At 60.0% G+C, this 115,343-nt stretch carries 96 protein-coding genes and 1 tRNA gene (2 of these 97 cut by a window edge); 39 read left to right on the top strand and 58 right to left on the bottom strand.

From position 1 onward, the window contains the following. The 8 genes in view from BLW80_RS23425 to BLW80_RS23460 are tightly spaced (at most 56 nt apart) and all read right to left on the bottom strand, a layout consistent with a single transcriptional unit that may run on beyond the window. A protein-coding gene (locus BLW80_RS23425; RefSeq protein ID WP_093760190.1) for a hypothetical protein crosses the window boundary here: on the bottom strand, positions 1-2,025 show its 5' portion. It extends 369 nt beyond the left edge of the window; 2,025 of the gene's 2,394 nt are visible here — the first part of the coding sequence; its start codon is at positions 2,023-2,025; the stop codon falls past the left edge of the window. Next, positions 2,022-2,423, bottom strand: coding sequence for a GtrA family protein (locus BLW80_RS23430; RefSeq protein ID WP_093760192.1), 402 nt, complete (start codon positions 2,421-2,423; stop codon positions 2,022-2,024). Before BLW80_RS23430 ends, BLW80_RS23425 begins: the two co-directional genes overlap by 4 nt. A gap of 37 nt (positions 2,424-2,460) precedes the next feature. Next, the gene (locus tag BLW80_RS23435) at positions 2,461-3,114 is read right to left on the bottom strand and encodes a class I SAM-dependent methyltransferase (RefSeq protein WP_093760194.1); all 654 of its coding nucleotides are present in this window, start codon (positions 3,112-3,114) and stop codon (positions 2,461-2,463) included. 33 nt (positions 3,115-3,147) lie between these two features. Beyond that, entirely contained in the window at positions 3,148-4,464 is a 1,317-nt protein-coding gene (locus tag BLW80_RS23440) for an NAD(P)/FAD-dependent oxidoreductase (RefSeq protein WP_093760196.1), read from the bottom strand. Positions 4,465-4,475: 11 nt separating this feature from the next. After that, on the bottom strand, positions 4,476-5,405 hold the full coding sequence (locus BLW80_RS23445) for an NAD-dependent epimerase/dehydratase family protein (RefSeq protein WP_093760198.1): 930 nt from the start codon (positions 5,403-5,405) through the stop codon (positions 4,476-4,478). 4 nt (positions 5,406-5,409) lie between these two features. Next, positions 5,410-6,162, bottom strand: a complete 753-nt coding sequence (locus BLW80_RS23450; RefSeq protein WP_244528431.1) for an SDR family NAD(P)-dependent oxidoreductase — start codon at positions 6,160-6,162, stop codon at positions 5,410-5,412. Continuing rightward, positions 6,159-7,424, bottom strand: a complete 1,266-nt coding sequence (locus BLW80_RS23455) for an FAD-binding oxidoreductase (RefSeq protein ID WP_093760200.1) — start codon at positions 7,422-7,424, stop codon at positions 6,159-6,161. Before BLW80_RS23455 ends, BLW80_RS23450 begins: the two co-directional genes overlap by 4 nt. A 56-nt stretch (positions 7,425-7,480) precedes the next feature. Continuing rightward, positions 7,481-8,911, bottom strand: a complete 1,431-nt coding sequence (locus BLW80_RS23460; RefSeq protein ID WP_170849778.1) for a UbiA family prenyltransferase — start codon at positions 8,909-8,911, stop codon at positions 7,481-7,483. Between the two features lie 353 nt (positions 8,912-9,264). On the opposite strand from BLW80_RS23460, the gene BLW80_RS23465 reads away from it, so the two are divergent. The 4 genes from BLW80_RS23465 to BLW80_RS23480 all read left to right on the top strand — a co-directional run bounded on the left by BLW80_RS23465 (position 9,265) and on the right by BLW80_RS23480 (position 14,269). Then, a complete protein-coding gene (locus BLW80_RS23465) occupies positions 9,265-11,397 on the top strand; it encodes a glycosyltransferase (protein ID WP_210185347.1) in 2,133 nt (710 codons plus the stop codon). 229 nt (positions 11,398-11,626) lie between these two features. Then, positions 11,627-12,469: an ABC transporter permease gene (locus BLW80_RS23470; protein ID WP_093760204.1), complete on the top strand. Its 843-nt coding sequence runs from the start codon at positions 11,627-11,629 to the stop codon at positions 12,467-12,469. Positions 12,470-12,471: 2 nt separating this feature from the next. Then, positions 12,472-13,257, top strand: coding sequence for an ABC transporter ATP-binding protein (locus BLW80_RS23475; RefSeq protein WP_093760206.1), 786 nt, complete (start codon positions 12,472-12,474; stop codon positions 13,255-13,257). A gap of 22 nt (positions 13,258-13,279) precedes the next feature. Beyond that, the gene (locus BLW80_RS23480; RefSeq protein WP_170849779.1) at positions 13,280-14,269 is read left to right on the top strand and encodes a rhamnan synthesis F family protein; all 990 of its coding nucleotides are present in this window, start codon (positions 13,280-13,282) and stop codon (positions 14,267-14,269) included. Between the two features lie 199 nt (positions 14,270-14,468). On the opposite strand, the gene BLW80_RS23485 is transcribed toward BLW80_RS23480, so the two are convergent. Together BLW80_RS23485 and BLW80_RS23490 are read right to left on the bottom strand one after the other, a co-directional pair. Continuing rightward, entirely contained in the window at positions 14,469-15,395 is a 927-nt protein-coding gene (locus BLW80_RS23485) for a glycosyltransferase family 2 protein (RefSeq protein ID WP_093760210.1), read from the bottom strand. 46 nt (positions 15,396-15,441) lie between these two features. Then, the gene (locus tag BLW80_RS23490; RefSeq protein ID WP_093760212.1) at positions 15,442-16,338 is read right to left on the bottom strand and encodes an SDR family oxidoreductase; all 897 of its coding nucleotides are present in this window, start codon (positions 16,336-16,338) and stop codon (positions 15,442-15,444) included. A 160-nt stretch (positions 16,339-16,498) separates the two neighbouring features. On the opposite strand from BLW80_RS23490, the gene BLW80_RS23495 reads away from it, so the two are divergent. The 6 genes from BLW80_RS23495 to BLW80_RS23520 all read left to right on the top strand — a co-directional run bounded on the left by BLW80_RS23495 (position 16,499) and on the right by BLW80_RS23520 (position 25,274). Continuing rightward, on the top strand, positions 16,499-16,735 hold the full coding sequence (locus tag BLW80_RS23495; RefSeq protein WP_093760214.1) for a hypothetical protein: 237 nt from the start codon (positions 16,499-16,501) through the stop codon (positions 16,733-16,735). A gap of 351 nt (positions 16,736-17,086) precedes the next feature. Beyond that, positions 17,087-18,187, top strand: coding sequence for a glycosyltransferase family 4 protein (locus tag BLW80_RS23500; protein ID WP_093760216.1), 1,101 nt, complete (start codon positions 17,087-17,089; stop codon positions 18,185-18,187). A gap of 769 nt (positions 18,188-18,956) precedes the next feature. Continuing rightward, on the top strand, positions 18,957-22,205 hold the full coding sequence (locus tag BLW80_RS23505) for a M10 family metallopeptidase C-terminal domain-containing protein (RefSeq protein WP_093760218.1): 3,249 nt from the start codon (positions 18,957-18,959) through the stop codon (positions 22,203-22,205). Beyond that, complete coding sequence (locus BLW80_RS30945) at positions 22,202-22,327, top strand: hypothetical protein (RefSeq protein ID WP_283805523.1); 126 nt, start codon at positions 22,202-22,204, stop codon at positions 22,325-22,327. Before BLW80_RS23505 ends, BLW80_RS30945 begins: the two co-directional genes overlap by 4 nt. 702 nt (positions 22,328-23,029) lie before the next feature. Continuing rightward, a complete protein-coding gene (locus BLW80_RS23515; protein WP_093760222.1) occupies positions 23,030-24,223 on the top strand; it encodes a CaiB/BaiF CoA transferase family protein in 1,194 nt (397 codons plus the stop codon). A 121-nt stretch (positions 24,224-24,344) separates the two neighbouring features. Then, positions 24,345-25,274: a glycosyltransferase family 2 protein gene (locus BLW80_RS23520; RefSeq protein ID WP_093760224.1), complete on the top strand. Its 930-nt coding sequence runs from the start codon at positions 24,345-24,347 to the stop codon at positions 25,272-25,274. A gap of 29 nt (positions 25,275-25,303) precedes the next feature. Here the strand turns inward: BLW80_RS23520 and BLW80_RS23525 are convergent, their stop codons facing one another. The 3 genes from BLW80_RS23525 to BLW80_RS23535 form a co-directional block, all read right to left on the bottom strand. After that, complete coding sequence (locus BLW80_RS23525) at positions 25,304-26,821, bottom strand: tripartite tricarboxylate transporter permease (protein ID WP_089267956.1); 1,518 nt, start codon at positions 26,819-26,821, stop codon at positions 25,304-25,306. 10 nt (positions 26,822-26,831) lie between these two features. Next, complete coding sequence (locus BLW80_RS23530; RefSeq protein WP_093760226.1) at positions 26,832-27,374, bottom strand: tripartite tricarboxylate transporter TctB family protein; 543 nt, start codon at positions 27,372-27,374, stop codon at positions 26,832-26,834. A gap of 238 nt (positions 27,375-27,612) precedes the next feature. Continuing rightward, entirely contained in the window at positions 27,613-28,620 is a 1,008-nt protein-coding gene (locus BLW80_RS23535; RefSeq protein WP_093760228.1) for a tripartite tricarboxylate transporter substrate binding protein, read from the bottom strand. Between the two features lie 196 nt (positions 28,621-28,816). Between BLW80_RS23535 and BLW80_RS23540 the strand changes: the two genes are divergently transcribed. Beyond that, positions 28,817-30,412, top strand: coding sequence for a glycosyltransferase family protein (locus BLW80_RS23540; RefSeq protein ID WP_093760230.1), 1,596 nt, complete (start codon positions 28,817-28,819; stop codon positions 30,410-30,412). A 7-nt stretch (positions 30,413-30,419) separates the two neighbouring features. Here the strand turns inward: BLW80_RS23540 and BLW80_RS23545 are convergent, their stop codons facing one another. Together BLW80_RS23545 and BLW80_RS23550 are read right to left on the bottom strand one after the other, a co-directional pair. Continuing rightward, positions 30,420-31,217: an enoyl-CoA hydratase/isomerase family protein gene (locus BLW80_RS23545; protein WP_093760232.1), complete on the bottom strand. Its 798-nt coding sequence runs from the start codon at positions 31,215-31,217 to the stop codon at positions 30,420-30,422. A 111-nt stretch (positions 31,218-31,328) separates the two neighbouring features. Beyond that, entirely contained in the window at positions 31,329-32,528 is a 1,200-nt protein-coding gene (locus tag BLW80_RS23550) for a pyridoxal-phosphate-dependent aminotransferase family protein (protein WP_093760234.1), read from the bottom strand. A 220-nt stretch (positions 32,529-32,748) separates the two neighbouring features. Between BLW80_RS23550 and BLW80_RS23555 the strand changes: the two genes are divergently transcribed. Genes BLW80_RS23555 through BLW80_RS23565 form a run of 3 tightly spaced genes read left to right on the top strand, consistent with a single transcriptional unit; the run spans position 32,749 to position 37,135 of the window. After that, positions 32,749-35,718: an FAD-binding and (Fe-S)-binding domain-containing protein gene (locus tag BLW80_RS23555; protein ID WP_093760236.1), complete on the top strand. Its 2,970-nt coding sequence runs from the start codon at positions 32,749-32,751 to the stop codon at positions 35,716-35,718. 12 nt (positions 35,719-35,730) lie between these two features. Beyond that, entirely contained in the window at positions 35,731-36,162 is a 432-nt protein-coding gene (locus BLW80_RS23560; protein WP_068738337.1) for a GlcG/HbpS family heme-binding protein, read from the top strand. Positions 36,163-36,169: 7 nt separating this feature from the next. Next, a complete protein-coding gene (locus tag BLW80_RS23565) occupies positions 36,170-37,135 on the top strand; it encodes a metallophosphoesterase (RefSeq protein WP_349633158.1) in 966 nt (321 codons plus the stop codon). A 6-nt stretch (positions 37,136-37,141) separates the two neighbouring features. Here the strand turns inward: BLW80_RS23565 and BLW80_RS23570 are convergent, their stop codons facing one another. From BLW80_RS23570 to BLW80_RS23580, 3 genes are all read right to left on the bottom strand, one after another. After that, a complete protein-coding gene (locus tag BLW80_RS23570) occupies positions 37,142-37,921 on the bottom strand; it encodes an enoyl-CoA hydratase/isomerase family protein (RefSeq protein WP_093760238.1) in 780 nt (259 codons plus the stop codon). Positions 37,922-37,965: 44 nt separating this feature from the next. Then, positions 37,966-38,616 (bottom strand): glutathione S-transferase family protein, encoded by a 651-nt coding sequence (locus BLW80_RS23575; protein ID WP_093760240.1) that lies wholly within the window; start codon positions 38,614-38,616, stop codon positions 37,966-37,968. 241 nt (positions 38,617-38,857) lie between these two features. Beyond that, positions 38,858-40,147, bottom strand: a complete 1,290-nt coding sequence (locus tag BLW80_RS23580) for an acyltransferase family protein (RefSeq protein ID WP_093760242.1) — start codon at positions 40,145-40,147, stop codon at positions 38,858-38,860. 268 nt (positions 40,148-40,415) lie between these two features. Between BLW80_RS23580 and BLW80_RS23585 the strand changes: the two genes are divergently transcribed. After that, positions 40,416-40,598 (top strand): hypothetical protein, encoded by a 183-nt coding sequence (locus BLW80_RS23585; RefSeq protein WP_093760244.1) that lies wholly within the window; start codon positions 40,416-40,418, stop codon positions 40,596-40,598. 129 nt (positions 40,599-40,727) lie between these two features. On the opposite strand, the gene BLW80_RS23590 is transcribed toward BLW80_RS23585, so the two are convergent. The 4 genes from BLW80_RS23590 to BLW80_RS23605 all read right to left on the bottom strand — a co-directional run bounded on the left by BLW80_RS23590 (position 40,728) and on the right by BLW80_RS23605 (position 45,631). After that, positions 40,728-41,483 (bottom strand): IclR family transcriptional regulator, encoded by a 756-nt coding sequence (locus BLW80_RS23590; RefSeq protein ID WP_093760246.1) that lies wholly within the window; start codon positions 41,481-41,483, stop codon positions 40,728-40,730. 86 nt (positions 41,484-41,569) lie between these two features. Further along, the gene (locus BLW80_RS23595; protein ID WP_093760248.1) at positions 41,570-42,658 is read right to left on the bottom strand and encodes an extracellular solute-binding protein; all 1,089 of its coding nucleotides are present in this window, start codon (positions 42,656-42,658) and stop codon (positions 41,570-41,572) included. A gap of 31 nt (positions 42,659-42,689) precedes the next feature. Further along, a complete protein-coding gene (locus BLW80_RS23600) occupies positions 42,690-44,483 on the bottom strand; it encodes an ABC transporter permease subunit (protein WP_170849780.1) in 1,794 nt (597 codons plus the stop codon). Next, on the bottom strand, positions 44,480-45,631 hold the full coding sequence (locus tag BLW80_RS23605; protein ID WP_092148196.1) for an ABC transporter ATP-binding protein: 1,152 nt from the start codon (positions 45,629-45,631) through the stop codon (positions 44,480-44,482). Before BLW80_RS23605 ends, BLW80_RS23600 begins: the two co-directional genes overlap by 4 nt. A gap of 250 nt (positions 45,632-45,881) precedes the next feature. On the opposite strand from BLW80_RS23605, the gene BLW80_RS23610 reads away from it, so the two are divergent. From BLW80_RS23610 to BLW80_RS23645, 8 genes are all read left to right on the top strand, one after another. Next, positions 45,882-46,694, top strand: coding sequence for a CoA transferase subunit A (locus BLW80_RS23610; RefSeq protein ID WP_093760250.1), 813 nt, complete (start codon positions 45,882-45,884; stop codon positions 46,692-46,694). Beyond that, complete coding sequence (locus BLW80_RS23615; RefSeq protein WP_093760252.1) at positions 46,694-47,461, top strand: CoA transferase; 768 nt, start codon at positions 46,694-46,696, stop codon at positions 47,459-47,461. The genes BLW80_RS23610 and BLW80_RS23615 overlap by 1 nt, the downstream gene beginning before the upstream one ends. A 33-nt stretch (positions 47,462-47,494) precedes the next feature. Further along, positions 47,495-49,807 (top strand): molybdopterin-dependent oxidoreductase, encoded by a 2,313-nt coding sequence (locus BLW80_RS23620; RefSeq protein WP_093760254.1) that lies wholly within the window; start codon positions 47,495-47,497, stop codon positions 49,805-49,807. A 15-nt stretch (positions 49,808-49,822) separates the two neighbouring features. After that, positions 49,823-50,392, top strand: coding sequence for a peroxidase-related enzyme (locus tag BLW80_RS23625; RefSeq protein ID WP_093760256.1), 570 nt, complete (start codon positions 49,823-49,825; stop codon positions 50,390-50,392). Positions 50,393-50,468: 76 nt separating this feature from the next. Continuing rightward, complete coding sequence (locus BLW80_RS23630; RefSeq protein ID WP_093760258.1) at positions 50,469-51,155, top strand: L-fuculose-phosphate aldolase; 687 nt, start codon at positions 50,469-50,471, stop codon at positions 51,153-51,155. 33 nt (positions 51,156-51,188) lie between these two features. Further along, positions 51,189-52,148: a sugar kinase gene (locus BLW80_RS23635; RefSeq protein WP_093760260.1), complete on the top strand. Its 960-nt coding sequence runs from the start codon at positions 51,189-51,191 to the stop codon at positions 52,146-52,148. A 38-nt stretch (positions 52,149-52,186) separates the two neighbouring features. Next, positions 52,187-52,933, top strand: coding sequence for an SDR family NAD(P)-dependent oxidoreductase (locus tag BLW80_RS23640; RefSeq protein WP_093760262.1), 747 nt, complete (start codon positions 52,187-52,189; stop codon positions 52,931-52,933). A 356-nt stretch (positions 52,934-53,289) separates the two neighbouring features. Beyond that, the gene (locus BLW80_RS23645; RefSeq protein WP_093760264.1) at positions 53,290-53,709 is read left to right on the top strand and encodes a hypothetical protein; all 420 of its coding nucleotides are present in this window, start codon (positions 53,290-53,292) and stop codon (positions 53,707-53,709) included. A gap of 837 nt (positions 53,710-54,546) precedes the next feature. Here BLW80_RS23645 and BLW80_RS23660 read toward each other — a convergent pair. The 3 genes from BLW80_RS23660 to BLW80_RS23665 all read right to left on the bottom strand — a co-directional run bounded on the left by BLW80_RS23660 (position 54,547) and on the right by BLW80_RS23665 (position 55,860). Next, on the bottom strand, positions 54,547-54,822 hold the full coding sequence (locus tag BLW80_RS23660; RefSeq protein WP_093760270.1) for a hypothetical protein: 276 nt from the start codon (positions 54,820-54,822) through the stop codon (positions 54,547-54,549). Between the two features lie 290 nt (positions 54,823-55,112). Continuing rightward, positions 55,113-55,271, bottom strand: coding sequence for a hypothetical protein (locus tag BLW80_RS30475; protein WP_170849781.1), 159 nt, complete (start codon positions 55,269-55,271; stop codon positions 55,113-55,115). Between the two features lie 217 nt (positions 55,272-55,488). After that, positions 55,489-55,860 carry a hypothetical protein gene (locus BLW80_RS23665; RefSeq protein ID WP_139285901.1) on the bottom strand — a complete coding sequence of 124 codons (372 nt, stop codon included), beginning with the start codon at positions 55,858-55,860 and terminating at the stop codon, positions 55,489-55,491. 313 nt (positions 55,861-56,173) lie between these two features. Between BLW80_RS23665 and BLW80_RS30020 the strand changes: the two genes are divergently transcribed. Further along, positions 56,174-56,401: a hypothetical protein gene (locus BLW80_RS30020; RefSeq protein ID WP_139285903.1), complete on the top strand. Its 228-nt coding sequence runs from the start codon at positions 56,174-56,176 to the stop codon at positions 56,399-56,401. 167 nt (positions 56,402-56,568) lie between these two features. Here BLW80_RS30020 and BLW80_RS23670 read toward each other — a convergent pair whose 3' ends face one another. Further along, on the bottom strand, positions 56,569-57,870 hold the full coding sequence (locus tag BLW80_RS23670) for an acyltransferase family protein (RefSeq protein ID WP_170849782.1): 1,302 nt from the start codon (positions 57,868-57,870) through the stop codon (positions 56,569-56,571). A gap of 337 nt (positions 57,871-58,207) precedes the next feature. Here BLW80_RS23670 and BLW80_RS23675 point away from each other — a divergent pair, with 337 nt between their 5' ends. The 4 genes from BLW80_RS23675 (at position 58,208) to BLW80_RS23690 (ending at position 64,402) form a co-directional block, all read left to right on the top strand. After that, on the top strand, positions 58,208-59,710 hold the full coding sequence (locus BLW80_RS23675; protein ID WP_139285905.1) for a GumC domain-containing protein: 1,503 nt from the start codon (positions 58,208-58,210) through the stop codon (positions 59,708-59,710). 146 nt (positions 59,711-59,856) lie between these two features. After that, entirely contained in the window at positions 59,857-60,840 is a 984-nt protein-coding gene (locus BLW80_RS23680; protein WP_093760278.1) for a glycosyltransferase family 2 protein, read from the top strand. 458 nt (positions 60,841-61,298) lie between these two features. Then, positions 61,299-61,937 carry a hypothetical protein gene (locus tag BLW80_RS23685; protein ID WP_093760280.1) on the top strand — a complete coding sequence of 213 codons (639 nt, stop codon included), beginning with the start codon at positions 61,299-61,301 and terminating at the stop codon, positions 61,935-61,937. A gap of 497 nt (positions 61,938-62,434) precedes the next feature. Further along, positions 62,435-64,402: an Ig-like domain-containing protein gene (locus BLW80_RS23690; protein ID WP_093760282.1), complete on the top strand. Its 1,968-nt coding sequence runs from the start codon at positions 62,435-62,437 to the stop codon at positions 64,400-64,402. A gap of 63 nt (positions 64,403-64,465) precedes the next feature. On the opposite strand, the gene BLW80_RS23695 is transcribed toward BLW80_RS23690, so the two are convergent. From BLW80_RS23695 to BLW80_RS23720, 6 genes are all read right to left on the bottom strand, one after another. After that, positions 64,466-65,212, bottom strand: coding sequence for a hypothetical protein (locus BLW80_RS23695; protein ID WP_093760284.1), 747 nt, complete (start codon positions 65,210-65,212; stop codon positions 64,466-64,468). Positions 65,213-65,414: 202 nt separating this feature from the next. Continuing rightward, positions 65,415-66,398 carry a UDP-glucose 4-epimerase GalE gene (gene galE / locus BLW80_RS23700; RefSeq protein ID WP_093761111.1) on the bottom strand — a complete coding sequence of 328 codons (984 nt, stop codon included), beginning with the start codon at positions 66,396-66,398 and terminating at the stop codon, positions 65,415-65,417. An 87-nt stretch (positions 66,399-66,485) separates the two neighbouring features. Next, positions 66,486-67,757, bottom strand: a complete 1,272-nt coding sequence (locus tag BLW80_RS23705) for an O-antigen ligase family protein (protein WP_093760286.1) — start codon at positions 67,755-67,757, stop codon at positions 66,486-66,488. Next, a complete protein-coding gene (locus BLW80_RS23710; RefSeq protein ID WP_093760288.1) occupies positions 67,754-69,040 on the bottom strand; it encodes a glycosyltransferase family 4 protein in 1,287 nt (428 codons plus the stop codon). The genes BLW80_RS23705 and BLW80_RS23710 overlap by 4 nt, the downstream gene beginning before the upstream one ends. A gap of 17 nt (positions 69,041-69,057) precedes the next feature. Beyond that, a complete protein-coding gene (locus tag BLW80_RS23715; RefSeq protein ID WP_093760290.1) occupies positions 69,058-70,191 on the bottom strand; it encodes a radical SAM protein in 1,134 nt (377 codons plus the stop codon). Between the two features lies 1 nt (position 70,192). Beyond that, positions 70,193-71,548 carry a glycosyltransferase family 4 protein gene (locus tag BLW80_RS23720; RefSeq protein ID WP_093760292.1) on the bottom strand — a complete coding sequence of 452 codons (1,356 nt, stop codon included), beginning with the start codon at positions 71,546-71,548 and terminating at the stop codon, positions 70,193-70,195. 255 nt (positions 71,549-71,803) lie between these two features. On the opposite strand from BLW80_RS23720, the gene BLW80_RS23725 reads away from it, so the two are divergent. Together BLW80_RS23725 and BLW80_RS23730 are read left to right on the top strand one after the other, a co-directional pair. Further along, positions 71,804-73,948, top strand: a complete 2,145-nt coding sequence (locus tag BLW80_RS23725) for a type I secretion system permease/ATPase (RefSeq protein ID WP_093761113.1) — start codon at positions 71,804-71,806, stop codon at positions 73,946-73,948. Positions 73,949-74,020: 72 nt separating this feature from the next. After that, positions 74,021-76,000, top strand: coding sequence for an HlyD family type I secretion periplasmic adaptor subunit (locus tag BLW80_RS23730; protein ID WP_093760294.1), 1,980 nt, complete (start codon positions 74,021-74,023; stop codon positions 75,998-76,000). Positions 76,001-76,093: 93 nt separating this feature from the next. Here BLW80_RS23730 and BLW80_RS23735 read toward each other — a convergent pair whose 3' ends face one another. The 3 genes from BLW80_RS23735 to BLW80_RS23745 form a co-directional block, all read right to left on the bottom strand. Next, complete coding sequence (locus tag BLW80_RS23735) at positions 76,094-77,431, bottom strand: DUF4910 domain-containing protein (protein WP_210185348.1); 1,338 nt, start codon at positions 77,429-77,431, stop codon at positions 76,094-76,096. 41 nt (positions 77,432-77,472) lie between these two features. Beyond that, positions 77,473-78,771 carry a class I SAM-dependent methyltransferase gene (locus BLW80_RS23740; RefSeq protein ID WP_093760296.1) on the bottom strand — a complete coding sequence of 433 codons (1,299 nt, stop codon included), beginning with the start codon at positions 78,769-78,771 and terminating at the stop codon, positions 77,473-77,475. A gap of 156 nt (positions 78,772-78,927) precedes the next feature. Next, positions 78,928-79,533, bottom strand: coding sequence for a dTDP-4-dehydrorhamnose 3,5-epimerase family protein (locus tag BLW80_RS23745; RefSeq protein ID WP_093760298.1), 606 nt, complete (start codon positions 79,531-79,533; stop codon positions 78,928-78,930). 614 nt (positions 79,534-80,147) lie between these two features. Here BLW80_RS23745 and BLW80_RS23755 point away from each other — a divergent pair. Then, positions 80,148-81,632, top strand: coding sequence for a glutamate-1-semialdehyde 2,1-aminomutase (locus BLW80_RS23755; RefSeq protein WP_093761117.1), 1,485 nt, complete (start codon positions 80,148-80,150; stop codon positions 81,630-81,632). A 713-nt stretch (positions 81,633-82,345) separates the two neighbouring features. On the opposite strand, the gene BLW80_RS23760 is transcribed toward BLW80_RS23755, so the two are convergent. Together BLW80_RS23760 and BLW80_RS23765 are read right to left on the bottom strand one after the other, a co-directional pair. Further along, on the bottom strand, positions 82,346-83,812 hold the full coding sequence (locus tag BLW80_RS23760; protein WP_093760302.1) for an undecaprenyl-phosphate glucose phosphotransferase: 1,467 nt from the start codon (positions 83,810-83,812) through the stop codon (positions 82,346-82,348). Positions 83,813-83,857: 45 nt separating this feature from the next. Further along, positions 83,858-84,454 carry a Crp/Fnr family transcriptional regulator gene (locus tag BLW80_RS23765; RefSeq protein WP_170849783.1) on the bottom strand — a complete coding sequence of 199 codons (597 nt, stop codon included), beginning with the start codon at positions 84,452-84,454 and terminating at the stop codon, positions 83,858-83,860. Positions 84,455-84,969: 515 nt separating this feature from the next. Here BLW80_RS23765 and BLW80_RS23770 point away from each other — a divergent pair. Beyond that, complete coding sequence (locus BLW80_RS23770) at positions 84,970-86,235, top strand: lipopolysaccharide biosynthesis protein (protein WP_093760304.1); 1,266 nt, start codon at positions 84,970-84,972, stop codon at positions 86,233-86,235. 33 nt (positions 86,236-86,268) lie between these two features. Here BLW80_RS23770 and BLW80_RS23775 read toward each other — a convergent pair whose 3' ends face one another. The 3 genes from BLW80_RS23775 to rfbF all read right to left on the bottom strand — a co-directional run bounded on the left by BLW80_RS23775 (position 86,269) and on the right by rfbF (position 89,214). Next, the gene (locus tag BLW80_RS23775; protein ID WP_093760306.1) at positions 86,269-86,991 is read right to left on the bottom strand and encodes a LuxR C-terminal-related transcriptional regulator; all 723 of its coding nucleotides are present in this window, start codon (positions 86,989-86,991) and stop codon (positions 86,269-86,271) included. Between the two features lie 305 nt (positions 86,992-87,296). Beyond that, positions 87,297-88,355 carry an NAD-dependent epimerase/dehydratase family protein gene (locus tag BLW80_RS23780; protein ID WP_093760308.1) on the bottom strand — a complete coding sequence of 353 codons (1,059 nt, stop codon included), beginning with the start codon at positions 88,353-88,355 and terminating at the stop codon, positions 87,297-87,299. A 10-nt stretch (positions 88,356-88,365) separates the two neighbouring features. After that, on the bottom strand, positions 88,366-89,214 hold the full coding sequence (gene rfbF / locus BLW80_RS23785) for a glucose-1-phosphate cytidylyltransferase (protein WP_093760310.1): 849 nt from the start codon (positions 89,212-89,214) through the stop codon (positions 88,366-88,368). A 513-nt stretch (positions 89,215-89,727) separates the two neighbouring features. Between rfbF and BLW80_RS30025 the strand changes: the two genes are divergently transcribed. Together BLW80_RS30025 and BLW80_RS23800 are read left to right on the top strand one after the other, a co-directional pair. Beyond that, positions 89,728-90,045, top strand: coding sequence for a hypothetical protein (locus BLW80_RS30025; RefSeq protein ID WP_139285907.1), 318 nt, complete (start codon positions 89,728-89,730; stop codon positions 90,043-90,045). Between the two features lie 646 nt (positions 90,046-90,691). Beyond that, positions 90,692-91,162: a hypothetical protein gene (locus BLW80_RS23800; RefSeq protein ID WP_093760316.1), complete on the top strand. Its 471-nt coding sequence runs from the start codon at positions 90,692-90,694 to the stop codon at positions 91,160-91,162. A gap of 60 nt (positions 91,163-91,222) precedes the next feature. Here BLW80_RS23800 and BLW80_RS23805 read toward each other — a convergent pair. The 6 genes from BLW80_RS23805 to BLW80_RS23830 form a co-directional block, all read right to left on the bottom strand. Further along, positions 91,223-91,298 (bottom strand) — tRNA-Lys (locus tag BLW80_RS23805). 173 nt (positions 91,299-91,471) lie between these two features. Next, complete coding sequence (locus BLW80_RS23810) at positions 91,472-92,125, bottom strand: Spy/CpxP family protein refolding chaperone (RefSeq protein ID WP_093760318.1); 654 nt, start codon at positions 92,123-92,125, stop codon at positions 91,472-91,474. A gap of 137 nt (positions 92,126-92,262) precedes the next feature. Beyond that, a complete protein-coding gene (locus tag BLW80_RS23815; RefSeq protein ID WP_093760320.1) occupies positions 92,263-93,588 on the bottom strand; it encodes a TRAP transporter large permease in 1,326 nt (441 codons plus the stop codon). Then, positions 93,585-94,196, bottom strand: a complete 612-nt coding sequence (locus BLW80_RS23820) for a TRAP transporter small permease (RefSeq protein ID WP_093760322.1) — start codon at positions 94,194-94,196, stop codon at positions 93,585-93,587. Before BLW80_RS23820 ends, BLW80_RS23815 begins: the two co-directional genes overlap by 4 nt. A 174-nt stretch (positions 94,197-94,370) precedes the next feature. After that, complete coding sequence (locus BLW80_RS23825; protein WP_093760324.1) at positions 94,371-95,372, bottom strand: TRAP transporter substrate-binding protein; 1,002 nt, start codon at positions 95,370-95,372, stop codon at positions 94,371-94,373. Between the two features lie 196 nt (positions 95,373-95,568). After that, positions 95,569-97,149: a 2-isopropylmalate synthase gene (locus tag BLW80_RS23830; RefSeq protein ID WP_093760326.1), complete on the bottom strand. Its 1,581-nt coding sequence runs from the start codon at positions 97,147-97,149 to the stop codon at positions 95,569-95,571. Positions 97,150-97,649: 500 nt separating this feature from the next. Between BLW80_RS23830 and BLW80_RS23835 the strand changes: the two genes are divergently transcribed. Beyond that, on the top strand, positions 97,650-98,543 hold the full coding sequence (locus BLW80_RS23835; protein ID WP_093760328.1) for a dihydrodipicolinate synthase family protein: 894 nt from the start codon (positions 97,650-97,652) through the stop codon (positions 98,541-98,543). A gap of 154 nt (positions 98,544-98,697) precedes the next feature. On the opposite strand, the gene BLW80_RS23840 is transcribed toward BLW80_RS23835, so the two are convergent. From BLW80_RS23840 to BLW80_RS23850, 3 genes are all read right to left on the bottom strand, one after another. Continuing rightward, positions 98,698-99,678 (bottom strand): polyphosphate kinase 2 family protein, encoded by a 981-nt coding sequence (locus tag BLW80_RS23840; RefSeq protein ID WP_093760330.1) that lies wholly within the window; start codon positions 99,676-99,678, stop codon positions 98,698-98,700. A gap of 66 nt (positions 99,679-99,744) precedes the next feature. Beyond that, entirely contained in the window at positions 99,745-100,452 is a 708-nt protein-coding gene (locus BLW80_RS23845) for a hypothetical protein (protein WP_093760332.1), read from the bottom strand. 9 nt (positions 100,453-100,461) lie between these two features. Then, positions 100,462-101,517: an ABC transporter substrate-binding protein gene (locus BLW80_RS23850; RefSeq protein ID WP_093760334.1), complete on the bottom strand. Its 1,056-nt coding sequence runs from the start codon at positions 101,515-101,517 to the stop codon at positions 100,462-100,464. Between the two features lie 130 nt (positions 101,518-101,647). Between BLW80_RS23850 and BLW80_RS23855 the strand changes: the two genes are divergently transcribed. Beyond that, positions 101,648-102,109, top strand: coding sequence for a cupin domain-containing protein (locus BLW80_RS23855; protein WP_068738428.1), 462 nt, complete (start codon positions 101,648-101,650; stop codon positions 102,107-102,109). Between the two features lie 178 nt (positions 102,110-102,287). Here BLW80_RS23855 and BLW80_RS23860 read toward each other — a convergent pair whose 3' ends face one another. Then, a complete protein-coding gene (locus tag BLW80_RS23860) occupies positions 102,288-103,076 on the bottom strand; it encodes an ABC transporter permease (RefSeq protein ID WP_093760336.1) in 789 nt (262 codons plus the stop codon). Next, positions 103,073-103,879, bottom strand: coding sequence for an ABC transporter ATP-binding protein (locus BLW80_RS23865; protein ID WP_093760338.1), 807 nt, complete (start codon positions 103,877-103,879; stop codon positions 103,073-103,075). The genes BLW80_RS23860 and BLW80_RS23865 overlap by 4 nt, the downstream gene beginning before the upstream one ends. 368 nt (positions 103,880-104,247) lie before the next feature. Between BLW80_RS23865 and BLW80_RS23870 the strand changes: the two genes are divergently transcribed. Both BLW80_RS23870 and BLW80_RS23875 read left to right on the top strand, forming a co-directional pair. Further along, positions 104,248-105,048 (top strand): ATP-binding cassette domain-containing protein, encoded by an 801-nt coding sequence (locus BLW80_RS23870; RefSeq protein ID WP_093760340.1) that lies wholly within the window; start codon positions 104,248-104,250, stop codon positions 105,046-105,048. Beyond that, positions 105,045-106,601 (top strand): ABC transporter permease/substrate-binding protein, encoded by a 1,557-nt coding sequence (locus tag BLW80_RS23875; protein WP_093760342.1) that lies wholly within the window; start codon positions 105,045-105,047, stop codon positions 106,599-106,601. Before BLW80_RS23870 ends, BLW80_RS23875 begins: the two co-directional genes overlap by 4 nt. A 91-nt stretch (positions 106,602-106,692) precedes the next feature. Here BLW80_RS23875 and BLW80_RS23880 read toward each other — a convergent pair whose 3' ends face one another. The 6 genes from BLW80_RS23880 to BLW80_RS23905 form a co-directional block, all read right to left on the bottom strand. Beyond that, positions 106,693-108,399: a sulfatase-like hydrolase/transferase gene (locus BLW80_RS23880; protein ID WP_093761121.1), complete on the bottom strand. Its 1,707-nt coding sequence runs from the start codon at positions 108,397-108,399 to the stop codon at positions 106,693-106,695. Between the two features lie 180 nt (positions 108,400-108,579). Continuing rightward, the gene (locus BLW80_RS23885) at positions 108,580-110,325 is read right to left on the bottom strand and encodes a sulfatase-like hydrolase/transferase (protein ID WP_093760344.1); all 1,746 of its coding nucleotides are present in this window, start codon (positions 110,323-110,325) and stop codon (positions 108,580-108,582) included. A gap of 182 nt (positions 110,326-110,507) precedes the next feature. Next, a complete protein-coding gene (locus tag BLW80_RS23890) occupies positions 110,508-111,764 on the bottom strand; it encodes an ABC transporter substrate-binding protein (RefSeq protein ID WP_093760346.1) in 1,257 nt (418 codons plus the stop codon). A gap of 111 nt (positions 111,765-111,875) precedes the next feature. Continuing rightward, complete coding sequence (locus BLW80_RS23895) at positions 111,876-112,604, bottom strand: FadR/GntR family transcriptional regulator (RefSeq protein ID WP_093760348.1); 729 nt, start codon at positions 112,602-112,604, stop codon at positions 111,876-111,878. Positions 112,605-112,634: 30 nt separating this feature from the next. Next, complete coding sequence (locus BLW80_RS23900; protein ID WP_093760350.1) at positions 112,635-113,525, bottom strand: SDR family NAD(P)-dependent oxidoreductase; 891 nt, start codon at positions 113,523-113,525, stop codon at positions 112,635-112,637. A gap of 176 nt (positions 113,526-113,701) precedes the next feature. Further along, positions 113,702-114,430, bottom strand: a complete 729-nt coding sequence (locus BLW80_RS23905; protein WP_093760352.1) for a TetR/AcrR family transcriptional regulator — start codon at positions 114,428-114,430, stop codon at positions 113,702-113,704. Between the two features lie 111 nt (positions 114,431-114,541). On the opposite strand from BLW80_RS23905, the gene BLW80_RS23910 reads away from it, so the two are divergent. Then, on the top strand, positions 114,542-115,171 hold the full coding sequence (locus BLW80_RS23910; RefSeq protein ID WP_093760354.1) for a hypothetical protein: 630 nt from the start codon (positions 114,542-114,544) through the stop codon (positions 115,169-115,171). Between the two features lie 52 nt (positions 115,172-115,223). Here the strand turns inward: BLW80_RS23910 and ilvC are convergent, their stop codons facing one another. Continuing rightward, positions 115,224-115,343, bottom strand: partial view of a ketol-acid reductoisomerase gene (gene ilvC, locus BLW80_RS23915; protein ID WP_089267877.1) — the end only. The gene runs 900 nt beyond the window's last position; 120 of the gene's 1,020 nt are visible here — the last part of the coding sequence; its start codon lies beyond the right edge, outside the window; its stop codon occupies positions 115,224-115,226.

Raw genomic sequence — 115,343 nt, forward strand, 5'->3', positions numbered from 1 at the left:
GGTTTCGATGATTGCCTGCAAGCCGGAACCGGCTGCAACCTTGAACCCAGTTTTCCACGTGTTGTCCGCTCGGCTCAAGATGCCTGTATCGATTTCCGCGAACGTGAAGCCTACGTCCAATTTGTACGCCCATGATTGCCGCCAGCTTGCGATAACGGAGAATGCCACCGGCCGCATCCGGCTGTTGGCGGCCGCGCCACCGTGATACAGCTGCAGGAACATATCCGCAGTCTTGACCGTCGGAATCAGGAAAGCGCCCTCGCGGGCCATGCCGGGAATCAGCCGGTAATCTTCGGGGGGCCCCTCCGCGTAGAACGCCCGTAGCACGATGGATGGCGGCTTCAGGAGTTGCTCGGCAAGCCGGCCCGGCAGGCTGTATTGCACATCGATTTTGACAAACAAGGGCGACGTCGAGGTCGGCACGTCGATGCGCTCGCCGAGTTTAGCCCGGCGCCCAGTAGGAGGACCCAGCAGATCGGGCAAAGGTTGAGATCGCTTGCGCAGCACTAGTAGATCGTTGCTTCGTTCGAACGGCTCGTAACGCTGCAGCAAGAGCGGCCACAGCGCCCCTTCGGCGGAAGCGGGATGGCGGCCGTCGATCGATCCCGGGGCGAAGAACACGAAGTCCGGTGCCTTCGGCGACAGATAGAACTCGCGGTTTCGTTGAATTAGCTGCGGAGTATAGGTGGCATATTCCTGGATCGTCGGCCGCGGACGGTAGTCTAGTTGCGCCGCGATTACCTCGCTTTGCCGCGACGGGATGATGTCCACGGTGCCGCTTAGCATCGGCAATTGTGTGGCCGCATGCAACCGGTCGCTGGCCTCCGCGAATTGCTGCTCTTTCTCGGTCATCCAACCGCGCGGCCCTCGCGCGAAATCGGCGACGCCATCAAGATTCGCAATCGAACGCGCGGCAATACCGACGGGGTTGAGGACGCTCAAAGGCATCTTCTGAACGTACGGCCCGTAGAGATACAGAAAGCTGATGAACAGCGTCACTTCAAACGGATAATACCTCCTCCATATTGCTCCACTCGCCAGAGCTACCGCGGGAACGGCCAGGAACAGCCCGGTCCACGCGATCAGGGAATGGCCGTCGTGGCGGACAAACCCGGCCTTCATCAGGACAAACAGATAGCCGAGCAACAGCAGCAGTTGCGCGATCGCCGTCGCGCGGCCCGGCCCACGAACTTTGATGGCGGGCCAGGCGGCCACTGCGGCGGCTACAACAATGGCGAGGCTGGAGATGACCCACAGCCAGATCGAATCCGGCGCACCGTCGATGCTCATGCCGGCGGAATAGCCTTGCGAAACTTCCAGCGACCCCCGCAGATAGGCCGGCAGATTCGACAGCGGCTGGCCCGCCGCGACGAAGCAGACGACGAGGCACAGCACAAGGAGCGCCGTCTTGTAGGGGATTTCGCGCCGCGCCACCGAAAGGGCATCAACGATCACGAAGGCCGGCAGTGCCAGAACCAGCACGGAAAACTTGGCCATGCCGAATGCGGCGATCACCGTGATCGACGCCAACATGACCACCGACTCCGATCGCCCGCGTGCATAGCGATGGGCCGCCGCGAAGACGAAGAATAGCATCAATCCGTCGCGCAGAAAACGTTCCGCGAGCAGGACGAGCCCAGCGAGGAATAGGCCGAACAGCCAGCGCCATTCCCTGCGATCGAACAACGACGCCAGCAGCTCTTTGAGCTGAATGACGAATACCACCACCCATATGCAATCGAGTACGATGATCGCCGGAGCGAGTTCGTGCGGATACATGCGATGATAGATGCTCGACAGCGGGCCTGCGGTGAAAACGATTTCGGAACCGAAAGCGAAGCCCTTTTCAACGGCGTAGGCAATCGCCGCGACCCAGGAGGCGTCGAGGCCCTCGGTCGGAAAGTCGAACACCGCCGGCCGGATGCTGGCCACGGCGACGAATAGCAGCACGACGAACAGAGAGACGTGTGCAACGCTTGGCCCGACATTGGAAATTTTAGGGCGCTGCCAGTGCATGTTGTTCACGCCTCCGGCGACGTCCCGAAGGTGAAGACCCGGTGCGCGTAATAGCTGGTCAGGACGGGGCTGCCCACCGCGATGGTATGCGCCAGAAGTTCGGCGTGGAAGGTCCAGCCGATGGCCGGAAATATCCAATAGGTCAGCCCGACGCTGACCAGCCAGACCTGCGCCAGCGCAGCCAGGTTGACCAGGAAGAAGCGGCCATACTGGTGCATGACTGAGCGCTCGGAAGGTTCGAACACGAACAGCCGTGACATCGCGAAGGCGAAGGTCAGCGCGATGGGAAACGCCAACACCACCGCGATCTCGAACCGCACCACGTAAGAAAACAGTACACGGCTGCCGATGTTGACGGCCGCGGCCGATGCACCGACGAGGACGAAGCGGGCAAACCTACCGGTCATCTGACGTTCGTATCCACGTTCGCGGGTTCGTGCCGCTTCATTTTTGCGCGATGACGAAGAACTGCTTGCCGAGCAGTTTCCAGGCCAGCGGGATCCGCAGGTACAGCCGGATCAGCCAGTCCGCGGTCGGCGCGGCGTTGTTCATGGTGTAGGGGAGGAAGCGATCAACAACGGTTTCCGGTCTGTAGCCGGCCAGCAGCAGACCCTCGACCAGCGACAGATGCGACAGCGCGAGATAGTGGTCGTAGTAATCCCAGTATTCCTTGTAGGCGTAGCGGATGTTCGGCCCCAGGATCATGAACTTGCCGCCGGGCTTGAGCGTGCGGCGCACCTCCTTGAGCACGGTGTTGCAGGCCGCCTTGTCGGGCAAATGCTCGAGGAAGTTCGACGTGAAGACGCGGTCGAGACTGTTGTCCTGAATATGCGACAGGTCGTAGGCTGGCGTCAGTTTGAACTCGACGTCTGGACCGAGATGCGAAGCCGCGTCGGGATTGAGATCGACGCCGTACTTCTTGGCAGCCTGGATGTTGTTGATGAACTCGCCATAGCCGCAGGCCAAGTCTAGCACGCCGGATTGCGGCGGTACGTGCTGCTGGAAGAACTCGCTGCATAGGATCTTCCAGACGCGCTTGCGCTTTTCCAGTCCGGTGTTGGCGAAGCGCGATTTGTAGATGCTAGCAAGATCGTTCATGGTATTTCCTGACGGCGAAGCATGGCTTCAATTTCAATGTAAGACGCCTGCGGTGGGAGTTGCCGGAGAGGCGCCCGCCTGTTCTGCCATGCGCCGACCGAGCCGGATGCTTTCCGCGATGCCTCGATCTTCGGGGTAGTAGTAGCTCGTGTCGGCGATCTGCAGCCCGGCGATCGGGGTCTGCACTGGCGGCAGCTTGTCAGCAAAATGCGGCTCGCAGATCGGCTGGGCGTGACGCAGCCGGCCCACCTTAGCGTCGAGCAGATCGTCGTTCGCTATCACTGGATTGACTCGCTTGATGTAGCCGAACGCCTCGTCGATGAACTGCTGGTCGGACCACTGCCATTTCGGCTGGGTCACCGGCATGTAATACGGCACGTAGACGATGGCGTCGCCGACGCGGCGCAGGTTGGAGAATTCGATCAGGCCGGGGATCTCGATGTCGTCGGCGACGATGTTGACCCAGAAATGCGGCGTCACGGATTGGCGCAGCTTGAACAGCAGGCAGACCACGCCGATGTTCTTGATCGCGGCATATCTGTCCTGCCAGTCCTGCGGCAGGTCCGGCACCAGGCGATTGACCAGCGGCACGGGGACGGTCGAGATCACCGCGTCGGCCGCGAACTCACGGCCGCCGGCGCGCACCGCAATGACGCGGCCATCCTGCACGATCACCTGCTCGGCCGGCATACCGAGATGGATGCGGCCGCCCTTGCGACGGATTTCGTCGGCAATGGCTTCCACCAGCGTCTCCGAGCCGCCGTCGATGTAACCGAGCTGCTCCTGAAAGATCGACTTGCGGGAGTTGCCGATGCGCTTGATGCGGGTGGCGATCCAGGACGCCGCGACTTCATCTGCGTATTCGTAGAACTTCAGCTCCTGCAGCCGCTTCCACAGCTTGTTGTAGACCGACACGCCGGAGCCGCCCTCGATCCACTTTCGCGAGGTCAGATGTTCGATACGATCGAAATTCTTCGACTTGGTGGTCAGGAACATCTGCAGCCCGGTCCTGATCTTCTCCATCAGGGTCAAATGCGGATAGGTCAGCAGCGAAATGGGATCGCCCCATTTATGCACCTTACCGTGGGTGTAGTACGCCATCGACGTATTGACCCAGCGCATCCGGTCGCCGATGCCGAGCTCGTCCATCAGTTCGAAGGTCGGCGCGTCGGACTTGCAGACGAAATGATAGAAGCGCTCGATCGACACGCCGGAAAAATCGAAATGCGCGGCCATGCCGCCGACCTTGTGGTCGGCTTCGATCAGGTCGACTTCGTGGCCCAGTGTCACCGCGCGCTGCGCGGCGGCAAGACCCATCGGCCCTGCTCCCAACACAACGATGCGACTCATGGCGACAACTCCTAGAAGGAAAGAACGATCTTCGAATGATCGGGATGGAGATAGGTCTCGGACAGTGCCTGGCGTAGCGGCGTGGAAGCAACGCCGAATTCGCCGGGCCAGTCGATCACCGGGAACGTCTCCGGAATCACCAGCGCTTCGAGCTGCCCGGTGGTGAACGGCGGCTTCTTGTCGACGCGGGCATAGACCCACAGCAGCGCCCAGAACAGCGAATAGGGAATATGCACGATTTTGGCGCGCGGCCTGACGATGTCGTGGATCATCGCGATCAGGCCGCCATACGAGATTTTCTCAAGGCCGGAGATGTCGAACGTGCCGGTCTTGCGCTGCTCGATGGCGGCGACGATGATCGAGACGAGATCGCCGACATACAGCGGCTGCCGCGTAAAGTTGCCGTCGGCGGGGATCGGAAACACCGGCGCCTTGTCCATGAAGCGGCGCAGCCAACCGAGGTGCTTGCGGTCGAACCAGCCGAACATCAGCGTCGGCCGCAGCGTCACATGCGGGATCGCGCAGGCATCGAACAGCTTTTCCTGCGCCGTCTTGGTGCGGGTGTAGAAATCATCGGCCGATGAATTCACCACCGACGAGGAGATACCGACCACATAGGGCACGGCATAAGCGTGCGCGGCGGCGAGAATATGCTCGGTCGCCGTAATGTTGTTGGCAACGAACTCGTCGAGGAACAGGCCGCCGATCTGCGCCTGGTTGACCACCACCGTATCCGCGCCGGCAAAGCACTCCGCCCAGGCGCCGGGCACGGCAAGATCGGCCTCGATCATCGTCACGTCGGGATGCGCCTCGCGAAACAGCGCCACATTGGCGGCGTACTTGTCGATGCCGACCAGCTCGAAATCCGGCCTTGCCTTGAGCCGCGCCACCAGGTTCTGGCCGACCAGGCCCGCAGCCCCGGTGATGATGATCTTTCGCATGGCGCTAGAAATTCATCTTGTTGAAGATGGCGGCCGGGATGTTGCGGATGATCGCCATGATCAGCCACCAGCGGCCGGGCGCATAGACCACCGGGCCACCGCTGTCGGCGGCCTTGCGCACCACTGCGGCGACGGCCTCGGGCTTCGCCCACATCGGGCCGCCTTTGGCCATGCCGGCGGTCATGGCGGTGTCGGTCGGGCCAGGCTTGACGATGACAGCGCGCGGGCCGTCGTCTCGGAAGCGGTGGCTGACGCCCTGCACCAGCACGGCAAGGCCGGCCTTGGCGGCGCCGTAGACGTAATTGGAGCGGCGACCACGGTCGCCGGCGACCGAGCCCAGCACCACTAGCGAGCCTTTGCCCTGCCGCTCCAGCAGGTTGGCGACGGCCAGCGTCCAGGCGGCGGCAGAGCGGAAATTGACGTCGATGATGGCCAGCGCCGCCGCTTCGTCGCGGTCGGCGGTCGCCTGGTCACCGAGCACGCCATAGGCCAAAATGACGTGGTCCAGCCCGCCCAGTTTCACGACCATGCCTGCCAGCGTGGCGGCGGCGTCCGGGGCGGTGAAATCGACGTCGAAGATTTCGGTGGCGGCGGCGCCGCGCGCCTTGAGGTCGGCGGCGATGACAGTCAGGCGCTCGGCGTTGCGGCCGGCGAGACCGATGGTGGCGCCCTCGGCCGCGTACAACCGGGCGGTCGCCTGGGCGATGCCGGAACCGGCGCCGAGAATCAGTACACGAAACGGAATTGGCATGGTCATGGGGTCATCCGCCGCCAGAATGTCGACGACATCCCGGGGTCCAGGTGCGTAGTGAAGTGGTCCAGCGCCGGATAGCCAGCCCTGAACATCGCTGGCGGCAACCGGCCGTCCTTGGCCGGGTAAAGACGGCCTCCGGCTTCTCGGACAATCGCGTCGAGTCTGTCAAGCAGCCACAGGGTCGGTCCACCCCTATTGGCAAAATCCAGCGCCAGCGTGGTGCCTTGGCGGGGAAACGACAGCAGGCCGGGCGAAGCCGTGTCGCCAAAGGTCTTCAGCACCGCAAGAAAGGAGCCCTGCCCGGCATCCGCAATGGTCTGCAACATCTCCGCCGTGGCATCGGCGGCGACGGTCGGCGGCACCACACTCTGGTACTGGTAAAAGCCACGTGTGCCATACAACCGGTTCCAGCCGCCAATGGCGTCCAGCGGGTAGAAGAACGGGTCGTAGGATACGGTGGCCTGCCGGGCGCGGCCGGCGAGGCGGAAATAGGCTTCGTTGAAGGCCGCGATGGAGAACCGGTTGAGCAGGAAGCCCGGGGCGTCCAGCGGCACGCTGGGGCCGCCGGGCGGCTTGATCCGGAGTTCGCCGTCGCCGGCATGGCGGGCGCGGGTGAAGATGCCGCGGCCGAACTTGTCGCCCTTGGCCAGGCAGTCGATCCACGACACGGTGTAGTCATGGCTGGCGTCGCTCTCTGCCGACAGCTTGAAGAATTCCCCGAGATTGCCAAACGGGATGGTCTCCACGGCCATGTTCGAACTGGCGAGCGGCACCAGTTGCAAGGCGGCCCGGGTGATAATGCCGGTGAGTCCGAGGCCGCCGATCGTGGCCGCAAATAGGCCGGTGGCGTCGTCATCGGCCACGGTGTGCTCGCTGCCGTCGCTGCGCAGCAGGCTTAGGCTGCGGATCCAGCGTCCAAAGGTGCCGGCGCGGTGGTGGTTCTTGCCGTGCACATCATTGGCGATGGCGCCGCCCAAAGTGACGAATTTGGTGCCGGGGGTGACCGGCAGGAAAAAGCCGGCGGGAATCGCAAGCTTCAGGATCGCCGCGAGGCTGACGCCGGCCTCGGCCTCAAGCAGGCCAGTGGTGCGGTCGAAGCGGATGAACCGATCGAGGCCGGTCATCTCGATCAAGGCGCCGCCGCCATTGATGCAACTGTCGCCATAGGACCGCCGCAACCCGCCGGCGAGCAGGCCGTGCGGCCCGGTGCCCTCACGGACCAGCGCGGCCAGCTCATCCGGAAACGACGGACGCGAGACGCGCATGGCCGTGCGCGGAGTCCGCCCCCAAGGGACGATGTCGGCGCGTGGGACGAAGCCGGTCACAAGGCCAACAGGATGGCGACGGCGACGAAAACGCCGAGCCCGAGGCTGACATTGTCGCGCAATGCGAAGGCGACGGGATCGTCGGTCATCCGGCCGCGGTGCGACAGCACCCAGATGCGGCAGCTGAACAGGAAGATGGCGATCGGCGCCACCCAGAGCCAGGCCGGCGAATGGTAGATCTGCCGAGCGAACACCTCTTCCACGAGATACAGCACCACGATGACGATGGAGGCCATGGCAGCCGCAGTGCCGAATGCCAGCGTCAGGCCTTCGTCGCCGGCCTGATAACCGCGGCCTTCCAGCTTCTGCAAGCCGTGCTCGGCCGCGCGCAAAATCTCGGTATGGCGCTTGGCCAGCGCCAGCGAGAAGAAGAAGAACATCGAAAACGTCAGCAGCCAAGCCGACGGCTCCAGATCCGCCGCCGCAATGCCGATCAGGATGCGGATCGTGAACAGCAGGGCTATGACGAAGGTGTCGAACAGCGGAATTCGCTTCCAGCCGAACGAATAGCCCAGCGTCACCGCCACATAGAACAGCAAGCAAAGCCCCGCGAGAGGCGCGACCAGCAACGCGACGATACAGGCCACCGGCAGCACGGCGCTGACCACCAGCAGGCCATCGCGCACCGGGATCGCGCCGGAGGCAAAGCCGCGGCGGCGCTTCGACCAGTGCTTGCGGTCCGAGGCGAGGTCCGCCATGTCGTTGACGAGGTAAGTTAGCGATGCGACCATGCAGAGCAGCCCGACCATCACCAAAGCGCGCAGCAGCCCCTCCGGCGTGACGTCACGCCAGCCCAACGCCACCGGCACCAGCACGATCATGTTCTTGGCCCACTGGTGCGGGCGCAACGCCTTCAGCCATACCGCGCGGCCATGGGGCTTGTCGCCGAACGCCCGCTCGACCGGCGTCCCGCCGGCCTCGACGGCGTCGACCAGCGACCGGCTCGACGACACCACCACGGCGGCTTTCGCACTGCGCCAGACAGGCAGGTCGGCGGTGCTGTCACCTGCATAGACAAAGCCATCGGGAAACTGCTGCAATAACCGGTCGGCCTTGTTCTGCCCCTTCAGGTTGAGGCCGCCCTCGGTGCCGTTGACCGACCTGAACAGCGGAAACCGGCTGGCGACCTTGAGGGCGATAACCCGGTCGGCGGCCGTGGCAAGATGGATCTCGCGGCCCGCATGGGCCTCCTCCTCGAGATAGGCGAGCAGTTCCTCGCGGACCGGGAAACTGTCCACATCGGGCTCCGCCACCCGTGTCAGCCGCTGCTTGAAGGCGGAAATGCCCCTGCGCAGTTCGAGAACGGCAAGGATCGTCTGCAGGGGCCGGGCGAAAATCCCTACAGTGAAGTACTCGAAGAGCGTATCGACCTTAAGCAAGGTGCCGTCGAGATCAACGACCAGAGGGAGGCTTCTCGCGTCTGTCACTTCTGAACTCAACTGGGGAACGAGCTCTTCATCTCACGCCAAAACCCCGACAGATGCCGTTGAGCTCCGAAAGCGATGGAGAAGCCCAAAGAAATTTATCGGGCTCAGGAGCTTGGGAGTTGGATGTACGGGCAAAACGCAAACCGCGCAACTTCTCCTGTTCCGGATCGCGGTTCCTTCGCCCCTGCGGCCCGCAGTTACCGCAAAAACGGCACCGCTCGTTAAGTCTTTGAGTTTAAAATCAATTTCAGTTCAAGTTGGGCTTGGCATTTGGTGAATTAAAAATTAGAAGTCGTCTACAGTTTTGGCTTGCTGTTTTTCAGGCGCCATTTTTGTGTAGAGCAACAGGCTGAATGACCGCAGAGACAGCAGAAGCGATGGGGACGCGATTGCAAGACCCGCGGCAACCCGTTGAAGTTATCGCTCCGCGCGAGCTTCAAGATCCCACCGCGCCCGACGCGCCGGGGCTCGACTCCGACTATGTCGATCTGCTCAGGCAGGAACTGGAAGAGGCGCAGTCGAAAATCGCCGTGCTGAACAGCGAACTCGACGAAATCCGGCAATCTATTACGTGGCGCGCGACACAACCGCTCCGGGCCTTGTCCGACCTGCTGCCTTTCGGGCTCAGGCAACATGCGCATGGGACCTTTCGAGCCGCCTACCGCACCCTGAGATATCATATTCCGCGCCGAATTCGTTCCATCCTCGGATCCAGCATTCTCAGCTTCCTTTTACCGATGCGAAGGATCGGGGCTCCTGATCGAATTCAACGCGAATACGGCCGCTGGATTCGCAACTTCGATACCCTGTCCGATGTCGACCGCGCGCAGGTTCGCGCCGACGTCGCACGCTTCAAATCCCTTCCCATTATATCGGTAGTGATGCCGGTTTATGAAACGCCGGTGGAGATCCTGCGCGAGGCAATCGACAGCGTTGTCAACCAGCTTTATCCGCACTGGGAGCTGTGCGTCGCGGACGATGCTTCCAAAGCCCCGCACGTCCGAAAGCTACTCGATGCCTATATGCAACAGGATGGCCGCATCAAATGCAGCTTTCGCGAGAGCAACGGACATATATCCGCAGCCAGCAATTCCGCGCTCGCGCTCGCCACCGGCGACTACGTCGCCCTACTTGACCACGATGACGTGCTTTCAGAACATGCCCTCTATATGGTCGTGGAAGCGATACAGCGGCATCCTGACGCCGATGTCTTTTACTCCGATGAAGACAAGCTGAGTGCTGCCGGCAAGCGCAGCGATCCGCATTTCAAGCCGGACTGGAGCCCGGAGCTGTTCTACGGCCAGAACTACCTGAATCATCTGACCGTCTACAAACGCTCGGCGATCGAGCAGACCGGCGGTTTCCGGCTCGGCTTCGAAGGCAGCCAGGACTACGACCTCGCGTTGCGGGTAATCTCCTCGACAAGGCAACCGATCGTTCACATCCCCCATGTGCTGTATCATTGGCGCATTTTCAAAGGCGCCGGGACGATGTCGTCGCAAAATCTTGGCAAAGCAACGAACGCCGCGCGACGCGCCCTCGTCGAGCATTTTGCGGGTCTCGATATCCCGGTCGTGGTCGACGATGTGAACGGCTCGTTTCATCGCGTCGTGCGCCCGAATCCCGCGAACTGGCCGAAAATATCGGTCGTGATTCCGACACGCGATTATCTCGACGTTCTGGAAATCGTGATCGACGGCCTACGGACGAAAACCGATTATCCCGATCTTGAAATCGTGATTGCGGACAATGATAGTACACATCCGGAAACGCTCACCTATCTCGCCAGCTTGAAAGAACAGGGCGTTCGAATCATCGAATGTAAAGGCGCGTTCAACTACTCGGACATTAACAACAAGGCGATCGCCGTTTCGACGGGCGAATTGGCGCTCCTGCTCAACAACGACATCTCCATGCTCGATGCTGGCTGGCTCAAGGAGATGGCGCGCTACTTTATCGATCCGAAGATCGGAATTGTCGGACCGAAACTGCTTTATCCAGACGGAACGCTTCAGCACGCCGGGGTGACCATCGGTCTCGGCGGCGTGGCCGGTCACCGGTGTGTCGGCTATCCCGGAGACGAACCCGGTCGGTTTGGACGGCTGGCACTAGCGCAGGACGTCAGTTGTGTAACCGGCGCCTGCCTGCTCATACGCAGGTCCTTGTTTGACGAAGTTGGCGGCTTGGACGCACACAACCTCCCGGTCGCGTTCAACGACGTAGACCTTTGTCTGCGCGTACAAGAGGCAGGTTATCGAATCATCTGGACACCTTATGCCGTGCTGACGCACCACGAATCCAAATCTCGCGGCTCAGATCTCGCTGGCGAGAAGCTGGTGCGTTTTCAGCGAGAGGTGCAATTCATGCGTACCAAATGGGGAAAACGGCTGGTCTCGGATCCATTCTTCAACCCCAATCTTTCATTGCAAACCATCATTCCCTCGCTTGCCCATCCTCCGCGCGCACAAAGACCGTGGAAACACTGAGTTGAACGAGCGGCGCCGTCCAGGCGTTGCTTCGTCCAACTGCCCGCATGCGCTGCGATCGGCTACCAGCTGCCGTCCGCTTGGCCAAAATCCCTGCTGGAACCTATTTAAACCGGCGTTGACACGATCCTCCGGATAGGGTGTTCCTTTGCCGTTATGAAACGTCGATTGAGACGCCGCAGATGGTTGTAGCGCCCCACAGCGACATCCCGACACAAACGAGCCACCGTTGAAAACTAGCCTAGACACCGATTTTTTTGATCAGACTACCGCGCGCAAACCGCACGGCGCCTCGGTGGTCGCGTGGTCCGATGCGATCGAAGGCCTGTCCCTATGGCGGCTGTGGGTCACACTGGGCTGGAATGACATCCTGCAGCGTTACCGGCGCTCCATTCTTGGACCGTTTTGGCTGACGGCAAGCATGGCGATCATGGTGATCGCACTCGGCGTCCTCTATGCCGAACTATTCAAGATGCCGATCCGCGAATTCCTGCCGTTCATCTGCGTCGGCCTATTGGTGTGGAATCTACTGTCGGGCTTTCTGGCCGAAGCCGGTGTCTTATTCACGGGCTCAGAATCCTACATTAAGCAGATTCGGCTTCCGTACTCGGTCTATGTCTACCGCTCGACCTGGAGCAAATTCGTCATCTTCGCGCATAACTTCGTGATCTATTTTGGGGTTTTACTATATTTCCAGTTCTGGCCTGGCGCGGTGATGCTGCTGGCCATCCCGGGCCTGATCCTGGTGCTGCTCAATGGAGCGCTGGCCAACCTGTGCATCGGCATCATTTCCGCACGGTTTCGCGACGTTCCGCAGGTGGTGACCTCGGTCGTGCAGATCGTGTTTTTCGTCACGCCCATCTTCTGGAAGCCGGAACTACTGCAGAGCCGAGCCTATCTCGCGGATCTCAACCCTTTCTACCACCTCATCGAGATCGTCCGCGCGCCGCTCCTGGGGCAGATGCCGACGGCGAAGCATTATCTGGCGGTGCTCTTGATCACGCTGATCAATCTGGCCGTCGCGAGCGTGTTTTTTACGCGCTATCGCGCGCGCATTGCCTACTGGGTCTGATCATGAATGCGCCTCTATCCGTACCCGTCAAGAATGCCGAGCTGACGCTTCGCAATGTCAACGTCTCCTTTCCGATCTATCACGGCGGTTCGCGGTCGCTGAAGAAGAGCCTGCTGTTTCGTGGCTCCGGCGGACATATGGCGGCCGATGCCAGCCATCGCATCGTCGTGGAGGCCCTGCGAGACGTCTCGCTGCAATTCGTCGCCGGCGACCGCGTCGCCCTGATTGGCTCCAACGGCGCCGGCAAGACTACCTTGCTGCGCGTCATGGCCGGCGTGTACGAACCCGTCACCGGCACAGTCGAAAGCCGCGGGCGGATTTCTCCGATGTTCGACATCGGCCTCGGCATCGACAATGAGATCAGCGGCTACGACAACATACGCCTGCGCGGCATGATCCTTGGCCTGTCGCGCGGCGAGATCGAAGAGCGGATGGCTGACATCGCCGAATTCACAGCGCTCGGCGACTATCTCGATGTTCCCGTACGCACCTACTCGTCCGGCATGATGACCCGGCTGACCTTTGCGGTAGCGACCTGCTTTGCGCCGGAAATCCTGCTGATGGACGAATGGATCATGGCTGGCGACGCCAGCTTCCTAAGCAAGGCGCAGCATCGCGTGCAATCCTTCGTGGAAAAAGCCAGTATCATGGTACTAGCTTCACACAGCATCGAGACCTGCCGGAAGTTTTGCAACCAAGGCATCTGGATGGACCAAGGCCAGATCAAGGCGTCCGGCCCCATCGATGAAGTGCTCGACGCCTATGCGGCCGAGACCGGAGCAGCTTAAGCTTCTTGGAGAGAGCAGCGCGATGGATCGTCTCAGGGACGTCGTTCGCGCGGGGCGCCGGCTATATCTGCCGGTCCAGGACTGGGCGATCGGCCTGTTCGGCAAGGTCGCCCGGCGCGGAAACTACATCAAGCAACGCATCGAAGGCGACGACCCGCTGCGCGACGCCTCGCGCGCGGCGATCTATGTACACTTCGACAGAGACGGAATCGTCCACGACTACGTCGTGCACCAGCTATGCGAACTCGTCGGTGCGGGTTATCGCGTCACCTTCGTATCCAACGCGCCGCAGCTCCCCGTCGAAAGCCGCGCGCGCGTGCAGCCGCTCTGCAAGGAGCTGATCTGGCGCTTCAATACCGGCTACGACTTCGGCGCCTACAAGGATGGCATCGCATCGATCGCCGAGCTCAAGCGAATCGACAGCCTGGTTCTGATGAACGACAGCGTTTACGGGCCGTTCTGGAATCTGCGCGACGTACTTGCCGGGGTGGATCGCTCGGCCGTCGATTTCTGGGGCATAGCCGACAGCTTTGAAAACAAGTATCATATCCAGACGTTTTTCATGATGTTCATGCCGAACGCGCTGCGATCGACCGCCTTCAAACGTTTCTGGACAAGCCTGCTCTATATCGATCACAGGATGTGGGTAATCCGTAACGCTGAGGTCAAACTCACGCAGGTTCTGCAGGAGGCGCGGCTCAAGACCGGTGTGCTCGCACCTTACGGCGCCGTCGCAGCCACCGCTAGGGAACGGCTGGCGCGCCATGCTCCTCCGGGATTCGAGCGCGGCGCCTTCGAGCGGTTTCGCGCGCAGGTCATGAACGACGGCGTCGTCAATCCCACGCATTTTTTTTGGGACGTGCTCATCACCGACTACGCCTGCCCGTTCATCAAGCGCGATCTGCTGACCACGAATCCGAACGGCGTGCCGGGGACCTCCCGCTGGCCACAGCTAATCGCCGCGCGGAGCGGTTACGACGTCGGCATGATCGCCCGCCACCTGAAACGATGACGGTCAACAATGTTGCATTGGTCCGCCGGGGTTGAAGCGGTTGTCTCGGACGCGGCGCGGCATTCTTGTCCCGTTCCGCAGATCCGGCACGCTCTTGAACGCGGGAGTTTTGCGGTCCCGGCTCCCCGGTCCACTACGCTACCAAGAGCGCGCGCACTGCACTACGTCCGCGACACGAATCCAACGGGCTCAATCTGCGCTAGATTTTGCCGAACAGCGCGCCGACCGACAGCCCGATATTTTCCACCAGGCTTTGCCGGTACACGCCGGACTTCCAGATCAGCCACAGCCGCATCGGCCAGGCGACATGACGGGCCTTCGCGAAGAGATCGACCACGCCAGCATTTTCCGGGGTTAGCGCATCGCGCATCCGATCGAGAACGCGTAGATTGACCTCGTTCCACGACACCACACGGCCATTGGCAAAGGCCGTCAGGCGCACCATGCGCGCGCGCCAGCCGATGTTGGCGCCGACAATGTTCTGGCTGTGCTGGCGGTACCTCAGACTTGGCCATGGATCGTAATATGCGTCGCCGCCGATGCCGGTCACGACCTGATAGGTCCACCAGTCGTGGGAGACCAGCTCGGCATCGGTCGGCGTGGCCAGCAAAGCTGCCCGCGCACTGCGGTTGAACACCATGGTGTTGCCGCCGCCGATGTTCTGTACCAGTGCGTTGCGGAACAGCGGGGCGCGTGTAAACAGCGGCGAAAAGCCGGCCGGCATGCCGTCGCCATGCATCAGTTCGGTGCGCGTGAAATACAGCGCTGGCGATTCCGCCCGCACATTGAACCAGTCCACGGCCCTGGCGAGCTTCTCGGGAAACCAGATGTCATCCTGATCGCTATAGGCGAACAAATCACCATTGATCGCCTCGCTGCGTACCAGCATCACGAAATTCTGCCAGAATCCCTTTTGCGGTCCAGGCACAATCATGACCGGCTGCGGAACACTGCTGGCGAAGCGTTGGATGATCTCGACAGTGTCATCGGTCGAACCGTCGTCTGATACCAGCAACGCCCAATTGCCGTAGGTCTGCGCGCGGAACGAATCGAGCTGCGGTTGCAGGAATTCCGCACCGTTCCGGGTGGCGAGTAAAATGATGACTGTTGGATCTTGGGAAGGCAATGCGAAATCCTGATGGAAGTGGAGGGCGGCGATCGATCGGCGGTGTCTAGACCATTTTCCGGCCGCAGGAAATCCGCGCGTAACGAGCCCCGGACGGTGTCATGAACGTGAAGTCGGGACGAAAGCCTCGCGGCGCCCAACCGAAATCGATCGCCGCAGGTGCGGCGTCGAACACCATGTCCTTCGACATGCGAGTGCCCATTGCCACATTAGCATGAGGGAAAAATGGCTTTGTGAGAGCGAAGGCCAACCGCCAGATAACCGGTGGCGCCGATACGATCCGACGCGGCTTGCCTAGGGCATCGAATATCCGCCCGACCATTTCGCGATAGCTGAGGATTTCACCGCCTGGCATCGCATATGTCTTATTCACCGCCGCGATGCTCCGCGCGGCTGCAATCGCACCGATCGCCAAATCTTCTGCATGGACAGGCTGTCGCCTTCCCTCCCCGTTGCCCATCAAGGGCAGGAGGCCGAAGCGCTGGATCAGCCGCGCCAGTCTCGATACGTTACCATCCCTGCCTTCGGCATAGATCACGGTGGGGCGTAGGATCGTCCAGCCGATGCCAAGCCGCTCACAGGTCGCGATCAGCCGCCGCTCGCCATCGGCGAGCCGCTGCAGCAGTTCGCGCTCGGCAAGGATTTCGGATTCGATCTTGGTGGCGATGCTGGTCGAGGTAAAGGCGACGACGCGTTTCAGCGACGGCGTCAGGAGATAAGGCAACGCGTCGGCCAAGAGGCCGATCTCCGCAGTGCAGTAAACGATATCGACCTCAGCCGCCTTCAAATCCTGCGGCATACTCAAGTCACCCTGGATCCACAGAACGCCGGGGCTGTGGCGCAGCGAGCGCGACAGTGCAAAGGGCGTGTGGCCGGCCTCGACCAGTTGCGCGACAATATAGCCCCCCACGATTCCCGTGGCACCAACGACTATGCTTTGCATCTTGATTTCCAGGCTGACCGTCAGGCGCGCTTGAGCACGGCGGAAAACTCCAGGTGCCAGGCGATGTCCGCAACATATCGGTAACCTGCAGCGGTGATATTTTCAATTCGACGAGCCGCGCAACCAGATCGCTGAATGTCTCCGGCGTAAACTGCCACCCGTGGACATCGATGTACTTGCCTTGGCCCGACTCGAACTCGTTCGCCGCCTCGACGAGCTTCTGCGGATGGCCGACATACAGCGGCGTTCCGTGATCTCGGGCCCAATGCCTTGCCGCACCGTGGTGGCTGATGTGGGCGCGATGCTCGATAACCTTTTGCCGGGTATGTACTTTTCGCTCTTCCCACCACGATTCGATTCCAGCACCTCGTCGAGCGTGGAAACCGGAATGAAGTGATCGAAACAGTACCGCTTGTCGGGCACGACCACCAACATGGCGACCGTCCGGCTTCAGCAACTTCTCGATCTGCTGAAGATACCGGACTAGAACATAAGAAGAACAACAGTCGAGTCCGCAAAGGTTGAATTTTCGGAATAGCTTTCGACTGTCGAGGTTGTTTGGAGGCTGCGGGCCAGGGCGAAATTCGCTTTTAGCTCGCATGTGCTGCGCCGCAGAATAGCCACGACCGTCAGTCGAGATAGGCGAAACACTTTCCGGACTCCTGTGAATTCAACGCAATTGCTGCGCTAATAATCCGGATGAAGTTAGCTGGGATTTGCGCGGCATCCGCGCGGGGGCATTTCAAACGTGGCGTCTGTACTTCAGTTGATATCATCACTCACCGTTGGTGGCGCCGAACGGCTGCTGATCAACTTTGCGGCTAGTTGCAAACGAGGTGCGGGCGTGCCGCAGGTATTTGTCGTCATCAACGATAGGCTCAATCCCGATCTCGCCGCCGAACTCTCCGCGACAGGTCATCCGGTCTACTTCCTCAAGCGTCCACCCGGGAACCGCAATCCACGTGTCATTCTAAGTTTACTCAACATCATCCGCCGTCACGACATTCGTATCATCCATGCGCATGACAGCGGCGCCAAGCACTTCGCCATGTTGAGTAAACTGTATCGTCCGATGAGCGTCGGCTACACGATTCACAATACCGGCCTCGTCAACGCGTGGGACCGCGTAAAGCTTCGGCTGCATCAGCGGTTCGTCGATTGGAACATCGCGATCTCTGCCGCGGTCGAGCGTGAATGTGAATCTGTCAAACTGAAGCGCCTGTTCAAGGTGCATAACGGCATACCGCTCGCGACATTCGATAAAGTGGCGCGGCAACGTCGCCTCGGACCGGCTCTGCGTCTGATCAATGTCGCCCGCATCTATCCCAAGCAGAAGGGCCAGGACATCCTGATCAAGGCGGTCAGCCTCTGCGTCGCGCGCGGGCTCGACATTCGCTGCGATTTCGTCGGCAGCCCACCGGAGGGCGACGAGTCGACCCTCCTGAGTTTGAAGGCGCAGGCGATCGCCGAGAACGTCGCCGATCGCGTTCGCTTCCTGTGCGGGCGCACCGATGTGCGCCGTCCGCTGGACGAGGCTGATATTTTCGTCCTGCCATCGCGTTTCGAAGGTTTCGGACTGGTGCTGCTCGAAGCCATGGCGGTCGGCCTGCCTGTCATCGCCGCGGATGTCGATGGCCCGGCCGAACTGCTGGTGGACGGCTCGAACGGTATCAAATTCAAGGTCGGATCCGCTGAGGATCTTGCCGACAAGATCGCGGCGCTCGCGGCGCAGCCTGAGCTTGCTGCGAAGATCGCAAGGACGGCGAAGGATTTCGTCACCGAATTCGATATCGCAAATATGCGCGACCAATATTTCGGCATCTACGGGCAGATGATGAAGGCAAGCTAGCCTCGTCCTGAAGTAAGGCGTAATCCCTCAAAACGGCCTACCGCGGAAGATACTAGCGGAATATTGATAGTCGCTTTGCACACATTTCCCCGGAAGTTTACCGGATCGGCGGTTATCGCCTTCGCGGCGGACAACTGTGCAGCCCGCCTGTCGTTGGCGTATGAACGCCAGTTGAGTTGATTGAATAATATCAAGCAACAAAATGCTAAGGTTATAGCTGATGTCAGTTTTGGTGTTGTCCTCATTCCCAGCAGAGCGAGCGGTACGAGTGCACAGACCGAGAATATCGCGTACCGGTGGGCTGGGCCTATGTAGCCGTCGCTTCTTCCCATCGCCATGAGAAATGCAGCGGAGAAACCGAAGAGTGAGACGCTAAGCAGTGCAAGAGCGTCCACGTCGTGATTACATAGGGCTCGCCAAAGCAAAGCGATAAAGGCGACCACAGCAGCGGAGCCAAGGAACCAAGTCTGGATTGTAAGACGCGCATTCAATGGGACATCTTGAGACGAACCAAGTCCATCAGCGGGTCGACGATGACGTTAAGAAACACGGTCGCTGTATGAACGGGACTTAGCAAAAAAACCTAAGTCACACGCCGTCAAAACAAATGGAAATAGGCTTCCGCGCCAACAAATAAGAACCACGCAAGGCGCAGGCTCATCTACACCTCATTTATACTTTGTTTACCACCTGGGGACAGCTTGCATACTGGCCCGACGAGGTCGAATGCGGGTGACTACAGGTGGGCCACCCTCGCGAGGGGAAGAAAATGGTCAATCTGACGCGAACTGGAAAGCTATTTTCGACGCACCCAAACTCCGAACCAGACGCGCCAGAGTGGTACGCCACCGTCGGATCTGATTTTCAAGTCGAGTTCTCTGCGTCGAATGCCCAGCCAATCGGCATGTTGCATCCGCAGGGGACTCCGATATACGATCCGTTTCCCCTGGCTGCAGATATTTTGTCTATTCAGGGCGAAAGACCGGACGCGCACGACAAGATGCGCGATGCTGCTTCATCCTCCGATAACGTAAGCGGAAACGAATCTGGCGTGAACGCCGCATTGATCCAGGCCCCGATCCCTACCCTCGCCAACTACCTCGTCAACGGCTTCTGGCAATACAACAATACGATCGCCCATCACTGGGGCGCCACCACCATCACCTACAATATCAACGCGCTGACCACCGCCGAACGCTTCCTCGCGCAGTCCGCGCTGAATGCCTGGCACGAAGTCACCAATTTGACCTTCGTCCAGACCACCGGCGCCGCCAATATCACCTATACCCACAACGGCACGATGACCGCCTACGAAACCGACCAATATACCGGGTCGGGCATCATCGTCTCCGCGACCATCAACATCAGCGCGGACTGGATCACCACCGACGGCGGGTCGTACGACGGCAAGACCGGCATCGACAGCTACGGATACCAGACCTACATCCATGAAACCGGACATGCGCTGGGTCTCGGCCACCAGGGTGCCTATAACGGCAGCGCCAGCTATGCCACCAACGCCCTGTTCGCCAACGACACCTGGCAATATTCTATCATGTCGTATTTCTCCCAGCCCAACTTCAGCGGCGGCTCCTACCGTTATGTCGTCACCCCGCAGATGGCCGACATCTATGCGGTCGGGTCAATCTACGGCGCCGCGACGACGCGCACCGGCGATACCGTCTACGGCTTCAACAACACGGCCGGTGCGATATTCGATTTTTCCGCTTACACCCGGGCGCCGGCGCTGACCTTGTACGACAGCGGCGGATTCGACACGCTGGATTGCTCCGGCTATTCCGCGGCGCAGACGATCGACCTGCGCGCCAGCACCTTTTCCTCGGTGGGAGGCCTGGCCAACAATATCGGCATTGCGATCGGCACCACCATCGAGCGCGCGATCGGAGGCAGCGGCAATGATACACTCATCGCCAATGATTTCGGCTGCACACTGGTCGGCGGAAGCGGCAACGATTCCCTGATCGGCGGAAACGGCAACGACATCCTGGAAGGCGGCATCGGACGTGACGTGATGACCGGTGGCGGCGGCGCGGATGTCTTCCGCTTCGCCCCGCTGACCAGTTCGCCGGCATTGCTGCAGCACGACCTGATCACCGATTTCACCGCGGGATATGACCGCATCGATCTGGCCGGCATCGATGCCCAGAGCGGCACTGCCGGCATTGACGCCTTCACGTTCATGGGCGCATCGGCGTTTGGCGGGATGGCCGGGCAACTCGGCTATTTCTTCGACATTGCCCGCGGTGTCACCGTGCTGCAGGGTGACGTCAACGGCGACCGTATCGCCGATTTCGCCATCGACATCGCGGGCAGCATTTCGCTGACAGTATCCGACCTACTGGGCGTGGCGTATATCACGACGGTGCTCGAAGCCAACGGATCGACCAGCCTGACCCAGATGGCGGGCCAGTACTACGCCACCAGCGGCGGCACAGGCCCGGCGCTGAACATCGCCGGCGTCAGCGTTGTCGCAGGACAGACCAACAACTGGACGCCGATCGCCGTCGAAGCGATCTCGGGCGGCTACGAAGTCGCATGGAAGCTCGCCGGCGCGGACCAGTACATCGTCTGGGCGGCCGACGCCAACGGCACCCTCACCTCCTTCAAGACCAGCGGCGTGGTGTCCGGCTTCGACTATCAATTCGAAACGCTGGAGGCGAGCTTCAATCAGGATCTTAACGGCGACGGCACGATCGGACCGATCACCGCCGTGATCGAATCCGATGGCGCGACCAGCCTGACCCAGATCGCCAATAACTACTTTGCCACCAGCGGCGGCTCCGGCCCGGCGCTCAACATCGCCGGCGTCAACGTCATCGCCGGCACCAATGGCTGGACGCCGATCGCGGCCGAGGCGATTTCCGGCGGATACGAAGTCGCATGGAAGCTGACCGGCGCCGATCAGTACATTGTTTGGGCGGCCAACAGCACCGGCACGCTCACCTCTTTCAAGACCGATGGCGTGGTGTCCGGCGCCGCCTATCAGCTGCAGGCGCTCGAAACGAGCTTTCACCAGGACCTCAACGGCGACGGCAGCATCGGACCGATCACCACCGTGATCGAATCCGATGGCGCGACCAGTCTGACGCAGATCGGAAACCAGTACTTTGGTACCACCGGAGGCTGCGGCCCAGCGCTCAACATCGCCGGGGCCAGCGTCATCGCCGGCACCAACAACTGGACGCCGATCGGCGCCGAAGCCATCTCCGGTGGATATGAAGTCGCGTGGAAGCTGACCGGCGCCGACCAGTACATCGTCTGGGCGGCCGACGCCAACGGCACCCTCACCTCCTTCAAGACCAGCGGCGTGGTGTCCGGCTTCGACTATCAACTCGAATCGCTGGAGGCGAGCTTCCATCAGGATCTCAACGGCGACGGCACCATCGGCGCGGTCGCCACCGTGATCGAATCCTATGGCGCGACCAGCCTCGCCCAGATCGCCAACAACTACTTTACCAGCGGGGGCTCCAGCCCGGCCCTCAACATCGCTGGCGTCAATGTCATCGCCGGCACCAATGGCTGGACGCCGATCGCGGCCGAGGCGATCTCCGGCGGATACGAAGTCGCGTGGAAACTGACCGGCGCCGATCAGTACATTGTGTGGTCCGCTGACACACACGGAACATTGGTCTCGTTCAAGACAAATGGCGTGGTGTCCGGCTCAGATCCTCAGCTTAAATCACTTGAGACCAGTTTCCATCAGGACCTCAATGGCGACGCGGGGATTGGGATGGCCCAGACTCCGATCGGACGCATTGGGAACGACTCGTTTGTTTTCAAAGCGGGTCTTCAAGCAGAGATCGACTCCACTCTCAATGAACATAACGTCAACCATTTTGTTGAATCCGAGGTTTTAGGCGGCTTAGCGCCTCTCGGCACGTCGGCTAACAACATCCTGCAATCGGCCATCACCGCTGGGGCGGAAAACGATGTGCTCGATCTTCATGGCTTCGTATCCCATCAGCCGGTCTATGGAGATGATGCGCTGTTTTTATGAGGTTGGTTCTTTTCGCGCTGGGCGGCATCGCGGAGCGTCACGGTCCCGTACCATCCGGCTTCGGCTCCTACATCCGTGTCATCCTCAGTCACGCCGTCGAACTGGCATCGATATATCTGTAGCGACATCGAGGAATGCAAACGACGCTTCAAGGTAGTCTGGTCCGGCGTGCGCGCGGGGCTGTCCGATGACGCGATCGAAGCCGCCCGGCGGGCCGAGGAGAGCCGGCGACCGGCCGAAATGGCCCGGAACGAATCGAGCATGATTCGCTTGAATCCGCCGTTAGTTGCGTTGGAGTCTTAGAATGCGTCAGTCCGTTGGACACCATCGATTGTGTCGAATATCGGCGATCAGAACGTCTATCTCGTTTTAGACTGCTTCGAGAGGTCGGGATGTGCGTGGCGCGAGGCGGACTGACCCAGAGCCGTCATCAAAGACCTGATGTCCGGTCAGTATAATGATCCACAGCGGGTCGTTGCCTTCGATACCTTTGAGCATTGGGCGGACGACGTGTCCGAAGACGTAGCCCGAGAGATCAGGCGCCGAGCTGATCTGCGCCATGAAGACCTCGGGTGCAAAACCAGAACTCCGAACGAAATACCTTCAAGCATGTGCGCCGCTCCAAATAATACTTTAGCGTTCAATGTGACCATCAAGCGCTCCGATGCGCCCGATATTCGTTGAATCAAATGTGACATCCGTACGCCGCGCTGGCCGCCGGGATGCGACACACGGTAAGCCGGTCCGTCGAGGGGCATGACAAGGCGCACCGTTTAGGGAAATGTAGGGCTCGATGCCCTCCCGCCTCCACCGGAGCCCTCTGAATGCCCTTCCCGCGTGCCTCGCAAGCCCTCTCCCGCTTTACCGTCCTTGACCTGACCCGGATCCGCTCCGGCCCGACGGCGGTCCGGCAATTCGCGGATTGGGGGGCCAATGTCGTCAAGATCGATGCGCTGAGCGACGACGCCGCGGGAGAACAGCCCGGCGGCCCGCGGCAGGGCTCGGACTTCCAGAACCTGCACCGCAACAAGCGGGCCATGACCCTGAACCTGAAGGACCCGCGCGGTCTCGCGGTCTTCAAACGCCTGGTCGAGAAAGCCGATGTCGTGGTCGAGAATTTCCGACCGGATGTTAAGGCCCGGCTCGGCATCGATTATGAGAGCCTGAAGGCGATCAATCCCGGCATCGTCTACGGCAGTATCTCCGGCTTCGGCCAGGACGGCCCCTATCACAAGCGACCGGGCTTCGATCAGATCGCCCAGGGCATGGGCGGGTTGATGTCGATCACAGGCGCCCCCGGCGAAGGCCCGATGCGCGTCGGCATTCCCGTGGCTGATCTCACCGCCGGGCTGTTCTGCGCGCTGGGCGTCCTTACAGCGCTGCTGGAACGCGATGTGTCCGGCCAGGGCCAGTGGGTGCAGACTTCGCTGCTGCAGGCCCAGATCTTCATGCTGGATTTCCAGGCCGCCCGCTGGCTGATGGAACAGGACGTGCCCAAGCAGGCCGGCAACAACCACCCGACGAGCATTCCCACCGGCGTGTTCAAGACCTCCGACGGTTACATCAACATCGCCACCACCGGCGGCAAGATCTGGGAGCGCTGCGCCCAAGCGATCGGCGCCCCCGAACTGATCACCCATCCCGATTACGCCACCGGCCCCGCACGCTCGAAGAACCGCGACGCGCTCAACGCCGCGATCAGCGCCTGCACCGAGAAGCGATCGACCGAGGAATGGGTCAACGACCTCAACGCCGCCGGCGTGCCCTGCGGTCCGATCTACTCCGTCGACCAGATGTTCGCCGATGCGCAGGTCAAGCACCTCGGCCTAGCGCAGGACGTTCCCAACGACCAGAACCGCAAAATCAGGCTGGTCGGTCAGCCCTTCACGCTGTCACGCACGCCGAGCCACATGGCCGCGCGGCCGCCAGAAGTCGGCGAGCAGACGGAGGAGCTACTCGCCGAATTTGGCTTTGGCGCCGAAGAGATCGCCGAATTGCGACAAGGCAAGGTCGTCTGAGGCGGCGAGCTGTCAAATACTGTGAAAATTAACGCCATAGGCTGCATTAATCGGGAGCACATCTTCGTCCGGTGCAGTCGATCGGAGATCGTGCTGCGCCTCGAACCCGCCGGAAGGCTCAATGACCGCACCGCCCCGCGCCGCTATCCTGATCCCCTGCTTCAATGAAGAGGTCGCAGTCGCGACGGTCGTGAACGATTTCCGGAGGGCGCTGCCCGCCGCCACGATTTATGTTTACGACAACAACTCGACAGATCGCACACGCGAAGTCGCGTCGCAGGCGGGGGCGGTTGTTCGCAGCGAGCCCCGTCAAGGCAAGGGTCATGTCGTGCGCCGCATGTTCGGTGACGTCGATGCCGATATCTACGTTCTCGTCGATGGCGATGCGACCTACGACGCGACATCCGCGCCAGCCATGATCGAAGCGCTGTTAAACGATCGCCTCGACATGGTGGTGGGCCGCCGCATTGAGCAGCAGGTTGCCGCCTATCGCCTTGGCCACCGTACCGGTAACTCACTGCTCACCGGCTTTCTGTCAATGACGTTCGGTCAGAACTTCAAGGATGTGCTGTCAGGCTATCGCGTATTCTCGAGACGCTTCGTCAAATCCTTTCCGGTGCTGTCCGATGGTTTCGAGATCGAGACCGAACTGAGCGTTCATGCGCTGCAGCTCGCACTGCCGGTCGCTGAAATCGAGACGCCTTATTTCGCGCGACCGCAGGGCTCCATCAGCAAGCTCAACACGTGGAAGGATGGTTTCCGGATCCTCGGCACCATCATGAAACTCTATCGTTCGGAAAAGCCGCTGCGCTTCTTCGGCACAATTGGCCTGTTTTTCGGCATCGTCTCCATCGGCCTCGCGATTCCCGTCACCGTCACCTATCTGGAAACAGGGTTGGTGCCTCGGCTGCCCACCGCCGTGCTCTCGACTGGCCTGATGATCGTCGGCGTGCTCTCATTTTCGTCGGGCCTCGTGCTCGACACTGTCACCCGCGGACGCCGCGAGATAAAGCTGCTGGCCTATCTCGCGCAGCCGTCATTGCCGGACTAGGCCTCCATCCAGCCAGGCGCGAGCCCTACTTACGTCGTCACCGGCGTCGGCCGCCAGATGCGTGCAACGGCCGTAAAGGCACGATCGATCAGTGGCCAGAACAGTAGCGTAATCGCCAGCGTGGTGATGGTGCCGACCAGGCCATTGGACCAGAACACGCCAACGCTGCCGCCGGAGCCGATCATGGCGAGGCGGAACGCATCCTCGGCGCGGCTCCCGAGCACCAGCGCCAGCGTGAATGGCGCGAGCGGAATGCCGATCTTCTTGAAGACATAGCCGACCACGCCGAAGCCCAGCATCAGCCAGATGTCGAACATGGCGTTCTGGATCGCATAGGCGCCGATGGCACAGGACACCACGATCATGGGGGCCACTGCTGCAAACGGCACGCGCAGGATCGAGGCGAAGACCGGAACGGTCGTCAGCACGATGACGAGACCGACCACATTGCCGAGATACATCGAGGCAATCAGGCCCCAAACGAAATCCTTGTGCTCGACGAACAGCAGCGGGCCTGGATTGAGGCCCCACACCATCAGGCCGCCGAGCAGGATCGCCGCCGTGCCGGAACCTGGAATGCCGAGCGCCAGCATCGGCAGCAGCGCTGCGGTGCCGGAGGCGTGGGCGGCCGTTTCCGGCGCGAACACGCCTTCGATACGGCCCTTGCCGAAACTCTCGGGATCCTTGGAGAAGCGCTTGGCGAGATTGTAGCCCATGAAGGACGCCGCAATAGCGCCCCCCGGCGTGATGCCGAGCCAGCAGCCGATCACGGACGAACGCAGCAGCGTCACCCAGTATTTCGGCAGATCCATCCAGACCTTGAGCACCGTACGCAGGCTGATCTTGGCGGCGTGCCCGCGCAGCGCGAGGCGTTCTTCCATCGTGAGCAGGATTTCGCTGATGCCGAACAGGCCGATCACCGCGACGAGGAAGTTGATGCCGCGCAGGAGATTGTCCGAGCCGAAGGTCATGCGCAGATTGCCCGACACCGTGTCCATGCCGATGCCGGCGATCAGCAGGCCCAGCGCCATCGAGATGACTGTCTTGTGCTTGGCCTCCCGACCGAGACCGACGAAGGAGCAGAAGGTCAGAAGATAGACGGCGAAGAATTCCGGCGGGCCGAATTTCAGCGCGAAGGATGAGATCATCGGCGCCAGGAATGTGATCAGCATCACCGCCACCAGCGAGCCGATGAAGGATGAGGTAAACGCCGCCGTAAGTGCTTCCGCAGCCTTGCCCTGCTGGGCCATCGGATAGCCGTCGAAGGTCGTGGCCACCGACCACGCCTCGCCGGGGATGTTGAACAGGATCGAGGTGATGGCGCCGCCGAACAGCGCGCCCCAATAGATGCAGGACAGCATCACGATGGCCGAGGTCGGATCCATGGTGAAGGTCAGTGGCAACAGAATGGCGACGCCGTTGGGGCCGCCGAGGCCCGGCAGCACGCCGACAAAGATGCCGAGCACGAGACCGACGACCATCAGCGAGATGATCTTCCAGGTCATCAGCACGGCAAAGCCGTGCATCAACAATCCAAAGGCTTCCATCGTTAAAGTCCTAGCGACCGAGGGCCGATTCGATCGGCCCCTTCGGCATGATGACGTCGAAGGCGACATCGAAGGTGACGAACATGATCGCGGTGAACACGAAGGCGGTCAGCAGCGACTTCCACAGCGCGATCTTGCCGACCATGCGCATGAAGCCGGCGATCAGCACGAAACTCGCGACATAGATGCCGAGGAATTGCGTGGCGAGACAAAACAGAGCGGTAGGAATGAACACCAGCGCCACGCGCCGCAATTGTGCGCGGGTGACGAAAGTGTCGGAACCGCTACTACGGGCGAAGAACGTCGTGATCAGCCCGTAAAGGCTGGCGCCGCCGAGAATGACCGAGAGATAGAACGGGAAATAGCCGGGTTGAGGCCCGGTGGAGTCCCAGGCGATGCCGGTGCGCCAGTTGTCAAAGCCAAGCACGATGGCGAGTGCCAGCAGAACCAGCGAGACGATGATCTCGATGGTGCGCGTGCTGACGACGGAGGGCGAGTCGTCCTCCGGAGCGGTCGGATCTTCGACGATGATTTCGAGGTCGGTGTTAGACATTGGGTCTCGCAGATGGGAGCTGGCGGAATGATGTGGTGCTAACCTCTCCCCGCCCCGTGCACAGCGGAGCTGTGCTAGGCGGGGAGAGGTCGAAGCCTGAGCGAAGCGACGGCTTCGGGTGAGGGGCGAGGCACGAACGCAAAGCAAATCGCCGAGCCTGCGGATCGAAGAGCCCCTCACCCCACCCCTCTCCCCGCAAGGGCGGGGCGAGGGAGAAGAGACGTCGCTTCGCAGTTACTTACTTCGCCACGAATCCCGCTTCGGTCATCAAGGACTTGTTGAGCGCATCGTCCTCTTCGAGGAACTTGAGCATCTCCGGCCCCTTCAGGAAGATCGGCTTCAGCGCCTGCTTCTCCATGTAGTCCTTGTATTCAGCCGTCTTGGTCACCTTCTCGAACAGGTCGACATAGAAAGCCTGCTGCTCGGGCGTCACCTTGCCGGGCAGGAACATGGCGCGCAGCATCAGATACTGCACGTCGAGGCCCTCTTCCTTGCAGGTCGGGATGTCGTTCCACGATTGCGTCTCGGTGACCTTGGTCTTGTAGGAGATGCGTTCCTTGTCGAACACGCAGAGCGCGCGCACCTGACCGGCGCGCCAGACTTCGAGATTCTCGCTGGGGTTATTGACGTTGGCTTCGGTGTGATTGCCGACCAGCTGCGTCGCCGCCTCGCCGCCCGACTTGTAGGGCAGATAGGAAAACTTGGCGCCGGTCTGCTTTTCCATGAACACCGTCAGCACATGGTCTTCACGCTTGGATCCGGTGCCGCCCATCTTGAACGGCGACGATGCAGCCTTGGCCGCCGCGATGAATTCCTTCACCGTCTTGGCGCCACCCGCATTGTCCCACAGTACGAACTGGTCCATCGCGACGACGGACACCGGTGTGAGGTCGCGCCAGTTGAACGGAATCTTGGCCGACAGCGGCAGCATGTAGATCAGCGAATAGGCGATCAGCACCTTGTTGGCGTCACCGTCGCTGGACTTCATGTAGATCAGCGCTTCAGCGCCGGAGGCCCCGCCCTTCAGCGACACCACCACCGGCGCCTTCATCAGATTGTTCTTCTGGATCGCGGCCTGCATCATGCGCGCCATCTGGTCAGAGGCGCCGCCGGCGCCCGCTGCAACGACGATTTCGACGGGCTTCGTAGGCTCCCAGGCCGTGGCCGACGACGAGGCCGATGAGAGGATGGGCGCGCTGGCGAGCACGGCTGCAAGCGCAGCTGTGGCCCTGATCGACTTGGACATTGTTTCTTCCCTGTGGCACCGATGCGGACTGTGGTCGCCGCTATTTGCTTTTGTATTCTGCGGTCTAGCGCAGAACAGTTCAAGCGGCCAGCACCCCGGCTTTGGTCTTAACCGGCCCTTTACCGGAATGGCCGACCGTGGAACGCGGGCCCTTCCCGCATTTTCCTCACAGCAGCGTGGCCGGCGCAGATATTCCATGAGCGAGGCCGCATTCTCCGAAGCCCGCCGCCCGTTGCAGGCGGCCTGCGCCGCCATCGTGTGCGCCGCGCTCGCCGTGTTCGCCTGGCAAACCGCCGGCGCAAACCTCTGGCTAGATGAGCTGTTCACCCTGATCCTGGTGCGGGCGCACAGCCTGCCCAAATTGTGGGCCGGCATCGTCACGGGCATCGACGGCAACCCGCCCCTTTATCTCACCCTCGCCTGGCTGCTCGCCCATGCGGTGCCCACATCTGTCGCTACATCCGTCGCGCTCAAGCTGGCCAATATCGCCGTAACGGCGGCCGCCATTTTGGCGCTGTACCGCGTCAGCCGGCGTTTCGCCGCGCCCTTGGCCGCCTGGAGCGGCACGTTCCTGTTCGCGGCGCTGAACGACAGCGTCGTCTTCGTCGCGCTCGAATTGCGAACCTACGCGCTGTATTTCCTGTGCGCGGCCCTGGCGGTCTGGTTACAGCAGCGCTTAACCGAATTCGGTCGAACGCGCGACACCATCCTGCTGGCCTTAGTCTACGCCGCACTGGCGCTGTCGCACACATTCGGGATCGCCCATGTCGGCACCATCGCGCTTGCCGGCATGCTGAGCGCCTGGCCGGACCGGCGCTGGAAGCTGACCATCCTGGCCGCTTGCCCGGCTATCGTCGCCTTCGCCGCGTGGATGCCGTTCTTCGCGCAACAGAGCGCGGTGGGGCGACCCTATATCTGGTTCGGCCCGCCTGATGCCTCCGCGCTGCTGCAGGGCCTGTTCTCGTCGCCGATCGCCATGTGGATCGCCATCGTTGAACTGTACGGCCTGGCCAGCGCCGCGCTGTGGCTCTGGCGCAAGCGCCCCGCGCTTGTCCTCGCCATGTTCCGCAGCGCGCGGTGGCAGCCGCAGCGCTACGCCGCCCTGCTCGTACTCGGCCTCTCCGGCTTCGCGCTGACGATCTGGACCGTCTCGGTGCTGTGGTTTCCGATGTTCGTGCCGCGCTATTTCACGCCGCAGCTGATCGCGGGCTGCCTGCTGCACGTGGCCTTTGCCGACCTGGTGGTCGCCATCGCGCGCCGGCGCCTGACGGCCGGCCGGCCGGCATTCAGGGTCCTGATGACCCTGGTTCCACCGCTGCTGCTATGCGCGGTGCTGCTCTCTGGCGATTCCGCGCGCCAGCAGATCGCCTGTGCGGACAGCACCGGCCTGCCGTTCGAGCGCGATTTCGTCCACGGTGATGTGCCGGTGGTGGCGGAATCGCCACATATCTTCCTGCCGCGCGCCACCTATGCGCCGCGCGGTGAGCTCTACCGCTTCCCGCTCGACTGGGATGTTGTGATGAACTACCCCGACCGCACCCGCGGCAATGCCACCGACTTTCACATCATGCGGAACCTGAAGGCATGGGCCCGCAACACGGCAATAATGTCCACCGACGATATCATCCGCACGCTGCCGCGCTTCCTGGCAATCGAGCATTCCTCGCGCGCCTGGTTTCACAACCTGCGCAACACCCGCGACGTGGTCGCCGACAGGCTGGCGGAGGTCACCAGCCCATCCGGCGGCACCTGTACGCTGTGGAACGTGACGCGTGTCACCGCGCGCCCGTAGCGCGGGCCTACTTGCCCTGCCAGTTCGGCTTGCGCTTGTTCAGGAAGGCATCCATGCCCTCGCGGAAATCCTCGCTCATATAGGCCTTGAGCACGAGATCCTTGCCCTCCTCGCGGGTCAGGGTCGGGCGCAGCCGGCGCACGGCTTCCTTGGTCACTTCGAGGGTGATCGGCGCGTGGCTGGCCACCAGTTGCGCGAGTTCCAGCGCACGGCGCTGCAGCGTCTCGACATCGGGCACGATCTCGTTGATCAGACCCAGCGCCAGCGCCTCATCAGCCTCGATGAGGCGGGCGGTGAAGATCATGTCCTTGGTGCGGGCCGGTCCGACCAGCGCCATCACGCGGCTGATATTGGACATCGACAGGCAGTTGCCGAGGGTGCGGGCAATCGGGAAGCCCATGCGCGTGGCAGCCGTACCTATGCGCAGGTCGCAGCAGGCGGCAATGCCGGCGCCGCCCCCGGTGCAGGCACCGGCGATCGCGGCGATGGTCGGCACCCGGCAGGTCTCCAGCGCGGTGAGCACGCGGTCGATCCGCGCTTCGTAATCGAGCGCGTCCTGCGCCGTCTTGAATTCGCGGAATTGCGAGATGTCGGTGCCCGAGGCAAAAGCCTTGTCGCCGGCGCCGGTCAGGATGATCGCCTTGATCGAGCGGTCCTCATTGGCCGCCTGACAGATCTCCGCCATCCGCTCATACATCGAGAACAGCATGGCATTGCGCGCCTGCGGGCGATTGAAAGTGATCTTCGCGATCCCGTTCTCGATGGAATACAGCAGGTCTTCAGTGGCGGGCGTTGGTGCGTTCATGTGATTCGTCCTCTGGTGCAGCATTTCACTGCAACATGTTGAAAAGGCTGGAGCGATTATGCTCCAGCCTCCAGTAGATTGTTAGGCCTCAAAGACGGGATTTCGTGGCCTTTAAGCCACCGCAGCCTTGGTCATCGGCACCACGCTTTTGCCGGTCAGCACATCCATCGCTGCCATCACGCCGCCGGCGCGATGGGGGACCTTGGCGAGTTCAAGACCCATCTCGACGCCAGCCAGCGTGCCCATCAGCATCAGGTCGTTGAAGTGACCGATATGGCCGATGCGGAAGATCTTGCCCTTCCACTTGTTGAGGCCGGTGCCGAGCGACATGTCGAAATTGTCCAGCACCACCTTGCGGAACTTGTCGGCGTCATGCCCGTCCGGCATCAGCACGGCGGTCAGTGCCGGCGAGTGATCATGCGACTCGATGGAGACGGTCTCGAGGCCCCAGGCCTTGACGGCGGCGCGGGCGGCGGCGCCATGGCGCTTGTGGCGCGCGAACACGTTATTGAGCCCCTCCTCCTCCAGCATCGCCACGCCTTCCTTCAGCGCATAGAGCAGGTTGGTCGCGGGCGTATAGGGCCAGGAGCCGAGCTTGTTGGCGGCGATGATCTCCTCCCAGTCCCAATAGGACCGGAACGAGCTGTTGGTCCTGGAGGCTGCGACCGCCTTCTCGGACACGGCGTTGAAGCCGAGGCCCGGGGGCAGCATCAGGCCCTTCTGCGAACCGGCGACGGAGACGTCGATGCCCCAGGCGTCATGTTCATATTCCAGCGAGCCGAGGCCGGAGACGGTGTCGACCATCAGCAGCGCCGGGTGCTTCACTCGGTCGAGCAGCTTGCGGACGTCCTGCGGATGGGTGACGCAACCGGTTGAGGTCTCGTTATGGACGATCATCACCGCCTTGATGGCGTGCGACTTGTCGGCAGCGAGACGCTTCTCGATCTCGGCGAGATCGGCGCCGTGGCGCCAGTCGCCCGGCACGAAGTCGATATCGAGCTTGAACTTCTCGGCGAGGCCCCGCCACAGCGTGGCGAACTGGCCGGTCTCGGCCATCAGCACCTTGTCGCCCGGCGACAGCGTATTGACGATGGCGGCTTCCCAGGCGCCGGTGCCCGAGGACGGATAGATCATGACCGGCTGCTTGGTACGGAACACTCGCTGCATCGCAGCAATGACGTGGAGGCCGAGCTCGGCGAATTCGGGACCGCGATGGTCCAGCGTGGGCATATCCATCGCCCGCAGCACCCGGTCGGGTACGTTGGTCGGGCCAGGAATCTGCAGGAAATGCCTTCCGGTGTGCACGGTCATGTCTCGTCCTTCCCAGGGAGTCCATTTTTATTGAAATGCCCGGATAGCACCTTTCAAACGGCTTGTCCCGCGTCTGGTATACCAGAGCGCCGAAGAAAAACGTGGGGCAGCCATGAGGATTTCTTATCCCTCCTTGCCACCGCCAGAGCATAGCACCTCCGGGTTGCCAAGCCGGAATCCGGATGCAAGACAGGACGATAGAGGGACAAGGCGGGAATCCATGGCGAAGGCGGCAATCATTCGGAGCACGGCTGCAGACAGCGCGCTGGCTGCCAGGCTGTCACGAGAAGTCTCCGGCGACGTGTTCTTCGACCCGTTCAATCGCGGCCGTTATGCCACCGATGCCTCGTTCTACCAGATCGTACCGTTCGGTGTGGTCGTGCCGCGCACCATCGACGAAGCCTTGCGCGCGCTGGCGATCTGCCGCGACGATAGCCGCATCGTTACACCGCGCGGCGGCGGCACCTCGCAATGCGGACAGACCGTCAATGACGGCATCGTTATCGACCTCTCCAAGCATCTCAACAAGCTCATCTCGCTCGACGTCGAGAACCGCACCTGCATCGTTGAGCCCGGCATCGTGCTGGACGATCTCAACCGGCAGCTCAAGAAACACGGGCTGTGGTTTCCGGTCGATGTCTCCACTGCGTCGCGCGCGACCATCGGCGGTATGGCCGGCAACAATTCCTGCGGCGGCCGTTCGCTGCGCTACGGCACCATGCGCGACAACACGATCGCGATGGATGCCGCACTGGCCGATGGCAACCTGCTGCATTTCGGCGAAGTAAATTCCGGAGACGATGCGCCTGCCCTGTTTCGCGACATGCTGGCGCTCGGTGAGCGTGAAGCGACCGAGATCGCTGAGCGCTTCCCGCAGGTGCAGCGCCGTGTCGGCGGCTACAATCTCGATGCGCTGACACCGCGCAACACCGCCAACAACCTGGCGCATCTCCTCGTGGGTTCCGAAGGCACCCTCGCCTTCACCACGCAGGTCGAACTCAAGCTGTGGCCGCTCATCGGCAGCAAGGCGCTCGGTGTCTGTCACTTCGGCAGCTTCTATGAAGCGATGGATGCGACCCAGCATCTGGTCAAGCTCAAGCCCATCGCCGTCGAACTGGTCGACCGCACCATGATCGCACTCGGCCGCGATATCGCGATGTTCCAGCCGATCATCAAGAGCGCGGTGCACGGCGATCCGGATGCACTCCTGATCGTCGAATTCGCGGAAGAGGATCAGGCCGCCAATGCCGCCAAGCTGAAAGAGCTAGGCGCATTGATGGGCGATCTCGGCTTTGGCTGGAATAACCCGCCGCGCAAATGGGGCGGTGTCGTCGACGTCACCGAGCCCGCGCTTCAGGCGGGTATTGCCGAGTTTCGCGCCGCCGGCCTCAATGTCATGATGTCGATGAAACAGGACGGCAAGCCGGTTTCCTTCATCGAGGACTGCGCGGTGCCGCTGCCGCATCTCGCTGATTACACCGACCGCCTGTCCGCGATCTTCAGGAAGCACGACACCACCGGCACCATGTATGCACACGCCTCGGAAGGCTGCCTGCATGTCCGCCCGGTGCTGAACCTGAAGCTCGACAAGGACGTCAAGGCGATGCGCGCCATCGCCGAAGAAGCCTTCGCGATGGTCCGGGAATACAAGGGCTCGCACTCCGGCGAGCACGGCGACGGACTCGTGCGCTCGGAATTCCACGCCGAAATGTTCGGCGAGCGCATCATCAGCGACTTTGCCGAAGTGAAGCATCGCTTCGATCCGCAGAATGTTCTCAATCCCGGCAAGATCGTCGATCCGCCCAAGATGGATGATCGCTCCCTCTTTCGTTATCCACCTGACTACCGCGTCGGCGAATTGAAAACCGTGCTCGACTGGTCCGCATGGCCCGGCGCCGGCGGCGGTTTTCAGGGCGCCATCGAGATGTGCAACAACAATGGCACATGCCGGAAGTTAGAGGGCGGCGTGATGTGCCCGTCCTATCGCGCCACGCGCAACGAGAAGGACGTCACCCGCGGCCGTGCCAACACGCTGCGGCTGGCAATCTCCGGCCAGCTTGGCCCGGATGCGCTGACGTCGGATGCCATGGCCGATACGATGAAGCTTTGCGTATCGTGTAAGGCCTGCCGCCACGAATGCCCGACCGGCGTTGATATGGCCAAGATGAAGATCGAGGTGCTGGCCGCACGCGTCGCGAAACATGGTCTCACCCTGCGTGATCGCCTCGTCGGCTATCTGCCGCGCTATGCGGCATTGGCCGCGCGTGCCGCGCCGCTGGCGAATTTGCGCAACAAGAGCCCGCTGCTGCGCAACCTGCTGGAACGCTATGCGGGCATCAGCGCCAAGCGCAGCCTGCCGGAATGGCGCAGCGACGTGTTTCACAGGGACGCCGACGCCGTCGGCCCGGCAGATGGCCGCGAAGTCGTGCTATTCGCCGACACCTTCAATCGCGCCTATGAACGCGAGAATCTCGATGACGCGCTCCGCGTTCTCACCGCCGGCGGCTATCGCGTGCATCTGCCGAAGCCGGTGGGTCGCAGCAGTCGTGCCCTGTGCTGCGGCCGTACGTTCCTCTCGGCGGGCCTTGTCGATCAGGCGCGCGCCGAACTCGATCGTCTGGTCGCCACCTATGCACCCTTCGCGGCACGCGGCGTGCCGATTGTCGGCCTTGAGCCGAGCTGCCTGCTGACGCTGCGCGATGAATTGCTGTCGCTACGTTCCGACGATACGGCCAGGAGCGTCAGCGCGCACGCTATGCTGTTCGAGGAATTCCTGGTCCGCGAGGCCGAGGCCGGCCGTCTGCAACTGCCGCTGAAGCCGATCGCGCCGAAGGCCATAGTGCATGGCCACTGCCATCAAAAGTCATTCGGTGCGTTCAAGCCAGTCGAACAGGCCTTGCGCCTTATCCCGGATCTGAAGGTCGAGACCATCGAATCCAGTTGCTGCGGCATGGCGGGCGCGTTCGGCTATGGTGCCGACACCTATGACGTCTCGATCCAGATGGCCGAAGCGTCCTTGCTACCCGCCGTGCGCAAGGCCGACGCCGATACGCTGATCATCGCCGACGGCACATCCTGCCGGCACCAGATCGCTGACGGCGCCTCCCGTCACGCGTTGCATGTCGCGCGCGTGCTGGCCATGAGCCTCGACGGCGCGACAACAAACGTCCATTCTGCCACGCTCAACTAGGAAACAACCGATATGGCCGACCTCACCCTCGATACAGCCCGCAAGATCATTGATGGCGCTCTCGCCAAGGTGATCGAGATGAAGCTCAAGCCCATGGTCATCACGGTGCTCGACGCTCGCGGCTGCGTGAAGGCCACCATCGCGCAGGACGGCACCAGCCTGATGCGCGGCGAAGTCGCCCACGGAAAAGCCTATGGCGCGCTGGCGATGGGTCTGGGTTCACGTGCGCTGTTCAAGCGTGCGGAAGAGCAGCCGTTCTTCATCGATGCCGTGAATACCATGGCGCGCGGCGCGCTGATCCCGGTGCCGGGTGGCGTTCTCATTCATGACGCATCGGGCAGCCTGCTCGGCGCTATCGGCATCTCTGGCGATACATCCGACAATGACGAGATTGCAGCCGTCGCGGGCATCGAGACGGCCGGCCTCAAGGCCTCGACCGGCTAGATCGACGTTGACTCAGCCATCGCATCCCCCGATCAACGACAGCGCGCTACGCCCGCTGATCGACCGTATCGGGGATGCGCATGTGAAGGCACGGCTGGAGATCGAGACCCATCGCGATCACCAGCTGTTCGGCCAGGGCCGCCTGTTCTTCAATCTGGAGAACTGGCTCACCGCGCCACCGATCGTCCGCACCGCGTTGCAACTCACCGGCCTCTATGGCCGCGCCCGCCGCGAGGCTAACCGCGTGTTGGTCCGCGAGAATATCGTCGCCTCACCGCGCCTACCCGCCGCGTTCGACGGCTTTACGATCCTGCATATCAGCGATCTCCACGTCGATCTCAGCGAGGATGCGCTGCACCACCTGATCTCCTTCGTCGGCGATCTCGATTACGACATCTGTGTGCTGACCGGCGACTATCGCGGCAAGACCTATGGGCCGTATCAGCGCGCCACCGCAGGTGTCGGCGAACTCCGCGCGAGGCTGCGCGATCCCGTCTATGGCGTTCTCGGCAATCACGACAGTATCCGCATGACGCCGGCGCTGGAAGGCATGGGCATCCGTATGATGTTCAACGAATGCGAGACCATCACCCGCGGCGATGACAGCATCTATCTCGCCGGTGTCGACGATCCGCATTTCTATCTCGCCGACGACATCCCGAAGGTTGCATCGCAAATTCCGATGGACGCCTTCTCGATCCTGCTGTCGCACACGCCGGAGACCTATGCCGAGGCGGCCGAGCACAATTTCGACCTCATGCTGAGCGGCCACACCCATGGCGGCCAGCTCTGCCTGCCCGGCGGCTACGCCATCAAGCTGGAGGCCGTGTTGCCGCGCCATATGGGGAACGGCGCGTGGCGCCATGAAGGCATGGCCGGCTATACATCCGTCGGCGTCGGCACCAGCCTGCTCCCGGTGCGACTGAATTGCCCTCCGGAAGTGACGCTGCACCGGCTGAAACGTGCGGCGTGAAGCACCCTATTTGCCTGGCCACACCGGCTTGCGCTTCTCGCCAAAAGCCTTGAGCCCCTCCTTGGCGTCTTCGGTCATCGACAGGAGCGCGATCTGGCTTTCGGTATACGCAATACTCTCGTCGAACGACATCGCGGCGATGGCGCGCATCGCATATTTGCCGCGGCGGATCGCGGTCGGCGACTTGTCAGTGATGCGCGAGATCAGCCAGTCGACCTTGCTGTCGAGCTCGGCCGCCGGCACCACGTGATTCAGCAGGCCAGCGCCAAGCGCGGTCGGCGCGTCGAACGGCTCGCCGGTGATGCACCATTCGTTGACCAGGCGACGTGGCGCAATGGACTGCAGCAGCGCCAGCACCTGCATCGGAAACACGCCGACCTTCACTTCGGGAAGACCGAAGATCGCGTTGTCCGCGGCCACCGCCATGTCGGTCATGCACAGCAGCCCCATGCCACCGGCCATGCAGACGCCGTTAACGCGCGCAATGGCGGGCTTGGTGGCGTTTTGCGACAGCCGCATCAGATCGGCGAGATCGCCGTTGGGCTTGGAGAAATCCATCGAGAAGGCCGCACCCGCATTCGCCAGATCAGCGCCGGCGCAGAACGCCTTCTCGCCCGCGCCGGTCAGAACGATCACCCGTACGCCCGCATCCTCGTGGGCGGTGCGATAGCCGTTGGCGATGCCGGCGATGACATCGCCATTCATGGCATTGCGCTTCTCCGGCCGGTTGATGGTGATCCAGAGTGCGGCGCCCTTCTTCTCCAGGATTACGCTATCATCGGCCATCAGTCTGCTCGCTTGGTTGAAGTTGATGCGGCTGGTATAGCCGCTCAGAAGCGGCGCGCCAAACCCAGCGCGTCGCCGGCGCGGTTCTCGGACTCAACCGCACGCAGGTAGCCCTCGCGCTGCTGCAATCGCGCCCAATAGGCTGTGACGCTCGGCCCGAATTGCGATGCAAGCCCGAGACGATTGGCCAGCAGCAGTGCATAGCCGACGGAAATGTCCGCGGCGGTGAAACGGCCGGCGCAGACATAGTCGTTGCCGGTGGTGATGGTCTCGATCATACGCAACCGTCCAAGAAAGAACTTCGAATAGTCCTCGACCACCTGCGGATGACGGCGCTCTTCCGGTTCGAGCTTCGAATAGCGCAGCACCAGCGCCTGCGGGAAGGTCAGCGTGGCCTCGCCGAAATGCAGCCAGTTCAGGAAGGCGCCGTAGTCCGGCTCGTCAATGCCGACGGCCAGCGGCGTCGGGCCATGTTTGGTGACGAGATATTGCGCGATCGCCGCCGATTCCGTCATCCGGATCTCGCCATCGAGCATCAGCGGGATGGTGCCGAGCGGATTGATGCCGAGATATTCCTTGGCAAAGACACGCGGCGGGAACGGCAGCATCTTCAGCTCATAGGGCAGCCCGAGCTCTTCAAGCGTCCATAGCGGGCGGAACGAGCGCGCGCGGGCGCAGTGATAGAGCGTGATCATCGGACGAGACCTCCAGACTGGCACGGACTATCGCCGTGCTGCCAGCCAATGAGACGCAGCCGCGAGGTTTCGTCAAGTCTTGCCCTTCTTCGTCAAGACTCGCCCCTCGCTCCATGGTCCCGGCAGACCGGTGTCACCCTTCCCGATCAACGACACCCATCTCCACGCGCACGTCACCGAGGCTGGTCACGACGGCTTCGCGTTTCGATTGCAACTGATGCGGCCGGCGGCGAAGCTGACATTATTTCGCCCGACTGCGACGAACTCCTGGCCAGATCGTCGTCTGCTGCGGAGGCTCGTCGGCCGGCTTGGCACGATCCTCCGGGGAGAAAAACGCTGCGCGCGCAAACACGGCGGACAGGCCGCTCTGGGTGACGTCTGCTCCCTTTGTACTGACCGGTTCCGCCAGTTTCGTGCCGCTGAAATTCTGTTTCGGCTTCGCCATCGGATTTTCGAGCAGATAGTAAGACAGGATCGACAGACCAAGCGTAATGCCGAAAGCGATCGCGACCTGGAGGATCGGCACCTGGGTGCCATGAGTCGCAGCATCGTTGAGGCCGAGATAAAACAATATCGGCAGGTGAAACACATACATCGCGTGAGAGAGAGAGCCGAGCCCACGGAACAGGGACAGCGACAGGATCGCCGTCATCACACGCCGGACAATGCCGCGATCGAACACCAGCGTCGCGACGAAGGACACGCTCACCATCGAATAGGCAATCAGCGCAAGGGTCCAGTAGACTGGTTGCGAGGTGATGATGCCGAGGTCGCTGCCCTTGCGATCGATCACGAGGATCATCAGCGCTGCGACCACGAGCGCTGCACAGCGCCAGCCGCGCAGCGGCCGGTTCTCGAATTCGCGCAGCGCCAGCCAGCCGCCGAGTGATAGCGACAGCATGCGGGTGAACAGCGACATATAGACGACGTCGCCCGCCTCTCGCGGCTTGTGATTGATGAGCAGCAGCGCCATCAACAAACCGCTCGCCACCGCCAGCAGCGGAATCACCCGTCCGGTCACGACATTGAGCCAGCCCGGCGCCACGATGAGGATCAGGAGCGGCCAGAAGAAATAGAACTGCTCCTCCACCGACAATGACCAGGTGTGTTCCAACGGGTTCGGCACCGCATGCAGCGGATGATAGAAATTGAATGTGTAGGTCAGAAGACTCAGCATATCCGCTGAGCCTAATCTGAAGATGAAGTAGCAGGCGAGCACCGTGAGGTAATAGACCGGGAAGATGCGCAGCGCCCGGCGCATATAAAAGTCCTTGAAGGAGATGCGGCCGGTCTTGGCCCGCTCGCGCAACAGCAAACGCGTGATGAAGAAGCCAGAGATCACGAAGAAGATGTCGAGCGCGATATAGCCTACACGTGACAGCTGATTGGCGTACCAGATTGCGTTGTAGGCGCTGCTGTCCAGCACCTGCGGGCAATGGGTGAACACGACCACCACCACGCCGATTCCTCGAAAGCCGTCGAACGCCGGAAATTTCTCCAGCCGCTTGGCGACGTCTGCATTCTCCGACATTGCGATCTCCCCGTTTGAACCGGGGATAGCAACGGTGCGAATAACGAGGGTGAAGGCGATTTACATGCCTACCACCTCAGGCGAAATGTTCGGGCTTAACGTGAATGTCCGTTTGCGCGGGAGTATTAGGGTTGACGCCGCCGCGTTTACCACAATCAGGACAATCTTCACTGCGAATCCAGCGCCGCTTACGGTCCGTTAAGCATCAGGGGACAGGCTGGGAACGATCGAAATTGACTCAACTTGTATCGGCAAGTGAGGGCAACAGATGACCAGGGTTCAGTATCTCAGGGAACAAGCGACCCGCGCCGAACGGTTGGCAAAGACCATTCTGGATGCCGTCACCGTCACGCGACTTGTCGAAGCATCGCACGCATACCGCCAGGAAGCCGACCGCCTTGAGCAACACGAGACGAGCGATCAGGCGACCACGATGTGGATGCCTCACTAGTTGAACGAGTGCAGGAGACATCGGAATCCTTCGCTCGACAAAAAGGACGACCGAAAGCCGCCAGGTCCGCCGGACCCGCGAGCGGGGCCCAACTAGTGGACAGCGCCCCTCGCTGGAAAATTACCGTGTTCACATCGCACGAACATGGCCGAGCGCCAGGCCGATGGTGCGCGCGGCTTCCATCACGTGAACGGCGTATTCCTTGATTTGCTTTCGCTTGACCCGGATGTCGGGGCCAGACATGCCGATGGCTCCGACGAGTTCACCGGAGCGTCCAACGATGGCGCAAGCACAGGCGGCGATACCTTCCCGCCACTCGCCATGCAGCACTGACGAGTAACCTTGTACCCGTGCCGCATGGATGTCTTCGCGCAACTCCTCGATGGTCGTTCGCGTCGTATCCGTATAACGCCTGAGATGCGGGCGAAAGTTCTCCAGATATTCGTCTGGCATTTGCGCGAGCATCGCCTTCCCGGTTGCCATGGTGAATGCAGGCGCACGCATGCCGACGCTGGTATGCGCGCGGATATGATGCGCGCTTTCAATCTTGTCCACATAGACAACGTCGGTACCCTCGAGCACCGACAGATGAACGGTCTCTCCGGTGACTTCGGCCAGCGCCGTCATCGCCGGACGAGCGATACGGATGAGATCCATGCGCTGAATGACGTGGTTGCCGAGCACCCATAGCTTGGTTGTGAGCTCATAGGTGCTGTGCGGCGGAATCTGGCGAACGAAGCCCTGCGATTGCAGCGTCGCCAGCAGTCGATGCACATTGCTCTTGGTGAACTTCAGCTCATTGGCGAGATCGGTGACCCCCCGCGGCTGCTCGCTCATCGCGAGCGCCTCGAGGAGCCTCAGTCCCTTGATAAATGCCTTGTCCATCCAAGCAGCCGATGTGAGGTACTTCTCTGTTGCGGGCAGACCGGCGGCCTTGGGCCGCCGCCGGTCTCATTGTTGTGTGGCGCGATTTACTGAGCAAGTAGTGCGTTCAGCTTTTCCTGCGCATATTCTTCATTGGTCGAATTGCCCGCGGGCGATGGCGCCCCCCAGAAGTCCGGGCTCCATTCGATCGCCTTGGAGACGTTCTCAGGATTATTGGCCCAATAGCGCGCGACGTTCTTGTCCGTCGCCGCATCGAACACGACCTTCGAAGGAAGCGCGACTGGGAAAGTGGAGGTCAGCTGGGCGGCGCGCTTGGGGTCGAGACGCCAGGACAGCAGCTTGAGCGCGTTATCATAGTTCGGTGCGCCCTTCGGGATCGAGAAGAAGTCGTAATAGACGAAGCCCTGATTGAAGGTGAGGTCAATCGGAGCGCCTTCCAGTGCCAATTTGCTCATCGAGCCCGTATAGGCCTGGCACATATCGGCCTCACCATCGAGGATCAGCTGCGGCGGCTGTGCGGCGGTGGTCCACCATTTGACGATATGCGGCTTGATCTCCTTGATCTTCTTGAGCGCGCGCTCCATGTCGATCGGATACAGCTTGCTCTTGTCGACACCGTCGGCCATCAGCGCCGCCTCGAAGGTGAAGCGCGGCCAGGCTGGCATGCAGCGGCGCCCCGGAAACTTCTTCACGTCCCAGAAGTCGGCCCAGTTCTGCGGTGCCTTATCGCCCTTGAACTTGTCCTTGTTGTAGACAAGGCCGACGCCGATCACCTGCAGCGCGACGCCCTTCTTGCGCTTCAGATTGTCCGGCATCGCCGCCAGGGTCTTCTGCGCGGATTCCGACAGTTTGGAATAGTCGATGTCAGCCAGGCAGCAGTCGCCGAGCAGCTTGGTTTCCTGATCGAAGATGAAGGTCAGATCCCACTGCGCCTTGCCGGCTTCGGCCTGCGCCTTGATGCGCGGACCGCTGCGCGCTTCCTGCACGGTGACGACCTTGATGCCGGTTTCCTTCTCGAACGGATCGTACATCACCTTGCGCAGCGCATCCCCGTAGCCGCCGCCCGGATCCTGCATGATGACGACGTTGCTCTGGGCAACGGCCAGACCCGTCCCCATGGCGATGAACGCCGCCGAAGCCAAGGCGGGCAGCCTGAAGCGTTTCATTCCCAGCATAGTATGTTTCCTCCTGTTTGATCGTTTGTCATCAGGTCGCTTTTTGCGACGTTGCGAGCACTGGCCGGGCGAGGAACAGTCCTCCCACGACCAGCAACACTTCGAGCGTGGACACGACAGCTAGTACCGGGTTGAGCCGGTAATTGATGTCGCCCCACAGCATCAACGGAAGCGTCTTCAGCTGCGCGCTCGACAGGAACAGGGTCAGCACCAGTTCGTCGAACGAATGCAGGAACGCAAAGAAGGTCGCGGCCGCAAGGCCCGGCGCAATGGCCGGCAGCGTCACCAACCGCAGCACCGTAAGTGACGATGCGCCATGGACCGAAGCGGCCCGTTCGAGCCGCGAGTCCACGCCCTGCAGCGCAGCAGACAGGATCACCACCACGATCGGCAACCCGCCGATGGCATGAGCCGCCGCGAGGCCGAACACCGATCCGACCAGATCGAGCTTCAGGAACAGCGTGTAGAGCGACAGGCCGAGCACCACCGGCGGCACGATGATCGGGCTAACCAGCAGCAGCATGATCGCGGATTTGCCGCGCACATTGCCCCTGACAATGCCCAGCGCCGCGCATGTGCCGAGACCGACCGCGATGATAGCTGAGACAGTCGCGATCAGCGCGGATGTCCAGAACGCACGCATCCAGTTGCTGTCGGAAAAGAACTGCTCGTACCAGCGCAGCGAGAAGCCCGGTGGCGGGAAGGTCAGATAGCTGGCGCTGCTGAACGAGATGATCATCACCACGATGATCGGCAGGATCAGCACCGCGACAACGAGGCCGCCCATTAGCCGCACCGTCCAGGTGCCGCAACTGGCCGGCAGCATGCCGAACAGCCGGAGCAGCGGCCAGCCGATCATGTCTGCGAATTTGCTGCCGAAGCTGCGGCTCGGAGTGCCGGACACGGCCACCGGCGCGACATGCGTCACTGCCGTCTCAGTAAGCTTGCGGCCGCCCCAGATGAATTCGAGGCCGAGGAAGCGACCGGCGACGGCCACGACTGCCAGCGTGATCAGCAGCAGCACGACGCCGAGCGCTTGCAGGAAGCCTTCGGACGTCACCGAGTCAGCCTGCTGCGTGATATGCATGGCGAACATCTGATCGCCGGGGCCGCCGAGCAGCGTCGGCGTGATGAAGAAGCCGATCGCGGCGACGAAGACGAGCAAGAAACCGGCGCCGATGCCGGGCAGCGTCAGCGGCAACAGCACGCGCCAGAAGATGGCGAGCGGACCCGCGCCGCTGGCCAACCCGGCGCGCGTCAGCGCAGGATCAAGCCGCGACACGCTCGAATAGATGGTCAGCACCATCAACGGCAGCAGCACCGCTGTCATGCCGAGCAGCACGGTGCCGCGGTGAAACAAGAGCTGAACCGGCTCGCTCAGGATACCGATCGACACCAGGAACTTGTTGACCGGGCCGTTGCGGCCGAGCAGCACCATCCAGGCATAGGTGCGGATCAGGATCGCGATGAAGTATGGCAGCACGATCGCAGTCGCGATCAGTGCGCGGGTGATGCCGCGGATGCGATGGATCAGCAGCGCGGTGGGATAGCCGAACAGCAGGCACAGAAATGCGACCATGACCGAGATCTGCATGGTCCGGACCAGCGATTCCCAATAGAGTGGCACCGCAAAGACGCGCTGGAAATAGGTCAGCCAGCTTGGCCCGCTGATGCTGATGCGAATGAGATCGAGTAGCGGCAGCAGATAGATGAACGACAGGAAAGCGACCGCGGGCAACAGCAGCAGCGCGGGGTTCTTGAGCTTCATGGCCAGGCTGGAACTCGCCTGATGCCGCGGCTCATCGGACAGCGAGATCGTCGTCATGTCAGCACCCAGCAGTCTTCCGGACCCCAGCTCACATGCAGGCGATCGCCGATATCCGGCAGCGGCCGCCTGGCGGTGTCGGTGCAGCGGATCAGCAGCGTGTCGCCGCCTTCCATCTGTGCCTCGATGCGCAGGATCTCGCCGAGGAAGATCGCCGACGTCACGATCACCGGCGTCGAGCTTGCGGTCGGCTCATTGGCAATCGCGATGCGCTCGGGTCGCACCAGCACGGTGACGCGGCCGACATCGATGGCATCGCGGCTCTCGGCATCGAACACATAGCCGGCGCGGTTCTTCAGCGTCACGGTGGTGCCGCGCTTCTGCATGATCTCGGCTTCGATGAGATTGCTCTCGCCGACGAACGACGCCACGAAACGATTGGACGGGTGGCGATAGATGTCGAGCGGGCGGCCGATCTGCACGATCCTGCCGGCATCCAGCACGGCGATGCGATCGCTCATGGTGAGCGCTTCGCCCTGATCATGCGTCACGAACAGGATCGTGCTGCCGATGGTCTGATGCAGGTCGCGGATCTCGATCTGGATCGATTCGCGCAGGCGACGGTCGAGCGCGCTGAGCGGCTCGTCCATCAGCACGACCTTCGGCCGCATCACGATGGCGCGCGCAATGGCGACGCGCTGCTGCTGTCCGCCAGACATTTCCGACGGCGATTTGTTCGCATGATCCGACAGGCGCATAATTTCCAGCGTCTCGGCCACGCGCCGCTCGGTGGTGGCGCGATCGACGCCGGCCATGCGCAGCGGGAACGCGACATTCTGCGTCACCGTCATGTTGGGAAACAGCGCATAGCTCTGGAACACCATGCCGAATCCGCGCTTATGCGTGGGCACGTTGTGCACCGGCCGGCCGTCCACGAGAATCTCGCCGCCGTCGAGGCTCTGGAAACCGGCTAGCAGGTTCAGCAATGTGGTCTTGCCGCTGCCGGACGGGCCGAGCAGCGTGATGAATTCGCCGGGCTCGATATCGAGATTGATGCGATTGACGGCGTGGAACTGGCCGTATCGTTTCTCAGCATCGCGAACTGCAATGCGCGAACCGATGACCTGACGCTCGCTTGCGCCGCCCGACTGCGATGCCGGAACACCCGCGGCGGAATCTCCCACGCGCAGCGCCAATGGCTCAGCCATCATCAACCTCCCTGGTCGTTCTATATTATGAGACGTTATTCCAATTATTGTTGGCTGAGTGCTAAGCCTTGTCAAGAGAACGGACGTTGCGAAGACAGGCGCACACCAACCGAAATTCCCTCCCGTAAGCATTGATGCTGTGAACAAAGCAGTTTCCCGCTCAGACCGATTGACAGGCGGATGAACTCGCGACTAATTTTATTTAGAACTATGTTCTACAATATAGAACAGTAAGATCGGGAGGCGAATTGTGGTAAGCGATCTTCGCGCGTTGGCGAAGTATGTGGAGCCGGGAGTCCGGCTGGCGCTGCCGGTGGATTATGCCGGCGTCTCGATGGCGATGACGCGCCCGATCATGGAGCGCAACACACGCAATCTCGATCTCGTCTGCGTGCCGACCGGCGGCCTTCAGGTGGATCAGCTGATTGGCGCCGGTCTGGTTCGGTCGGTCGAGACCAGCGCCGTATCGCTCGGCGAAGCCGGCGGCGCGCCGCGCTTCAACGCAGCCGTCAAGGACGGCGCGATCGCATTGAAGGACGCCACCTGCCCCGCTATCCATGCCGGCTTGATGGCCGCGCAGAAGGGCAGCCCATTCATGCCGATGCGCGGATTGATCGGCAGCGACCTGCTGCGTCACCGCAGCGACTGGCACGTCATCGACAATCCGCTGGCGGATGGCAGCGATCCCATCGTGCTCATCCCCGCGATCAAACCCGACATCACGATCTTCCACGCACCGATGGCCGACCGACACGGCAATGTGTGGATCGGGCGACGCCGCGAACTCGCCGCGATGGCTTATGCATCGGCCACCACGCTTGTCACTGTCGAGCGCATCGTGGAGGACAGTCTGCTCGCCAATGAGATGAGCGCGGCTGGCGTGCTCCCGGCGCTCTATGTCACCGAAATCGCCGTGGCGCCGAAGGGCGCATGGCCCTACGGCCTGTGGGGCGAATATCCGACCGACACGGCCGAGATCCTGCGCTATGCGCGCGCCGCGCGTAGCGCCGAGGGTTTTGCCGACTATATGGCGAACACACAGACACAGATGGAGCCCGCATGATGAGCGAGGTTCACCCGCGCGAGATTCTGATCTGCACCATCGCCAAATTGCTCGACGGCGTCCGGCATGTCGCTGTCGGCGCATCCTCGCCGATCCCTGCGGCAGGAGCGATGCTACTGCGGGCGCTGAAGCAGCAGGCCGGCGAGAAAGGCCCGCGGATCTCGATCCTCGGATCGGTGGAGCACAATTTCTTCACCAACGGTTCGGCCGAACTGTTCGATTGCGCCGGTCAGGGTCGCATCGATGCGTTCTTCCTCGGAGGCGGCCAGATCGACGGCCGCGGCAACATCAATCTGGTGGGCACCGGCGACTATCCGCAGAACCAAGTGCGATGGCCCGGCTCGTTCGGCTCGGCCTATCTGTATTACGTCGTGCCACGCGTGATCTTGTTTCGCGAGGAGCACACGCCGCGCGCTCTGGTCGAGAAGGTGGATTTCATCAGCACGCCCGGTGTCAGCGACGATGGTATTTACCGCAGTGGCGGCCCGATCGCGCTGCTGACGAGCAAGGCGCTGTTCCGCTTCGACAAGACGCGTCCGGGCTTCGACCTGGAGAGCATCCATCCCGGACACGACCTCGCAGGTATCAAGGACGCCACCGGCTTCCAGTTCGCCCATGAAAGCCAGCCGGAACAGACCGCGCTGCCGGATTCGCAGACACTGGCTTTGCTGCGCGGGCGTGTTTACGACGAGGTGGCAGAGACCTATCCGGACTTTGCCGCGCAGATGCGGCGCGAGATCGAACAGCCACTGTCCCATGCATCCTGACATCACCGGCGAGCAACGACATGGAGACGATGCGTGAGTGAGATCAAGCGGATCCCGCATTGCAGCCACTGGGGCGCCTATACGATCCTCGTGCAGGACGAACAGATCGTGGGCATCGAGCCGTTCGCCCATGATCCCGCTCCCTCGCCGATCATCCATTCGGTGCCAGAATGGGCCAATCCTGAACGCCGCGTTCTGCGTCCGATGGTGCGCTCCGGCTGGCTCGACAAGCGCGAGCGCAGCGATCGGCCCAAGCGCGGCGCGGAGAAGTTCGTGCCCGTCAGCTGGGATGAAGCGACCACGCTGGTGGCCGACGAAATCCGCCGCGTCTCCAGTACCCATGGCAATGCGTCGATCTTCGCGGGCTCCTATGGCTGGACCAATTCGGGCCGCCTGCATCATGCGTCGTCTTTGCTCAAGCGCATGCTCAACCTGGTCGGCGGCTTCACCCGGCATGTGGATACGTATTCCATTGCTGCTGGCCCGGTGATCCTGCGCCATACGCTGGGAAGCTCGGATGCTTGCGACGGCCAGGCCAATACGCTCGACACCATAGCAGCGCACACCGAGACGCTGGTGGTGTTCGGCGCGCTGTCGCCGCGCACCGCTCAGACCGAAGCCGGTGGTATCGGCGCCCACCGCCTCGAATCCTATCTCAGGAAAATCGCCGAGCGCGGCATCCGCATCGTTCACGTGTCGCCGCTGAAGGACGATATGCCGGACTGGGTCAATGCCGAATGGTGGCCGATCCGCCCGAATACCGACACCGCGCTTATGCTCGGCCTCGCCGGCGAGATCGTGAAGGAAGGCCTGCACGCGCAAGATTTCCTCGCGCGCTGCACCAGCGGCGCCAACAAGCTGCTGCACTATCTCGATGGCTCGTCCGATGGCACTCGCAAGGATGCCGCCTGGGCCACAGAGATCTGCGGGCTCGATGCCGATGGCATCCGCCAGCTGGCACGGCGCCTCGTCGATACCCGCAGCATGCTCACCGTGAGCTGGAGCCTGCAGCGTGCGCATCATGGCGAACAGCCGTTCTGGGCAGCACTCGGCCTCGCCTCCATCGTCGGCCAGATCGGTTTGCCCGGCGGCGGTGTCGGTTACGGCTATGCCTCGCTCGGCGGCGTCGGCTCGCCCTTCAATCTCGGCAAGTCACCGGCCATCTCGCACCTCACGCGCCCGATCGACAGCTTCATCCCGGTGGCGCGCATCAGCGACATGCTGCTCAATCCCGGCGCAACCTTCACCTATGAGGGCGAGACGCGAACCTATCCGGACACAAGGCTGGTCTACTGGGCCGGCGGCAATCCCTATCATCACCATCAGGATCTCAACCGGCTGTCCGAAGCGTGGACGCGACCCGAAACCATCATCGTCCAGGATCCGATGTTCACCGCGACGGCGCAACGCGCCGATATCGTGCTCCCGGCGACCACATCGATCGAACGCAACGACCTTGCCGGCAACAGGCGCTCCGACTTCATCATCGCGATGAAGCAGGCCATCAAGCCGGTCGGAGACTCGCTGCCCGACTTCGAGATTTTCGACCGCATCGCCGGCAAGCTCGGCGTTGCCGATCGCTTCAACGAAGGCCGTGACGAAATGGGCTGGGTGCGCCATCTCTATGAGGAGAGCCGCAAGGACGCGGCCGAGCGACTCGGCTTTGAGATGCCCGATTTCGAAACATTCTGGCAGGACGGCTACGCGCGCTGCCCGGTGCGCGCCGACCACACTTTCCTCGCCGATTTCCGCATCGATCCCGAGGCGCACGCGCTCAAGACCGAAAGCGGCAAGATCGTGCTCGGCAGCGAGACCCTCGCCCGGCTCGGTTATGCCGATTGTCCGTCGCATCCGGCCTGGGTTGAGCCGGTGGAATGGCTCGGCAGCGGCAGCGATGCGTCCGACTTGCACATGATCTCGCATCAACCGGCCGGCCGGCTGCACAGCCAGATCGAAACCGGCGTCGCCAGCGTGGCCAACAAGCGCAACGGCCGCGAACAGGCACGGCTGCATCCCGACGACGCCGCGGCGCGCGGCATCAGCGACGGACAGACCATCCGCATCTGGAATGCACGCGGCGCCTGTCTTGCCACTGCTGACGTCACCGACAGCGTGCGCTCCGGCGTGCTGGTGCTGCCGACCGGCGCCTGGTTCACCCCGCGCGCCGAGACTGGTCTTGAAGTCGCCGGCAATCCGAACGTGCTGACGCTCGACATCGGCACCTCGCAATTCGGCCAGGGCTGCTCGGCGCATACATGCCTGGTCCGCGCCGAACCCCATATTGCAGATCAACGCGACGCTTTTGAAGAATACCAGGACAGACTGGTTGCACTCGCGACCGCCTGAGAGGAAACAGAAACCATGACCACCTCAGCCATCAGCCGCTTCCCCGTCCCCGAAATCTCCAGCCTGCCGGAGGACATCCGCACGCGCATCCTCGCGGTGCAGGAAAAGTCCGGCTTCGTGCCCAACGTGTTCCTGACGCTGGCGCACCGGCCCGACGAATTCCGCGCCTTCTTCGCCTATCATGATGCGCTGATGGACAAGCCAGGCCCGATCACCAAGGCCGAGCGCGAGATGATCGTGGTGGCCACCAGCAATGCCAACCAGTGCCAGTATTGCGTGGTGGCGCATGGCGCCATCCTGCGCATCCGCGCCAAGAACCCGCTGATTGCCGACCAGATCGCGGTGAACTATCGCAAGGCCGACATCACGCCGCGGCAGCGCGCGATGCTCGATTTCGCCATGAAGGTCTCGATGCAGGCTTACGAGGTCGGCGATGCCGATATCGAGGCGCTGAAGCGCCACGACTTCACGGAGGACGACGTCTGGGATATCGCTGCCATCGCCGCCTTCTTCGGCATGTCGAACCGGTTGGCGAATGTCACCAGTATGCGGCCGAACGACGAATTCTTCGCCATGGGGCGCTGACCCGCCTCGCACCGATATAACGATCGCCCGCAGCGGCCGGTAAGAGCCGCAGCGACGACTTTCGAGGAAACAAGCCATGACGCATCCAAGCGCCGCAGACGTCGCAACCCGACAGGCCATCATCGATGCCTGCCACGAAATGTCGGCTGCCGGTATCAATCAGGGCACGTCCGGCAATATCAGCGTCCGCACCGGGGACGGCATCCTGCTGACGCCGTCCGGTGTTCCCTATGACAGCATGCGGCCGGAAGACATCGTCGCGATGAAATGGGATGGCTCGTGGACGGCGCCGGCTGGCCGCGTGCCCTCGACGGAATGGCGTTTCCACCTCGACATACTCAAGGCCAAGCCCGAAACGAATGCCGTCGTGCACGCGCATCCGATCTTCTGCACGATCATCGCGATCATGAACCGCAGCATTCCCGCGATCCACTACATGATCGCGGCGGCCGGCGGCAACGACATCCCCTGCGCGCCCTATGCGCAATATGGCACCGCGGAACTGTCGCAAGCGGCACTGGAGGCGCTGCGCCATCGCCGCGCCTGCCTGCTCGCCCATCACGGGCTGATCGCCATCGGCCCCAATCTGCGCAAGGCGATGTGGCTTGCAGTGGAGGTCGAGGTGCTCGCCAAGCAGTATCACGGCTGCTTGCAACTCGGCACGCCGCCGCTGCTGCCGGATGCCGAGATCGACAGCATCCTGAAGCGATGGGGACAATACGGCCTGCGCGACACCGACGGCACGCCGAAAACCTCGACCTAACAAACCAGCACCAACAATTGCGAGACTTGCCACATGGCCCATCCCCACGACGTCAGCGTCTGCGGCACCTACATCCTGGACATCCTCGGCGTCCCCATCACTGAAATCCCGGCCGGCGGCGGCCGCGCGCTGATCGATGAGATCCGGCTCACGGTCGCTGGCACCGCGGGCGGCACCGTGGTGCCCTGCGCGCGCCTCGGGCTGAAGGCGCTCGCCGTCGGCGCGGTTGGCGCCGACGAGAAGGCCGACTGGGTGCTGAATGCGATGGAACGCGAGGGCATCGATATTTCGGTGATGGAGCGGATGGCCGGCGTGCCGACCTCCGCCACCATCCTGCCGATCCGTCCGGATGGCTCGCGCCCGGTGCTACATGCGCGCGGCGCCTCCGCGCGCTGGAAGATTTCGCCCGAAGCGCAGAAAGCCGCCTGCCGCAGCAAGGTGCTGCATCTTGGCGGCGTCGGCTCGCTGCTGGCGATGGACGGCGAGCCGACGGTGGCGCTTTTGCGCGATGCCAAGGCGGCCGGCTGCATCACCACCGTCGATCTCATCCAGGCACGCGGCGAGACGCTGGCACTGGTCGAACCGCTGATGCCCTATACGGACTTCTTCATGCCGAGCATCGACGAGACCCACGCGCTGGTCGGCACCGACGATCCCGCGGCCTGCGCGCAGTATTTCATCGGCAAGGGCGCCGGTGCCTGCGCGATCTCGCTCGGCGAACACGGCTCTTTCATCATGACGCGCGACGGGCGGCAGTTCACGGTACCGGCCTTCGAGGTGACGGTGCGCGACACCTCCGGCTGCGGCGATTCCTATACCGGCGGCTTCATCGCCGGCCTGGTCCGCGACTGGGACCTGCTGGACTGCGCAAAACTGGCGACAGCCACGGCCGCCATCGTCGCGACGGGGCTCGGTTCCGGCGCCAATCTCGTGTCCTTCGAGGAGACGGTCAAGGCGATGAACACGTTGCCCGTCCGCGGCGCGCGCGCCTAATTCATCCGTCGCAACTTTCATAGAAGCAGGAACATCACATGACCAGACATGCCATCGTCACAGGTGCCAGCCGCGGAATCGGACGCGCCATCGCCCTTGGCCTCGCCGGGCGCGGCTACAATCTTGCTCTGACTGACATCGCAGCGCAGGAGAGTACGCTGCTGGAGACCGTCACGGATGTGAAGAAGCTCGGCGGCAACTGCATTCCTGTTCTGGCCGATGTCAGCAAGCTCGAGGATTGCCAGCGCTCGGTTGCGGAAGCGGTCGCGGGTCTCGGCCATGTCGATGTTCTCGTTAACAATGCCGGCATCCTGCGTCTCGCGACCATCGAAGAAACCACGCCCGAACACTGGGACCAGACCTTCGCCGTGAACGTCCGCGGCGTGTTCCAGATGACCCAGGCGATGGTCGTCCACATGAAGGAGCGCAAATACGGGCGCATCGTCAACATTGCCTCGCTGGCCGCGCGCACCGGCGGCCCCGGCCAATCGCACTATGCCGCGTCGAAATCCGCTGTGGTCGGCTTCACGCGGGTGTCGTCGATGGAATTCGGTGGCCACGGCATCACGGTGAATGCCGTGTGCCCCGGCATCATCCTCACCGAGATGGGCCGCAACAATCTGCGCGATCCGGAGCGGGTCACCTATTTCGAGAAGATCACCGACCTGCATCGGCTCGGCGAGCCGGAAGATGTCGTCGGCCCCGTCGCATTCTTCGCCTCCGACGATTCCGCCTTCGTGACGGGCCAGGCACTCAATGTGGATGGCGGTATCTTCTACAGCTAATCGACCTCAATCCGAGATCGACGCCCGGCAACGAACGCACGACCCTGCCGGACTTCCGCGGACGTGCGTATCCGGGACCGCGCACCACTGCATGGGCAGCAACGGGCTGAACCATGCGGTCGCTCCTGCTCCATACTCACGAACGATGGCGCAGCACTTCGAGCAAACGCGTGAAGGCGGCGGTCGAACGTCGAAGCGATCCTGGACGCGCCCATCTGGACGTTAGGCTTGGAATTTTGGCGCGGTCAGAATGAGGTGACGCCTGGGCCGACAGCTTTTTTTTGCCCCGCGCTGCAACCAACGAGGTTCACGGATGTTGCAGCATTTGCTGGGTGGCCGTCCATAGGAGCGCATCCATGTGTGATTACAGCCTGCACGCGGTCGCCAACCGTCCCGCAGAGGTGGCGGATAGGTTGGTATCGGCAAGATTTCCTTCGACGACGACTAAAGGGTTCGCAAGCTTCGACGATCCAAACGTTGCGGTATGCCTTCGTCCTGGCACCGAGATCGCTTTTGAAGAAAACGTCCGAGTCGATGGATGGGTGTTTCGCCGCAACGTCAACGATCGACTAGCCCGGTTTCGTCAAATTGACATGGGCCAGTATCACAATCACCACGACGCGCTGGAATTCTCAAATGGCAGGATTATTCTCGTCACAGACCTGAAGCCCGGGCAGAAGGCAATCGTGCTGCAATTACCGGTCAGTCAGGCAATCCAGAAAACCAGGACCACTGCGCCTGCCGCGACGCCGCGGGCCGCTCGGACCACTCCCTGACAAGCCGTATCGCCAGTAGGTAGAAAAAACCCGCCGGCGCAGCTCGGCGGGTTTTTATTTCGTTGGTAGGGCCTTCAACGCCTGGCGGCATATCGCCGAACCGCAGACCGCCATAACCCGCTCGATACCCTCGGGCGTTTTTTCTTTGGCTCCCTTGAACCTTTCAGCCACGTCCATCGTACCAATTTGAACTGGGGATTTGAGGGCCCAGTGTTGAGCCAACGTCGCCGGGGCGATCATACTCCGCCCAGGGCGGCGTTGCGCGTACGATCCCCACCCGCCCTCACCGCGGGCTTTTGCGGACGCACGCCATCGGCTAGAATGGCGGGATGACGAATACAAAAGCATGGCAGTCCAAGCTGCTCGACGAACCCAGGATCGGCTTTGTTGAAGAGCACGGTTCGCGCGCGGCCAATGCCGAGCGCGCCATGGTCGTCAAGCGCCGGCACAAACCGACGGCATCCCCTCGGACGACTCCGAAACACGATCCTCTGGCGAAGATCCTAAACGAACCGCGCGTGGGCTTCGAGACTATCCATCGATCCGCCTCCAGGTCGCCAAAATGAAAGAGCCGCCCACTGAGGCGGCCTTACGGGAGAGTAAGTTATGCCGAACTGGTTAGGGCCGCTTCTCGCATTGGTCCTCCTGGTTGGGTTTATCGGCTTTGCGTTTCGTCAGGGTACCAAGACGAAACCAAATGATGACAACTCCGAGCCGTGGACGGGCGGAGACGGAACTCATCAAGGCTCCGACGGCCATTCCTAGGCAGTCACCAAGTCAGACCGCTGCCATTTCAAACCGGGCCGCTGAGGTCGCAAACTGGCCGGGACGAATGGTCTAGAGCTTGGCCTGGACCGTCCAGAATGATGCATCCTTATCGGACAGGTCATTGTGGATGGTACTGTCGCTCGGGGCGTGTGGACGCAGCCGCCAGGCCTCCGAATTGATCTCCAATTCGAGCTCGCTGTGCGAAGCCGAGATCACCTTACCTGACACCCGACTTTTGTTTGGGTATTCGAGCGCAAGCGTTTCTCCCGGCGCCACCGATTTGGCGACGACAGAAATCACGGTACCGGTTTTGATATCTTTTCCGTTGATGAAGGCGCTGAGCATCGACAAACTCCCATTTGCTACCTGGTGATTGGACTTGAATGCAAAGCGCGCCGCACGACGGCACCAGAATGCTGTTTCTCCAGATGTAGAAACGTGCATGCATCCAGGCGGTTCCACTTGGCCACACAAAGCCTATGCTCGGTCGCGTGACCGCATCGCAGATTGCCTCGGCATCAGTCATATCGTTCTTTTGGGGCTTTATATTGGGCTTCACATATCTAGCCGGCATCAACTGCGCCGCATGCCCGAGCTCCGCCAGCTCAAGACCAATGACGGCCGCTGCGTCGGCTTTAATTCCCAAAAAGCACGAAGGCTGCTTCGCGAAAAACTATAACAACCGCCCACGCGGTCAGGTGCCCCTGGACAACGACCTTGCCCGCTGCATCGACGCCATGCACCCGAAACACCGAATTCGCGAGATCGAGACTAATCACCACTGCTGCTTCCATAGCCGTTCTCCACTGATCAATCCCTCAAGATTGAACTCTCGGTGAAGAACCGTCCACAGCGAGCGCTACGACGGCAGCGACAAGCAGCGCAATGCCCAGCACTTGGTCCAGATCGAAATCCTTCCGGCACAAGCGACCCAATCGGTTGTATAGGCAGCAGGCCAAGCGGGCTTGAGAGTGAACTACGCACTATCACTCAGGAACTCGGGGCCTCGTTTTAAAATGAGGGATGGGTTCTGCGGATAGTGACCAAGGCATCCGGAAGTGGCTGAGCGCCTTCATCGGCTGCGAGAGTAATACGATCGACCTTGCTGAGGAACACAAACGATATTTCGGCCGTGGGCCCCAAATCTTTCAAGGCGGCATAAAACGTTGCGGCCTCGCACGCGCTTGCGCCTCGCACACTGATAACCGATGTCTGCCTAAAAATTCGCTGACCGTCGCACGTCACCCTACCGAGATCCTCTCGAAACTCAGAAAGAAGACATATGCCCTTCGCGATCTCAACAGAACTCGCATCGAACGCCAATGTCGGATGTCCGTCAATCTCTACGGCGAACAACAGTCGATCACTGAAAGGATCGGTCACGAGAATACTCCTTTCCCGATAAAAGTTAGTGACAGCTTCCATAAATTGTACTCTGATACTGTTCGCAAAAACCCACTCTTAAAGGGGAATGTTTTCAAAAGCCGAGCGCGCATATCCGTCGTGACGCTTAATCCAGACGATTATTTACGCCGCGAGGCACCGTGATGAAGGCTGTTAACAGCGCAAGTCGATCGTGATCTCGCGTCAATCGGCCTTTCCGTGAATCGAATTCAGCTTATCTTGTCAATCCCATCTCCTTAACAAGAACATGAAATCAATTTCTGCAATCTAAACCGAGACCCGAGCCAGACGCATGGGTAAGACAGAGACGACACCAACCGAAATTATCCGCATGATCTCAGCTGAAGCTACCCGACTCATCGGACCGTGGCCCAGCAACCTGGATATATTTGTATTTCGCGTGGATGACAGCTGGGAATGCCTGATAACACCGACCAATAATCCAACCGAAGCTAAATTCCGAGATGTGGCGTTGCAGATCGGCCTTTCACTCGAACGCAGTTTTAAGCTCAGGGTATGAAACCTATTTTTGCGGCCTCGTATTCTCCTTACCAATTCGATATCCTCTTGCGAAATTGACACGACGTTGGGGCAACTTAGCCTCAGCACAGCGATTTCGACCTGCTGCCTTTCCCATACTTTTGCAAGCAGGCTGTTATCCCGAGAGCTATCAGTTCGGTGTCTAGATTACCGAGAATTTTCGCGGCCTCCAGCTCCCCGGGCCTCAGGCAACAATAGATCTCCTTTCCCCGTTGATTTTGTAGTCAACGCATGCTCTTCGAAAATTCTCTGAGAAACGAATGCCGTTCCTGTCTCGGTCGCTATCGTTCTCACAGCTTTCGCGAGGAACGCCTTGACCGATGAAGTGTGTATTTCGAACAGGCGATAGAACGCAACAGATAGCGCACCACAGAGCAGCATGAAGGACACGAAGCGAACGAGAGAGAACAACGTAAACTCGCCCGGGCCACTACTGAAGATAACGTTCAGCACCACCAAAATTGGATAGTGTGTTGCATATAGCGAAAAACTATACTTCGCACCGTTTGCGAGTGGGTGCAGCTGCCTTGGCATAGATGCACCTGAGAGGGTCAGCCCCACGATACTGCCTGCGACAATCAGGCCAATTGCCAGCTGGCTTGCCGCCCATTTCGGCGCCGCCCCCCCTACATAGAGCAGCCAGGCTCCAACGAGACCTACGCAGAATAAGAACAGCCAACTCACGGCAGGCGCCCTAATGGCGTAAACGGCGGCGCCGAGGCACCATATCAAAAAGTAGAAGATGAATTTAGCTCCGATATGCGTCCCCGCCGGGTCATGCCTTTCTGCATACCAAAACAAGGCAAGGATGCCGATGATCAAAAATGTAAAACTGGGACGAGACCAAACGACGACAAGAGCAAAGATCAGGACATAGTACCAGAATTCGTTGGAGAGGCTCCACAATGCCAGATTTCCGGCAAACTCCGAGCATGCGATCGTCTGAAGAAATGCGACATTACATACAGCCGTCGTCGCCCCCGCGCTTGCAGAGAACAGCCTCCCTGCATCATATAGGTCGTGGCGCGTCGCAACGAATTCCTGCCAGTTCGGCAAATGTCTCGCCAAACCATATGCGCAGATGGACGTCACAAGTGCGGGCATCAACACCACATAAAGGCGAGCGCCTCTTGCGGCGAAATACTCAATCGCATTGAGCTGCCCCGATCTTGCTCTGACGATCGCTGGTCCGCCCACGAGATAGCCGCTCAAAACGAAGAAGACGATGACAGCGGCCATGCCATGCGCGCTGAGGATCTGTACAAGAGAGAAGAGGTAGCTGACTGGAGAGGCATCTCCCGGGTCCGGAGACCTTTCCAGAAACATCAATTGGTAGGAGTGGAACGCAACTACCTCGATTGCAGCCATCGTACGGGCGAGATCTAGCCATGTGGGCAGATTCGCCGGTGTCACGGCGTTGGCACGAAACCCAATCCAACCCTCATTCATGAGCTCGAGATCCTGCAAGGCGTTAGTCTGCAAGTGGCACGTCATCGACCTGTGTGAACCAGCTAAACGCTGGCGGCGCCCTTAGACTTGACAACTCTCAATACGCTGGCGTTCGAAGGGAGCGCTCCTAACCGCCCCTCCCAATTCGATGTTAAAGTTCGGCCCAGCGCCGCTCCTAACGGCATCTGGAGGTGCTGAGCATTCATGGGGAAATCGCCCCCGAATTTGACACCCATCAACTTTGACCCATGCGCGTCTCGCATGATCACGGCGACAGAACCCGCGTCTTCTCCAATCAGGAGAGGCCGTCGCGTCGTCCTGAATTCGGAGAATGCACATGACACGATACGGTCAGCTCCTCGGAGTCCTCTTGCCAAGCATTTGGCGCCAAAAGGGCATTATCGTCGGCTCTATCGTTGTCGTCTCACTGCTGACCCTCATGGCCTACGCAACGATCGGTGAAAGATATGAGTCCTACACTCTGCTGCGTGTCGGCCAGGGCATCAAAGACCGGTCGTCAGGCGCAAGCGTGAATCCGTTCGCCGAGGGCGCCGACCTGTCTATCCGAATCGATTCGCTCGCTCGACTTGTTACGACTGACCACGTTGTCCGGGAAGCAGCGTCCAGCACCGGCTTTGATCGCTTCAACAAAGGCCGAGACAACAGTCTAATGGCGTCTATGAGCAAGACGATCGGGTCTATCAATCTTTCGCCGCTGCTGCCGAAGAGCATAGCCGATGCATTAGCGAGTTGGTCGAAGCCAGCTGACACGAACGAGGCCAGCGATCAGGCGCCAAGTAAAGAGGCGACACTGGTCGCTTCGCTCCGTGATCTGATTACCGCCAAGCAGGAGGGGCGGTCAGACCTACTGCGCATTTCCTTTCGCTATCCCGACGCTGCTGTTGCCACACGCTTTTTAACTGAACTGGCAAATGCCCTCGTCGCGGTTCAGGCCGATCTCGTCCAGACACCTGGCGCCGATATCTTCTTTGAAGATCAGACGAGACGGCTGCAGTTGGAAGCTGAAAAGTCGGCGACCGAACTCCAGAATTTCTCGGTCGGAGCGGCGATATACTCTGTCGCGGAGCAACGCGCACTGCTCCTCAAGCGGGCAAACGAGCTGAGTACGTTAATCTCAACGACCCGTGCGCAGATCCAGGATCGAAAGGGCCAAAAGCAGTCCATCGTTGATCAGCTCCTGATACTGAAGCCGGTTCAACAATCGAAAACGGTCACTGGTATCGTCAATAGCCTGGGTGCGCGTGATTATCCAGTTACACCAAATGCTGCCGGGACACCTCAGAACTTTGAGGAAACCCCTCCATTGTTGCTGATCAAAGTGTATCAGGACGCCGTCGCCACTCTCTTCAAGGTCAACACCGATCTGAACGGATCCATGAAGCTTGAGAGCCTCCTTGCTGACGAGCTCGAACATGTGAATGCCGAGCTAGCGTCATTGTCGTCCAAGGAATCCCAGTATGACCAGCTCAAGCGCGCGTTGGTCCGTGCCTCCACGGCCGCCGATCACTACGGCGCACGAGTCATCGAGGAAAAGATCAATCTCGACATCGCCAAGAAAACTCAGTTGTCGAGCGTGCGTGTAATCCAAGCTGCCGATCGCCCTCTCCGGCCGATCTTTCCGCAGAGATTTCACTTTGTCCTGCTGGCACTGTTTGGAGGCGTGATTGCGGGATCCGCCATCATCATCATGAAGGAATTGAGCCGCCTGCGCCAAGATCAGTACGAGCTTGAAGAGCGCGAGCTCGCAATGAACGAAATCGGCATCCGATCGGTTCGCGAGTACAAGGCAGCGTTGAAAGCCGCACAAGCGGCTGAATGAGTTGCGCTATTGCGTGACTAATTTGTCACTGTGTTTTAAAACTGAGTATACATGGACGGATTATGGATCAACTCTGTTTTGATAATGATGACGTTCATTCGGACCCGTCTCGTTTAGACGCAGGATCACCGCGCCCTCAGTCGCCAATGGTCACAATCGCCATTCCGACATTTAATCGCGCGAGGCATCTGCGCCATTGCATCAAGTCGGCGCTCGCTCAGACTTACGACAATTTCGAAGTTCTGGTCTCCAACAATGCATCAACGGACACAACGCACGAGGTGCTGAACGAGTTTTCAGACGAGAGGCTTCGTATTGTCCAGCAGCAGAGCAATATTGGACTACTGCCGAATTGGAATGCTTGTCTCGCTGATGCAAAGGGCGATTACGTCGTTTTTCTCTCCGACGACGATCGTGTGTCGCCATTTATGATTCAGAAATCTATCGACGTTGTCCGTAAACGACCCGGCCTGCCGATAGTCGTTACGCTGAGCAATTTGCATTCTGAAGCTGTTGGTAAGACGTTCGCGGCTCGCGGGAGCCGAAAGTTGTCGACGGGAATCTGGCCAGGAACGGCGGTATTGGATGAGTTCCTGCAGAATAACATTACTGTCACGATGTGCAGCGTTCTGCTGCGTGCCGATTGCGTTCGGGCAAATGGAGGATTTCCTCTGGAGTGTCCTCATATGGCTGATATCGCAGCCTGGGCACCACTTCTATTTCTAGGCGAAGCTGGGCTGGTAAACGAGCCGTGCGCGACCTTCTCCTATCATGGCAACTCCGAGACGTCCCGATTGAGTCCGGAGGAGCTGCTATTGGACGGACGGCATATGGAGGAAATGATTTCTGACCTTGCCGTGAAGTATGTCGGAGACCCCGAGCAACAGCGTCTGCTGCAGCTCAATGCCCGTCGGTGTTTTGCACAACGAGGCTTGACCGTTCTCTCCGATTATCGATCAAGCGGCGGGAAGATGGACCGATTTATCACCTTACTTTGGAAATTCCGCAGTTATCTGACATCCGCCGGACCAAAAGTCGGCTTACGTTTCTTCGCACTCGTCCTCTGCCCTCCTTTCATTGCAGACTATCTGCGCCAGCGACGTCGGGGCGCGTCAGAGCAGTTGGTGTGAAAATGCCTGCTTGTCGCCAGCCGTTTCACCCATGGACGGCATTTTTTCGAGGCCAGAATAGCACTCAACATTCTTCTGGATATCAGCGAAAATCGGTGACTGCGGCTGCTGGAACGCTTCTGCTTGCATTCAATGTTAGCGCCAACGCTTTTGACGGTTCCTCCCCTCCAGCATCTGATTCAACGCAACTCCTCACGATCGCGACGCCGCGCGCCGCTCTGGCGCAGCCTTATCGGCTGGCAGCCTATTCAGCGGGCCTGGCTCCACGACGAATTGGAATACCGCGATTCAAACCGGAGCGAGAGGTCACAATTGATACACCACTAGTGGACGCTACGGTTCAAAACACTCCGGGTTACAGCGATCAGTATCCTGCAGGCGTCCCGAAGACGTTTGCCTGGTGTGGTGGATCTTACAGGCCGCCTAACAACCGTGCGCCTCCACCGGACTTCACCGCTGTGACCGGCTGGGGGCAAATCTATCCCGCAATAGGCGCAGCCGAATATTCCACACTCGATCCGGTCATTGAGGTCGCCAATTCACGCACCTATGTCCACCTCAAAGGACGGAATGGTTGGGTATTGGTCCAAAGTCAGGCGCGCATACAGATCGCCGGTGCGCATTTCGTCTCCGACTTTTCCAAGAATGCGGCGATCCGGATGGAGATTCGTCAAAGCCCAGGCGGCGCCGCGATGATTGGCGCGCCACCGCCCGGCTACAACAGCCATTTCTGGCTCGTTACGCGCGGCACCTATCCGGCCTCTAGCGTTGACGGGGTCTACGTACAAATGGATATGCGATCGGCTGATCCCGCACTGAACGTCGTCGCTAACGTCGGGGCCGATTGGTGGCGCAACGCAACAGCCGCATTCGAAGACGGCTTCGGAAACAATCCCGGAGCCGGAATGAGCAACTGGCTCACCCTTTCGACGCAGTGGTCGACGCTACGCTTCTACTCAACCAGCAACGACGACCTGTGGGCCGACCCACCGCCTCCCTTACTATCCACGCGGCCACCCTACATGCCTACGAAAACGAAGCGGCGCGACATCGCGAGGATACCTTGTTCCCTCAGTCGCGAAACCCAACCGCAATAGCTATCTTGAAAGGCGTACTGGAAACTGCACGCCGCGACACAGTGCCGCGATTACACTGACGTTCGCATTCAATAGCAGATGCGTTCTCTAAATGTATTATGTAGTTAGCTACTACTCGATCAGCGTATCGCTGCTGCTGCCCATTACGCGGTGCAACACGAACACATTGAAAACAAAATGTGTTGCCACGGTTCGCTACACTATTGTTGATTCGTCAATGCACGATTTATTGGCGACTGCACAACTACTACGCATAAGCTACGAATCGTTTCAAACGACAAGAGCCTTCGTCACATCAATCCTCATCGGCCGACATCCAGGACAGATGCAAGTTCGGTGGGCACTCGGCAAAACTCCAGTTTCGCGTCGCCCGCATGTTTCGTACGGGCACAATCTCGAAACAGTCAAAATCCCATCTTCTTGGCCGAGATGGATGCTCTTCACAGGTATTTCTTTTGAAATCGGGCGCACCAAGCAGCGACAACCGGGGACATAGGATGGCAATTTCTGTTTCGGATATCATAGCTCAGAACACGATCGGTTATAGTGAGGGTAAACCAGTTGGCGTGCCGGCGAGCTACGCATGGTACAACGGTTTGTATAGGCCAATTGGCTATAGCGGTCCGCCATCCGACTTCACGTCGGTAACTGGATGGGGGCAAGTCTATCAGAAGGCTGGCGCCCCGGCGTATTCGAATCCAAATGCTACCATCGATGTCGCCAACGCCAAGACTTATGTGCACCTGAAGGCCACAGGTGAGTGGGTTCTGGTTCAGAACCAGGCCAATAACCAGATTGCGGGCGCGCATTTCGTTGCCGATTTCAGCGGTAACTCGGCGATCGCCATGAAGATCGGGTCCCAGGCCGCGGGGAGCGCGACAATGGCCGCCCCCCCGACTGGATACAACGACCATTTCTGGCCCAGCGCGCGCGGTATCTATGCAGCGGGGGCGGTTGATGCCGTCTATGTGCAGATGGATATGAAGGTCAGCGATCCCAATCTGCAACTGATCGCCAATGTTGGCGCCGATTGGTGGCGCACCCCTTCGGTCGGCTACGCCAACGGAATGACCAATAATCCCGGGGCAGGCATGAGCAACTGGGTCGAGCTGTCGACTCAGTGGACCACGCTCGGGTTCTATTCCTCAACGACATCTCAATTTCAGGCAGACCTGCCACCACCGCTTGAAGGAGTGGTTACGGAAGTTCCAAAGCCTACCATCACGCTCTTCAGCGCCGACAGTGGCGTCGTCGGCGACGGCATTACGAACGCATCTGTCTTGAAGTTGACGGGGACCGCTCAGGCGGGACTCGCTGTCAACGTCTTTGACGGATCCCAGCTTCTCGGGACCACCAAGGCTGATGCGTCCGGTGCATGGACGTTTACGACGGCGCAGCTTACCAGCACGTCGCACAGCTTCACCGCAAAGGCCATCAGTGCCTCAGGAAATACGAGCACCGCATCGACAACCCTCACTGTTCAGGTCGATACGATTGCCCCCACTGCACCGAAGCTTCTCTCGTTCTCTCCCGACACGGGCGTCGTCGGAGACGGCAAGACCGACGCGGCTGTCATTAAGCTGACCGGCACAGCGGAGGCTGGCAGCGCCGTCAAGGTGTTCGATGGGGCGACCCAGATCGGGACCGTGAGGACCGATTCGCAGGGATCATGGAGTTTGGTAACGGGGCCACTGTCGACGGCCACTCACACTTTTTCAGCTACGGCCACCGATGTCGCCGGCAACTCAAGTACAGCGTCATCGCCGCTCAACGTCAGAGTCGATGGAGGCGGGACTTCTACACCCCCGGTCACTGGTGAGAATCTTTTGGTCAACGGATCGTTCGAGGCATCAGCCGTGAAATCCAGCTGGTTTGCCGGATTCAGTACGATTCCGGGATGGTCGGCCGTCCGCGGTGGCACGATCGAACTTTGGAACAATTTGAACGGCGTAAAAGCGACCAATGGCGTGAACTTTGGAGAGCTCGATTATCTCGGCGCCGATGACGGGCTCTACCAAAACGTGTTGACTATCCAGGGCCAGAGTTACGACCTCTCACTCGACGCGCGCAGTCGGCCTGGCTTTACGGGGGCAACCTGCTCCATGGAAATTCTCTGGAACGACACCGTGGTCGCGCGCGTACCACCAGGAAATAGCTGGCAGACCTATAATTTTACGGTGACCGGCACAGGTGGGTCTGACCGTCTGACCATTCGTGAGGTCGCAGGCCAAGGCGGCGACGGCTTGGGCGCACTTTATGACAATGTGAGTTTGGTGGCCAAGCAGCCGATAACATCCGCGTCACAGGCCAGTCTGGCTCAGGCATCACGTGCCGTCGACCTTATCAATCAATATTCCGCAACAAGTGCTGTCAATTCAGATTACGGGACCAGCCCCCTGGCGAGCGCGGCCGACTCCCTCACCACTCTCTCACAGACGTTAGCGCAATCGCAGCAGCACACCTGACAACATCAATCTTAGGGGGCGCCGCTCCAGACGCGCGCCCCTTGAGGAGCTTTTTCTCACTCCTCACGGAGTGTGATTTTGCGACTGGAAATTTCTAACGATCGTGTTGTGTCGACCAACTAATTCAAGAACAGCCGGTCCATGGGCGAGAACAATACTCGTGGATCTCGCTCGCATCTCCTCGCAACAGCGCTGGATTTCACGAGTCAGCGCCTTATCGGCTTCAGCATAGAATTCCGCGAAAGATGGCCACTCATCTGGCCAGCGACTTGCGATCCGTAGCGTATTGAGAAACGGAAATTCGGCCGATTTCGGTGAAGCCGTATACCACGGCCCCGCATTTGGCAACGTCTCACCATGCGCCGCCTGCAAATTGGAGCGGATACCCGGCGTCAACGACCCAACATCGACCGGCTTTTCATCGGCAGATAGCAATTCGAGCCCAGCGTTATAACAGACCCCAAAACGCATAACCGCTTCGTCGAACGAGGTGCACAGATACTCCAAATGGGAATGCACGAATCTCAGACGCTGATACGGGCGGCTGGCCTCCTCTGCCTGCGTCAGACCGCTCGCGATTCTCTGAAACTCCCATGCATCTTCGCAGACCGTCTCAAATTGCAATAACGTTTCTACAATTTCCCTGAGCTTATCATGTGCCATGGCGATCGGATTTCTCGCGAATTCCGGCAACAAGCTGGGGTAGGGTGCATCGGCGACGCTCAGGCTAACCTGAGCATCATCTATGATCCGATCGAGCAAGCCTGCTGCGATCTGCGAGGCGGCAGCTTCTGCTTCAACAATGGTCATTGGCGCCGGCTATCTCAGGCTAAACAGATTGCCAGTCGGTGTGCGCACGAACCGGCGTCCAGAGTCTACGTACCGCTTCCCTTTAGCATGTTCGCACGCCGGCGCCACCAGTGTTCAATCCGGTGCGATTTGGATAGCCGAATAATAACGGCAAACCGACAGCCTATGACTGCGTGAGAGCGCATCGCATACCGCGTCTCTCTCAGGTCGCTCGCTGATGCCACTTCCATGCAGAGCCGACGATGGTCGAAAGGTCAGAATACCTGGGCTGGAAGCCCAGAACTGCCTTGGCGCGCCCCGGATTTGCAACCAGAATCGGCGGATCGCCATTCCGCCGAGGCTTGATGACGAATGGCGTCTCCCTATTCGTCTCACGCCGAATTTGACCGATAATCTCCTTGACGGAGTATCCCCTTCCCGTTCCCAGATTGAAGCATCCACCGACTCCACCCGCGCGAAGATGCTTCAACGCAAGGACATGAGCCTGCGCCAGATCCGTAACGTGAATATAGTCACGTATGGCTGTGCCATCGGGAGTCGCATAGTCGTCTCCGAAAATCGCAAAATCATCCAGCTTGCCCTGCGTCGCCAGAATAGCGCGCGGGATTAGATGCGTCTCGGGGGAATGGTCTTCGCCAAGCTCTCCGCCAATATCCGCACCACTCGCGTTAAAGTATCGCAGGCAGATCGTAGCCAGACCATAGGCTTCACCGAAATCCGCCAACATGTCCTCGACGATCCGCTTGGTTCTCCCATATGGGTTGATCGGCTGCAGGACTTCACTCTCTTCAATCAAATCCTTATCGACGCATCCATAGACGGCGCCGCTGCTCGAGAATACCAATGTCTTGCACGACGCATCGCGCATGGCACGCAACAGACTCACCGTGCCCTCAACATTATTTCTGTAATATTTCTCCGGATCACTGACGGACTCGCCGACGAGGCTCGAGGCGGCGAAATGAAACACCGCGACGGCGCGATATTTCTCAATCATCTCCGCCAGGTATCGCTGATCGTGAATATCGCCTTTGATCAACGGGCCCCACTTGACCGATGATCGATGTCCCGTCGACAGATTGTCATAGCAAATTGGACGATAGCCGGCTTCTGCAAGACCCTTGCAGCAATGCGACCCTATATACCCAGCGCCGCCCACAACCACGACATTCGGCGTCTCACTCATCATCCACCCCACACGCAGCGCTCGGCCTCACATACGGACCACCACGCACAGCCGTTACAATCTTCTCGGTTCGACATCTCGGGCCAGCTAGACAAATTCTTCTTCGTCGGTCTCCCGACTGATGTATCGCGCCCTCTTTCTTACGCTCACCTGCGCGCCGGAACGGCTTCCATGCATCACCGACGCCCGGCCCGCATAGGCAAAGTACAGGGCCATCGATGTAAAATTATCGAGAAGGTTCTCCGAGAAGAAATAGATACAGAGAACGACAAACAGAACTCGCGTCGCTCCAACCGGGAGCGATCGGTAAACGTGGATCAGAAATGGAGCGAAGATGGCGAGATTGATCAAACCGTACTCTACCAGAATGCGCAGATAGTCGTTATGCGCAACGAGCGCGGCATAGGTGACAAGCGCCGTTTGCCCCGATCCGTAACCGAAGAGAAAAACGCCGGTCCCCTGGCTCGAATACACATTCCAGATATCCGTCCAATGTATCAGACGAAAGAATGCCGAAAGATCTGTGGAACCTGTCATGGTGACAAGCTGCTTGTAGGACATTGACGCAATCGCACTCGGATCCATGCTGAATACCAGCATCAAGTTGTCGAACGTCGCAATTCCGCGATCGAGGGCGCCAACCGACAGCGCGACAGCACCGCCTACACCAACGGCAATAAGAGCAACAATAGAACTGCTCCGGATCGGCATGACGATCCACAAGCAGGATGCCACTGCTGTCGCGACGGCTGCCCCCAGCTTGTTCATGACGATAGCATTGATGAACTGGAACAGAATGACCCGGTTGCCGTAGAGCTGCGTTACCGCAAACAGAAGCGCAGAAAAATACAGAACACCGGTATTCGCGTTCGGAAAATACGAGAAGACTTCACTCGCAAAGCTCTCATTTTCGTAAACCTTGCTGCTCCCTTTGGTCAGCAAGAAAAGTATCGGCACAATGCCGAGCGCAACAATGCAGCGCAACTCGATCGGCTTCATCTTGCCACCGGTTGCGCGTCCCGCAGCATAGAACACATAGATTGACAGATATTTGAGAGCATCCGTCATCGACGCAACCTGCAGATTGTAGATGACACTTAACGTCGTCGTCACCAGCGCGACGAGCAGATATCCCTTCGCCGCCCCCTCTTCCCGCTTCGACTGCATAATGATCTGAATTGAATATGCGATAATCGCGAGGCTGACGGCGTTTCCCACGGCATTGAAGACTTGCGCTCCCAGAAAGTGATAAAGAAATGCGCAAAGATTGACGATCAACAAGCCGATGCAGAACGTCGAGAAGTAGGACGATTTCGGTACCGCAACAGTGGGTCGGCCTTCGATCGCAAATTCGCTCATCGACGGCCACTCATATCGGTGATCGCTTCTTCAGCCTTTGCCCTCATCACCGCAACCTCCGACACCACCATCGATGGTCGTCGCTTCTGCCGGCGCCCAATTGGAGGTCTGACGATGAGGTCATCCTTGTCCTTCTGCGGACGCGTTGTCGATCTGTCCGGGTGGGACGCCCCCATCACGGCATCATAAATTTCGAGCGTCTTCGAAGCGATATCATTCCAGTCATAACGGCGCGTACTCTCGCGTCGAATCGTCTCGCGCTCCGCCGCTCCCATCCGGACCGCAGTGAGAGCAGCCATCTTCGATCTGAGTTCTTCGCAATCGCCAACCGGAAAGATATTGGCTGGGTCCGCCACAACTTCGCAGTTTGACGGAATGTCACTAACCAACACCGGAAGCCCATAACTCAAGGCTTCGAGTAGGACGATTGGTAGTCCTTCATGCGACGACGGCAATACGAAAAGTCCCGCATGCGCATAGAGCTGACGCAACGTCTCGCCGCTTTGGTATCCGGCCATCACAACGTTGTCCTGGCCTTGCGCCTCGATCACAAGCCGATCTGCGTATTCGTTCTTGTGATCGATCCGCCCAACGATAACGAGCTTCCATCCATCCGATTTCAGTCCCTCGAACGCCCGCAAGAGATCGATCTGCCGCTTCTCGGGGACCAGCCGCCCAACCGTCAAGACATACCGCCCCGCTTCGAGACCCAGCGCGTTGATCTTGTCTGTGTTCAGCGGAAGCTCGGAAAATACGACCCCATTTGGTATGACATCGCACGTCTTTTTATACTTCTCCTCGATGAGCTGACCGATGCTGCGACTGACAGCTATCCGCTTATGCGCGTATCTCATTCCGAATGCCTCGCCGGTCCGCAGAATCGTCCGCGCAGCCCAGCCCCATTTCTCTCGATTGTAGTCCTCGCCATGATGCGTCACGACCACGCGCAAGCCGAATAATCGCAGCAACGGCGTCACGATCGCCGGGCCGATTCCGTGGATATGCACGACGCTCGGTCGCTTAATCCCGGCGACGAGCGCACAGATCAGCGAGTGCAGCAACGTCTCGAGATACACACTGCGAACAGTCCAGAGACGAAGGATACTCACTCCGCGCCAAGCATCGCCTTCTTGCGCGCCCACATATGGCGATCGCACGCAGGCCGTTACACCCTGTCCGAGCTTCGCAAGCCTCGGTGCGAGATTCTCGACATGGTTCTCGATCCCGCCCTGAACGTCCGGAAAGCCACGAAACCCGAACGTGTAGACCTCTCCCTTACCCATGGCGCCACTCCCCGCTCTTAGTTGTTGATGAATGACTTCAGTGGGTAATGTTGGTCAGTTGTTATGCGCCCCTTGACCAGCTTGGCCTTGACGGTCTTGTCCAGGAACGACGGTCGCTCGACATGCGGCGACGGCCGCGCATCCGAATAATCGATATAGCTGTCGAAGCAGATCTTCTTGCCCATCGACACCTTGGCTTTGTTTTTCAGAACCCACATCAATGGCTCCTGCTTTGGCAGTTGCGGCACGATGCGGGACCGCATCGCTGTCCGTGCGGTGGTCACCATCCAGCAGTTCTGTGCGCATCCAGCGACCTTGCCGAGCGTTTTCCGGGCGGTGTCGCTGTTGGCGATCTCATCCCACGACTGCTTTGCAAGATTCCCCATCGGAAGATCGGACCGCACGTTGCAAGCCCAGACATCCGACCACGGATCGATGAACGCAAAATCCTTTCCGGCGCTGCAGGGAATGAGCCTGTCGTGACCGAGAATCTTCTCGATCAAACCGAGATTCAGATAGGCCCGGAACCAGTTCTTCGGCTTGTTGCTTTTCAACAGCGCCTCGACGAGCCCCTCGACCTTGCGCGCGACGCTGCGTCGATCATAAAAATAGTTGTCGTTCTTGTAGAACTGCCAGGCGTTATGGAGCGTCGAGGTTGCGAGTTCGTAGCCTTCCTTGCGGGCGAATTCGTAGACATCGACCAGCTGATCGACATTCTCGTCCTGGATCACCATCGCAAAGCCAAGATCCGTGCCGCCCGCCTCCTTCAACATCCGGAGGCCGGCGACCTTCGTCGCATAGCCGCCCTTCTCACCTCGAATCGTATCGCTCGTTACTTGGTCACCTTCGACGGAGAAACGAACCTTGATGTTCGGATACTTCTTGATAATCGGAACCAGGCGCTCGGGATGCAGGCCATTCGACGAAATCTCGAGGACCCGCGCTTTCGGATAAAGTAGGTCCGCGATCTCGGCGAGATCTTTGCGAAGTGTTGGCTCGCCACCCGACACATTGAGGTTGTCGAAGCCAGGCGGCAGTTTCGACAATGTCTCGAGTGATATCTCTTCCCGCGGATCGGTCGGGTTCTGCCAAATATAGCACATCTGGCACTTGGAATTGCAGCGGAACGTCGAAATGATAGTGAGATCCATTTTATACTCCGACTCTGTTCTGTTCCTTCAGGGGATTCACGACGCTTTGGTAGAGCGCGAGCAGCGCCGCCCCATGGGCTTGAAGCGAGTATTCGGCTTCGACGACCTTCCTGGCCTCAGCACCAAGCCGCCCACGGAGGTCACGGTCCGCGAGTAGCAGTCGAATTTTGCTCGATAGGTCGTGAACGTCCTTCGAGGCAAACAGCAGCCCGCTCAATCCGTCTCTGACCAACTCGGGAATTCCACCAATTCGCGATGCAAGAACGGTTTTTCCGTGCGCCATCGCCTCCAGGATCGAGAGCGGGCTGTTTTCGTGCCACTCCGAAGGCACCACAACGACGGCGGCTCCGCGAATGACACTCGTCAGATCTGCACCAGCCAGATGTCCCTTGAACTCGGCGTCTGGAAATTGCGTCCGGAGCTCAGATAACAGAGGCCCGGTCCCGGCCACCACAAGCCGCCAAGTGGCACTGTCTGCGGCATGCGCTTTCAGCAGGGTGGCCACACCTTTTTCCGACGAGAGTCGCCCGAGATAGAGGACATAGCCGCCATCTTCACGAGATACCTGGATCGCAGAGGCGTCGATACCATTGGGAATATGCGTGACTTTCGCGTCTCCAAACCGGCGTGCGACGGCATCACGCATGAATCGACTGGGCGCGATGAATTGACTGACACGTTGATAACTTTGCGCCACCGCGTGATAGCGCGCTTCCGCCCAAAGTAACGCACTTCGCCCCAGCGACCCGTCCGCACATCGTTTACGCAAAATCGATTCGAAACGTCCGCTGGTGCAGTCTGTGCAGACTGCGCCATTCGACAGTTGCGTGTAGACCGGGCAAACCGGCTTGTAGTCGTGCAGCGTCAGGACGACTGGCGTATGAAGCCGCGCAGCGGCATTGATGATCGACGGCGTCAGCTGATGGTAGATGTTGTGGCAATGTAAAAGGTTGGGATTCTCGTCGCGTATGAGCGCGGAAATATTACTTACGGCTTCCTGAGACCGAACGAAGGAGATCGCGGCTTTTATTTTGCTGCTTCTCGACCCCGCCGTGTAGCTCTTCTCGGAAACGAAGTAAGATTCGTATTTCGACGGGCGATTGCGACTGTCGCGCATGGAGAACTCCATGACGTCGATGCCTCGCCCCTTCATCCAGTCCATTTCGTCGAACATAACGGCCTCTGAGCCGCCATTCCGGAAGAAGAATTTATTCGCGACAAGGATCTTTTCGACCTGATCCGCAGCGCAACTCAGTGTCGGCCGTTGAATATCGGTGCCCCCGTCCGCGCTACGTTCGGCCTGCGACGGCCTTAGCATCATGATGTTCTCGTTGCGGAACGCGCTACTGGCGGGCATGCGTAATGACCTCGTCTTTATGGGTTGAAGCCATCTCTCAGACGTCTCTCAAACGACCCATGAACGAAGCGTATGCGTAGGTACGACAGTGATATTGACGGGCGTCAACTCCGCTTAGCGCAGCGCAATAGAGTCTCTCTCAACGACATCTGCCTGAACTTCTCCTCTATTTCGGCGCCAGAATTGGACCGGATCATTACTGCGGCTCGAGCGCGACATGGTAGCAGCACGGTGCCGCGCGGCGCGAGGGGACCAATGGAAGAGCACCTCGAGCCAACAGCAGCAAAGCCTGACGGCGGTCTTATAGCTCTCGTCATGATGCTCAGATTTCAGGGGCTGAGCATTGACCCGGAGCGCATTCGACATCAGTTCGGCCACAAGCTCATCGGCGTGGCTGAGATGCTCCGTTGCGCCAAGGATCTCGGCCTAAAGGCGCGCATTGTGCGCAGCAGTTGGGTGCGGCTGTCCAAGGTGCCAATGCCGGCCCTGGCGCTTCTCAAGGACGGTCAGTTCCTCCTGCTCGGCAAGGTCGAGCCCGAGAGGGTCATTGTCCTGCAGCCGGGTCGATCGCAGCCGACAATGATGACGCCATCCGAGCTGACAACCGTATGGGACGGCCCGCTTCTCTTGATGACGAAACGGGCAACCCTTTCAGATCTGGCTCGGCGGTTCGACCTCACCTGGTTCATCGCGGCAATCTACAAGTACCGCTGGCTGTTGAGCGAAGTTCTCCTTGCTTCGTTCTTTCTCCAGCTATTTGCGCTGGTCTCTCCGCTCTTTTTCCAGGTTGTGGTCGACAAGGTTCTTGTTCATCGCAGTATGAGCACCCTCGACGTGCTCGCGATTGGCCTGATTGCCATCGCTTTGTTCGAGACCGTCCTTTCGATTCTTCGGACCTATCTCCTGTCTCACACCACCAACCGCATCGACGTAGAGCTTGGCGCCCGGTTGTTCCGACATCTACTGGCGCTTCCGATCGGCTATTTCCAGACCCGGCGCGTCGGCGACTCCGTGGCGCGCGTCCGTGAGCTGGAGAACATCCGGACTTTTCTCACCAGTTCGTCTTTGACCGTTGCCATCGACCTGTTCTTCACGATCATCTTCATTGGCGTTCTGTTTGTCTATTCGCCCCTACTCACCTGGATCGTCGTCGCCGCGTTTCCCATTTATGTCGTCATCTCTGCGGTTGCGACGCCGCTATTCCAGTACCGGCTCGATGAAAAATTCAGGCGCGGTGCCGAGAACCAGGCATTTCTGGTCGAAAGTGTCACTGCCATCGAGACATTGAAAGCAATGGCGGTCGAGCCCCAGATGCAGCGGCGCTGGGAGGAACAGCTGGCAGCCTATGTGTCTGCCAGCTTTCGCGTCCTCAGTCTGGGCAATTTCACCAGCCAGTTCATTCAGTTCATTAGCAAAATCGTGAGTGCGCTGATTCTATACTTTGGCGCCAAACTGGTCATCAGTGGTGACCTGACCGTTGGCGAACTGGTGGCCTTCAATCTACTCGCGGGCCGTGTCAACGCACCAATTCTCAGACTGGCCCAACTCTGGCAGGACTTTCAGCAAACACGCCTCTCGGTTGCCCGGCTTGGTGACATCCTGAATACCGCTCCAGAGCCAGCCTATATGCCCAGTCGGATGTCGCTTGCGGCCATCAGAGGGGACGTCCGCTTTGAACATGTAACGTTCCGTTATCGCATCGATGGACCGGAAATCCTCTACAACATCAACATCCATTGTCCTGCTGGACAGGTTATTGGAGTGGTTGGCCCATCCGGGTCGGGCAAGAGCACGCTCGCGAAACTGGTTCAGCGCCTCTATGTCCCCGAAACAGGCCGGGTGCTGGTCGACGGCGTCGACATCGCACAGGTCGATCCAAGTTGGCTTCGTCGACAGATTGGCGTTGTCCTGCAGGATAGTGTTCTGCTTAACGCCTCCATTCGCGAAAACATCGCTTTGGTTGATCCAGCGACACCTGCGGGAAAAGTTGTCGAAGCTGCCGCTCTCGCGGGCGCCCATGACTTTATCATCGAGCTTCCGGAAGGCTACGATACTGTCGTCGGCGAGCGGGGCAACACATTGTCGGGCGGCCAGCGCCAACGCGTCGCCATCGCGCGCGCGCTCATAACTGATCCCCGTATTCTAATCTTCGATGAGGCTACAAGCGCGCTCGACTACGAAAGCGAACGGATTGTCCAAAAGAATATGGCGCAGATCGCCAAGGGGCGTACAGTATTCATTATTGCTCATCGCCTTTCCGCCCTCCGCATGGCCGATCGCATCATTACGATCGAGAATGGACGGCTGGTCGAGGACGGCACCCATCAGGAGCTCATAAAAGCCGGCGGGCGCTATGCCAAGCTTTATCGTTTACAGGCGGGGTTTCATGACCCGGCTTGATCCCTGTCTCGACGCATTGCCAGATTATTCTGTACTCGGGATTCGAATTTTCCCAAGAACGAGAGACGCGGTTTGACCGTACTTGAGACCACATCCTCGCACAGCAGCGACGATCCTGGCTTCTTTGCCCTGGAGATGCTGTTACGCCTGGCCGGATTAGAGGTCGACGTTGCCCTGCTGCGTAGCATCAGCAACAACGGTCCCATCGATGTTGCAAGCATCCTAGCTTACGCACGGAAGGCCGAGCTGTCCGCACGATGTATCGAGACAAGGTGGATTGACCTTCCCAAATATGCGCTGCCGGGCATCATTCCTCTTCGCAATGGCAGTTTCTCGATTGTCGGCAGCGTCGCCGGCGAGAAGGTCGTCGTTCTCCATGCTGGTGCATCTCGTCCAAGCGTTCTGAGTGAGGCACAATTCACCTCACTCTGGGACGGACGCCTCCTTCTGATCCAAAGGTTGTCTCCAGTATCCGCATCGACCCTGAGGATTCGCAAGCTGCTGACACGAATCCTCCAGAAGCCACGCCGGCTCGACCAGGCCGCGTCGCATAGCCCCCCGGGCCAGGTCGCGGCTCTGGTCACTGCACGACGGGGCGCCGCCGCAGTGTCCAGTCAAGCTCGAAAATTCGGTAGCGCTGTGGCCAGCCTGAAGCCAAGGGATCAGGCGTCTCAAGTTCATGAACTGGCATTTTTGCCCGCTGCCCTCGAAATCGTGGAAACCCCTCCGTCTCCAATCGGGCGCGCGGTTGCGTATACTATTGCTTCCATCTTCACATTTGCGCTCATCTGGGCAACATTCGGCACCGTCGATATTGTGGCCACCGCACCGGGGAAATTCGTCCCGAGCGGACGCACGAAATCAATCCAGCCTCTCGAAGCCGGCGTCATTCGAGCGATCAGCGTCACGGACGGCCAGGCCGTGCGGAGCGGCGATCCTTTGATCGCGTTCGATGCCACGATGAGCACCGCAGAACTTGGCCACCTCAAAAGTGACCTCCTTGGGTCGGAGCTTGACGTGGCACGGCTGAAGGCGGCTTTGAATAAAGCGCAGAATCCCCTGACTGCCTTTGCCCCGCCGGACCATGCGTCCTTGGCCCTCGTTGAGATGCACCGGCGCTTTCTTATCAGCCAGACCGCCGAGCAAGCTGCCAAACTCGCTACCATCAATGGCCAGATTGCGCAAAAGGAGGCCGAACGAGCAACTTCCAAGGCATTGAGCGAGAAATTACGCGCCGTCTTGAATCCCTTGCAGCAAAGGGTCGAAATCCGGGAGCAGCTGTTTCAGAAGGGCCTGGGCTCGAAGATCAATTATCTCACCGAATTGCAGGACTTGGTTACCCAACGCCAGGAGCTGACCGTACAGGACAGCCGCCATAGCGAAGCGGAGGCTGCAATTGCGGTGTTAGTCGAAATGCGAACAAAGGCCGTCGCAGAATATGAAAGGTCGCTCTTCGAGGAATTGGCCAAGGCGGAACAGAAGGTCGCGGGGCTCACGCAGGACGTCATCAAGGCGGAGCGCCGCACCGCGCTACAGACCTTGACGGCTCCTATCGACGGTACCGTCCAGCAACTGGCCGTTCACACTGTTGGCGGGGTCGCCACTCCTGCCCAAACGCTCATGCTGATTGTCCCGGAGGGCAGCCGCCTAGAAATCGAAGCCAATATTTCCAACAGGGACATCGGGTTTGTTGAACCAGGCCAAGACGTGGCTATCAAGGTCGATACGTTCAATTTCACGCGCTACGGCCTTCTGAGTGGCAAGATTCTGAGCATCTCGAAGGATGCCATCACCCGCAACAAGCCGCCTGCCCGGGGCGTCGATTCTTCATCTGCTACAGACACTGCCAGCAGCGAACCGACCGGTCAGGAGCTCGTATACTCCGCACGCATATCGGTGGATCGCAAACAGATGGATGTAGAAAATAGAACCGTAGATCTTTCGGCCGGCATGGCTGTCACCGCTGAGATCAACATCGGATCACGTCGGATTATCAGCTACATCATGTCCCCGCTGCTGCGCTACAAACAAGAAAGTCTGCGCGAGCGGTAGCACCATGATTTAATTACGACCGCCGTACTCTACACAGCTCGGAACCCAGCATATACCGCGCTAACTCGCTTGCGCGGGGCAAACGCTGCCCCTTCAGCGCACCAGGCCGGCGGACTGCAATGCAGAAGCCGCCTCCTTGAGGGTCCCCCAGGGCAGGCTTGAGCGTTCGGCGATATCGAGCAGAGAGGTTGCACCGTCCGACATATTCAGAATCCATAGCAACGCCAACTGGTACTCACCAGCAGAACGCCCGCCAATGGTGCTGTAAAGACCGTAGTCACCGAGCTTCGGCTCACACATCGGCTTCTGATTGATATATTTTCGATTATTCTCAATCACATCGATCGCCGCGATCGCCCTGTCCAATGAATCGCGCAGAGCCGCTGGTTTCACGAATGACAGATTGTCGGCCGATGTGTGGTACTCAGGGAATTTCCCGTGCGGTGTCCTCATGAACGAGCCGACCGGGAGATTGATGCCAGGCGAGCAGTATTGTCGCTCGTCATAGCCAAATGGTGAGAAAGGCTGAATTGTGTGGGGCTCGCCACCTTGCTTCAATACATAGGTCCACGCACGATCGATTTCGGCATTGCTTTGGCGGCTTAATTTGTATGTCGGGCTCCCAGCGTCGCCCACACACGTCAAAACGAAGCCATGCTTGATCCGGCTGAGATGCGCCTGATTCAACGCCAACCAAGTGATCGATCCGATCGTGCCTGGGATAAACACAAATCGATAAGAGTAGCGTAGATCCATGTTGCGCAAATACTGGGCGAGTGCTGTCGCCACGGCAATTCCGGACAGATTGTCATTACAAAGAGAAGGATGACACAGGTGGCAAGATATGAGGACTTCTTCTGATGAACTTCCCAGCAGCCGCAAGTCGCCATATGTGAGATGCCCGGGTTCAAGCATCGAGTCGATACAAACCTCGTACTCGTCTTCTTTGAGCGCCAACAACTGCGCATGTGTGACGCAAAATCCCCAGGCGGCGTGATAATACGACGTGCGATAGGGAATGACGTCCGGATGATCTGGATCTGAAAAGAGGTGCTTCTTCAGTTCTTCAAGATTAAGGCGCACATGAACAGGCACGCTGTAACTAACCACATGAAGATTGCACGCTCGGAAATCTACGATGCGCTCTCCCGCGCTGTTCTTGATGTAAGCATCGCGGATATTCCACTCAGATGGCACCGTCCAGTCGAACACTTTCAAACCGGACGGCACCTCACAAGTGGTAAGCGGAACATATTTCTGAATATGATGAAGGGTTTCGCGAACTCCCTCGCCGGTAATGCTCCTGCATATCGGATAGAGATCTGCAATGAAGTCATGCATGGCCTGGCCACTGCGATCGGCCGACAACTCCGTCGTCGCAGCGCCCCTCTCGAGTCGACCCGACACCACCTTCCGAACAATATCATGCATCGCCTGGTCTCATTCCACTCTCTATTCTGATGCTTTGATCGTCACGCGATGACAACGGGCTCCGGAATAGGAACAATAAATTTTGCTCCCCAACTGCGGGCAAATGACAGCTGGCTGATGATTTCCTGTTGCAGATTCCAAGGCAGGATCAGGATATAGTCCGGCTTTGTCACCCCTATCCTTTCCGGCTCATAGATTGGGATGTGCGTTCCGGGCAATAAATGCCCCTGCTTATGTGGGTTCCTATCGACCGTGTACTCGATGAGGTCGGGGCTGACACCGCAGTAATTCAGCAGAGTGTTTCCCTTGGCCGGCGCTCCATATCCGACGACCCGTTTACCTTCACGTTTTGCTGTTTCCAGAAATTCGATCAGCTTCCGCTTCGTCTCCAGGGCGCGCTCCTCGAAGGCCTGATAATGCTCCAGATTGGCGAACCCCGCTGCGATCTCTTTTTCTCGCAACGCTGACACCCGGCTCGACATCGCATGACGTCCGCGACCAGTGTGCTGTGCATAGATCCGAAGCGAACCGCCGTGGGTCGATAGCTCTTCAACATCGAACAACGTCATACTGTGGGATGCGAAGATCTTCTCAACGGTCAGAAACGAGAAGTAGGAGAAGTGCTCATGATAAATCGTATCAATCTGGCACTCGTCAAAAAGCCGCATGAGGTGCGGGAATTCCATTGTTGCCACGCCACGATCATCGAGGAGAATGCTGATCCCGCCGACAAAATCATTCAGGTTTGGCACATGCGCCAGCACGTTGTTTCCAATCAGAAGATTGGCACGCAGCCCCTCGCGGCGAAGCGTCTTGGCTGACCGCTCACCGAAAAAATCGACGCGCGTGGGAATACCGCGCGCTCTGGCGACCGCAGCAACATTCTGCGCCGGCTCGATTCCGAGGACTGGGATCTCATGCTCGACAAAGTACTGCAGGAGATATCCATCATTGCTTGCGATCTCGACGACGCTCGTATCTGGACCGAGGCCAAAGCGAGTGATGACGTTGTCGACATACTTCTTGGCATGCTGAAGCCATGATTCGCTGTATGACGAGAAATACGCGTAATCGCCGAAGATATTCTCCGGGCTTTCCCACTCTTCCAGCTGAACAAGAAAGCACTCGCTGCATACATAGGCCTTCAGCGGGAAGAATTTCTCCTTTTCTCCATTGTCATCCTTCTTCAGATAGGAGTTTGCGAGAGGAGACATCCCAAGATCGAGAAACACGTTCTCCAGAGGAGCGCTACAGAATCTGCAGCTACATGTTTCATCCGAATGCGACGACGGTGTCGCCGCCGAATTGAAGGACTGCACAGCGACTTCTTGATTCAACATGGGTACGCTCCTGATGCGCGTTCGCGTTATCTCGCACCGGAACCGTATTTGTCTGCGCACCCGTTCACTTGACCTCTGTCAAGTTATCACAACTACTTTATTTGACGGATGGGATTGCGGATTGGCGCGCGCGTTGCGGCAATCGTTTTCTCGATGTTAGTCGGCCATCGGAATGAGACTGTGCGCCAATTCGCTGCTCGCAGGCGTAGACATACGCGCCCGCATTTCCGCTTCGCGGCCTTTGAGAGGCGCCCAGGCCTCATCCCGCTCGGAGATTACCGAAACAGCCGGCCAGCTGATGCCGAGGACCGGATCCTGATATCCGATGCCTCCCTCGCCGCCGGCCATGTGAGACGTGCTCATGAAGTAAAGAAGTTCGGTATCATCAGCCAGGGTGATGAAACCGTGCGCGAACCGCTTCGGAATATAAAGCCCGCGACCATTTTCGGCGGAAATTTCGACGGAAACATGCCTCAAGTAGGTATTGGATTCAGGACGAAGATCCACGATGACATCCAAAACGGCGCCCCTGACACAGCGAACATATTTCTCTTCTGCGTACGGCGGATATTGGAAATGCAATCCTCTTAGCGTTCCTGCCTTGCAGTTATAACTCAGGTTCGCTTGCCGGATTGAGGTTTCCAGCCCGCGAGCGGACAGCTCTTCAACACAGAACACACGCGAGAAGTATCCACGTCTATCCTCGTGTCGCTCGACGTCAATGACGAAAGCGCCTGCCAGATCTGTCTCAGTAAGGATCATTTAGGCCTGCGAATAAGATAGTTTCATACCCACTTGGAACGGCACACGACAGCTATACGCGTCGAGAGCTCCGCTTTGTGGTGCAAACACGCGGATGACTAACCGTCCTATAAGATAGCAAATTGGATAGCCGTAACGCATGCCCTGCCCAGCACATAGATCCAGGCGATGGTTGCCCCGGTTGCCAGCAAGACAACGGCCGTTGGCCAATCGAGCCTCCGGCGCTCGCCCTTCGAGATCACGGTGTCAGCCAAGAGATTTTGTGAGTTCAGCTTATCCATATGCGTCATCCACATCTGATCGTCGTGAGCAGTATGGATGCTAACTCTCTCAACTCGCCTGAACATGACAATGCTCAATAGTCGAAGACCATCATGGTCGCGCGCCCAACGCCGCAACGTGAACATCGGTCGGTCTCCGCAGCGGCCCCCCTTCCAGACCAGCTTAAGCGGGTCTTATACAGCGTCGTGCTCGCTATGACCCATCAGCGATCGCTCGTTAATTTCGTCGAAAACGTGTTCGGACTTGACGACGCGCAAGTTTCCTCCCCGATCTGGCTGCGACAAATTATCATTGGATACTTTTGTATTGTCGCGTCGATAGAGGTTACCGTCATGCCCGACAGCATTTTTGAGAATGGAGTTTCATCCACTGACGCGTCCGTTCGCGAGCAATTGCGGATCCGAGCACACGCAGCAATCCCCGGCGGAGCCCACACTTATGCGAAGGGCGACGACCAGTTCCCAGTTTCCGCGCCAGCCTTCATTGCCAAAGGACTAGGCTGCCACGTGTGGGACACCGAGGGGACGGAATTCATCGAATATGGCATGGGGCTTCGCTCCGTCGGGTTGGGGCATGCCTTCCCCCCCGTTATTGAAGCTGCGGCGGCTGAGTTACAACATGGGTCGAATTTTACCCGACCGTCGCCACTCGAAGTCGAGTGCGCGGAAAGCCTGCTGGAGGTCATTCCAGGCGCCGAGATGGTAAAATTCACCAAGGACGGATCTACGGCGACCACGGCTGCAATCCGCCTCGCGCGAGCTTACACAGGACGGGACATTGTTGCGCTCTGCTCCGACCATCCGTTCTACTCCTATGATGACTGGGCGATCGGCACGTCGCAGATGCCCGCCGGCATTCCTGAAGAGACAAAAGACCTCACATTGACGTTCCGCTACAATGATCTGACATCGGTGGCAGTGCTGTTTGCGCTCTATCCGGGCAGGATTGCCGCCATCATTCTAGAGGCCGAAAAGGATGTTGCGCCAACCGAAGGCTTCTTGGAGGGAATTCGCCAGCTCTGCACGAGCAACGGAACGCTTCTGATCCTCGATGAGATGATCACGGGATTTCGATGGCCGACGCGTACGGCGCAGAACTTCTACAAGGTAACGCCGGATTTGAGCACTTTCGGCAAGGCCCTTGGAAATGGCTTTGCCATTTCGGCGCTGGCGGGCAAGCGCGAGATTATGATGCAGGGCGGCCGCGATCACGACAAAGAACGCGTCTTTTTGCTGTCCACGACACATGGCGCTGAAACGCATGCACTTGCTGCCGCGCTCGCTGTGATGAAAGTCTATCGTGAAGAAGCCGTGATTGAGACATTGGAACGTCATGGCGATCGATTGAAAGCCGGCGTGGATGCCGCAGCGGCACGCCATGGCTTGAGCCAATTATTCAAGCTGGCCGGGCGCCCGTCCAATCTCGTATACAGTTGCTGCGATGGAGACGGGATACCGTCGCAGCCATACCGCACCTTGTTCTTGCAAGAACTTTGCCGCCACGGAATTATCGCGCCTTCGCTGGTGACGAGCTATTCTCATTCCGACGACGATATCGATCAAACGATCGATGCGGTTGATCAAGCGCTCCACGTGTATCGCAAAGCGCTCGAGGACGGCATTGACACATATCTGATCGGCCGACCCGTCCGCCCCGTGTTCAATCGATATGGCGATAGAACAAGCAGCGGGACGACCGCGCCGACTGGCGCTCAGATCACCAAGACTCTGCTTAGACCCCGACGCAAACCACGAGCCTCCAACACTGCAGCCGGAAATCGGCGCAACTCACGTTGTGCTGAATCCACGATAGGATAAAGTTGAAACTTACAGATTGCCCCGTGAGGCGTTCGAGACATTGTCGCCCGCGCGACCACCGATCCCACAGAAGGTCGTCCGCGACCTCTGCAACTCCCTCTGCAACACAAGTGCCGCCCACGCCAAATGCGCGATAAGCCAAAGTGCGAAGATGTGCTGCATCAAAGACATAGTTTGCAGATCCGCTTAAGGGAGCAAAGACATCGTGGATAGACCACCACGGCCGCGCTGGCGGCGTACCACATACGTCGACAGTCCACATCACGCAAACACCATAAAACACAAAAATGGCAGATTTCTGCGTGATTCGACAGGTTAGTTGCTATTTAGTGGTGGGAGATCGAGACTCTCCTTCGTCGCGGCCCTTCAGCAGCGCGACGTCTCGATTTGGATCATCCTAGCCACAGTTGTTCGGAGGCCATGCCGATACAGGTACCTTCGATGATCTTGTGCACAGAAGCGCATTGACGTCCTATAGCTGAACGAGACTTTACCCTGATAGCGCAATGACAATCGCGCTTACGCTCAATGCGGCTCGCACAGCAGCGCTCATCAAATGACGGGGGTGCCCGCAATCTCGCTTCAGTGCTAAGGCGCCCGACAACCCAGCGACGCGGTCGGGAAGTAAACTTGCGGCTTCTCCGAACTGGCCGTCAGCAGGCGTCGCGTTCTGAGGTTTCACCGCCGCACGTGCAACAAGCTTCAACAACACATCAATAAACGTTGTCAGTCTTCAACACCCGAAAGACCGTCAAAACCAGGATGCGAAGATCCAGCCAGATCGACCACGATTCGATATACCACAGGTCGCTTTCGACCCTCTTCTTCATCATGCCGATCTCTGGGGTTTCGCCTCGGAGTCCATTGACCTGAGCCCAGCCTGTAATTCCTGGCTTGATCTTGTGCCGCATGGCATAGGTTGCAATGAGCTGATCGTATTCAGAATCGTGTGCCAATGCATGCGGCCGAGGCCCTACGAGCGACATTTCCCCGCGAAGTACGTTGATTAGCTGCGGTATCTCATCAATGCTGAGCTTTCGCAGCAGCGCTCCCAGCCGCGTAATACGATGATCATTCCTCTTGGCCTGAACAATGACCGGTCCGTCGTCTCGCGTGTTCATCGTCCTGAACTTATAGATCTTGAACGGCTTTCCGTTGAAGCCTGCCCGCTGCTGCAGAAATAACGACCGGCCCGGCGACTCCAGGCGTATTGCGATGCTGATAATCGCAAACATTGGCAGCAGGACAATAAGTCCCGATGCGGCCAACAGCTGGTCCATGGATCGTTTCATTGTTCGCTGCATGGCACTCAGGGGCGCACGCTGCAACTGCAGGGCCTTTGTCGGGCCAAAATCGAATAGTGGTCGATCCAGCAGGCGAGCTGTCCTTTGATCCGAAACGAGTTTGATTGGAATGGGGAGAACACGCAGCTCGCTTTCGACTTGCCCGACCGCATCGAGAAATGCCCAGGGCATTGCGATCACGACCTCGTCCACCCCGGTTTGGCGGACATAGCGAACCAGCTCGCGCATGCGTTCCTTGAGGATGGCGGGATCGAGCAATTGGCCGGGCCCCATTGGAAGCGATACGATTTTGCAAACAGAGTAGCCATATAACTCAAGCTTACTCAGCGTTGCGTTACCGATGAGCTCCTCCTCTAGACCGACCAAAACGATCCGGTTCGGCCGAATAAGCTTCGAGCGGATGATATAGGAACAGAGTTCCGCGACGATGACTCTCAACACCGAAGAAACAACAAGGCCGCTTGCAAAGAAAAGTAAAACCCAGCCACGAGAAAAGGTCGAGCCGCTCTTGAGCAAGAAAACGAGAGCCGCGAGAGACGCAAATACGGCCAACCATGTCAGTGCGGATCTGCCAACCTGCCACCGGCCTCGCAGAAGATTGGACGCTTGATACAACTTCGAAACATGAGCAATAGCGGAATACAGAATGCCGACAGCCATTCCCGAGCCCAGATTGTTTTCCGCACTGCTATAGCCAGCGACAGCGGTAGCATCATAAATGATGCCCGTCGCGACCGACAGAATTACAATCCATACCAGGTCAAGCGCCGCTACGAGCGGGGAAATCACTGACAAGGAGGACGGTACGCCGAACTCGTGCTGACCGTGCGGTCGCTCCAGTCTCGCTGCCGCCTTTCGATCGCCCACCGGATCCATTGAATCTGCTCCTATCAAATCTTGAGAGCTTCACCACACTATCCCCTATCTCTGCGCCCTTGCGCTTGCGACCTTCATCAACCCATTTTGATTGACGAAGCGAATGGTCTTCCGGCTTGGCAGATCAATTAGCTCTTTCGCCTTGAAATCAGCGAGTGCCCGACAGACAGTCTCAATTGACGTTCCGACATGATCGGCGATATCGGCCCGAGATAGTTGCAGCCGAAGCGCTTTGGGACGCTTCGGATCCTCGCGCAAATGAGGTTGAATGCGAAGCAGAAGCCACGCAATCCGGGCGACGCAGGTTCGCTGGCTCATCGTCAGTACAAGAGAGAGTGTTTCCGACAGAACTTGATGAGTCCCGCATGGCTCGCCCTGATGACAAACGCGGGCAACGGTGGTGCGAATGACTCGGCAGTCGGTAACTGCTTCGGCTGTGAACTCTTGGCAAGCCTGCTGGGTGGGCATGACAACATCGCCTGGCCAATAAAAGGCAAGGATTTGTCGGTTGCCGTCGGGGAGCAGACGCACTGCCCGCACGACGCCTTCTATGATTTCGATCTTCTGGTTTTGTTGCTCTCCCTCCCAGAACAGGGCTCTGCCCCGCGGAACAATCGTCGGAGTGGGAGTACGATCCAGCATTATCTTGCTGGGCAGCACAGTGAGGCCAATCGGGGCGCGTGTGCAGGACGGCTTTAGGGAAACCATGTCTAGCGGCATTGGTCCAACCCTCAACGTTAAGCGTGCGTTGAAGGTGGCATGCAGACAACTTTAAGAAAATTCAGGCTCGTGCGCTAAGTTTTCTATGGTTCCAACTCGGCCTGATGGTCTAGACCGAATGTCAGGAAAACTATACTGCGCTTAGCTGGCGCACATTTTTGGTTATGATAGCGCCCATAATACTGGCGTATTGCCACTGAGCGCAGCATTCTACGTATTTACTATCACGCACGGAATATGCGCGATTCACGCATCGATGTCATCTTCGAATTCTGTGACGACCGTCAATTATGCACTGACCTTTTTTGATTGAATGCGGACTTCACAGATGGCCCCATCGAGTGGCTCACGCTGCTTTTCAAGGTCATCCAGAGACGTGACTGGGTGAAGCGGCATATCGCTTGAGAGTGAAGCCCTTTCACCAATCGAAAGAGCGCATGCCATTGGTCAGAACGGGGCTTCTCGCCACCTCAGTCGCTATCCTCGGGATGCGGGTAACCATCTTGGCATGCAAGTTCGGGCTCGCCATCTTTGTTGGCCGCTATCTCGATCTTTCATCGCTAGGGGTCTTTGGACTCTGCGCCGGCGTTGTCGCCTTGGGACCGAGCCTGGTCGGGATGGGCATGGTCCATCTCATCGTGCGGGATGCGGTTACGCTGCCGCTCGCTGAATTGATCGACCTGCTGCGGCACTACTGGTCCTTTGTCACCATCGTTTACGCCTTAGCGCTGGCGGTTTCCTTTCCGGTCACGCACTTTCTGAGCGGATCAAGCATATGGTCGCTGGTTATCGCGATTACGCTGCTAGAGCACTTCGGCAACGACGTTTTCCAGTTACTATCCAATTTGCAAAAGCCCCTTCTGGCCAACATAAGCGCCTTCATTCGCGGGGCCCTCTGGGTCTTGGTCTATACCCCACTGGCCATCTGGTATCCGGAACTCAGATCTATGTCCGCGTTGCTGTGCTTCTGGCTCGCCGGCAGTATGGTGGCTTTGGCTCTGTTCTTCTGGACAACCAGACTGTGGCCGTGGACAGCAACCTCGCTGGCGGCGATCGACCCACAACGAATTTTCTCCACGATCAGGAAAGGTTTCGTCATTTACCTGAGCGATCTCGGTTTTGTGGCAAGCCAATATATCGATCGCTATCTGGTTTCATTTTTCCTCGGGCTGGAGCTAACCGGCATTTACTTTCTCTATTGGTCGGCCGCAAACGCCGTGAGCACCTTCGTGAGCATTGCCGTCCTGCAGGTACAGCGTCCCATATTGATCAAGGCACACCATCATGGTGGCGATTCAGAACACCAGAAGCTGCTGATGCCGTTTCTAGGCACGACATTGCTCTCGACAATCGCATTGGGTGCAGCGACCGGATTGGCGTTCTATCTCGTCTTGCCGTACTTGAAGCAACCAGCCATCGGAAACTTCTTGCTGGCATTTTGGCTTATCATGGCGGGTATGGCAGTGCGCAACGTCGCAGATTTTGGAGCCATGGCGTTGTTTACGGCTCGCCGAGATGGCGTTATGACGCTCACCAATCTCGCATCGGTTACTGGGCTGATCGTCGCCCAGTCGCTCTGTCTGCCACTCATGGGGCTTTATGGCGCCGGGACCGCTATGATCATCACGTTTGGGGTAATCACAATCTGGCGCGGCGCGTTGCTGTATGACCCTGCGCCGAGCAAGTCGCCAGCGCTGGGATAGCCCCAGGTTACCCAGGATCAACGACAGCCAGCTCTATGCCGGAAATCTCATGCGTGATCGGCCGCCATTCATACCCATCCCCTCGATCATGAAACGAGTACTGGAAGCGCGGCTAGCAGTACGTTCTTTCGGTCCAACAATCCTTGCGGCCATGAACGCCGCCTCGGTTCTATTGCGAGCGCCAAGCGCCCGAAGAAGTGCAGCTGTATGAATTTTGCTCGTGCCCTCGGCGATGCTCAACTCACGTGCGATCTCTTTGTTCGACATTCCCTGCGCCAGCAACGGCAGCACGTCATGCTGGCGACGCGTCAAACGAAGTTTGTCGACATCGACTGTCATCGTACGCTGACTGCCAACGCTGCCATGATCGCCATCTGCGAGCCATCGTGGAACATAGATGCGTCCAGTGAGGAGATCGCTGATAGCCGTCAGCAACTCTTCGTCGGATTGCAGCTTGTAAACAAATCCGTGAAACCCAGCCGAGAGGCAGCCAAATACGTCAGCGCGGGTATTTGACGTCGACATGATTGCAACGCGCGTTGCAGGTCTTCGCTCATAAACCTGCGCGAGCACCTCAAGCGAAAGGTCGTTGAGGCTTGCTCGATCCATCAGGATCAAGTCGAAACAATCATCCGCTTCGAAAACCTCGAGGCGAGACGCCTCGATTACTCTGGAGTGTGGAAGTCTTGCCTCAATAACGTCCTTGAGGCCGGCTCGATAGACGCTGTGCTGGTCGACCACTAAGATTACTGACACGACACCAACCCCTGGTATGCGTAATCCAAATTTATGCGGCGATAATTCTGCTTCGGGCGCCCTCTACCGCCGCTCACTTTAATATTCTGCAATGCAACAAGAATACCTACGAACGCCCCCGTGTCAACTCATTGAATCAAATGGAACTTTTCGATGACCCGTATAAATCTGGGTACACGCGCGTAAATTACGCACTCGCGATATCGACAATCGCGCACTCGGCTGGATTGCAATACCTTTATTCTACTCGGCGCACGAGGGTGCGCACATGCAGACTGCGCGGAAACGTCGCGGTTAGTTAGCAGTCATTCCGCCGCGACTGCAGGGAACATGTCCTTCATTGGCGTCCAACGAAGCCGCGGATCCAATTGCTCTGTATCCCGCAGATGCCGGAGTTCAGCCAATCGCGTAAAGGGCGCCGCATTGAAAACTTTCTCGTCAAGCTGAATGCGCTCAAAGACGCTCTTTAGCTGCAGCGCTCCCAATCGCGCATCCCATTTGCAACAAAAGCTTGGCAGATGTTCTTTTATCTTTGCGAATGAAACGCGATAACTACGATCGTCTGCTCCAGCAGGCCCAAAGGTCAATACGGAGCCGGCGAATGTCTCATTGACGATATTCGCAATGTCGCGGACCGCATAGTTCTGCGTCTCGTCGCCGACATTGAAGGCCTCGCCCCACACCGCTTCGCGGGGCGCTTCCAATGCGCACACAATCGCTTGGCAAATATCATCGATATGCACCAACGGTCGTAAAGGCGACCCATCACTCATGACACGCACTGTTCCAGAGGTGTATGCGAAGCCGGACAAGTTGTTTAAGACCAAGTCAAAACGTTGCCGTGGCGAAGCGCCGAATGCCGTGGCGTTGCGAAGAAACACTGGCGTGAAGCGCGAGTCGGCCATTGCCCTTACGTCGCGCTCAACCAGAACCTTGCATTTGGCATAAGCAGTGCGCGGATCGACCGATGACGTCTCGGTCTTCAGCTCATCGCCGGACGCGCCATAGATGCTGCATGATGACGCGTAGACAAATCGTCGAACGCCGGCATCCTTACATTTCTTTGCGAAGGCGACCGAGCCTTCGTGATTGATCTCCATGGTCATGCCAGGGTCATTCTCGCCGAGAGGATCGTTCGACAGCTCGGCAAGGTGCACGACTGCATCAATTCCAGTAAGATCAGTCGTCGTTAGTTGGCGCGTGTCCTTCGAAATGACCATTGGCCGTGTGCAGCCATCATCAAACAACCAGCCCCGGCGATAAAGGCCTGTGTCGATGCCAACTGCATCATGACCGTTGCTAAGAAGCTTTGGCCCAAGTACTGCGCCAATATAGCCGTCAGCTCCTGTATATAGGACGCGCATGATCTCGCCCTCACTTAGCGGTCTGACCGGCAAATGCCGGATCAGACATACGAGCAGCATTGAACGTCGGAGCTGTGGACTTTTTATCCCAGACACACCATGGGGGATTCCCCGTGTCCCATAGCTCCTGCAGGACGGCCTTGTCGCGCAAGGTATCCATGTTCTGCCAGTAGCCGTGGTGTCGATAGACCGCGAGCTGATCTCGATCGATAAGTTGAGCCAACGGTTCGTTCTCCCAGCTCGTGCTGTCGCCCTCGATCACGTCGAGTGCTTCAGGCTCGACGACAAAAAAACCTCCGTTGATCACCTGCCCGTCTCGCGCATCCTTTTCCCGGAAGCGGGCCGCACGTGGACGCTCTGACGACAAATTAATCGCACCGAAGCGACCGGGCTGCTGGACCGCTGTCACCGTCGCGAGCGCTCCTTGCTCGTGGTGGAACTTGATAAGCTCCTGCACATTCACATCGCTTACGCCATCGCCATAAGTGAGACAGAACGTCGAGTTTCCGATATAATCCTTCACGCGCTTCAATCGCCCGCCTGTCATGGTCTTCTCGCCGGTATCGACGAGCGTGACCTTCCACGGCTCGCTTGCATTGCGATGGATCTCGACGTCGTTACGCTGCAGGTCGACGGTGAGATCACCCTGGTGCGGCAAATAGTTCAGAAAGTAGTCCTTGATCACGGAGCCTTTGTAGCCGCAGCAGATCACAAATTCGTTCAGACCATGATGCGAGTAGAGTTTCATGATGTGCCAGAGTATTGGACGCCCGCCGATTTCGACCAAAGGCTTGGGAACGACCGACGTATGCTCGCTGAGGCGCGTGCCATAGCCGCCTGCAAGGATCACCACCTTCATTATTCTCTCCTGTCCTTTGGTCGCCATCGTCTGATTTCACACCAGATACCGTCTGGCGTGCAGATGACCATGTTGGCAGGATAGGCAGCATCATCCGGTGCGAGTTGACGGCCGTCAAATCTGGATTTTTCGCTGAGTAATAACTTTGCGCCAACGTTCTACTTGTAAAGCACCTGCGCGATTTTGATTGAGGGCCACCGATATGGTCGCCCATGCGCGACCATTGCGATTACGTTGAGATCTCTGCGAGCGTCGATTGGCCAACTATGCGCTGATGAGTCAGAAACGATGAGTCCGGAATTTCTACTTCTTCTCATGCACTTTACCGCACTATGTGTGATGGTGCTGACAGCCTATTACGGTGGCGAGGATGTATTGTCTGGCCGCTTCACTTCGTCTTCACCCCTGGATATTCCCCCCGTCGCCACGATTCATCGCCCACTTCATGTGACACAAGATACAGCAGATTTCTTCAGTTGAGATTGTTTTGAACTTAGCGTCGGGATTGGAACTTTGAGCAGCTCGCACTTTCTGACACCAGGTCAACTTCAGCTCCTGGCGACGGAAGTAGTCGGCCCGGCTCCAGGCTGGAATGCGAAGATCGAAATTCCCGTTGGCGGCGGCATTTTCGTCGGCGGGGAGGAAGCTTCCGATCTGTTCGCCCGCGCTCTGTTGCAGGCGACTCCCTTGCCACCACCACATGAACAAGAGTTTGATGAGGACGCGGGCTCACTCGTACTCGACCATTTATGGACCGCGACATCCGCCGGTCGCCAGGCACGCGATAACGCAATTGCATCTGATAGCGATGGGATGAGTCCGGTCCGCTGATCTTAGGTCTGACGATACGCTCACCGCCTCAAGCGTATCTGCCGAGAGGCTTCGTTACAGCTTGAAATCCAGCTCTACGACGCCATCGATCGGTTTCGTGCAAGCAGCACTGAGCCAGAGCTTTGGCCAAGCGATCTTGAATAATCTTACAGCAATATCTGGAGGCAACTGCGACTCGACCTTTACGATAGCCAACTGCCTCCTTCCACAATTCCAGAACTCGAAGCTGATGCAATTCCTGCGATAATCGTATTCTGGCTCGAACAACAAGCCTCGCGGTATTGTCTCGCCAACCATAATCTGCCCGCCCCTGCTCGACGCGTCACGTAGCTACGCGTCGTCCGATGCAGGCATTCCACATCGATAAATTGTCGATAGGTTGACGTGCGCGGGAGGATTCGAGCTGGGTCTAAAAAATTATTTGGGCTACCGGCGTCTCGGGATTCATAGCCGCCCTCGATGATTGCGCCTGTGATTGATGGCAGAACGCAGCGTTTACTGCCACGCAAATCCTACCGACCCAATCGACACAGTTCTCGGACCAAGGAACACACGATTACGAGATCGCATCCCATGCCGACACGGCTCAAGTTGTTTTACGTCCCACCTGTGTCACGGCAGTGAATACTGTAGCGTAAGATGGCTCATGAATTTTATCGAGCAATATCCTCCGATTCAGCTCGCAGGGATGCATTCAAGAAGTGACGTTATGTACTCGACGGACACAGCGATGAAGTCTTTTCGCGGTGCGTCTGCAGCGTCAGCTCCATCGGGCGTGATATATTCGCAAGTGGCGGCGGCAAATCCGCAAGAAACTGAGAACTGGTTCCCGACCGCCTTAGAAAACGATTTCTACCCTGGCGTGGGGATTACTTTAGACATCGCGTCGCGGACATCCGTACTGCCGCCGGCATCGATGCTGAGGTCAAGTTCATGGGCTTGCGGCACGGCGGGCAATACGGAGGGTGCTGACGCCGACCTCAGCGACGCTCAGTTGCGGGCTCTCAGCGGGCATCGCATGGCGAGTATGGTCGTAACCTATGCGCGCAGCTCGATGCAGCAACGACGGGATGGCGCGCGGAAGCGTCAGGACGCCCGCGAAAATCTTCTGGAATGAAGCGTCGATTTGGAGGCTAATGCGAATGGTTTTGATCGAACCACAAAGCAAGAGCCAGAATGGTGGGCGCACTAGGGCTCGAACCTAGGACCCGGTGATTAAGAGTCACCTGCTCTACCAACTGAGCTATGCGCCCGGATCCAGATCCGGATATCCCCGTGGGGACGGCGTCGTTTAGCAAAGCGATCCGGGGATGTCCAGCGACGCTGTCACAAAAATTGCACCGTTTTTCGCAATCGCGAAAATGCGAAGAAGCCGCTGGATTTCAGCGGCTTCTTCGTCATTGCGACAGTGGAAAACTGCTCCGGATCAGAGCCGTTCGGCGCCCGGCGCGGGGTTGCGCTCGAATCTGTCGCCGGGGCCACCGGGACCGCGATCGTCGTCATCGCCGAAACGCGGGCGATCGAAGCCGGGAGGGCCGAATCCCTCGCCTTCGAAGCTGCCGCGCTCATAGCCCGGCCGCGGGCCGCGGTGACGCCAGCCGCCCTCCCCGCCGCCGAAGCCGCGGTCCATATGGGTCAACACCGCCAGTCGCCGCTTCTGGCCGTCGTCGAGGGTCTTGTAGAGCGGGTCGGCGGCATCGGCGATCTTCTTCAGCGCGGCGGCCGTGGTGGCCATGTCGCCGGCGCGCTGCTGCAGGCGTGCGACCGGATTGTCCGGCGTGTCGGTCCGCTTCGCGTCGTCGTCGCGGTTCTTGCGCTCGTCCATGCGCGCATTGGCGCGGTCGATGCGCAGCTTGGCGAAATCGCGTACCGCGCTCTCCACCGCCGGCCACATCTTCTCCTGGTCCGGCGTCAGCTTGAGCCCGGCCTTCACGGCAGCGATGCGCGCATCGGCGAAGGCAGCGCGGTCTTCCGGATTTATCCGGACGTGATGATGCATCCATGGACGGTGCTGGGCATAGACCGCGGTAGAACCGGCGATCACGGCAACAGCGGCACCGGCGAGCAAGATCTTCTTCATGGCAACCTCCTTTGGAAAGTTACTTGAAGATGATCCTGCGCTGCCGCGGCTTCAACTTACGCTTTGGCCATGTGTTTTCTGGATGTGTTCGTTTTCTGAATATGCATTCACGATGGAACACACTTCAGAATCTTTCGTCACAGCATCCCGAGAACGCGCGGCAGCCACAGCGAGATCTCCGGGATGAAGGTCACCGCAACGAGGAACATCAGCATGGTCAGCAGCCACGGCCACACCGCGATGGTGAGTTCCGTGATGCCCATCTTGGCGATGCCCGACGCGACATAGAGATTGAGGCCCACTGGAGGATGGCACATGCCGACCTCCATATTGACCACCATCAGGATGCCGAGATGCACCGGATGCACACCGAGCTTCACCGCGATCGGAAACAGGATCGGCGCGGTGATCAGCACGATCGATGAGGCCTCCATCACATTGCCGGCGACCAGCAGCAGGATGTTGACGAAGATCAGAAACGTCCACCAGTTGACGCCCATGTCGACGATCCAGGCGGTGAGCTGCTGTGGAATCTGCTCCGAGGTCATCAGGAACGAGAACAGCACCGCATTGGTGATGATGTAGAGGATCATTGCGCTCATGCTGGCCGAGCCGAGCAGCACCCGCGGCACGTCCTTCAGGCCCATGTCCTTGTAGACGAACACCGCAATGATGAAGGCATAGACGGCGCTGACCGCCGCGGCTTCCGTCGGCGTGAACCAGCCGCGATAGATGCCGCCGAGCACGAGGAAGATCAGCAGCAGGCCCCAGATACACTCGCGGAACGCCTTGAAACGCTCGCCCCATGACGCCCGCGGCAGCCGCGGATAATCGAACTTCCAGGCGCGATACACCGTGGTGGCGCCGAGCAGCGTCGCCAGCATCAGGCCGGGAATGACACCGGCGATGAACAACTGGCCGACAGACGCCGAGGTGACGCGTGCGCCATCGGGGCCGAGCGCGACGCTGCCGCCGGTCGCCACCGCATAGATCACCATCACGATCGACGGCGGGATCAGGATGCCCAATGCGCCCGACGTCGTGATGACGCCGGCGCCGAACCGCTTCGGAAAGCCCTGCGCGACCATGGCGGGCAGCAGGATCGAGCCGATCGCAATCACGGTCGCCGGTGACGAGCCGGAGATCGCCGCGAACAGCGCGCAGGCCATCACGCCCGCAAGACCGAGACCGCCATACCAGTGCCCGACCATCGAGGTCGCGAAATTGATCATGCGTCTGGCGACGCCGCCATGGGTCAGGAAGTTGCCGGCGAGGATGAAGAACGGGATCGCCATGATCTCGAAATTCTCGATCCCGGTGAACAGTTTCAGCGCCACCGCCTCGATCGGCACCTGGGTCAGGAAGAACAGGAAGGTCAGCACCGTCAGGCCGAGCGCGATCGAGATCGGCATGCCGGTGAGCATCAGCGCAATGAGCAGCGCGAAAATGATGAGCGTGGTCATCGCACGCCCTCCGGCGTCGGACCAACCGCCGTGTCGACCTCAATGCCCTCCACATGGCTGTGATCATGATGCGGCAGATCGTCGAAGCGGAAATAGCTGTAAGCGACCTGCAGGAAGCGGAAGCACATCAGATAGGAGCCGAGCGGAATACAGAGATAGACGATCCAGCTCGGCAGCTCGAGATCCGGCGATGTCTGGTCGGTCTGCGACAGACCCATCACGAAGCTCGCGCCCATGGTGCCGATGATGCCGGTGAACAGCGCGCCGCACAGAAGGCCGAACAGGATGGTGCCCTTGCGCCATTTCGGCGGCAGTTGCAGCACCAGCACGTCGACGCCGACATGGATGCCGGTGCGCACGCCGTAGGCGGCGCCGAACTTCGCCATCCACACGAACATGTAGATGCAAAGTTCCTGCGCCCAGGACAGATGGATGCCGGCGAGAAACTTATAGGCCGCCATCGCACCGGGCAGATTGCGATACGACACCACGAAATCGGTGGTGTAGCGATGCGCCACGGCGATAAAGATCACCACCGTCGCGGCGCCGATCAGCGTCGCGATAAGGGTTTCCTCGAGACGATCGAGGATGCGTAACAGAAATTTCAAGATCGTCCCCCACCCGCGGCGAGTATCGGCCTGGACCGTAATCGCGCTGCTCCGTGCTTTTCACTCCGTCATTGCGAGGAGCATTTGCGACGAAGCAATCCAGACTTCGCTTGTGGCTTCTGGATTGCTTCGCTGCGCTCGCAATGACGAACCGTTAGTTCCTTACGACAAGCCTCAATTGGTCTTGGCGTTGGCTTCCTTCTGGAACGCCGCAATCAGATCCTTGCCGACGCGCGACGCCATGTCAGCGGTCACCGGCTCCAGCGCCTTCATCCATTCGGCGCGCTCTTCTGGCTTCAGCTCGTAGAAGGTGGTGGTACCGGCCTTCTTCATCGCGACGATGGCGTCGTCGTTTTCCGTCTGCGACAGGCCGTTGGCATAGGTTGTGGCATCATCCATCGCCTTCTCGACCTGCGGCTTCACGTCGGCCGGCAGACCGTCCCAGAACTTCTTGTTCACGATCACGGCGTAGCCGATATAGCCGTGGTTCGAGAGTGTTATGTGCTTCTGCACTTCATGCATCTTCTGCGTATAGACGTTGGACGGCGTGTTCTCGTTACCGTCGACGACGCCGGTCTGCATCGCCTGATAGACTTCCGAGAAGGCCAGCACCTGCGGGATGGCGCCGAGCGCGCGCATCTGGGCTTCCAGCACCTTCGATGACTGGATGCGCAGCTTCATGCCCTGGAAGTCGGCGACCTTATGCATCGGCCTGTTCGACGTCATGATCTTGAAACCGTTGTCCCAGTAAGCGAGACCCTTGATGCCCTTGGGCTCGAGCTTCGCCAGCAGGCCCTTGCCGATCGGCCCAGTGGTGATGCGGGTCAGCGCCGCCTTGTCTGGCAGGATGTAAGGCAGGTCGAACACCTCGAATTCCTTGACGCCAAGCGGGCCGAACTTGGCGAGCGAAGGCGCCAGCATCTGCACGGCACCGAGCTGCAGCGCCTCGACCTCTTCCTTGTCCTTGTAAAGCTGCGAGTTCGGATAGACCTCAACCTTCACCTTGCCATTGGTGTATTTCTCGGCGAGTTCCTTGAACTTCTCCGCGCCCTGGCCCTTCGGCGTATTCGGCGCGACGACATGGCTGAATTTGATGACGATGGGCGATTGAGCGGAGGCCGGACCGGCCAGCGCGAGCGCTGCGATCGACGCTGCGGCTAAAATAAACTTGCGCATGATGTTCTCCCTGTTGGCCGCGCGGAGCTGTTTTTAAAATTCGCTGCGCTTGGATGCCACAGGGAGCTTTATCGTCATCGGCGATCAAACGCCATCGCTCCCTTCGCAGGGGTTGCTGCAAAAGCTTTACTGCAATGCAAAAACGCGGCGTCTTGCGACGCCGCGTTTCGTTGCGCGTATAGGTTTTGGGAAGCGATCAGCTCGCGGCAGCAACCGGCGCCGGCATGTCGCGCGCGCGCTTCATGACGATCTTGTTCAACCCGCCGAGATAGGCCTTGGCCGAAGCGACCAGCGTGTCTGGATCGGCCGCACGCGAGGTCATGGAGCGGCCTTCATGGGCCAGACGCACCGACACTTCCGCCTGCGCGTCGGTGCCTTCGGTGACGGCGTGAACCTGATACAGCTCCAGCTTGGCTTCATGCGGCACCAGCGCCTTGATGCAGTTGAACACCGCATCGACCGGACCGTTGCCCTCGGCCTCCTCGATCTTCACCACGCCGTCGATGTTCAGCTTCATGGTGGCACGCTGCGGACCATGGGTGCCGGCGATCACCGTCAGCGACACCAGCTTGATACGATCATGGGCGGCGGTCATTTCCTGATCGACCAGCGCTTCCAGATCCTCGTCGTAGATGTCCTTCTTGCGGTCGGCCAACGCCTTGAAGCGCACGAAGGCGTCTTCCAACTGGTTCTGACCCAGCTTGTAGCCCATCTCCTCCAGCTTGTGGATGAAGGCATGGCGGCCGGAATGCTTGCCCATCACCAGCGAGGTCTGCTTTACGCCCACCGTCTCCGGCAGCATGATCTCGTAGGTCTGCGCATTCTTCAGCATGCCGTCCTGATGGATGCCGCTCTCATGGGCGAAGGCATTACGGCCGACGATCGCCTTGTTGTACTGCACCGGGAACGAGGTTGCGGCGGAGACTTCCTTCGAGGCGCGCATCAGCATCGTGGTGTCGATGTTGTTCCAGTACGGCAATTTGTCATTGCGCACCTTCATCGCCATCACAATTTCTTCCAGCGCAGCATTGCCGGCACGCTCGCCGATGCCATTGATGGTGCATTCGATCTGCCGCGCGCCGCCGCGGATGCCGGCCATCGAATTGGCGACGGCCATGCCGAGGTCGTTGTGGCAGTGAACCGAGAAGATCGCCTTGTCGGAATTCGGCACGTTCTCGCGCACGCGCTTGAACAGGTCGTAATATTCCTCGGGCACCGAATAGCCGACGGTGTCGGGGATGTTGATCGTGGTCGCACCGGCCTTGATCGCTGACTCGACGCAGCGGCACAGGAAGTCGAATTCGGTGCGGGTGCCGTCTTCCGACGACCACTCGACGTCATCGGTATGGTTGCGGGCACGAGTCACTGACGAGATCACCAGATCGTGGACGGCATCCGGCTCCATCTGCAGCTTGTACTTCATGTGCACCGGCGAGGTGGACAGGAAGGAATGGATGCGGCCGCGCTTGGCCGGACGGATCGCCTCGGCGCAGCGGTCGATGTCCTTCTGGCCGGCGCGGGACAGGCCGCAGACCACGGCATTCTTGGTGCGCTTGGCGATCTCGTTGACGGCTTCGAAGTCGCCGTCGGAGGCGATCGGGAAGCCGGCCTCGATGACATCAACACCCATGGTGTCGAGCATCGCGGCGATCTCCAGCTTTTCCTCGAAGGTCATGGTGGCGCCGGGGCACTGCTCGCCGTCGCGCAAGGTGGTGTCGAAAATGATGACGCGGTCCTTGTCGGACTTGTCCTGAACGGACGGGGTGGTCGAAGTCATGAGATATTCCTTAGGTCGCGGCGCATCTGTCTGGGCGCCAGAGGGAGCTGATGGTTCTGAATGTCATGATCCCCTGAGTACCCAGGCCAAACGGCCCAGACGGCGCTCAGGGGCAGATAAGCAGAAGCAGCCCGCCAAGAAGGAGGTTCGAGCGCAGCGCAGCCGGAATCGCGTCGGGACCAGCGGCAACAGCCACTCCCCCGGAAACTCCAACCATGTCGCTGCGAATCAGCATTGCCACACCTTCAGGCCCACATCCTCGGCCAAAACCAGTCTCAAGGAAAACCCTTGATGGTTCGTTGCCGACGAGGGCCTGAGGTCGTTCTAGACGACAAATGCGGGGCCCTGCAACGGCTAAGAGGGTCAGGAAGACTGACCTAAATCCTCCTGGGAGGCGCTCGGGCGCGTGGCCGACTGGCCTAGCCAGAACATCCCCAACTGGACGTTTTCGCAGCCACCCTTTTGCCCTAAGACCGAACGGCAATTGCGAGGACAGGACGATGACTTTCGCCAGGGGATTATCCGCTTTCCCGATCACGCCGATGAATACGAATGGCAGGGTCGATACGCCCGCGCTACGGCGGCTGGTGGCGCCGCTGGCGGCGGCCAAGGTCGATTCCATTGGCCTCCTGGGCAGCACCGGCTCGTATCCGTTTCTCAGCCGTGACGAGCGCCGGCGCGCCACTGAAGCCGCCATTGCGGAGGTCAACGGCCGCGTCCCCGTGCTGGTCGGCATCGGCGCGCTCCGCACCGACGAGACGATCGAACTGGCGCGCGATGCCAAGGCCGCCGGCGCCGCCGCCGGCCTGCTGGCGCCGGTGTCCTACACGCCGCTCACCGAGGACGAGGTGTTCGAGCACTTCCGGACGGTTGCCGAGACAAGCAAACTGCCGATCGTCATCTACGACAATTTCGCCACCACGCATTTCAAGTTCGCGCCCGACCTCGTCGGCCGCATCGCACGTATTCCCGGCGTCGTCGCCGTCAAGGGCACCTCGTCCGAAGCCAGCTTCGCGGCAGATCACCTGAAGCAGATGCGTGCCGCCGTACCATCAGGTTTCTCGGTCGGCTATGCCGGTGACTGGAATTCGATGGAGACGCTGCTGGCCGGCGGCGATGCCTGGTATTGCGTGGCGGCGGGCCTGTTTCCAAAGAGTTGTCTGGCCATCACCCGCGCAGCGCAGGCCGGCAATGCCGACGAAGCGCGCCGCCTCAACGGCGCGATGCAGCCGCTGTGGGATCTGTTCAAGCAGTTTTCCAGCCTGCGCGTGATGTATGCGGCTGCGGAGCAGATGGGGCTGACGGATGCGAAGCCACCGCGCCCGGTGCTGCCGCTGACGGATACGGCGCAAGAGAAGGTGGCAAAGGTGCTGAAGGAATTGAAGTTGAGTTAGGCGTTACACACTGTCATTCCGGGGCGGGATCGTCGCCAAAGGCGACGAGACCGAGCCCGGAATCTCAACATGGGAGTCTCCGGAGAGCCAAGCACTCCGGGATTCCGGGTTCGCGCGAGCTACGCTCGCACGCCCCGGAATGACGAGCCAAGTCCTAGTGCTTCGCCACTTTCTTCTTTGCCTTCTTGGCCACCTTCTTCTTCGCGACCTTCTTCACCACAGGCTTGCCTTCCCGCGGCGGCCCTTCCTTCTCCAGCGCCTCGCGGATCAGCGTAAAGTCCTTCTTCGCCTCGCCGTCCACGGTCGGGAAGTGCAGGTCCAGCTTCTCCAGCGCGTTGACGATGGCCGAGCCGATCACCACGCGTGAGAACCATTTGCGATCCGCCGGCACCACATGCCACGGCGCCTCCTCGCAGGACGTATGCTTGATCAGGTCCTCATAGGCCTCCTGATACTTGTCCCACAAGGCGCGCTCGGCGATATCGGCCGATGAGAACTTCCAGTTCTTGGCCGGCTGCTCGAGACGATCGAGGAAGCGCTCGCGCTGCTCTTCCTTGGAGACGTTGAGAAAGAATTTCAGCACCACGGTGCCGTTGCGCGCCAGATACTTTTCGAAGGCGGTGATATCCTCGAAGCGCTCGCGCCAGATATCTTTTGTCACCAGCTCCGCCGGGATCTTCTGCTTGGCGAGAATCTCCGGATGCACGCGCACCACGAGACATTCCTCGTAGTAAGAGCGATTGAAGATGCCGATACGTCCGCGCTGCGGCAGCGCGATGGTATGGCGCCACATGAAATCGTGATCGAGTTCGTTCGACGACGGCGTCTTGAACGAATGCACCTCGCAGCCCTGCGGATTGATGCCGTCGAACACGCTCTCGATGGCGCTGTCCTTGCCGGCGGCATCCATGCCCTGGAAGATCAGCAGCAACGACCAGCGATCCTGTGCATAGAGCTTTTCCTGCAGCTCCTGCAGCCGGCGGCGGTTGGCCTCGATGATCTTCTTGCCGGTTTCCTTGTGCAGTCCGCCGCTGCCATTGGTGTCATGCGCCTTGAGATGGAAAGCTTTCGAACCGTCGACCCGATACGGTTCGATATAGGACTTCAACGCGGACACAACTGGCTTGGCAGACATGAGATCGGCAACTCCGGGACACGGGGATTGCAAGCGTAGCGCGCCGATCCCGGCAATACCAGCAGATCACGCCGCTGGCGTCAGTTGCGCTGTCATAAACGCTGTCACAAACAGCGGCATCGTCGGGGTGAAGTCGGCTTCGCTGCGCACCAGATGAATTCCGCTCAGCTCAGGGGATGCCTGACCGGCAAGATTGGCTTCGATGGTGCTGCGCAGCGTCTCACCCGGCTGATCCGCATTTAGAAGACGCATCATCGCCACCGAGAGATCCGTCACGACGCAGGACCAGCCAGCATCGGCGCGATAATCGGCTTCTGTCAGACCAAGCTCTTCCTCGACTTCACGGGTCACACTGCCGGCAATATCGACCACGTCACCACGCAAGTCGTCCAGATCGGGCGTGCCCGCCGCAAAATAGATGCGTCCGGCATTGGATGTATGTTGCCCCATCTCGCCGAGCACGAAGGCGCCGTCGCTGGCACGCAGCGCGCCCATGCCAAATCCGTTGAACACGTCCGTATCGGGACAGCGCCAATCCCGCCACGCCAGAAAGCTCGCAAAATCGGTCTCGAAATATTCCGCGCTAAACTGGTCGCCGGTGAACTGCGCATTGCGCGCCAGCAACACGCGCCCATTAAACAGTTGCGGCTTCTCGTCGCGCTTGCTTGCGAAGTGAGCGTCGATCTCGTCCCGCCGCTCACGCGCGAACGGCCACTGCCAATCGCTGCGTGTGAGGTCGAGTTGCGTGACGCGGTGAATGACCGGCGTCATCATGCGCAGAACCTACTTCGCATTCGTCCCCATCGTTTTGGCGAACTGCTCGACATATTTATTCGTGTAGGTCTTGCTGACATCGATATTGGCTTTCGCCACCTCCGGCGAGCCCTCGCTGAACACGGCGAGCACGGCATCTGCGCCCTTCGGATCCATCAGCCCCGTCTCCGAATACATCGGGAGCGTGTTTTTGAGCGCCGCGAGATAGAGCTCCTTGTCCTTGCCGACAATGCCTTCGGGCATCTTCGCCATGATCTCTTCCGGCGTATGGCTGTGAATCCATTTCAGCGTATTCATGATCGCGTTGGTCAGACCCTGCACTTCCTTCTCGTGTCCCTTGACCCATGCGGTCGTCGAATACAGCGCGCCGCCGGGATATTCGCCGGAGAACACCGCCAGCGTGTCCTTCTGCGTCCGGGTATCGCTGAGAATCGTGAGGTCTTTGTGGCTGCCCTGCAGCACGGTGACGGCAGGATCGAGCATCACGGCGGCTTCGATCTGCCCCTGCTCCATCGCCGCCACTGCCGTCGCGCCGAGGCCGACGCCGATCACAGCAGTACCAGCCGGATCGAGACCGTTCTTCTTGAGCTGATACTTCAGGAAGAAGTCTGTCGACGAGCCCGGCGCGCTGACGCCGACTTTCTTGCCGGCGAGATCCTTGATCGACGTGATCTTGCCGGTGCGCTTCGGCGACACCACCAGCACGAGACCGGGATAGCGGTCATAGACCACGAAGCTCTGCAGCTCCTGCTTCTTGGCGGCGAGATTGACGCAATGATCGAAATAGCCGGAAACCACATCGGCGCTGCCGCCGAGCACGGCTTTCAACGCATCGGAGCCGCCCTTGAGATCGACCAGCTCGACGGCGAGACCCGCTTTCTCATATTCGCCGAGCTGCTTGGCCAGCACGGTCGGCAGATAGCACAGGCACGCCCCGCCGCCGATGGCGATGGTCACGTTGGTTTGCGCTGCAGCGGGATGAACGAGAAACAGCGACAAAAGGCTCGCAAGGAAAAGACGTGTGGGGAATAAACGGCTCAAGCCGGTTTTTATGTTTGTTGTCATTGTTTCCTCCGCTGCTATCAGGCGCGGAGGATAGAGGAGCCTCCGCCGGTTGGAAAGCCGGCACTGGTCAACCCACGTCCCGCGACATAGCATCCGCGCGGCAAATCATTGTCATCCAGGGGGAACGTTCATGAAGCGCATCACTGCGACACTCTCGATCACCGCAGCCTTCGCCGCCGGTTGTCTCATCACGCATCTCGTGCCCGAGGGCATCACGCCGGCACAGGCCGCGGAAAACATCACCGCCCAGGTCATCCACGTCCCCGAACTCGTCGGCGACGCACTCGGCCCGGCCTCGCCCACCGGCTTCCGCTCCAAGATGTTCATGCAGGCCGACGGCGCGACGATCTCGGTGCAGGACGGCAATGTGGTGAAGCACATGCATCCCAACACCAACGAGATCCAGTACATCCTCGAAGGCACCGGCACCGTGTGGCTGGGCGACAAGGAAGTTCAGGTCAAGGCCGGCGACCTCATCATCATCCCCAAGGGCACGCCCCATGGCGGCACCAAGCCCGACGGCAAGCCATTCCGCGCCATCGCCATCAAGACCCCGCCGCAGGCCCCGGACGACACCAAGCCGCTGCCGTAAGCCACGGGCTCTGCTTAACCTCGCCCCGCCTGCGGGGAGAGGTCGGATCACAAGCGACAGCGCGTGATCCGGGTGAGGGGGAGCCAGTGTTTCACTCGCTAGCTCCCCCTCACCCGTCTCGAATGACCTTCGGTCATTCGATCCACCCTCTCCCCGCTTGCGGGGCGAGGGAATCGTCTCAGCTCCGCCCTTCGTTCGCCACCGGCTTCCACACCAGCAAGCGCTTCTCGACCACCGACACGAGCACATCGATGGCAATGACAAAGGCCGACAGCACGAACATGCCCGCGAACACGCCGGCGACATCGAACGTGCCCTCCGCCTGCTGGATCACGTAACCCAGCCCCGCCGCGGAGCCGAGATATTCGCCGACCACGGCGCCGACCACGGCAAAACCCACCGCGGTGTGCAGCGACGAAAACATCCACGACAGTGCCGACGGCCAGAACACATGGCGCATCAACTGCCGCTCGCTCATGCCCAGCATGCGGCCATTGGCGAGCACCGTCGGCGAGACTTCCTTGACGCCCTGATAGACGTTGAAGAAGACGATGAAGAATACCAGCGTGACGCCGAGCGCCACTTTCGACCAAATGCCGAGTCCGAGCCACAGGGCGAAGATCGGCGCCAGCACCACGCGCGGCAGCGCATTGGCCATCTTCACATAGGGATCGAAGATCGCGGCGAGACGCGGCTGGCGCGCAAACCAGAAGCCGATCAGCACGCCCAGCGTCGAGCCGATGACAAAGGCCAGCACCGACTCCAGCAGCGTGATGCCGAGATGCTTCCAGATAATGCCTGACGCGAACCAGCTAACAATCTGGCTGCCGACATCCCATGGGTTGGAGAAGAAGAACGGCGGCAGCAGGATGCGGCCAAACATCGGCACGGTGGTGAACACATGCCACAGCCCGATGACGACCACGGCGACGAGCACCTGACACAGCAGCAATACAGGCCGCGTCATGACGCGGCTCCCATACCAGCGGACTGCGCATAGCCCTTCATCACTTCGTCCTTCAGCACGCTCCAGATCTCGCGGTGAAGCGCGTGAAAATCCTTGTCGAGCCGCACTTCGAAAATATCGCGCGGCCGCGGCAACGGCACTTTCCAGTCGCCGATGATGCGCGAACCAGGCCCCGCCGACATGATGACGACGCGGTCCGCCAGCGCGATCGCCTCTTCGAGATCGTGGGTGACGAACAGCACCGCCTTGCGATCCCTGCTCCACAGATCCAGCAACAGGTTGCCCATCACCTGCCGGGTCTGTGCGTCAAGCGGCCCGAACGGCTCATCCATCAGCAGAATTTTCGGATTGCGGATCAGCACCTGCGCAAGACCGACGCGCTTGCGCTGGCCGCCCGACAGCATATGCGGATAGCGCCCGGCGAAGGCGCCGAGACCCACCGAGGTCAACCAGTCCTGCGCCCGCGTTAGCGCCTCGTCGCGTGCTATGCCGGCGATCTCCAGTCCGATGGCGACATTGTCCAGCGCGGTCTTCCAGGGAAACAGCGCGTCGGCCTGAAACAGGTAACCCGCCTGTGCGTTCAGTCCGCCCAGCGGCTGACCGAAGATCCGGACAGCACCGGAGGCTGGCGCCAGCAGACCGGCAGCGACATTGAGCAGTGTGGATTTGCCGCAGCCGGTCGGCCCGACGATGGCGACGAACTCGCCATCCGCCACCCGAAGCGTTGCCTTCTCTACCGCCGTATAGATGCGATTGTCGGCAATACCGAACGCCACTGTCGCGTCATCAAGCGCCACCGCCATCGATGCCGCGGCCCCACCTGCCTGCACGCGCGTCCCCCAGAGTGTTTTTGTTCCGGGACTGGCTTAGCGCTGCAGGGTTGATAATTCAACGGTGGGGCCGGGTTGGTGGGCCAGATGCTGCATGATAGCTTTGCAGCGATGATTTCAGAACTCGGTACATCGATGGCGCCCCATCTTCACCCTCCCCTGGAGGGGGAGGGTCGGGCGACGCGAACGATGCGCAGCAGCGGTCGCGTTGTCCGGGGTGGGGTGACATGTTCATCCATGGAGCTTCCCATTCACCCCACCCCGCCACGTGCTTCGCACGTGGCGACCCTCCCCCTCCAGGGGAGGGTAAGCGACGACGCACCGCGTAAGATATCCGGCGCATGAGTCCCCTCATCCGCTTCTCTCGCATCAGCAAGAGCTTCGACGGCGGGGCCATCAAAGCCGTCGATGACGTTTCGCTCGACGTGGCCGAAGGCGAGTTCCTCGCGGTGGTCGGCGGCTCCGGCTCCGGCAAGACCACGCTGATGCGGCTGGCCAACCGGCTGATCGCGCCGGACGCGGGACACATCGCCATCGCCGGCGAGGACGTCGCGCAGGTCGATCCCATCGAACTACGCCGGCGCATCGGCTATGTGTTCCAGAGCGGCGGGTTGTTTCCGCATATGAGCATCAAAGACAATATCGGCATCACGCCGAAACTGCTTGGCACGCCGCCCAAGGAGATCGCCGCGCGTGTCGATGAATTGCTCGATCTCGTGCGCCTCGACCGCACACAGCATCGCGACCGCTTCCCGCACGAACTCTCCGGCGGCCAGCGCCAGCGCGTCGGCGTCGCGCGAGCATTGGCTGCGAAGCCGCGCATCGTACTGATGGATGAACCGTTCGGCGCGCTCGATCCGCTGACCCGCGATGCGCTGGGCGACGACTACCGCGCGCTGCATCGCAGCCTCGGCCTCACCACCATCATGATCACCCATGACATGACGGAGGCGATCCTGCTCGCGGACCGGATCGCGGTGATGCACTCCGGCAAACTGCTCGCGGAGGGCACGCCCACTCAGTTATCCGAAAGCACCGATCCCTATGTCGGCGAGTTGCTGGGCACACCGCGCCGGCAAGCAGAACGACTTCAGATACTGCTGCCGAAGGATGGCACGGCGCCCCAAGGCGGCGCGACATGAGCCTGTTCACCGATCCGCGCTGGAGCGACGCGCTCGGGCATCTGCCGGATTATCTCGGCAGCCACGTGCGCGTCAGCCTCGCCGCACTGGCGCTCGGCCTCGTCATCAGCCTGCCGCTGGCCATCATGGCACGGCACCGGCCGGTGCTGCGCAGCGCGCTGCTCGGCGTGGCCAGCATCGTGCAGACAGTCCCCGGATTGGCGCTGCTGGCGCTGTTCTATCCGCTGCTGCTGGCGCTCGCAGCGCTGTCGCTGCAATATCTCGGCGTCGGCTTCTCGGCCTTCGGCTTTCTGCCCGCGGTGCTGGCGCTGGCGCTGTATTCGATGCTGCCGGTGCTGCGCAACACCATCACCGGATTGAACGGCGTCGACCCCGCATTGACCGAGGCCGCGCAAGGCGTCGGCATGACACCGCGGCAATCGCTGACGATGGTGGAACTGCCGCTGGCATTGCCTGTCATGATGGCCGGCATCCGCACCTCGGCGGTGTGGGTCATCGGCACCGCGACGCTATCAACGCCGATCGGCCAGACCTCGCTCGGCAACTACATCTTTGCAGGCTTGCAGACACAGAACTGGGTTCTAGTGATCTTCGGCTGCGTCGCCGCGGCAGTTCTTGCGCTGGCCGTCGATCAGTTGCTGGCGCTGATCGAGACCGGCATCCGCCTGCGCAGCCGTATCCGCACCGCCATCGGCGTGCTCGGTATCGCGGCGCTGGTGATCGTCACACTCGCGCCCTCCTTCGCCCGCTCCGGCGCGCGCATCGTGGTCGGCGCCAAGACCTTCACTGAACAGTATGTGCTGGCCGCGCTGATGTCGCAGCGCCTGCAGGCGGGCGGCCTGCCCGCCACGACGCGGCAGGGTCTCGGCTCCAGCGTGATCTATGATGCGCTGGCCTCCGGCGATATCGATGTCTATATCGATTACTCCGGCACGCTGTGGGCCAACCAGTTTCACCGCACCGAGATCCTGCCGCGCGAGAAGTTGCTGACCGAGCTGAAGACGACGTTGGCGAAACAAGGCATCACGCTGTTCGGCGAACTCGGTTTCGCCAATGCCTATGCGCTGGTGATGCCGCGGCAAAAGGCCGAGGCGCTGGGGGTCAGGACCGCTGCCGACCTCGCGGCGCTGAGCGGCAACATGACCATTGCCGGCGATTACGAGTTCTTTTCGCGGCCGGAATGGGCGGGACTGAAAACGGCCTATGGCCTGTCGTTCAAGACCCAGCGCACCATGCAGCCGGATTTCATGTATGCCGCTGTTGCCTCCGGCGAGGTCGATGTCATCGCCGGCTATACCAGCGACGGACTGATCGCGAAATACGATCTCGTGGTGCTGGACGATCCCAAACATGCGATCCCGCCCTATGACGCGATCATGCTGCTGGCGCCGAAACGCGCGGACGATGAGAAGCTGCGCAGCGCGTTGCAGCCGCTGCTCGGCAAGATCGATCTGCCGCTGATGCGCGAGGCAAACCTGCGCGCCGCAGGGAATGATGCGACGAGTTCGCCGGAGAGCGTGGCGCGGTGGATGTGGGACAGGATAAAAAAGTAGGATGGGTAGAGCGTCTTCGCGAAACCCATCAATGGCGAGCCACAAAAGCGATGGGTTTCGCTGCGCTCTACCCATCCTACGAACTCCGGCGTTACAAATTCTTGATCATCCTCGCATCGATCAGCAGGCGATTGAATCGTCGCGCTTCCGCGCCGTCCTTGCAGGCGTAAAACAGTCCCTTACAGCGAAGCATGATCTTCTTTTGCTCCTCGAAGGACGGGTCCAGCGGAATGCCTGCAGCTTCCTGGATGACCAGCGGCAGATACGGCCCGTCGATCGTGTCCATCACCGTTGCGCTCTTCACCGGTTCGAAATTGATCGCGTCGATGGCGTAGTAGGTCGCGTAATAGCGCGGGTCGTAGCTCTGCAGCTTCTTGCCCAGGCCCGCTTCATCCATGTTGGGATCGAGAATGCCCGGCGCGAATTCCGGCTGATGATCGCCATAGCGTACGATCAGGAACGGCTGCGCTGGAAACTGCTTCTTCAACTTCGCGACGAACGCGCCATAGTGATCCACGCTCATCGCCTGACGGCGCAGATATTCGTCGACCACCGGCACGTTGCCGGGCGCACGCCAGCCTGGCGTCATGTCGGGGCGAAATCTGGTTTCCCACGGAAAGTGATTGGCGGCGAGATAGACGAACATGAACAGCGGATTGGCCGGCGGCTGCTCGGCCATCAGGCGCGCCGCTGAATCATAGAAAAAGCTGTCGGGCTCGACGCCCTTGGCACCGAGATCCTTGGCGTCATAGAAGCGCTCGACGCCGGTGGTGGTCTGGAAGCTGCGCGCGCTCATGAAGGCGCCGAAGGCCGGATAGAGCGAGATAGTGCTGTAGCCACAGCGGCGTAGCGCCAGTGGCAATCCGCGCTCGACGCGGCCCGAAGCGATCCGCGTGACGAAATAGGAGAACGGCCCGAACGAGCGCGACGAGAGTCCGGCCAGTACGTTGTATTCGGTGAACCAGCTCGGCCCGCCATTGCTCTCGGCGAGAAATTTGCGCGCCTTGCCATCCCATGAATTGAAGTGGCTGCCATAGCCTTTCGGCGTCTTCACGCCGGCGGCCTGACGGATGTCGAAGGACGACTCGTCATGCACCATGATGATGTGCGGACGACGTCCCGCCGGATGGCAGGAATCCTCCAGCGGCAACTTCAGCCGCTCGGTGATGACCGCGTCGGACTCCATGAAACCGTGGCTGCTGAAGTCCGACACGGCGGTGACGCCGGAGCGCGCGAATTTCGACAGATAGCCGTCATCGTAATAGCCGCGCCAGGCTTCATCCGGCCAGGCTAACGCATATCCCGTCAATGCGGCGAGGCAAGCCGTCAGCGCGGCGAGCGCCGGCAGCCGTCGAATGCGGAACGGATCGAGCCACCACAGCGCATACATCAGCGGCACCACCACCACGGCAGCGCCGATGGCGGACCAGCGCAGGTTCGGAAAGATCGTGAACAGGAAGGCTGCGGTATCGCGGTCGATCACCATCAGATCGACGAAGTTCGCGGTCATCTGGACTACGTCGTGCTTCAACCGCGACAGCAGCACCAAGATGACGACCAGGGTTAGCGACAGCGCTCCCGAAAGCGCGGGACGGCGCAAGAGCGCAATCCAGAACAAGTTGAGAATGGCCCAGGCCAGCACGAAGCCGATCCGACCCACCAGATCGGTCTCGGTCTGGAACATCACCAGCAGCGCGCCGAAATGCGGCGCAGCCACGGCCAACAGCCGCCACACGCTGGTCGGCGCGGCGACAGCAGTTGACGAGACGCTGGGTACTGGATTGAGCGGAGGCGCCATGGCGGCACGCAACACCACCGGCGAGGCCTCGGGCCTGGGCTGGCGACGGCCAGAGGGCGCATGTCGCAGCCGGAAACTGCGATATGTCATTAATTTGTAATGTAATCGTCATGAACGGGCAATGACCTTGGCCTGAACGGGATGGACAGACACCTGCCCTCACTGCTGCAGCCGGCCGGGTCAGAGATCTTTGATTAGCCCTGCATCGATCAGCCACCGATTGAACCGGCTGGCTTCATCGCCGCCCTTGCAGCCATAGAACACGCCCTTGCAGCGAAGCATGATCTTCTTCTGCTCGACGAAGGATGGATCGAGCGGCACACGCGCGGCCTCCTGCACCATCACAGGCAGATAGGCGGCATCGAGCACCGGCAGCGCCGATGACAGTTCGGGCCGGTAGTTCAGCGCGTCGATGGCGTAGTAGGTCATGTAGTAGCGGATATCATGCGTCATGATCCGGTCGGCACGCTTCGGCTGCGGCAGATCGGGTTCGAGCAGTTTCTGCGCGATCGCTGGCTGATGATCGCCGAACCGCACCAGCAGGAACGGCTCGGTCGGATGATCCTTCTGGAGCTGCGCGACGAAGGCCTTGTAGTCCGCAGCCGTCATCGCCTGACGGCGGATATATTCATCCACCTCGGCCGTATTGCCCGGCGCCTGCCAGCCGGCCGGCGTCAGGTCGTCGCGATAGGTCGTGGTCCACGGGAAGTGATTGGCGGTGAGATAGACCAGCACGAAGACCGGCTGGTCGGTCTTGCTCTCGCGCGCGATGAGGTCCCTGGCCTGATCGAAATAGAACCTGTCGGGCTGCATGTCCTCGCTGACGCCCATCGCCGCCATGTCGATAAAGCCATCGATGCCGGCGCCCTCCTGGAAGCTGCGCGCGCTGAGAAAATTGCCGTAGGTCGGATACAGCGAGAAGGTCTTGTAGCCGCAGCGCTGTAGCGCCTGCGGCAGGCCCCGCGAGATCTTTCCGGCGGCGATGCGGGTGACATAGAACTTCAGCGCACCGAAGGAGCGCGCCGACAGCCCGGTGAAGATGTTGAACTCGGTGTACCAGGTCGGCCCGCCGCTGGATTCGGTAATCAGCGCGCGCTGCTGGCCATCGGCAGACTTGAAGTTATCGTGATAGCCGGCCGGCACCTTGATGCCCGGCGCCGCCGAGATGTCGAATGACGACTCGTCGAGCACCATCACGATGTTCGGCCGCTTCACGCCCGGCTCGCAGGTGGTCATCGGCGATGCCTGCGCCGAACTCACGAGGCTCTTGGAGTCCGCCTCGATCCAGCCGGTCGCGGTCAGATGCGAGACCGAGACCACGCCCGAACGCGCCAGATTGGAAATGTGATTGACGCCCTGGAACGGCTCCCATGGCTTTTCGGGATTGGCTGCCGACAGACCGACGATTCCGACCATGCAGACGCCCGCACAGGCCAGCGCTGTGCGGCGGCGCAGGCGGAACGGATCGGCGCGCCAGATCAGCCACAGGATCGGCAGCGCGACGGCAGCGGCGATCAGCAGATGGGTGCGCAATTGCGGGAAGATCGAATGCAGGAACGAGATCGTGTCGCGATCGATGATCAGGAAATCCAGGAAGGTCAGCGTGAGCTGCGTGATGCCGAACTTGAACTGCGACAGCACGATCAGCGCCGTGACCAGCAGCAGCGACAGCACCGCGCTGACGCCGGGCCGCTTGAACAGCGCGAGGAACAGGAAATTCAGCAAACCCCATGTGAACAGCGCCAGCGTGGTGGCGAACGGGCCGTATTCGACCGAGGCGAGAACATAGATCGCAAGCGTGTGGATCGCGGCGATCAGCGCCGTGCGCAGCGGCCACTGTCGAACATACTGCAAGGCGGCCGCCAATCGCTCCTTGAAGCGGCGACCGGCTTGCGCCGGAGAGACTGAGATCGGCAACGGCAGCATGACTTGCCTGCGAACACCCGGCAAGACAACTGCCCTGTCTGGCAACGGCCAGCCGGCTCACGCCGCGCCCGGACCCTGCGGAATGTCACAAAATCGTAATACAGGCGTCGTGAACGGACAATGAACCTTTCGACGCAGGCGGTGCCGGTCCTGGCACCGCCTGCCGTCGTCATCCCTCGCCTCTACCGCACTGCGGTCGGCGTCTCGCCCTTGATGATCTCGCCGAAGCGCTGCCAGCGCTCGCCCTTGAAGCTCATCATCTGAAACTGGTCGATGGGCGAGAAGTCGGTCGGGCTGGTGTTGACGGTCACCCCTGGCAGCAACCCGTCGAGCTGCACGTTCTTGAGGTTGGCCGCCTGCTTCATCAGGTTCTCATGGGTGAGATCGTCGCCGCACTGCTTCAGCGCCTCGACCATGGTCTGGGCGATGCTGTAGCCGGACAGCACGGTGCTCTCCATCGCCTTGCCTTCCGGAATGTACTTCTCGACATAGGCGTAGAACTTCTGCATGCCCGGATCGTCCTTCCACTGCGGATCGGTCGGATCCTTGGCGAAGGTCGCAGACAAAACGTCCTGCGCATTCTCGAAGCCTGCCGGACGGATCACGCTGCCCACCGACGAACTCGCATTCGGCACGATGTGCAGCGGCTTCCAGCCGAGCTCGGCGACTTTCTTGATCGACTGTGCGGCGAATTTTCCGACAGCAAAGGAGAACAGCGTATCGACGCCGGCGGCCTTCAGCTTGACGATCTGCGAGTCGATGGTCGGCTCGGAAACCTCGTAGCTCGCTTCAGCCACGATCCTTGACGCCGCCTTGTCGCCGAAACCTTCCTTCAGTCCCTTCAGATAGTCCTTGCCGAAATCGTCGTTCTGATAGAGCACGCCGATCTTGGCATCCGGCTTCTCCTTCAGAAGATACTTCGCATAGGCCGCAGCTTCGGCGTGGTAGCTCGGCAGCCAGCCCATGGTCCATGGAAACTGCTTCGGATCGTTCCAGCGGGTGGCACCGGTCGCCAGGAAGAGTTGCGGCGTCTTCTTGGCGTTGACGTATTTCTGGATCGCGGCATTCGCGGCGGTGCCGACATTGCCGACGATCGCCATCACCTCGTCGCTCTCGACCAGCTTGCGCGTCTGCTCCACGGTCTTCGGCGGCGAATAGGCGTCGTCATAGGAGATGAAGACGATCTTGCGGCCGTTGATGCCGCCCTCATCATTGATCTTCTTGAAATAGGCGCCATAGGCCTTGCCGAGAATGCCGTAGGCCGAGGCCGGGCCGCTATAGGGCACCGTGTTGCCGATCTTGATTTCGGTGTCAGAGGCGCCGGGGCCATATGCCTTCTGCGCCAGTGCCGGGCTCGCTGCCAGTGCAATCGCAGCTGCGAACGCAGCGATGATGCTGGCGGCCGCTGGCGCGGCCCTGGAAGTCGTCGTGATGCGCATTTTCTGTCCTTCTTTTGCGTTTCCATAAGTGACGGCCGTTGCCGTATGCGATCCGAGCCTTCCCGTTTGTCGGGATTGTTGAACGGCTCGTCAGATGCGTGTTCGTCGAGATCAGTCCTTGCTGCCAGTGTCCGTGGCGCCCTGCTCGGCCAGCGCACGGACGTCTTCGGCTGCGGTCTGCACGTGGCGATGCACCAGCATCGTGGCTGTCGCTTCGTCGCGGGCTTCGATGGCGGCGACGAAAGCGCGGTGATCGTCGAGCGAACGCTGGCGGATCTCCGCCGAGGCGAAATAGCGGCGCCGCCAGCCCGTGCTCATCAGCATCAGCGGCGTCAGCGTGCGCACCAACACGCGGTTCTGGCTCGCCGCGACAACCGCAAGATGGAATGCCACGTCCTCATCGGCGAGGTTGCTGCCCTTGGCGACAAGCGCCGCATAGGTGTCGAGCAGCTGATGCAGCTTCTTGAGATCGGCGTCGGTGCGGCGCTGACAGGCCAGCCGGAACGCCTGTTCCTCGCAAAGAATTCTGGCCTCGGTGACATCGCGCGTCACCTGCGCATCGAAGGGCAGGCCAAGGTCGGCCTGCAGCACCAGCGCATCAAGCCCGCTGTCTTCCAGCGCATTGCGCAGATAGATTCCTGATTTGGGCTTCCGCTCGGTAATGCGCATGGCATCGAGCACCGCCAGCGCCTCGCGGACCGATCCGCGCGTCACCCCGAACCGCTCCGACAGATCCCGCTCCGACGGCAGCCGGTCGCCTTTCGCAAGCCGGTGGTGCCGGACGAATTCAAGCGTCTTCCGAACGGCGTCGGAGGTGTCGGTACTGACCGCAGCAAGCATGGGCTGACCCTACCAATCTGGTAAGACCAATTAGGCCATTTTGGCCCCTCTGTCGAGGCGACAAATGGCCCCGCTATTGGGCCGTAATCCCAACTGCTTCGCCATAATGCCGTCCAGCCAGCGCCGCGGCAGCCAGCCGGCGATCCATGTCTGGACCGGCTCCGGCGACGCCACCACGCGCAGCTTCGGCCGGGATGCGGTCAGCGCTCGGTGCACCAGCTCAGCGATCTTCTCCGGCGGCAGCCCGTTCTTCGCCAGCTTCATCAGCATCTCGCGCAGCTTCGTCAGCGCCGGCAGAAACGGCGACGCATCGAAGCGCGCCATATCGATCGCCTCGGCCTTGTCCCAGATCGGCGTGCGCACGGCCCCCGGCGCGATCACCAGCACGTCGATGCCGAACAGTATGAATTCGCGCCGCAGGCTCTCGGCCAGCCCCTCCAGTGCGAATTTCGACGCGCTATAGGGCGACAGCAGTGGATTGCCGAACTGGCCGGACACCGAACTCATCATCACGATGCGCCCGGGCGCGCCCGTCATCGCCGGATCGGCGCCGAGCAGCGGCGCGAAGGCCTTGGTGACGATCACCGGCCCCATCACATTGATCTCGATCTGCTGGCGAAACTCGTCCACCGCCAGATCGAGCAGCGCGCCAGGCACCGCAACGCCGGCATTGTTGACGAGCCCTGCAAGCGTCTCGCCGTTGAGCGCGGCGCGAACTTGGACAGCGGCGGCCAACACAGCGGCCTCGTCGGTGACATCGAACAGCAGCGGGATGAAGTTCGCGCCGAACTCGGCTTGCAAGCGCTCGGCATCGACCTGCCTGCGCACGCTACCGAATACGCGAAAACCGCGCGCGAGTAGAAGCTTCGCCGTGGCGTGGCCGATGCCCGTGGAGACGCCGGTGATGACGATGGATCGCATGAAAAGCACCTGAGATGTGATGGCCCGTGAATTTGGCCGAGACCGAGACCGCATCGCCGCGGTCACGGCGAGAGTTACGGATCGCGGCCTCACTGGTTTTTGACGATCGGCCCGCTCTTGTCTATCTGCGACAGCAAGCCGCCAGGTTTGATAAGTATCCGAACGGATTTCGCCGCTCAGACAGGCCTTGCGATCCCATCGACGAACAGCGTGATGATCGCTTCTGCCATCTGATCCGCCTCGGCATTCGCGACACCCCAGCGCGGAAAATGCCCGTCGATATTCATGCGGGCAAAGCCATAGACCAAGGCACGGCCGGCAATCTTTATCACGCGCAGATCGGAGGAGCGCAGTTGTCCCTGCGCCAGGGCGTCCATTAGCAATTGCTCGGTCATGGCGATCAGCTCATCATTGTCCTCGCGTAACGCTTCCGACTGGTCGTGGGAAAAATACTTGCCGCTCGAGATCACTTCGAAATGCGCCGGGTTTGTCATCGCCCAGCGCATATAGGCCATGCCAAAGGCGCGAAACCGCGCCAGCGGATCGTCGGCGGACGTGCCGGCGATGGCCGCGGCGATCGAGACTCGGAAGCGGCGCTGTGCCTCTTCCGCCACCGCGCTCATCAGGTCATTGCGGCTGGGGAAGTGCCGGAACGGCGCTCCCGGCGACACGCCGGCGCGGCGCGCGGCCTCGCGCACGCTGACGGCATCCGCGCCACCTTCCTCGGCCAGTTCAAGCGCCGCCGCAATCAGCACACGGCGCAGATCGCCGTGATGATAGGTCTTCGGCGATGTTGCCGTTCGCCCCTTCGCGGCACGTGGCACGACCGATGGCCGGGCGGCTCGTTTTCGCGCAGGCAGCTTCGATGCCGATCTGGACGGCGGCGGCTTTGCGGACTTGGACATGCGCCAGCATAGCATCACCGTATCGTGAATGTAATCACCGATTACACAATTGACTGGATCGCCGGCCCCGAATGTAACTGGTGATTACATATGGCAATACAGGGGAACGTCATGACACGGGATCGTCGCAACTGGTTCGAAGGCTGGCGGCTGCTCGCCGTACTGACCCTGGTCCTAACCGCGCTCAGCATCTGGATCGCCGGCATGCGCGGCTTCGAGGTCGATGGCGTCAGGATGGTGATCCGCTTCACCGCGCGCAGTTCGCTGCTGTTCTTTGCCCTTGCCTTCGCGGCATCCGCGCTGGCCCTGCTGTGGCCGGCATCCGGCACCCGCTGGTTGCGGCGCAACCGCCGCTATCTCGGGCTGACTTTCGCAGTGTCTCACGCCATTCACGCCGTCGCCATCGGCTGCTTCGCCGTGATGGCGCCAGTGGACTATGCGGCAGCGACCACACCCGCCTCCTACATCTTCGGCGGCATCGGCTACGCCTTCATCATCGCGATGACGGCAACGTCATTCGACCGCTCGGCGGCCGCCATCGGCCCACGCGCATGGCGCATCCTGCACACGGCCGGCATCTATTATCTCTGGTTCCAGTTCATGGTGAGCTTCGGCATGCGCGTTCCGCAAATGCCGAACTATGTCTGGTTCCTGATGCCGTTGCTGGCGGTGATGGCACTGCGGATCGCAGCGGCGGTGCTGAAACGTCGCCGGGCGCGCGTGGCAGTGCCTGCAAACTAAAAACGGGACCGCGTCACCGCGGTCCCGTTGGTAGCTGCGATGTGAAAAGCGCTTAGTTCTTGGTCTTGTCGACCAGCGCCTTTTCCTTGATCCACGGCATCATGTCGCGGAGCTTGGCGCCCACTTCCTCGATCGGATGCGCGTTGTTGCGCTGGCGGGTCGCCTTGAACGA

It is taken from the genome of Tardiphaga sp. OK245, from assembly GCF_900108575.1.
In the GTDB taxonomy this organism is placed as follows: domain Bacteria; phylum Pseudomonadota; class Alphaproteobacteria; order Rhizobiales; family Xanthobacteraceae; genus Tardiphaga; species Tardiphaga robiniae.

What these genes read in the sequence shown, in the direction of transcription:
- BLW80_RS23430 (WP_093760192.1), bottom strand. Translation starts at nt 2,423, where the DNA reads ATGACCGGTAGGTTTGCCCGCTTCGTCCTCGTCGGTGCATCGGCCGCG.
- BLW80_RS23435 (WP_093760194.1), bottom strand. Translation starts at nt 3,114, where the DNA reads ATGAACGATCTTGCTAGCATCTACAAATCGCGCTTCGCCAACACCGGA.
- BLW80_RS23440 (WP_093760196.1), bottom strand. Translation starts at nt 4,464, where the DNA reads ATGAGTCGCATCGTTGTGTTGGGAGCAGGGCCGATGGGTCTTGCCGCC.
- BLW80_RS23445 (WP_093760198.1), bottom strand. Translation starts at nt 5,405, where the DNA reads ATGCGAAAGATCATCATCACCGGGGCTGCGGGCCTGGTCGGCCAGAAC.
- BLW80_RS23450 (WP_244528431.1), bottom strand. Translation starts at nt 6,162, where the DNA reads ATGACCATGCCAATTCCGTTTCGTGTACTGATTCTCGGCGCCGGTTCC.
- BLW80_RS23455 (WP_093760200.1), bottom strand. Translation starts at nt 7,424, where the DNA reads ATGCGCGTCTCGCGTCCGTCGTTTCCGGATGAGCTGGCCGCGCTGGTC.
- BLW80_RS23465 (WP_210185347.1), top strand. Translation starts at nt 9,265, where the DNA reads ATGACCGCAGAGACAGCAGAAGCGATGGGGACGCGATTGCAAGACCCG.
- BLW80_RS23475 (WP_093760206.1), top strand. Translation starts at nt 12,472, where the DNA reads ATGAATGCGCCTCTATCCGTACCCGTCAAGAATGCCGAGCTGACGCTT.
- BLW80_RS23480 (WP_170849779.1), top strand. Translation starts at nt 13,280, where the DNA reads ATGGATCGTCTCAGGGACGTCGTTCGCGCGGGGCGCCGGCTATATCTG.
- BLW80_RS23490 (WP_093760212.1), bottom strand. Translation starts at nt 16,338, where the DNA reads ATGCAAAGCATAGTCGTTGGTGCCACGGGAATCGTGGGGGGCTATATT.
- BLW80_RS23505 (WP_093760218.1), top strand. Translation starts at nt 18,957, where the DNA reads ATGGTCAATCTGACGCGAACTGGAAAGCTATTTTCGACGCACCCAAAC.
- BLW80_RS30945 (WP_283805523.1), top strand. Translation starts at nt 22,202, where the DNA reads ATGAGGTTGGTTCTTTTCGCGCTGGGCGGCATCGCGGAGCGTCACGGT.
- BLW80_RS23515 (WP_093760222.1), top strand. Translation starts at nt 23,030, where the DNA reads ATGCCCTTCCCGCGTGCCTCGCAAGCCCTCTCCCGCTTTACCGTCCTT.
- BLW80_RS23520 (WP_093760224.1), top strand. Translation starts at nt 24,345, where the DNA reads ATGACCGCACCGCCCCGCGCCGCTATCCTGATCCCCTGCTTCAATGAA.
- BLW80_RS23525 (WP_089267956.1), bottom strand. Translation starts at nt 26,821, where the DNA reads ATGGAAGCCTTTGGATTGTTGATGCACGGCTTTGCCGTGCTGATGACC.
- BLW80_RS23530 (WP_093760226.1), bottom strand. Translation starts at nt 27,374, where the DNA reads ATGTCTAACACCGACCTCGAAATCATCGTCGAAGATCCGACCGCTCCG.
- BLW80_RS23535 (WP_093760228.1), bottom strand. Translation starts at nt 28,620, where the DNA reads ATGTCCAAGTCGATCAGGGCCACAGCTGCGCTTGCAGCCGTGCTCGCC.
- BLW80_RS23540 (WP_093760230.1), top strand. Translation starts at nt 28,817, where the DNA reads ATGAGCGAGGCCGCATTCTCCGAAGCCCGCCGCCCGTTGCAGGCGGCC.
- BLW80_RS23545 (WP_093760232.1), bottom strand. Translation starts at nt 31,217, where the DNA reads ATGAACGCACCAACGCCCGCCACTGAAGACCTGCTGTATTCCATCGAG.
- BLW80_RS23550 (WP_093760234.1), bottom strand. Translation starts at nt 32,528, where the DNA reads ATGACCGTGCACACCGGAAGGCATTTCCTGCAGATTCCTGGCCCGACC.
- BLW80_RS23555 (WP_093760236.1), top strand. Translation starts at nt 32,749, where the DNA reads ATGGCGAAGGCGGCAATCATTCGGAGCACGGCTGCAGACAGCGCGCTG.
- BLW80_RS23560 (WP_068738337.1), top strand. Translation starts at nt 35,731, where the DNA reads ATGGCCGACCTCACCCTCGATACAGCCCGCAAGATCATTGATGGCGCT.
- BLW80_RS23570 (WP_093760238.1), bottom strand. Translation starts at nt 37,921, where the DNA reads ATGGCCGATGATAGCGTAATCCTGGAGAAGAAGGGCGCCGCACTCTGG.
- BLW80_RS23575 (WP_093760240.1), bottom strand. Translation starts at nt 38,616, where the DNA reads ATGATCACGCTCTATCACTGCGCCCGCGCGCGCTCGTTCCGCCCGCTA.
- BLW80_RS23580 (WP_093760242.1), bottom strand. Translation starts at nt 40,147, where the DNA reads ATGTCGGAGAATGCAGACGTCGCCAAGCGGCTGGAGAAATTTCCGGCG.
- BLW80_RS23585 (WP_093760244.1), top strand. Translation starts at nt 40,416, where the DNA reads ATGACCAGGGTTCAGTATCTCAGGGAACAAGCGACCCGCGCCGAACGG.
- BLW80_RS23590 (WP_093760246.1), bottom strand. Translation starts at nt 41,483, where the DNA reads ATGGACAAGGCATTTATCAAGGGACTGAGGCTCCTCGAGGCGCTCGCG.
- BLW80_RS23595 (WP_093760248.1), bottom strand. Translation starts at nt 42,658, where the DNA reads ATGCTGGGAATGAAACGCTTCAGGCTGCCCGCCTTGGCTTCGGCGGCG.
- BLW80_RS23600 (WP_170849780.1), bottom strand. Translation starts at nt 44,483, where the DNA reads ATGACGACGATCTCGCTGTCCGATGAGCCGCGGCATCAGGCGAGTTCC.
- BLW80_RS23605 (WP_092148196.1), bottom strand. Translation starts at nt 45,631, where the DNA reads ATGGCTGAGCCATTGGCGCTGCGCGTGGGAGATTCCGCCGCGGGTGTT.
- BLW80_RS23615 (WP_093760252.1), top strand. Translation starts at nt 46,694, where the DNA reads ATGAGCGAGGTTCACCCGCGCGAGATTCTGATCTGCACCATCGCCAAA.
- BLW80_RS23625 (WP_093760256.1), top strand. Translation starts at nt 49,823, where the DNA reads ATGACCACCTCAGCCATCAGCCGCTTCCCCGTCCCCGAAATCTCCAGC.
- BLW80_RS23630 (WP_093760258.1), top strand. Translation starts at nt 50,469, where the DNA reads ATGACGCATCCAAGCGCCGCAGACGTCGCAACCCGACAGGCCATCATC.
- BLW80_RS23635 (WP_093760260.1), top strand. Translation starts at nt 51,189, where the DNA reads ATGGCCCATCCCCACGACGTCAGCGTCTGCGGCACCTACATCCTGGAC.
- BLW80_RS23640 (WP_093760262.1), top strand. Translation starts at nt 52,187, where the DNA reads ATGACCAGACATGCCATCGTCACAGGTGCCAGCCGCGGAATCGGACGC.
- BLW80_RS23645 (WP_093760264.1), top strand. Translation starts at nt 53,290, where the DNA reads ATGTGTGATTACAGCCTGCACGCGGTCGCCAACCGTCCCGCAGAGGTG.
- BLW80_RS23660 (WP_093760270.1), bottom strand. Translation starts at nt 54,822, where the DNA reads ATGCTCAGCGCCTTCATCAACGGAAAAGATATCAAAACCGGTACCGTG.
- BLW80_RS30475 (WP_170849781.1), bottom strand. Translation starts at nt 55,271, where the DNA reads ATGGAAGCAGCAGTGGTGATTAGTCTCGATCTCGCGAATTCGGTGTTT.
- BLW80_RS30020 (WP_139285903.1), top strand. Translation starts at nt 56,174, where the DNA reads ATGGGTAAGACAGAGACGACACCAACCGAAATTATCCGCATGATCTCA.
- BLW80_RS23670 (WP_170849782.1), bottom strand. Translation starts at nt 57,870, where the DNA reads ATGAATGAGGGTTGGATTGGGTTTCGTGCCAACGCCGTGACACCGGCG.
- BLW80_RS23675 (WP_139285905.1), top strand. Translation starts at nt 58,208, where the DNA reads ATGACACGATACGGTCAGCTCCTCGGAGTCCTCTTGCCAAGCATTTGG.
- BLW80_RS23680 (WP_093760278.1), top strand. Translation starts at nt 59,857, where the DNA reads ATGGTCACAATCGCCATTCCGACATTTAATCGCGCGAGGCATCTGCGC.
- BLW80_RS23690 (WP_093760282.1), top strand. Translation starts at nt 62,435, where the DNA reads ATGGCAATTTCTGTTTCGGATATCATAGCTCAGAACACGATCGGTTAT.
- BLW80_RS23695 (WP_093760284.1), bottom strand. Translation starts at nt 65,212, where the DNA reads ATGACCATTGTTGAAGCAGAAGCTGCCGCCTCGCAGATCGCAGCAGGC.
- galE (WP_093761111.1), bottom strand. Translation starts at nt 66,398, where the DNA reads ATGAGTGAGACGCCGAATGTCGTGGTTGTGGGCGGCGCTGGGTATATA.
- BLW80_RS23705 (WP_093760286.1), bottom strand. Translation starts at nt 67,757, where the DNA reads ATGAGCGAATTTGCGATCGAAGGCCGACCCACTGTTGCGGTACCGAAA.
- BLW80_RS23710 (WP_093760288.1), bottom strand. Translation starts at nt 69,040, where the DNA reads ATGGGTAAGGGAGAGGTCTACACGTTCGGGTTTCGTGGCTTTCCGGAC.
- BLW80_RS23715 (WP_093760290.1), bottom strand. Translation starts at nt 70,191, where the DNA reads ATGGATCTCACTATCATTTCGACGTTCCGCTGCAATTCCAAGTGCCAG.
- BLW80_RS23720 (WP_093760292.1), bottom strand. Translation starts at nt 71,548, where the DNA reads ATGCCCGCCAGTAGCGCGTTCCGCAACGAGAACATCATGATGCTAAGG.
- BLW80_RS23725 (WP_093761113.1), top strand. Translation starts at nt 71,804, where the DNA reads ATGGAAGAGCACCTCGAGCCAACAGCAGCAAAGCCTGACGGCGGTCTT.
- BLW80_RS23735 (WP_210185348.1), bottom strand. Translation starts at nt 77,431, where the DNA reads ATGCATGATATTGTTCGGAAGGTGGTGTCGGGTCGACTCGAGAGGGGC.
- BLW80_RS23740 (WP_093760296.1), bottom strand. Translation starts at nt 78,771, where the DNA reads ATGTTGAATCAAGAAGTCGCTGTGCAGTCCTTCAATTCGGCGGCGACA.
- BLW80_RS23745 (WP_093760298.1), bottom strand. Translation starts at nt 79,533, where the DNA reads ATGATCCTTACTGAGACAGATCTGGCAGGCGCTTTCGTCATTGACGTC.
- BLW80_RS23755 (WP_093761117.1), top strand. Translation starts at nt 80,148, where the DNA reads ATGCCCGACAGCATTTTTGAGAATGGAGTTTCATCCACTGACGCGTCC.
- BLW80_RS23760 (WP_093760302.1), bottom strand. Translation starts at nt 83,812, where the DNA reads ATGGATCCGGTGGGCGATCGAAAGGCGGCAGCGAGACTGGAGCGACCG.
- BLW80_RS23765 (WP_170849783.1), bottom strand. Translation starts at nt 84,454, where the DNA reads ATGCTGGATCGTACTCCCACTCCGACGATTGTTCCGCGGGGCAGAGCC.
- BLW80_RS23770 (WP_093760304.1), top strand. Translation starts at nt 84,970, where the DNA reads ATGCCATTGGTCAGAACGGGGCTTCTCGCCACCTCAGTCGCTATCCTC.
- BLW80_RS23780 (WP_093760308.1), bottom strand. Translation starts at nt 88,355, where the DNA reads ATGCGCGTCCTATATACAGGAGCTGACGGCTATATTGGCGCAGTACTT.
- rfbF (WP_093760310.1), bottom strand. Translation starts at nt 89,214, where the DNA reads ATGAAGGTGGTGATCCTTGCAGGCGGCTATGGCACGCGCCTCAGCGAG.
- BLW80_RS23800 (WP_093760316.1), top strand. Translation starts at nt 90,692, where the DNA reads ATGAATTTTATCGAGCAATATCCTCCGATTCAGCTCGCAGGGATGCAT.
- BLW80_RS23810 (WP_093760318.1), bottom strand. Translation starts at nt 92,125, where the DNA reads ATGAAGAAGATCTTGCTCGCCGGTGCCGCTGTTGCCGTGATCGCCGGT.
- BLW80_RS23815 (WP_093760320.1), bottom strand. Translation starts at nt 93,588, where the DNA reads ATGACCACGCTCATCATTTTCGCGCTGCTCATTGCGCTGATGCTCACC.
- BLW80_RS23825 (WP_093760324.1), bottom strand. Translation starts at nt 95,372, where the DNA reads ATGCGCAAGTTTATTTTAGCCGCAGCGTCGATCGCAGCGCTCGCGCTG.
- BLW80_RS23830 (WP_093760326.1), bottom strand. Translation starts at nt 97,149, where the DNA reads ATGACTTCGACCACCCCGTCCGTTCAGGACAAGTCCGACAAGGACCGC.
- BLW80_RS23835 (WP_093760328.1), top strand. Translation starts at nt 97,650, where the DNA reads ATGACTTTCGCCAGGGGATTATCCGCTTTCCCGATCACGCCGATGAAT.
- BLW80_RS23840 (WP_093760330.1), bottom strand. Translation starts at nt 99,678, where the DNA reads ATGTCTGCCAAGCCAGTTGTGTCCGCGTTGAAGTCCTATATCGAACCG.
- BLW80_RS23845 (WP_093760332.1), bottom strand. Translation starts at nt 100,452, where the DNA reads ATGATGACGCCGGTCATTCACCGCGTCACGCAACTCGACCTCACACGC.
- BLW80_RS23850 (WP_093760334.1), bottom strand. Translation starts at nt 101,517, where the DNA reads ATGACAACAAACATAAAAACCGGCTTGAGCCGTTTATTCCCCACACGT.
- BLW80_RS23855 (WP_068738428.1), top strand. Translation starts at nt 101,648, where the DNA reads ATGAAGCGCATCACTGCGACACTCTCGATCACCGCAGCCTTCGCCGCC.
- BLW80_RS23860 (WP_093760336.1), bottom strand. Translation starts at nt 103,076, where the DNA reads ATGACGCGGCCTGTATTGCTGCTGTGTCAGGTGCTCGTCGCCGTGGTC.
- BLW80_RS23865 (WP_093760338.1), bottom strand. Translation starts at nt 103,879, where the DNA reads ATGGCGGTGGCGCTTGATGACGCGACAGTGGCGTTCGGTATTGCCGAC.
- BLW80_RS23870 (WP_093760340.1), top strand. Translation starts at nt 104,248, where the DNA reads ATGAGTCCCCTCATCCGCTTCTCTCGCATCAGCAAGAGCTTCGACGGC.
- BLW80_RS23875 (WP_093760342.1), top strand. Translation starts at nt 105,045, where the DNA reads ATGAGCCTGTTCACCGATCCGCGCTGGAGCGACGCGCTCGGGCATCTG.
- BLW80_RS23880 (WP_093761121.1), bottom strand. Translation starts at nt 108,399, where the DNA reads ATGGCGCCTCCGCTCAATCCAGTACCCAGCGTCTCGTCAACTGCTGTC.
- BLW80_RS23885 (WP_093760344.1), bottom strand. Translation starts at nt 110,325, where the DNA reads ATGCTGCCGTTGCCGATCTCAGTCTCTCCGGCGCAAGCCGGTCGCCGC.
- BLW80_RS23890 (WP_093760346.1), bottom strand. Translation starts at nt 111,764, where the DNA reads ATGCGCATCACGACGACTTCCAGGGCCGCGCCAGCGGCCGCCAGCATC.
- BLW80_RS23895 (WP_093760348.1), bottom strand. Translation starts at nt 112,604, where the DNA reads ATGCTTGCTGCGGTCAGTACCGACACCTCCGACGCCGTTCGGAAGACG.
- BLW80_RS23900 (WP_093760350.1), bottom strand. Translation starts at nt 113,525, where the DNA reads ATGCGATCCATCGTCATCACCGGCGTCTCCACGGGCATCGGCCACGCC.
- BLW80_RS23905 (WP_093760352.1), bottom strand. Translation starts at nt 114,430, where the DNA reads ATGTCCAAGTCCGCAAAGCCGCCGCCGTCCAGATCGGCATCGAAGCTG.
- BLW80_RS23910 (WP_093760354.1), top strand. Translation starts at nt 114,542, where the DNA reads ATGACACGGGATCGTCGCAACTGGTTCGAAGGCTGGCGGCTGCTCGCC.